This is a genomic window from Nocardia sp. NRRL S-836 (assembly GCF_001279525.1).
Classification (GTDB): Bacteria; Actinomycetota; Actinomycetes; order Mycobacteriales; family Pseudonocardiaceae; genus Lentzea.
In genome coordinates this window covers 1-115343 of record NZ_LGDY01000138.1, presented here as the reverse complement: position 1 = coordinate 115343, position 115343 = coordinate 1, and the positions used below count along the sequence as shown (strand labels likewise).

At 70.5% G+C, this 115343-nt stretch carries 107 protein-coding genes, 1 pseudogene and 1 riboswitch (1 of these 109 running past the window's edge); of the genes and pseudogenes, 38 read left to right on the top strand and 70 right to left on the bottom strand.

Features of this window, described 5'->3' with window-relative positions; translation table 11 throughout:
• Window positions 1-196, top strand: a pseudogene (gene cutA, locus ADL03_RS50935) (divalent-cation tolerance protein CutA) (its annotated part extends 65 nt beyond the left edge of the window); the annotation flags it as partial.
• Between the two features lie 37 nt (window positions 197-233).
• On the opposite strand, the gene ADL03_RS38055 reads toward cutA, so the two are convergent.
• Window positions 234-2258, bottom strand: a complete 2025-nt coding sequence (locus ADL03_RS38055) for a UvrD-helicase domain-containing protein (protein WP_231642786.1) — start codon at window positions 2256-2258, stop codon at window positions 234-236.
• A gap of 367 nt (window positions 2259-2625) precedes the next feature.
• Between ADL03_RS38055 and ADL03_RS38050 the strand changes: the two genes are divergently transcribed.
• Both ADL03_RS38050 and lspA read left to right on the top strand, forming a co-directional pair.
• Window positions 2626-3924, top strand: a complete 1299-nt coding sequence (locus ADL03_RS38050) for a 6-phospho-beta-glucosidase (protein ID WP_053738476.1) — start codon at window positions 2626-2628, stop codon at window positions 3922-3924.
• Between the two features lie 59 nt (window positions 3925-3983).
• A complete protein-coding gene (lspA, locus tag ADL03_RS38045; protein ID WP_053738475.1) occupies window positions 3984-4469 on the top strand; it encodes a signal peptidase II in 486 nt (161 codons plus the stop codon).
• Here the strand turns inward: lspA and ADL03_RS38040 are convergent.
• From ADL03_RS38040 to ADL03_RS38015, 8 genes are all read right to left on the bottom strand, one after another.
• The gene (locus ADL03_RS38040; protein ID WP_231642785.1) at window positions 4435-5109 is read right to left on the bottom strand and encodes an endonuclease V; all 675 of its coding nucleotides are present in this window, start codon (window positions 5107-5109) and stop codon (window positions 4435-4437) included. The genes lspA and ADL03_RS38040 overlap by 35 nt on opposite strands.
• Entirely contained in the window at window positions 5087-6052 is a 966-nt protein-coding gene (locus ADL03_RS38035; RefSeq protein ID WP_053738474.1) for a DUF3500 domain-containing protein, read from the bottom strand. The genes ADL03_RS38040 and ADL03_RS38035 overlap by 23 nt, the downstream gene beginning before the upstream one ends.
• The gene (locus tag ADL03_RS38030; protein ID WP_053738473.1) at window positions 6052-6819 is read right to left on the bottom strand and encodes a hypothetical protein; all 768 of its coding nucleotides are present in this window, start codon (window positions 6817-6819) and stop codon (window positions 6052-6054) included. The genes ADL03_RS38035 and ADL03_RS38030 overlap by 1 nt, the downstream gene beginning before the upstream one ends.
• Before the next feature lie 56 nt (window positions 6820-6875).
• A complete protein-coding gene (locus tag ADL03_RS47695; protein ID WP_157529647.1) occupies window positions 6876-7184 on the bottom strand; it encodes a hypothetical protein in 309 nt (102 codons plus the stop codon).
• A gap of 63 nt (window positions 7185-7247) precedes the next feature.
• A complete protein-coding gene (locus tag ADL03_RS38025) occupies window positions 7248-8192 on the bottom strand; it encodes an MBL fold metallo-hydrolase (protein ID WP_197289003.1) in 945 nt (314 codons plus the stop codon).
• A gap of 19 nt (window positions 8193-8211) precedes the next feature.
• Window positions 8212-8640 carry a CBS domain-containing protein gene (locus ADL03_RS38020; RefSeq protein WP_053738472.1) on the bottom strand — a complete coding sequence of 143 codons (429 nt, stop codon included), beginning with the start codon at window positions 8638-8640 and terminating at the stop codon, window positions 8212-8214.
• Window positions 8641-8780: 140 nt separating this feature from the next.
• Entirely contained in the window at window positions 8781-8939 is a 159-nt protein-coding gene (locus ADL03_RS47690; protein ID WP_157529646.1) for a hypothetical protein, read from the bottom strand.
• 177 nt (window positions 8940-9116) lie between these two features.
• Window positions 9117-10058 (bottom strand): hypothetical protein, encoded by a 942-nt coding sequence (locus ADL03_RS38015; RefSeq protein ID WP_053738471.1) that lies wholly within the window; start codon window positions 10056-10058, stop codon window positions 9117-9119.
• Window positions 10059-10403: 345 nt separating this feature from the next.
• Between ADL03_RS38015 and ADL03_RS38010 the strand changes: the two genes are divergently transcribed.
• Entirely contained in the window at window positions 10404-11162 is a 759-nt protein-coding gene (locus ADL03_RS38010; RefSeq protein ID WP_053738470.1) for a DUF4239 domain-containing protein, read from the top strand.
• Between the two features lie 6 nt (window positions 11163-11168).
• On the opposite strand, the gene ADL03_RS38005 is transcribed toward ADL03_RS38010, so the two are convergent.
• The 4 genes from ADL03_RS38005 to ADL03_RS37990 form a co-directional block, all read right to left on the bottom strand.
• Entirely contained in the window at window positions 11169-11834 is a 666-nt protein-coding gene (locus ADL03_RS38005) for an EcsC family protein (protein WP_053738469.1), read from the bottom strand.
• Between the two features lie 10 nt (window positions 11835-11844).
• Window positions 11845-12681, bottom strand: a complete 837-nt coding sequence (locus ADL03_RS38000; RefSeq protein ID WP_053738468.1) for a bifunctional 5,10-methylenetetrahydrofolate dehydrogenase/5,10-methenyltetrahydrofolate cyclohydrolase — start codon at window positions 12679-12681, stop codon at window positions 11845-11847.
• Window positions 12682-12700: 19 nt separating this feature from the next.
• A riboswitch (ZMP/ZTP riboswitch) is annotated at window positions 12701-12785 on the bottom strand.
• Window positions 12780-15257: a PEP/pyruvate-binding domain-containing protein gene (locus ADL03_RS37995; RefSeq protein ID WP_053738467.1), complete on the bottom strand. Its 2478-nt coding sequence runs from the start codon at window positions 15255-15257 to the stop codon at window positions 12780-12782. (Overlaps the previous riboswitch by 6 nt.)
• Before the next feature lie 74 nt (window positions 15258-15331).
• Window positions 15332-16009 carry an ADP-ribosylglycohydrolase family protein gene (locus ADL03_RS37990; RefSeq protein ID WP_053738466.1) on the bottom strand — a complete coding sequence of 226 codons (678 nt, stop codon included), beginning with the start codon at window positions 16007-16009 and terminating at the stop codon, window positions 15332-15334.
• Window positions 16010-16077: 68 nt separating this feature from the next.
• Here ADL03_RS37990 and ADL03_RS37985 point away from each other — a divergent pair, with 68 nt between their 5' ends.
• A complete protein-coding gene (locus ADL03_RS37985) occupies window positions 16078-16866 on the top strand; it encodes a LysR family transcriptional regulator (RefSeq protein ID WP_053738465.1) in 789 nt (262 codons plus the stop codon).
• Here the strand turns inward: ADL03_RS37985 and ADL03_RS37980 are convergent.
• Complete coding sequence (locus ADL03_RS37980; RefSeq protein WP_053738464.1) at window positions 16841-17392, bottom strand: hypothetical protein; 552 nt, start codon at window positions 17390-17392, stop codon at window positions 16841-16843. The genes ADL03_RS37985 and ADL03_RS37980 overlap by 26 nt on opposite strands.
• A 79-nt stretch (window positions 17393-17471) precedes the next feature.
• On the opposite strand from ADL03_RS37980, the gene ADL03_RS37975 reads away from it, so the two are divergent.
• Window positions 17472-18050, top strand: coding sequence for an HNH endonuclease (locus tag ADL03_RS37975; protein ID WP_082373822.1), 579 nt, complete (start codon window positions 17472-17474; stop codon window positions 18048-18050).
• A 38-nt stretch (window positions 18051-18088) separates the two neighbouring features.
• On the opposite strand, the gene ADL03_RS37970 is transcribed toward ADL03_RS37975, so the two are convergent.
• The 3 genes from ADL03_RS37970 to ADL03_RS37960 all read right to left on the bottom strand — a co-directional run bounded on the left by ADL03_RS37970 (window position 18089) and on the right by ADL03_RS37960 (window position 22005).
• Complete coding sequence (locus tag ADL03_RS37970; protein ID WP_053738462.1) at window positions 18089-20914, bottom strand: vitamin B12-dependent ribonucleotide reductase; 2826 nt, start codon at window positions 20912-20914, stop codon at window positions 18089-18091.
• A gap of 65 nt (window positions 20915-20979) precedes the next feature.
• The gene (nrdR, locus tag ADL03_RS37965; protein ID WP_053738461.1) at window positions 20980-21447 is read right to left on the bottom strand and encodes a transcriptional regulator NrdR; all 468 of its coding nucleotides are present in this window, start codon (window positions 21445-21447) and stop codon (window positions 20980-20982) included.
• 273 nt (window positions 21448-21720) lie between these two features.
• A complete protein-coding gene (locus ADL03_RS37960; protein WP_053738460.1) occupies window positions 21721-22005 on the bottom strand; it encodes a hypothetical protein in 285 nt (94 codons plus the stop codon).
• A gap of 223 nt (window positions 22006-22228) precedes the next feature.
• On the opposite strand from ADL03_RS37960, the gene lexA reads away from it, so the two are divergent.
• Window positions 22229-22906: a transcriptional repressor LexA gene (lexA, locus tag ADL03_RS37955; RefSeq protein ID WP_053738547.1), complete on the top strand. Its 678-nt coding sequence runs from the start codon at window positions 22229-22231 to the stop codon at window positions 22904-22906.
• On the opposite strand, the gene ADL03_RS37950 is transcribed toward lexA, so the two are convergent.
• Window positions 22881-23630 carry a helix-turn-helix domain-containing protein gene (locus ADL03_RS37950; RefSeq protein WP_053738459.1) on the bottom strand — a complete coding sequence of 250 codons (750 nt, stop codon included), beginning with the start codon at window positions 23628-23630 and terminating at the stop codon, window positions 22881-22883. The genes lexA and ADL03_RS37950 overlap by 26 nt on opposite strands.
• A 124-nt stretch (window positions 23631-23754) precedes the next feature.
• Between ADL03_RS37950 and ADL03_RS37945 the strand changes: the two genes are divergently transcribed.
• Entirely contained in the window at window positions 23755-24861 is a 1107-nt protein-coding gene (locus ADL03_RS37945) for a cytochrome P450 (protein ID WP_053738458.1), read from the top strand.
• A 263-nt stretch (window positions 24862-25124) separates the two neighbouring features.
• Here the strand turns inward: ADL03_RS37945 and ADL03_RS37940 are convergent, their stop codons facing one another.
• Genes ADL03_RS37940 through ADL03_RS37930 form a run of 3 tightly spaced genes read right to left on the bottom strand, consistent with a single transcriptional unit; the run spans window position 25125 to window position 28070 of the window.
• A complete protein-coding gene (locus ADL03_RS37940; RefSeq protein WP_053738457.1) occupies window positions 25125-26051 on the bottom strand; it encodes a hypothetical protein in 927 nt (308 codons plus the stop codon).
• A 35-nt stretch (window positions 26052-26086) separates the two neighbouring features.
• Window positions 26087-27544: a GTPase HflX gene (gene hflX / locus ADL03_RS37935; protein ID WP_053738456.1), complete on the bottom strand. Its 1458-nt coding sequence runs from the start codon at window positions 27542-27544 to the stop codon at window positions 26087-26089.
• Window positions 27545-27569: 25 nt separating this feature from the next.
• Window positions 27570-28070, bottom strand: coding sequence for a transcriptional regulator (locus ADL03_RS37930; protein ID WP_053738455.1), 501 nt, complete (start codon window positions 28068-28070; stop codon window positions 27570-27572).
• Window positions 28071-28124: 54 nt separating this feature from the next.
• On the opposite strand from ADL03_RS37930, the gene ADL03_RS37925 reads away from it, so the two are divergent.
• Both ADL03_RS37925 and ADL03_RS37920 read left to right on the top strand, forming a co-directional pair.
• A complete protein-coding gene (locus ADL03_RS37925; protein WP_053738454.1) occupies window positions 28125-29366 on the top strand; it encodes an MFS transporter in 1242 nt (413 codons plus the stop codon).
• Window positions 29359-30240, top strand: a complete 882-nt coding sequence (locus ADL03_RS37920) for an SMP-30/gluconolactonase/LRE family protein (protein WP_053738453.1) — start codon at window positions 29359-29361, stop codon at window positions 30238-30240. The genes ADL03_RS37925 and ADL03_RS37920 overlap by 8 nt, the downstream gene beginning before the upstream one ends.
• Before the next feature lie 34 nt (window positions 30241-30274).
• Here ADL03_RS37920 and dapF read toward each other — a convergent pair whose 3' ends face one another.
• The 3 genes from dapF to ADL03_RS37905 are packed head-to-tail and all read right to left on the bottom strand — an operon-like array spanning window position 30275 to window position 32678.
• Window positions 30275-31090 (bottom strand): diaminopimelate epimerase, encoded by an 816-nt coding sequence (gene dapF / locus ADL03_RS37915; protein ID WP_053738452.1) that lies wholly within the window; start codon window positions 31088-31090, stop codon window positions 30275-30277.
• Window positions 31078-32001 (bottom strand): tRNA (adenosine(37)-N6)-dimethylallyltransferase MiaA, encoded by a 924-nt coding sequence (gene miaA / locus ADL03_RS37910; protein WP_053738451.1) that lies wholly within the window; start codon window positions 31999-32001, stop codon window positions 31078-31080. Before miaA ends, dapF begins: the two co-directional genes overlap by 13 nt.
• A complete protein-coding gene (locus tag ADL03_RS37905) occupies window positions 31998-32678 on the bottom strand; it encodes an aromatic ring-opening dioxygenase LigB (protein ID WP_053738450.1) in 681 nt (226 codons plus the stop codon). Before ADL03_RS37905 ends, miaA begins: the two co-directional genes overlap by 4 nt.
• A gap of 170 nt (window positions 32679-32848) precedes the next feature.
• Between ADL03_RS37905 and ADL03_RS37900 the strand changes: the two genes are divergently transcribed.
• Complete coding sequence (locus ADL03_RS37900) at window positions 32849-34210, top strand: DUF349 domain-containing protein (protein ID WP_053738449.1); 1362 nt, start codon at window positions 32849-32851, stop codon at window positions 34208-34210.
• 80 nt (window positions 34211-34290) lie between these two features.
• Here ADL03_RS37900 and ADL03_RS37895 read toward each other — a convergent pair whose 3' ends face one another.
• Both ADL03_RS37895 and miaB read right to left on the bottom strand, forming a co-directional pair.
• Window positions 34291-34758, bottom strand: a complete 468-nt coding sequence (locus ADL03_RS37895; RefSeq protein ID WP_197289001.1) for a hypothetical protein — start codon at window positions 34756-34758, stop codon at window positions 34291-34293.
• Window positions 34755-36248 (bottom strand): tRNA (N6-isopentenyl adenosine(37)-C2)-methylthiotransferase MiaB, encoded by a 1494-nt coding sequence (gene miaB / locus ADL03_RS37890; RefSeq protein WP_255353449.1) that lies wholly within the window; start codon window positions 36246-36248, stop codon window positions 34755-34757. Before miaB ends, ADL03_RS37895 begins: the two co-directional genes overlap by 4 nt.
• Window positions 36249-36407: 159 nt before the next feature.
• On the opposite strand from miaB, the gene ADL03_RS37885 reads away from it, so the two are divergent.
• Window positions 36408-37322 carry a TAXI family TRAP transporter solute-binding subunit gene (locus ADL03_RS37885; protein ID WP_197289000.1) on the top strand — a complete coding sequence of 305 codons (915 nt, stop codon included), beginning with the start codon at window positions 36408-36410 and terminating at the stop codon, window positions 37320-37322.
• An 89-nt stretch (window positions 37323-37411) separates the two neighbouring features.
• Here the strand turns inward: ADL03_RS37885 and ADL03_RS37880 are convergent, their stop codons facing one another.
• Together ADL03_RS37880 and ADL03_RS37875 are read right to left on the bottom strand one after the other, a co-directional pair.
• Window positions 37412-38797 carry a sensor histidine kinase KdpD gene (locus ADL03_RS37880; protein ID WP_053738446.1) on the bottom strand — a complete coding sequence of 462 codons (1386 nt, stop codon included), beginning with the start codon at window positions 38795-38797 and terminating at the stop codon, window positions 37412-37414.
• Window positions 38798-38852: 55 nt separating this feature from the next.
• Complete coding sequence (locus ADL03_RS37875; RefSeq protein ID WP_053738445.1) at window positions 38853-39527, bottom strand: response regulator transcription factor; 675 nt, start codon at window positions 39525-39527, stop codon at window positions 38853-38855.
• A 159-nt stretch (window positions 39528-39686) separates the two neighbouring features.
• On the opposite strand from ADL03_RS37875, the gene ADL03_RS37870 reads away from it, so the two are divergent.
• The 4 genes from ADL03_RS37870 (at window position 39687) to ADL03_RS37855 (ending at window position 42944) form a co-directional block, all read left to right on the top strand.
• Window positions 39687-40415 (top strand): amino acid ABC transporter ATP-binding protein, encoded by a 729-nt coding sequence (locus ADL03_RS37870; protein WP_197289017.1) that lies wholly within the window; start codon window positions 39687-39689, stop codon window positions 40413-40415.
• A 40-nt stretch (window positions 40416-40455) separates the two neighbouring features.
• On the top strand, window positions 40456-41352 hold the full coding sequence (locus tag ADL03_RS37865) for a glutamate ABC transporter substrate-binding protein (protein ID WP_053738444.1): 897 nt from the start codon (window positions 40456-40458) through the stop codon (window positions 41350-41352).
• Between the two features lie 78 nt (window positions 41353-41430).
• Window positions 41431-42078, top strand: a complete 648-nt coding sequence (locus tag ADL03_RS37860) for an amino acid ABC transporter permease (RefSeq protein ID WP_053738443.1) — start codon at window positions 41431-41433, stop codon at window positions 42076-42078.
• Window positions 42075-42944: an amino acid ABC transporter permease gene (locus ADL03_RS37855; protein WP_053738442.1), complete on the top strand. Its 870-nt coding sequence runs from the start codon at window positions 42075-42077 to the stop codon at window positions 42942-42944. Before ADL03_RS37860 ends, ADL03_RS37855 begins: the two co-directional genes overlap by 4 nt.
• 63 nt (window positions 42945-43007) lie before the next feature.
• On the opposite strand, the gene ADL03_RS37850 is transcribed toward ADL03_RS37855, so the two are convergent.
• Window positions 43008-43340 carry a hypothetical protein gene (locus ADL03_RS37850; RefSeq protein WP_053738441.1) on the bottom strand — a complete coding sequence of 111 codons (333 nt, stop codon included), beginning with the start codon at window positions 43338-43340 and terminating at the stop codon, window positions 43008-43010.
• A gap of 260 nt (window positions 43341-43600) precedes the next feature.
• Here ADL03_RS37850 and ADL03_RS37845 point away from each other — a divergent pair, with 260 nt between their 5' ends.
• Window positions 43601-44266 (top strand): response regulator transcription factor, encoded by a 666-nt coding sequence (locus ADL03_RS37845; RefSeq protein WP_053738544.1) that lies wholly within the window; start codon window positions 43601-43603, stop codon window positions 44264-44266.
• Here ADL03_RS37845 and ADL03_RS37840 read toward each other — a convergent pair.
• The 4 genes from ADL03_RS37840 to ADL03_RS37825 form a co-directional block, all read right to left on the bottom strand.
• Window positions 44253-45002, bottom strand: coding sequence for a succinate dehydrogenase/fumarate reductase iron-sulfur subunit (locus ADL03_RS37840; protein ID WP_053738440.1), 750 nt, complete (start codon window positions 45000-45002; stop codon window positions 44253-44255). The genes ADL03_RS37845 and ADL03_RS37840 overlap by 14 nt on opposite strands.
• Window positions 44999-46867: a fumarate reductase/succinate dehydrogenase flavoprotein subunit gene (locus ADL03_RS37835; protein ID WP_053738439.1), complete on the bottom strand. Its 1869-nt coding sequence runs from the start codon at window positions 46865-46867 to the stop codon at window positions 44999-45001. Before ADL03_RS37835 ends, ADL03_RS37840 begins: the two co-directional genes overlap by 4 nt.
• Before the next feature lie 9 nt (window positions 46868-46876).
• Window positions 46877-47641, bottom strand: coding sequence for a hypothetical protein (locus ADL03_RS37830; protein ID WP_053738438.1), 765 nt, complete (start codon window positions 47639-47641; stop codon window positions 46877-46879).
• 99 nt (window positions 47642-47740) lie between these two features.
• Window positions 47741-48034, bottom strand: a complete 294-nt coding sequence (locus ADL03_RS37825) for a hypothetical protein (protein ID WP_053738437.1) — start codon at window positions 48032-48034, stop codon at window positions 47741-47743.
• A 227-nt stretch (window positions 48035-48261) separates the two neighbouring features.
• On the opposite strand from ADL03_RS37825, the gene edd reads away from it, so the two are divergent.
• Both edd and eda read left to right on the top strand, forming a co-directional pair.
• Complete coding sequence (gene edd / locus ADL03_RS37820; protein ID WP_053738436.1) at window positions 48262-50118, top strand: phosphogluconate dehydratase; 1857 nt, start codon at window positions 48262-48264, stop codon at window positions 50116-50118.
• Window positions 50119-50697: 579 nt separating this feature from the next.
• Window positions 50698-51345, top strand: coding sequence for a bifunctional 4-hydroxy-2-oxoglutarate aldolase/2-dehydro-3-deoxy-phosphogluconate aldolase (gene eda / locus ADL03_RS37815; RefSeq protein WP_231642783.1), 648 nt, complete (start codon window positions 50698-50700; stop codon window positions 51343-51345).
• Window positions 51346-51440: 95 nt separating this feature from the next.
• Here the strand turns inward: eda and ADL03_RS37810 are convergent, their stop codons facing one another.
• From ADL03_RS37810 to ADL03_RS37800, 3 genes are all read right to left on the bottom strand, one after another.
• The gene (locus ADL03_RS37810) at window positions 51441-53969 is read right to left on the bottom strand and encodes a BREX system ATP-binding domain-containing protein (protein WP_197288999.1); all 2529 of its coding nucleotides are present in this window, start codon (window positions 53967-53969) and stop codon (window positions 51441-51443) included.
• Between the two features lie 222 nt (window positions 53970-54191).
• Window positions 54192-54641, bottom strand: a complete 450-nt coding sequence (locus ADL03_RS37805) for a hypothetical protein (protein WP_053738434.1) — start codon at window positions 54639-54641, stop codon at window positions 54192-54194.
• A gap of 4 nt (window positions 54642-54645) precedes the next feature.
• Window positions 54646-55341 (bottom strand): sigma-70 family RNA polymerase sigma factor, encoded by a 696-nt coding sequence (locus tag ADL03_RS37800; RefSeq protein WP_197288998.1) that lies wholly within the window; start codon window positions 55339-55341, stop codon window positions 54646-54648.
• Between the two features lie 91 nt (window positions 55342-55432).
• Here ADL03_RS37800 and ADL03_RS37795 point away from each other — a divergent pair, with 91 nt between their 5' ends.
• Entirely contained in the window at window positions 55433-56656 is a 1224-nt protein-coding gene (locus ADL03_RS37795) for a DUF4142 domain-containing protein (protein ID WP_197288997.1), read from the top strand.
• Between the two features lie 167 nt (window positions 56657-56823).
• Here ADL03_RS37795 and ADL03_RS37790 read toward each other — a convergent pair whose 3' ends face one another.
• Both ADL03_RS37790 and ADL03_RS37785 read right to left on the bottom strand, forming a co-directional pair.
• Complete coding sequence (locus ADL03_RS37790; RefSeq protein ID WP_197288996.1) at window positions 56824-57903, bottom strand: AAA family ATPase; 1080 nt, start codon at window positions 57901-57903, stop codon at window positions 56824-56826.
• A gap of 46 nt (window positions 57904-57949) precedes the next feature.
• Complete coding sequence (locus ADL03_RS37785; protein WP_053738431.1) at window positions 57950-58717, bottom strand: RNA ligase family protein; 768 nt, start codon at window positions 58715-58717, stop codon at window positions 57950-57952.
• Window positions 58718-58949: 232 nt separating this feature from the next.
• On the opposite strand from ADL03_RS37785, the gene ADL03_RS37780 reads away from it, so the two are divergent.
• Entirely contained in the window at window positions 58950-59750 is an 801-nt protein-coding gene (locus ADL03_RS37780) for a serine protease (RefSeq protein ID WP_053738430.1), read from the top strand.
• Window positions 59751-59804: 54 nt separating this feature from the next.
• Here the strand turns inward: ADL03_RS37780 and ADL03_RS37775 are convergent, their stop codons facing one another.
• The 8 genes from ADL03_RS37775 to ADL03_RS37740 form a co-directional block, all read right to left on the bottom strand.
• Window positions 59805-60605 (bottom strand): alpha/beta fold hydrolase, encoded by an 801-nt coding sequence (locus ADL03_RS37775; RefSeq protein WP_053738429.1) that lies wholly within the window; start codon window positions 60603-60605, stop codon window positions 59805-59807.
• Window positions 60606-60714: 109 nt separating this feature from the next.
• The gene (locus ADL03_RS37770; RefSeq protein ID WP_053738428.1) at window positions 60715-61170 is read right to left on the bottom strand and encodes a MarR family winged helix-turn-helix transcriptional regulator; all 456 of its coding nucleotides are present in this window, start codon (window positions 61168-61170) and stop codon (window positions 60715-60717) included.
• Between the two features lie 45 nt (window positions 61171-61215).
• Window positions 61216-61830, bottom strand: a complete 615-nt coding sequence (locus tag ADL03_RS37765) for a nucleotidyltransferase family protein (protein ID WP_053738427.1) — start codon at window positions 61828-61830, stop codon at window positions 61216-61218.
• 3 nt (window positions 61831-61833) lie between these two features.
• Complete coding sequence (locus ADL03_RS37760) at window positions 61834-62343, bottom strand: regulatory protein RecX (protein ID WP_082373815.1); 510 nt, start codon at window positions 62341-62343, stop codon at window positions 61834-61836.
• Window positions 62344-62351: 8 nt separating this feature from the next.
• Window positions 62352-63398 (bottom strand): recombinase RecA, encoded by a 1047-nt coding sequence (recA, locus tag ADL03_RS37755; protein WP_053738425.1) that lies wholly within the window; start codon window positions 63396-63398, stop codon window positions 62352-62354.
• 147 nt (window positions 63399-63545) lie between these two features.
• Complete coding sequence (locus ADL03_RS37750; RefSeq protein ID WP_053738424.1) at window positions 63546-63740, bottom strand: DUF3046 domain-containing protein; 195 nt, start codon at window positions 63738-63740, stop codon at window positions 63546-63548.
• A 9-nt stretch (window positions 63741-63749) separates the two neighbouring features.
• The gene (locus tag ADL03_RS37745; RefSeq protein WP_053738423.1) at window positions 63750-65000 is read right to left on the bottom strand and encodes an MFS transporter; all 1251 of its coding nucleotides are present in this window, start codon (window positions 64998-65000) and stop codon (window positions 63750-63752) included.
• A 49-nt stretch (window positions 65001-65049) separates the two neighbouring features.
• Complete coding sequence (locus tag ADL03_RS37740) at window positions 65050-66909, bottom strand: Hsp70 family protein (RefSeq protein ID WP_053738422.1); 1860 nt, start codon at window positions 66907-66909, stop codon at window positions 65050-65052.
• 99 nt (window positions 66910-67008) lie between these two features.
• Between ADL03_RS37740 and ADL03_RS37735 the strand changes: the two genes are divergently transcribed.
• A complete protein-coding gene (locus ADL03_RS37735) occupies window positions 67009-71562 on the top strand; it encodes an ATP-dependent helicase (protein WP_197289015.1) in 4554 nt (1517 codons plus the stop codon).
• 985 nt (window positions 71563-72547) lie between these two features.
• Here ADL03_RS37735 and ADL03_RS37730 read toward each other — a convergent pair.
• The 4 genes from ADL03_RS37730 to ADL03_RS37715 form a co-directional block, all read right to left on the bottom strand.
• Entirely contained in the window at window positions 72548-73534 is a 987-nt protein-coding gene (locus ADL03_RS37730) for a 1-aminocyclopropane-1-carboxylate deaminase (protein WP_157529642.1), read from the bottom strand.
• Window positions 73531-74160, bottom strand: coding sequence for a GntR family transcriptional regulator (locus ADL03_RS37725; protein WP_053738420.1), 630 nt, complete (start codon window positions 74158-74160; stop codon window positions 73531-73533). Before ADL03_RS37725 ends, ADL03_RS37730 begins: the two co-directional genes overlap by 4 nt.
• Window positions 74161-74258: 98 nt before the next feature.
• Window positions 74259-74822: an N-acetyltransferase gene (locus tag ADL03_RS37720; protein WP_053738419.1), complete on the bottom strand. Its 564-nt coding sequence runs from the start codon at window positions 74820-74822 to the stop codon at window positions 74259-74261.
• Window positions 74819-75310: a YbaK/EbsC family protein gene (locus tag ADL03_RS37715; RefSeq protein WP_197289014.1), complete on the bottom strand. Its 492-nt coding sequence runs from the start codon at window positions 75308-75310 to the stop codon at window positions 74819-74821. The genes ADL03_RS37720 and ADL03_RS37715 overlap by 4 nt, the downstream gene beginning before the upstream one ends.
• A 213-nt stretch (window positions 75311-75523) precedes the next feature.
• Here ADL03_RS37715 and ADL03_RS37710 point away from each other — a divergent pair, with 213 nt between their 5' ends.
• Complete coding sequence (locus ADL03_RS37710) at window positions 75524-75928, top strand: SAV_6107 family HEPN domain-containing protein (RefSeq protein ID WP_053738418.1); 405 nt, start codon at window positions 75524-75526, stop codon at window positions 75926-75928.
• Window positions 75925-76662 carry a maleylpyruvate isomerase N-terminal domain-containing protein gene (locus tag ADL03_RS37705; RefSeq protein ID WP_053738417.1) on the top strand — a complete coding sequence of 246 codons (738 nt, stop codon included), beginning with the start codon at window positions 75925-75927 and terminating at the stop codon, window positions 76660-76662. The genes ADL03_RS37710 and ADL03_RS37705 overlap by 4 nt, the downstream gene beginning before the upstream one ends.
• Here ADL03_RS37705 and ADL03_RS37700 read toward each other — a convergent pair.
• A complete protein-coding gene (locus tag ADL03_RS37700) occupies window positions 76639-78204 on the bottom strand; it encodes an alkaline phosphatase D family protein (RefSeq protein WP_053738416.1) in 1566 nt (521 codons plus the stop codon). The two genes, ADL03_RS37705 and ADL03_RS37700, sit on opposite strands and share 24 nt — an antisense overlap.
• Before the next feature lie 24 nt (window positions 78205-78228).
• On the opposite strand from ADL03_RS37700, the gene ADL03_RS49000 reads away from it, so the two are divergent.
• Window positions 78229-78729: a VOC family protein gene (locus ADL03_RS49000; RefSeq protein ID WP_053738415.1), complete on the top strand. Its 501-nt coding sequence runs from the start codon at window positions 78229-78231 to the stop codon at window positions 78727-78729.
• Between the two features lie 84 nt (window positions 78730-78813).
• On the opposite strand, the gene ADL03_RS37690 is transcribed toward ADL03_RS49000, so the two are convergent.
• Window positions 78814-80466, bottom strand: coding sequence for a DUF885 domain-containing protein (locus tag ADL03_RS37690; RefSeq protein WP_053738414.1), 1653 nt, complete (start codon window positions 80464-80466; stop codon window positions 78814-78816).
• Window positions 80467-80572: 106 nt separating this feature from the next.
• On the opposite strand from ADL03_RS37690, the gene ADL03_RS37685 reads away from it, so the two are divergent.
• On the top strand, window positions 80573-81226 hold the full coding sequence (locus ADL03_RS37685) for a DUF3153 domain-containing protein (RefSeq protein ID WP_157529641.1): 654 nt from the start codon (window positions 80573-80575) through the stop codon (window positions 81224-81226).
• Here ADL03_RS37685 and metF read toward each other — a convergent pair.
• Window positions 81223-82104: a methylenetetrahydrofolate reductase [NAD(P)H] gene (metF, locus tag ADL03_RS37680; protein WP_053738412.1), complete on the bottom strand. Its 882-nt coding sequence runs from the start codon at window positions 82102-82104 to the stop codon at window positions 81223-81225. The genes ADL03_RS37685 and metF overlap by 4 nt on opposite strands.
• 103 nt (window positions 82105-82207) lie before the next feature.
• Here metF and ADL03_RS37675 point away from each other — a divergent pair, with 103 nt between their 5' ends.
• The 3 genes from ADL03_RS37675 to ADL03_RS37665 all read left to right on the top strand — a co-directional run bounded on the left by ADL03_RS37675 (window position 82208) and on the right by ADL03_RS37665 (window position 85768).
• Window positions 82208-83275: a polyprenyl synthetase family protein gene (locus ADL03_RS37675; protein ID WP_231642782.1), complete on the top strand. Its 1068-nt coding sequence runs from the start codon at window positions 82208-82210 to the stop codon at window positions 83273-83275.
• A 169-nt stretch (window positions 83276-83444) separates the two neighbouring features.
• Window positions 83445-84896 (top strand): polyprenol phosphomannose-dependent alpha 1,6 mannosyltransferase MptB, encoded by a 1452-nt coding sequence (gene mptB / locus ADL03_RS37670; protein ID WP_197288995.1) that lies wholly within the window; start codon window positions 83445-83447, stop codon window positions 84894-84896.
• Window positions 84893-85768 (top strand): phytoene/squalene synthase family protein, encoded by an 876-nt coding sequence (locus tag ADL03_RS37665; protein ID WP_053738410.1) that lies wholly within the window; start codon window positions 84893-84895, stop codon window positions 85766-85768. The genes mptB and ADL03_RS37665 overlap by 4 nt, the downstream gene beginning before the upstream one ends.
• 149 nt (window positions 85769-85917) lie before the next feature.
• Here the strand turns inward: ADL03_RS37665 and ADL03_RS37660 are convergent, their stop codons facing one another.
• Entirely contained in the window at window positions 85918-86283 is a 366-nt protein-coding gene (locus ADL03_RS37660; RefSeq protein ID WP_197288994.1) for an Rv2175c family DNA-binding protein, read from the bottom strand.
• 77 nt (window positions 86284-86360) lie between these two features.
• Between ADL03_RS37660 and pknB the strand changes: the two genes are divergently transcribed.
• The gene (gene pknB / locus ADL03_RS37655; protein ID WP_157529639.1) at window positions 86361-88352 is read left to right on the top strand and encodes a Stk1 family PASTA domain-containing Ser/Thr kinase; all 1992 of its coding nucleotides are present in this window, start codon (window positions 86361-86363) and stop codon (window positions 88350-88352) included.
• 70 nt (window positions 88353-88422) lie between these two features.
• Here the strand turns inward: pknB and ADL03_RS37650 are convergent, their stop codons facing one another.
• Window positions 88423-89811: a class II 3-deoxy-7-phosphoheptulonate synthase gene (locus tag ADL03_RS37650; protein WP_053738408.1), complete on the bottom strand. Its 1389-nt coding sequence runs from the start codon at window positions 89809-89811 to the stop codon at window positions 88423-88425.
• A gap of 184 nt (window positions 89812-89995) precedes the next feature.
• On the opposite strand from ADL03_RS37650, the gene ADL03_RS37645 reads away from it, so the two are divergent.
• Window positions 89996-91003 carry a DUF2891 domain-containing protein gene (locus ADL03_RS37645; protein ID WP_053738407.1) on the top strand — a complete coding sequence of 336 codons (1008 nt, stop codon included), beginning with the start codon at window positions 89996-89998 and terminating at the stop codon, window positions 91001-91003.
• An 86-nt stretch (window positions 91004-91089) separates the two neighbouring features.
• On the opposite strand, the gene ADL03_RS37640 is transcribed toward ADL03_RS37645, so the two are convergent.
• The 3 genes from ADL03_RS37640 to ADL03_RS37630 all read right to left on the bottom strand — a co-directional run bounded on the left by ADL03_RS37640 (window position 91090) and on the right by ADL03_RS37630 (window position 93465).
• A complete protein-coding gene (locus ADL03_RS37640) occupies window positions 91090-92118 on the bottom strand; it encodes a 6-phosphofructokinase (RefSeq protein WP_053738537.1) in 1029 nt (342 codons plus the stop codon).
• A gap of 77 nt (window positions 92119-92195) precedes the next feature.
• Entirely contained in the window at window positions 92196-92708 is a 513-nt protein-coding gene (locus tag ADL03_RS37635; RefSeq protein ID WP_053738406.1) for a polyadenylate-specific 3'-exoribonuclease AS, read from the bottom strand.
• A 22-nt stretch (window positions 92709-92730) separates the two neighbouring features.
• Window positions 92731-93465 carry a 1-acyl-sn-glycerol-3-phosphate acyltransferase gene (locus tag ADL03_RS37630; protein WP_053738405.1) on the bottom strand — a complete coding sequence of 245 codons (735 nt, stop codon included), beginning with the start codon at window positions 93463-93465 and terminating at the stop codon, window positions 92731-92733.
• A gap of 178 nt (window positions 93466-93643) precedes the next feature.
• Between ADL03_RS37630 and ADL03_RS37625 the strand changes: the two genes are divergently transcribed.
• On the top strand, window positions 93644-94123 hold the full coding sequence (locus ADL03_RS37625; RefSeq protein ID WP_197288993.1) for a hypothetical protein: 480 nt from the start codon (window positions 93644-93646) through the stop codon (window positions 94121-94123).
• A gap of 754 nt (window positions 94124-94877) precedes the next feature.
• On the opposite strand, the gene ADL03_RS37620 is transcribed toward ADL03_RS37625, so the two are convergent.
• A complete protein-coding gene (locus ADL03_RS37620) occupies window positions 94878-95105 on the bottom strand; it encodes a DUF2945 domain-containing protein (protein WP_053738535.1) in 228 nt (75 codons plus the stop codon).
• Between the two features lie 88 nt (window positions 95106-95193).
• On the opposite strand from ADL03_RS37620, the gene ADL03_RS37615 reads away from it, so the two are divergent.
• Window positions 95194-95529: a DUF3140 domain-containing protein gene (locus tag ADL03_RS37615; RefSeq protein ID WP_082373813.1), complete on the top strand. Its 336-nt coding sequence runs from the start codon at window positions 95194-95196 to the stop codon at window positions 95527-95529.
• A 27-nt stretch (window positions 95530-95556) separates the two neighbouring features.
• Here ADL03_RS37615 and ADL03_RS37610 read toward each other — a convergent pair whose 3' ends face one another.
• Genes ADL03_RS37610 through ADL03_RS37585 form a run of 6 tightly spaced genes read right to left on the bottom strand, consistent with a single transcriptional unit; the run spans window position 95557 to window position 99814 of the window.
• Entirely contained in the window at window positions 95557-96528 is a 972-nt protein-coding gene (locus tag ADL03_RS37610; protein ID WP_053738404.1) for an ROK family glucokinase, read from the bottom strand.
• Entirely contained in the window at window positions 96528-96890 is a 363-nt protein-coding gene (locus tag ADL03_RS37605) for a hypothetical protein (protein WP_053738403.1), read from the bottom strand. Before ADL03_RS37605 ends, ADL03_RS37610 begins: the two co-directional genes overlap by 1 nt.
• 27 nt (window positions 96891-96917) lie before the next feature.
• Window positions 96918-98126, bottom strand: coding sequence for an ArsA family ATPase (locus ADL03_RS37600; protein ID WP_053738402.1), 1209 nt, complete (start codon window positions 98124-98126; stop codon window positions 96918-96920).
• The gene (locus tag ADL03_RS37595) at window positions 98123-98563 is read right to left on the bottom strand and encodes an SRPBCC family protein (RefSeq protein WP_053738401.1); all 441 of its coding nucleotides are present in this window, start codon (window positions 98561-98563) and stop codon (window positions 98123-98125) included. Before ADL03_RS37595 ends, ADL03_RS37600 begins: the two co-directional genes overlap by 4 nt.
• Window positions 98564-98586: 23 nt before the next feature.
• On the bottom strand, window positions 98587-99375 hold the full coding sequence (locus ADL03_RS37590) for a metallophosphoesterase (protein ID WP_197288992.1): 789 nt from the start codon (window positions 99373-99375) through the stop codon (window positions 98587-98589).
• Between the two features lie 58 nt (window positions 99376-99433).
• Complete coding sequence (locus ADL03_RS37585) at window positions 99434-99814, bottom strand: hypothetical protein (RefSeq protein ID WP_053738399.1); 381 nt, start codon at window positions 99812-99814, stop codon at window positions 99434-99436.
• 98 nt (window positions 99815-99912) lie between these two features.
• Here ADL03_RS37585 and ADL03_RS37580 point away from each other — a divergent pair, with 98 nt between their 5' ends.
• Window positions 99913-101709 carry a long-chain fatty acid--CoA ligase gene (locus ADL03_RS37580; RefSeq protein WP_053738398.1) on the top strand — a complete coding sequence of 599 codons (1797 nt, stop codon included), beginning with the start codon at window positions 99913-99915 and terminating at the stop codon, window positions 101707-101709.
• A gap of 274 nt (window positions 101710-101983) precedes the next feature.
• Entirely contained in the window at window positions 101984-104857 is a 2874-nt protein-coding gene (locus tag ADL03_RS37575) for a BTAD domain-containing putative transcriptional regulator (RefSeq protein ID WP_053738397.1), read from the top strand.
• 48 nt (window positions 104858-104905) lie between these two features.
• Here ADL03_RS37575 and ADL03_RS37570 read toward each other — a convergent pair whose 3' ends face one another.
• Genes ADL03_RS37570 through ADL03_RS37550 form a run of 5 tightly spaced genes read right to left on the bottom strand, consistent with a single transcriptional unit; the run spans window position 104906 to window position 112124 of the window.
• Window positions 104906-106018: a glycosyltransferase family 4 protein gene (locus ADL03_RS37570; RefSeq protein ID WP_082373812.1), complete on the bottom strand. Its 1113-nt coding sequence runs from the start codon at window positions 106016-106018 to the stop codon at window positions 104906-104908.
• Window positions 106019-106027: 9 nt separating this feature from the next.
• The gene (locus ADL03_RS37565) at window positions 106028-106816 is read right to left on the bottom strand and encodes a basic secretory protein-like protein (protein WP_157529638.1); all 789 of its coding nucleotides are present in this window, start codon (window positions 106814-106816) and stop codon (window positions 106028-106030) included.
• 11 nt (window positions 106817-106827) lie between these two features.
• Window positions 106828-107868 carry an NlpC/P60 family protein gene (locus tag ADL03_RS37560; protein ID WP_157529637.1) on the bottom strand — a complete coding sequence of 347 codons (1041 nt, stop codon included), beginning with the start codon at window positions 107866-107868 and terminating at the stop codon, window positions 106828-106830.
• 27 nt (window positions 107869-107895) lie between these two features.
• The gene (locus tag ADL03_RS37555; protein ID WP_231642781.1) at window positions 107896-109239 is read right to left on the bottom strand and encodes an NYN domain-containing protein; all 1344 of its coding nucleotides are present in this window, start codon (window positions 109237-109239) and stop codon (window positions 107896-107898) included.
• Window positions 109240-109241: 2 nt separating this feature from the next.
• On the bottom strand, window positions 109242-112124 hold the full coding sequence (locus tag ADL03_RS37550; RefSeq protein WP_053738393.1) for a tetratricopeptide repeat protein: 2883 nt from the start codon (window positions 112122-112124) through the stop codon (window positions 109242-109244).
• Between the two features lie 53 nt (window positions 112125-112177).
• On the opposite strand from ADL03_RS37550, the gene ADL03_RS37545 reads away from it, so the two are divergent.
• The 3 genes from ADL03_RS37545 to ADL03_RS37535 all read left to right on the top strand — a co-directional run bounded on the left by ADL03_RS37545 (window position 112178) and on the right by ADL03_RS37535 (window position 115175).
• A complete protein-coding gene (locus ADL03_RS37545; RefSeq protein WP_157529636.1) occupies window positions 112178-113878 on the top strand; it encodes a DEDD exonuclease domain-containing protein in 1701 nt (566 codons plus the stop codon).
• 547 nt (window positions 113879-114425) lie between these two features.
• Window positions 114426-114794 carry a VOC family protein gene (locus ADL03_RS37540; RefSeq protein WP_053738391.1) on the top strand — a complete coding sequence of 123 codons (369 nt, stop codon included), beginning with the start codon at window positions 114426-114428 and terminating at the stop codon, window positions 114792-114794.
• Window positions 114795-114887: 93 nt separating this feature from the next.
• Window positions 114888-115175, top strand: coding sequence for an Lrp/AsnC family transcriptional regulator (locus tag ADL03_RS37535; RefSeq protein WP_053738390.1), 288 nt, complete (start codon window positions 114888-114890; stop codon window positions 115173-115175).
• Window positions 115176-115343: the final 168 nt, after the last annotated feature.

Below are 115343 nucleotides of genomic sequence, written 5' to 3'. Positions count from 1 at the left end.
GGGGATCGTCGAGGGGCGGCTGGGTGCGTGTGTGCAGATCGTGCCGATACGCAGCGTCTACCGGTGGGAAGGCGAGGTGCGCGTCGACGACGAGTGGCAGTGTGTCGTGAAGACAGCTGCCGTTCGTGTCGACGAGCTCGTTGCGCACATCAAGGCGCACCACACCTATGACGTGCCGGAGGTCGTCGTCACCCCCCGTTGCCGGGGGCAACGACGACTACCTCCGCTGGGTCTCAGAGGAGACCTCGTAGGTGACGCGGCAAGGGCTCGGTGTGCAGGACGCCGAGCCGTTGCGTCGCCCTCGTCAATGCCACGTACAGCTCGCTGGGCGACATGCGCTGCGGTTCGACGACGATGACGACGTCGAACTCCAGGCCCTTCGACGCCTTCGGCGGCAGCCAGCCGTCACCGATGACGGCGATCGTGCGGCCGGGCAGCTCGTCGGCGTGCGCGGCGAGCTCGTCGCGAACAGCTGCCGACATGTCACTCACGCGGCGGGCCCACGGCTGGACGCCGGTGCGGCGCACCGACACCGGGACGGTCGCGTCGGGGTCGACGAGCTTCAGCACCGGGGTGGCGACGGCCATGATCTCGCCGGGTGTGCGGTAGTTGACCTCCAGCCTGCGGTAGGTGAAGCGGTCGAAGACCGAGCCCCAGCTGCGCACGCCGCCTGCGGCCTGGCGCTGGGCGAGGTCGCCGACGACGGTCATGGACTTGTTGGGGCAACGGCGCAGCAGGACTCGCCAGTCCATTGCAGACAGCTCCTGTGCTTCGTCGACGACGACGTGGCCGTACGTCCACGTGCGGTCGCCGGCGGCGCGTTCGGCCAGCGTGCGGTGGTCGCGCACCTCGTGCCGGAAGGCGAGCGTCTCGGCGTTGACGAAGTCCGTGACGACGTACTCGTCGTCGTCGGCGCGTTCGTCGATCGAGAGCACGTCCATGACGCCGCGGGCGTACGCGAGTCCTTCTTCCTCCTCCCGCTGTGCCGCGCGTTCGGCCGAGCCGTCCGAGCCGAGCAGGTCGGCCAGCTCGTCGAGCAGCGGAACGTCAGACACCGTCCAGGCTTCGGCGTCCTCGCGGAACAGCTCGGGCGCGCCGATGCGGTAGCACCGGCCCGCGTACAGGTCGGCGAGCAGCTGCGTCGGGGTGAGCTGCGGCCACAAGCGGTCGACGGCGTCGCGCAACGCCGAGCTGTGGCGCAGCTCGTACCGCACGTCCTCCTCGATCTCCGGCCAGTCGACGCCGATCAGCTTCATCGCCGGCGCGACGAGCTCCTCGGCGAGGGCGAGGAAGAAATACTTGCGGGCCGCGTTGTGCGGTAGCTCGTAGTACCGCGTCTTCTCGCGTGCGACGGCGGCGATGTGTGCGTCGAGCGGGACGACGACGTCTTCGAGCTCGATGTCGATGGGCTCGTCGGGTAGCTCCTGCCGGTCGGCGACGGCGACGGCCAGCAGGTCGAGCACCGAGATGTCGCCTTTCACCCGTTGCAACGACGGGCTGTCCTCGACGTCGGTGACCACGCCGGGGTAGAGCTCGCCGGGCGTCGCGAACACGACGTCGGTCTCCCCGAGCGACGGCAGCACGTCGCCGACGTAGCGCAGGAACCCGGTGTTCGGTCCGACGATCAGGACGCCGTGACGCGAGAGGCGTTCGCGACGCGTGTAGAGCAGGTATGCGACGCGGTGCAACGCCACCGCGGTCTTGCCGGTGCCGGGGCCGCCCTCGATCACCAGCACACCGGGGCGGGAGTGGCGGATGATCTCGTCCTGCTCGGCCTGGATGGTCGAGACGATGTCGCGCATCGTCGCGGTCCGCGGCGCGTTGAGGGCGTCGAGCAACGCGGTCGTGTCGGTCAGCAGCTCGTCGTCGTGGAAGTCGCGCAGCTCCCGGTCGCGGACGCGGAAGTGGCGGCGCAGCACCAGGCCTTCCGGGTTCGCCGCGGTCGCGGTGTAGAACGGCCGTGCCGCCGGTGCGCGCCAGTCCAGCAGCAACGGTGCGAATTCATCGTCGAACAAGCCGACGCGTCCGATGTAGGTGCGTTCGCCTTCCTCCGAGTCGATCCGGCCGAAGCACAGGCCCTCCTCCGCCGCTCGGTACCTGCCGATCTGCCTGGTGAGCGCCTCGACGGCGGCTTCGCGGTCCAGCCGCTGGGTGTGGGTGTCCCGCAGTGCGGCCGCAAGGCCGGCCGCTGCTTTGTTCCGTTCCTGATCGAGCTTTTCATACAGAGAGGTGATCCGTGCCTGTTCGCTCGCCAACACCTTGCCCCCTGTGATACAATGATCCTGTCTTTCCGGAAAATTGATTCCGAAAATCCAAAGCCATTCTTTGTAGCACAGTTCAGCTGTGCGTGGGGCGCTTTCGCGGCCTCTCATGACCGTGCTGCTGTCTATGTCGCGCACGGGGCCCGAGCTGCGAGTACTGCCAGTGGATCTGCCGCTGTGCCGGTCGCGTCACCGCCGCTCGTCCGTCGTGGATCGAACCGCAATCGTCTTGCGCGTCAGCTCGCTGCTGGATGCGGCGATCACCTTGGCATGAGGTCGCGGGAGAGCGCGCCGATCTTTCCAGAGCATTGGTTGTACGGTGCGTGGTGCAGATCAAATGGCGTCGTGGTGAATGTGGTGAGGCATGAAGCTGGTCGTTCTGGGTGGCGGCGGGTTCCGCGTGCCGCTCGTCTATCGCGCTCTGCTCGCCGACCGGTCTCCCGGCCGCGTCACCGAGGTCGTGTTGCACGACCTCGACGCTTCCAGGCTCGCGGCGATCAGCGGTGTCCTCGCCGAGCTTGCCGCCGGTGTGTCGGATGCGCCGGCGGTGACGACGTCGACGGACCTCGACGAGGCGGTGCGCGGGGCGGACTTCGTGTTCTCCGCGATCCGGGTGGGCGGGCTGGAAGGGCGCGCGGCGGATGAAAGCGTCGCGGCCGGGTGCGGGGTGCTCGGGCAGGAGACCGTCGGCGCCGGTGGCGTTGCTTATGGGTTGCGCACGGTGCCGGTCGCGCTCGACATCGCACGCCGTATTTCCGTGTACGCGCCGGATGCGTGGGTCATCAACTTCACGAACCCCGCCGGCATGGTCACCGAGGCGATGGCCGCGCATCTCGGTCGCCGGGTCATCGGGATCTGCGACTCCCCCGTCGGTCTCGGCCGCAGGGTCGCGCGGGCCGTCGGCGCCGATCTGGAGGACGCGTGGCTCGACTACGCCGGGCTCAACCACCTCGGGTGGCTGCGGGGCGTTCATGTGCGCGGACGCGATGTGCTGCCGGACCTGCTCGCCGACACCGAGCGGCTGGAGTCGTTCGAGGAGGGCAAGCTCTTCGGGGCGGAGTGGCTGCGCACACTGGGTGCGATCCCGAACGAGTACCTGCATTACTACTACTTCACCCGTGAGGCGGTGGGGTCCGGTGCGTCGCGCGGGGCGTTCTTGCTGGAGCAGCAGAAGCAGTTCTACGCGGCGCCGTCGTTGCGGAGCTGGGACCGGACGCGCCTGGAGCGCGAGCAGACGTACATGGCGGAGACGCGTGAGGACGAACGTGACAGCAACGACCTCGACGGCGGTGGCTACGAACAGGTCGCGCTCGCGTTGATGCACGCCATCGCGGCCGACAAGCGGACGACGTTGATCCTCAACGTGCCGAACGGGACGACGCTGTCCTGCCTGGACTCCGACGCGATCGTCGAGGTTCCGAGCCTTGTCGACGCCAACGGCGCGCGGCCCGTGGCGGTCAGCCAGCTTCCCGACGAAGGCGTCGGGCTCGTCACCGCGCTCAAGGTCGTCGAACGCGCCACGATCCGGGCAGCGATCAGCGGCGATCGGGCGCACGCGGTGAAGGCGCTGGCACTGCACCCGCTGGTCGACTCCGTCAACGTCGCCCGCCGGATCGTCGACGCGCACCCGCTGCTGTCCGGGGCCTTTCCGGGCAGCCGATGACTGATGTACCGGTGGCCGTCACCGCACGGCGCAGGCGCCTTAACTACGCTCGTCGGCAAATGGACACCAACACTTCTCGCCGCGTGCCGCTCGTGATGGGCATCGCCGTGCTCGTGCTGCTGCTGGACCAGGCCACGAAGTTCTGGGCCGAGAGCGCGCTGACCGGCCGCGCGCCCATCCCGGTGCTCGGGGAGTTCCTGCAGCTCAGGCTCCTCTACAACCCCGGTGCCGCGTTCTCGATCGGTGCGGGGTCGACGTGGATCTTCACCATCGTCGCCGCCGTCGCCGTCGTGTTCCTGGCGCGGTACGGGCTCCAGCCGCAGACGAGGCTTCGCGCGGTCGCGCTCGCGTTGATGCTGGGCGGTGCGACGACGCACCTGCTCGACCGGCTGTTCCGGCCGCCGGGTTTCGCGCGCGGGCACGTCGTCGACTTCATCGACTACAACGGCTGGTTCGTCGGCAACGTCGCGGACATCGCGTTGGTCTGCGGCGCGATCCTGCTCGTACTGCTCAGCTTCCAGCCGCAGAAGCAGCCTGCCGAGTGAGCGTGTCGGCGCGGCGGGTCGTCTCGGGCAGCCGGTAGCGCGGGGCCAGGCGCAGCACCTCCGCGCACGCACGGTCCAGGTCGATCTTGTGGCCGATCGACACGAAGACCGGCTTCACGTTGTCCTGCGTCCGCAGTGCGCGGCCGACGACCTCGTCGCCGTCCATCACGAGGTCGCTCGTCGAGCCGCGCGTGGCGCCGGGCGGGTCGAACCTGCCCATCGGGCTCTTGGCGACGCCGATGCTCGGGATGCCGGTGTGCACGCCGAGGTGGCAGGCGAGACCGAACCGGCGCGGGTGCGCGACGCCCTGACCGTCCGCGACCAGCAGGTCCGGTGTGACGGTCACCCGGTCGAGGGCGCGCAGCAGCACGGGCATCTCCCGGAAGGCGAAGAGGCCGGCGATGTAGGGGAAGTCCGTCGTGCCTTCCACGACGACCTCGTCGAGCACGGCCAGCGTCTTTGCATCGAACACCACGCAGACGCCGACAACTGAGTCATTGCCAAGGCCGCTGTCGCGGTAGCCGACGTCGAGGCCGGCGACGGTGTCGATCTGCAGGTCAGGGGCACTGGTGGTGATCACCTGCGTGCGCAGGCGCTCTTGCAACGCGATGGCGTCGTCAACCGTTCTGGGCCACTCCACGGGCGACAGTGTGCCGTGACGTGTCGTAGTGGGCAGCGAGCAGGTCGTCGCCGAAGTCACCCGAATGACGACGCCACACGGTGTGGACGTGGTTGGCCTCGTTGGCCGTGTTGTCGTACTCGATGAGCAGCTCGGGGCCTTGGACGCGGTAGTAGTGGCCTTCGCCGCGGCGCAGCGAGCCCTCCCACGAGAAGTGCAGCCGTTCGGGGTCGAGTGCGGCGAACTCGTCGTCGGCGAGCTCGAACGCGAGCCGGTCGAAGTAGAGGCGGACGATGTCGACGAGCAGCTCCCTCGCCTGCTTGCCGAGCTGGGCGGGTGTCACGCCGACGGGGTCGGACGGGCTGACGCGCGGTGCGTTGCGGGTGCGGATGTCGTGTGGCGCGGTGTCCGACACGACGGCGAGACGGCGGGCGGTCGGGCCCATGCGGTCGAGCAGTTCGCGGGCCAGCTCCTCTTCGAGCAGCAGCGATTGTCCGACGACGCGGCCGCGGTAGGTGACGCGGGCGGGGTTCGCGCCGAGGAAGAACGGGGTTGCCGAGACGCGGCCGTCGGCGACGACGACGTTCACGGACAGGTGGTGCCCCTCGAAGCGCCATCCCCACGGCTCGTCGCCGCCGGGCGTGCCGAAGAGCACCGTCCAGTAGTCGCCGCTGTGCCGGTCTCGGTGCCCGCCCTCGCGGTGGTCGAGCACGTCCTCCAGCGCCATCACCGCCGCGACCTGCGCGTAGGCGTGTGAGCTGAGCACGGTCGCGAGCATGCCGTGCACGGCTTTGCGCTGATCGCGGCGCAGGTCGCCGAGCACCAGGCCCGGGCGATCACCGGGCGTGTAGGCCCAGCGGTGCCTCAGGTCGTCGTCGGTGACCGCGCGAATGGCGTGTTCGCGCTGGTCACCGTCGAGCAAGCCGATGTAGTGGCGCGTGGCGTCGGCGACGTCGTGCAGCATCACTCGAACTTATAGGCCTTGAGGTTGCGCAGCAGCAGGTAGCAGTTCTGCAGTGAGCCCGAGGTGTCGCCGAGTGAGCGGTAGATGCCCCACTTGGGACGCAGGCGGTCGTCGAGCCAGGTGTCGACGTTGTTCTTGGTCGCGTCGAGCACGGTGCGGCCGCCTTCGCGCACCACCCAGCGCACGCGTCCGGTGCCGTTGCCGACCTTGATCTCCACCTCGGTGTCGATCCACCTGTTGTGCAGCGGTTCGAGGTCGGCGTTGCCGACGAGGACGTTGCCCTCGGTCACCTTGAGCTCGATCTTCTGCACGCCACCCGTGCGGCGCAGGGACATGACCGTCACGGGCGCGGAGCCCACGCCCGGCATCTTCGTCTGCATGATGTGGGTGAACGACGTCGTCGACTTCAGCGAGCTCGGGATGAACATGGAGTAGGTCCACCGCCACGTCTCACCGTTGCCGATGTCGATGTTCGTGCCGCCCGCCTTCATGCCGCGCACCTCGTTGCGCTGCCGGTCGGTCGAGGTGTCCCGGTCGCGCGTGTGCATGTCGAACCGGTAGTCGTTGCCGGAGACGTAGATGTGCTTCGTGCCCGGATGCGAGCCGGCGCGGTCGTCCTCGACGCCCTCGAACGCACCGAGTCCGTCCTTGTTCGCCTGCGGGCTCCACTTCAGCTTCCAGGTGGCCGCCCGCGCGAGCCCGGAGCCTGCCAGGAGCAGCGGAGCCGCCGCTCCACCGATCAACGCCGAACGCCGAGAGATCTCCACGCTCGTTCCTCCCCGTCATCCATGGCGGCGGATTTAGGGAAAAGGGTCTGCACCACTCAGTGGCGGGCGTGATCACACCACCGACTGACTGCCGAGTCAATATTCGGCTCGACGCTGCGCGTCATCGGCAGCAGCGCCCGCGGAAGCTGTGACGGGGCGACCAGCGAAAGGACGTCGTCGCCGAGTGCGGCCAACGGCAGGTGCCGGAGTGGAGCAGGCGGGAGGTCGCGCACATCGGCGATGCCGGCGGACGTCGAAGCTTGGCGACGACCCCAAAGCTGCAAGGCGTCGACCGGTCCGGCCCGAGCTTGCCCACGGAACGTGAAAGCTGCTTTGGCAATGAGACGTTTGTCGTCGCCGTCCAACGTCTCATTGCAAAGCAGCAGGTAGGTGGGGCTGAAAGAGGCTGATATATCGGCGGAGAGGGTCTAAGCGTGGCAGGCGATGGGGCCGCCGTGCAGCTCCATCATGTCCATCCAGACGCGGGTCAGTTCGAGGCGTTCGGACAGCGGTTTGCCGTCGAGCTCGTGGTAGGCGCGCTGGAGGTTGCCGACGAGGCGTTCGGACTCCTGCCACGACGAGAAGCGTGACGGGCCGGCTTCGCGGACGGCCTCCATCGGGGTCTTGCCTGCGGCGTGGCCGGAGGAGGCGAGCTCCGAGAGGTAGGTCGTGTAGGCGACGAGGTCGTCGAGCACGCGGGTGATGTCGGCGCCGCGCAGGAGCGGGCCGTGGCCGGGTACGACGACGGCGGCGTCGAACGAGCGGAGGAGCTCCAGCGACGCGAGGTAGCCGCCGATGCTGCCCTCGGCGAGGAACGGCTGGCCGCCCGCGAACACGAGGTCACCGGTGAAGAGCACACGGTCGTCGGGCAGCCACACGACGGTGTCGCCGCAGGTGTGCGCGGGGCCGGGGTGGTGCAGCTCGACGACGCGCGAGCCGAGGTGCAGCGTCAGGGACGTCGAGTAGGTGAGCGACGGCGGGCGCACTTCGAGGTGGCCGTAGTCCGGGCCGGTCAGCACCTGGGAGGCGAGCAGTCCGGCCGTCACGACCTCCTCGCGGCAGGCGTCGTGGCCGACGATCACGGTCGACGGGGGCATGAGCCAGTTGCCGAACGTGTGGTCGCCGTGGTGGTGGGTGTTGACGACGTAGCTGGGCGAGGCGTCGGACACCGTTGCCACCGAGGCGAGCAACGCGCGGTTGCGGGCCTCGGTGGACGTGGTGTCGACGAGCAGCAGCGTGCCGTCGGAGCCGATGACGACGCCGGTGTTGTTGATCATCCAGGACCCGTCGGGCTGGACGTAGGCGTGGACGAACGGCGCTACTTCGACCAGTTCGGGGCGGGTCCCGGGCAGGTCGTCCTGAGAAGGCTTCACCCGGTCGAGCGTAGTGAGGTCAGCCCTGGGAGATGTAGGCCTGCAGTTGGTCCTGGCTCTGTTCGAGCTGGCCGATCCGGCTCTTCACGACGTCACCGATGGAGACGATGCCGACCAGCTGCCCGTCCGACAGCACGGGGACGTGGCGGAACCGCCGCTCGGTCATCACGACGGTCAGACTGTCCACTGTGTCCGACGGCGTGCACGTGAACACCTCGGCGGTCATGATCGACGAGACGGGTGCGGCCAGCAGGGCGGCGCCGGAGGCGTGCAGCCGGCGCACGACGTCGCGTTCCGACACGATCCCCGCGACGCCCGAGGGGCCGACCACCACGATCGCGCCGACGTTGTGTTCCGCGAGTGATCTGAGCAGTTCGGACACCGGGGCGTCCGGGTCGATCGTCGCGACCGCCGAGCCCTTGGTCCGCAACACGTCAGCGATCCTCATGGCGCCTCCGATCCTGTCGGTCCGGTAGCACCTCAGGCTAGATCGGATCCGGACAGAACGGGAGATCCCGCCACGAAGGGAGCAGGGGGACGCGGGCAGTCCGCGTCCCCCCGCAGCGGCCACACCGGTTCGGGCGTCGGCTACACGGATCCGCGGCGACGGGCGGCGAACTGGCGCGGTGGGACCACTGGAACACGTTGCTGCGGCAGCGGGAGCTGGGTGTTCTTCTCGGGCGGCTGCTGGCCGCGCTTCTGGGCGCGGCGGGCGGCACGGTTGGCGGGCGGGGTGGCAGCAGGCATGCGAAAGCCTCCTCAGAACGAGGGCGTGCAAGGACACGGCGGAACGTCAGCCGTGGAGAAGGACCCGCGAGAAGGGTCACCAAGAGCACACGCGGCAGCGCCGGAAGCGCTGCGGGGCTTCTCAGATCGTGAACATGTCCGCAACGGTAGCGGCACCGCGTGGTGCCGCCAACCGATTTATGCGCGGGCGCGGGCCGCGGCCGCACCAGCTCCCAGCATCACGAGGACGATCGTCACCATGGCCCACTTGCGCGGTTTGGTCAGGGGCGTGGTCGCCTGCTCGACCGGGAAGTCCTTGCGCGGCTGCGGCTCCCGCCTGGCCGCCCGCACCGGGACCGGCTGCTGTGGCGCCGCGGAAGTCGGCGGTGCCGGAACCGGCGGCTCGACCGGCACGACCGGTGCGACGGGCACCGGCGCCGGAGTCGACACCCTGGGCGGCACAACGGGAACAGGGGCCGGTGGCAGCGGAACCTCGGGCTTCGGTGCCGGTGGGTCGACGTGCGGTGGCATCGGCGTGGGCAGGCACCCGGCGCCGTCGATCATCCCGAACGCCGGGCCGGTCGACAGCTCGACGGCGGTCCCGCCCGCGATCCGGAACACCCGGCTGCGGCCCTCGTACCTGTTGTTGACCACGTAGATCGTGCCCGACGCGTCGGCCGCCACCGCGCCGTAGGTGGACTTGCCGGGCAGTCCCGGCACGTCGGTCCGGCCCACCACCCGGCCCGACATCGGGTCGAACGACACGACCTCGCCCGGCCCGTGCCCCGCCGCCGACACCCCGACCAGCTTCCCGCCGGGACCCGCGGTGAAGTCGTCCAGCGCGAGCGCGGGCCAGTCCAACGACACCGAACGCACGATCTGCAGGTACGAGCCGCTCGCCGGGTTGATGTCGATCGCGTGCAGCCGGGTGTTGTCGCGCACGTAGAACGTGGTGCCGACGACCGTGCCGCCGGACACGTCGTCGGTGCGGAACCACGGCGCCACAACGGGTCCGAGGTCGTCGACCACGCCTTTGGTGTCGATCAGCACGACGTGCGTGCGATGCACCCAGTGCCGGTGCCCCTTCGACGTGAGACCGACCAGTCGGCCCAACGCCGGTGAGTACCCCAGCGCGCTCACCGCGTACCCCAGTCGAGCTATCTCATTCACCCCACCGGATGACGCGTCGAATCGGGAGAGTGTCGAAAAATCACCCCGGTTAACGGCGCGAACCTGGAATGCGTCGCACGCCAGCGGCGCAGCCTGGGCAACAGTGCTGGTGAGCGGCGTGGAAAGCAGCAAAAGCGACGACACGCCGCTCAGCGCGAGCAGATTCCGCCGCCACCGGAATGGAGCAGCTTGATACGACAACCGGGTAATTTTGCTGTTGCCGCGCATTCCCACCTGACCATTACTCGTTAACCACACCGTGCTGTACCGGCCACAGTAGACCGTGGTCTAATCCCACACCAGAAAGGAGCCGAATTGAGTATTTACGTGGCCGGGCTGCTCTGGGTTCTCGGCGCCGCCGTCGTCTCGTCCGTCATCGTCGTCATCACCCGCCGGTTCGGCTCGGACGAAGTGGGCGAGAAGAACCTCGGCGCCGGCGGCTCGGTGTTCAGCATCGTCGCCGGTCTGCACGCCGTGCTCGTCGCCTTCATCCTCATCTCGCTGTTCGACTCGGCCAACGGAGCCGAGGAGCAGGTGCAGAAGGAGGCCAACGCGCTGGTCGCCGTCAACTGGTCGGCCGACTCGCTGCCGGAGCCCGCGAAGTCCAGGGTCGACCAGCTGATCCGCGACTACGTGCAGACCGTCGTCGACGACGAGTGGCCGAAGATGGTCGAGGGCGAGGACGTCGGCAACAAGGGCTGGACGACGCTGAACCAGCTGCGGGACACCGTCGCCAAGGCCGTGCCGGACGGCGGCTGGCAGGAGGACCGCAAGACCGAGGCCGCGAACCAGCTGTGGGACGTCTACCAGGCCAGGCAGGAGCGGATCGACGCGTCCGGCGGCGGCGTCAACCCCGTCGTGTGGCTCGCGCTGCTCATCGGCACCGCCCTGTCGCTGCTGTTCCCGTACCTGTTCGGCGGCCCGAACCTGGTCTCGCAGCTGCTGATCACGGTGACGCTGAGCTCGACGCTCGTGCTGCTGCTGTTCGCGATATACCAGCTGCAGAACCCGTTCAGCGGCGGTGTGCACATCCCGCCGGACGCGTTCACCTCCGCACTCGACCGGCTGAGCTAGCCGCGACTAGCGCGACCCGGCCGTTCCGTCCGCTTCTTCGACCTCCACGGACACCACTTCGCCGTCGATGACCTTCGGCAACGGGTGTTCCCGATCGACCTGGGCGAAGTAGCGGTTCGCGAATGCGCCGACCGCTCGGGTGGAGGCGGCGTCGACGCCACCGCCGATGACGCCGCCCACCAGCGGAACGCCCTTCACGACGACCGTGCCGAGCTTTTTCGTACCGTATTTCGTGATGAGCGCCGAAGCGGCCTTCTTGGTGAACTGCTTGATGCCGACCTTTTTGAACAGCTCGGTTCCGGCGTTGCCGAGCAGGCACAGCAGGATCGCCGTCTGCACCTCCTCGCTGTCCACGTCGTGGCCGCGCAGCGACGCGATCGACGCGATGAGGTGCGTCTGGATCACGTACGCGGCCGCGACGTTGGACGGCAGCGAGATCGGCAGCGTGATCAGCCCGCCGAGGTTCGTGATGAACCCCTGCGCGCCGGCCAGCGCCACGTGCGTGCGGATCAGGTGCCTGATCGCGGCGGTCTCGTCGCCCTTCTTCGCCAGAGCGTCGGACGCGGCTTCGCGGGCGCTCTTGAACGGCCCGAACCCGTCCACACCGGCGCGCAGCAGGTAGTCGGCGATGCCCTGCTGAGCCTTGCTCAGCTCACCCTTGGAGTCGGCCACACCCCCGAGATTACGCGTCCAGCTGCCGCAGTGACGCGTCAACGGTCTGTTCCAGCAGAACCGCGATGGTCGTCGGCCCCACTCCGCCGGGCACGGGCGTGATGAGGCCCGCGTGCCCGACGGCCGCGTCGAAGTCCACGTCGCCGACGTTGCCCTCGTTGTAGCCGGCGTCGATCACGACGGCGCCGGGCTTGATCCAGTCGCCCTGGACGAACCGCGGCTTGCCGACGGCGGCGACCACGACGTCGGCGGTGCGCACGACGTCCGCGAGGCCGACGGTCTTCGAGTGGCAGATCGTGACGGTCGCGTCGCGGGCCAGCAGCAGCATCGCGGCGGGCTTGCCGAGGATGGGGCTGCGGCCGATCACCACGGCGTGCTTGCCGGCGACGTCCACGTCGTAGGCGTCCAGCAGGCGCATGATCCCGCCGGGCGTGCACGACTGGAAGTCGTTGTGCCCGAACGACATCCCGGCGAACGAGTGCATCGTCACGCCGTCGACGTCCTTGTGCGGCGCGATCGCCTCGAACGCCGCCCGTTCGTCGATGTGGTGCGGAACGGGGTGCTGCAGCAGGATGCCGTGCACGTCCGGGTCGGCGGAGAGCTCGGAGATCTTGGCGACGAGCTCCTCGGTCGAGGTCTCCTCCGGCAGTGCCACGTGCCGGGACTCCAGCCCCGCCTGACGGCACCGGTTCTGCTTCATCCGCACGTACGTGACCGAGGCCGGGTCCTCGCCGACGATCACCGTGGCCAGACACGGTTTGCGGCCCGTGCGCCTGGTGTGGTCGGCTGCCTTCCCGGCCGCTCGGCGCACGATGTCGCGTGCGAGCTCGGTCCCTGACATCAACATGGGCTGCCTCCGCGCAGATCGGATTCGCCCAGGCGCGCGGCAGGTCGGCACGGCCGCTCCCCGGTGGTGACCCACCTTGATGTGCGCCAGTCACGGCCTCAGCCGAGTGTAGTCACCGCACCGGTGCCGCCGTCGACCGTGATGCGCTCGCCAGTCTTGATCCTCGTCACGGCCTCGCGCACCCCGACCACGGCCGGGATGCCGTACTCCCGCGCCACGACCGCGCCGTGCGAGTTGGCACCGCCCATCTCCATCACGAGCCCGCCCGCGGTCAGGAACAACGGCGTCCAGCCCGGATCCGTCGACGGCGCCACGAGGATCTCGCCGGGTTCGAGGTGCGCGCCGACCGGGTCCATCACGACGCGCGCGACGCCGGTGACCGTGCCCGCCGACGCCGGGGTGCCGACGAGGTCGCCCTCCGCCGCGGTGCCGTGGTGCACGGACTCGGCGTCGGTGCCGTCGGAGAGCAGCACGCGCGGGATGTGCCTGCGCCGCATCTCGCGGTCGTAGACCTCACGCCGGCGTGCCACGACCTCGCGCAGATCGCCCCGCGGCGAGCGCATCTCCTCGAACGTCAGGAAGTACACGTCGTCGGCCTGGCCGATCCTGCCCTGCTCCGCGAGCTCGGAGCCGGTTTGCGCGATCCGCTTGCGCAGCGCCCCGAACAACGTGATGACCAGGTACTTCGGGTACTCGCGCAGACCGGCGAGCAGTCGGGTGCGGCGCAACGCGAACCGCACGAACCAGCCGCGTCCGAGCGCACGCCGTGCCAGCGTCTCGATCATCGCCTCGGCCTGGGCGGCACCGCGGGCGAAGACCAGGTCCGGCGCGGCGTTCTCGTCCTCCAGGCGCAGGAGGTTGCGCACGACGCCGACGACGTGCGTGGGGTCGTCGGACCAGCGCGGCAGGCCCAGGTCGATCTCGGCGACGGCCCGGTGCCCCCACCTCGCCAGGAACGCGTCCAGCGCGGCCGGGCGTTCGCCGTTCTCGCACTGCCGCAGGGCGACGGGGTCGTGGCGGATCTCCCGCGCGAGGTCCCACATCGCCAGGTCCATCTCGGTGGTGACGTTGTTCGGCAGGCCGCGCAGCACCGTCTGCAGCTCGCCCGGCCCGACCCTGACGACCTTGCCGACGAGCCACAGCAGCGCGAACCCGACGAGCGCGGTCGGCGCGAGCCCGGGCAGCACCGGGACGACGCACTGCCGCAGCGCCTGTTCGACGGTCAGGTTCGCCGACTTCGCCAGCACCTCGCGTTCCAGGAGCAACGCGGTGCGCGCGGCCTTCTCCGGGTCGACGAGCGCCTTGAGCACCGTGGCGGGCGCGTGGAAACGGCGTGCGAGCTGGAACACCCGCCTCAGCGCGGGCACCGGCGAGGAGCTCGTGACGGTGAAGCGCGGGTCGTCGAACAGCCCGCGCAGCACCTCCGCCGACCGCGCCTCCATGACCGCCAGCAACCGGGTGACGAACTCGCGGCCCACCCTGCTCCGCAACACCTTGGTGACGTCGAAGAAGATCCGCTCACCGGCCTCCACACAGGACTCACTCACCGGATCACCGATGACGATCTCGAACGCGGATCCGGCGATCTCCCGGAACGCCGCGCGGCCCATCGGCGTGATCGGCCGCTCCAGGCCCTGGGCGAGGCTGAAGCAGAAGTAGGCGTGACCGGGCTTATTGTTGTCCGGCAACGGGAACAGCGTCGTGATCGGCCGCGACTGGGCGAGGTGCAACGCGCCGTCGGCGTCGATCGCCCACTCGATGTCCTGCGGGCTGCCGTAGTGCGCCTGGGTCCTGCGCCCGAGCTCCGCGAGCGCGTGAATCTGCTCATCGGTCAGGCACGGTTCGTCGTCGTGGCCGACCTCGACGTGCTCGGTACCGCCGCCGGGCACGGACCGGATGACGAACCGCTTGTCCCCCAGCCGCCTCTCCACGACCTCGGTGCCGCTGACGACGAAGTGGTCCGGGTTGACCGCGCCGGACACGACCGCCTCGCCCAGGCCGGGGCTCGCGTCGATGACGACCTGGTCGCGCGTGCCGGTGACCGGGTTCGCGGTGAACATGACGCCGGAGACGGCGGACTGCACCATCCGTTGCACCACCACGGCCAGGTAGGCGGTGGTGTGGTCGATGCCGTTCGTCTCGCGGTAGCTGACCGCGCGGTCGGTCCACAGCGAGGCCCAGCAGCGGCGGACCGCGTCGACCACGGCGTCCTCACCGACGACGTTGAGGAACGTGTCCTGCTGGCCCGCGAAGCTCGCGAACGGCAGGTCCTCCGCCGTCGCGCTGGAGCGCACCGCGACCGAGACGCGGTCGCCGAGCCCGCGGTAGCAGGCCACGACCGCGTCCCGGACCTCCAGCGGCACCGGCGTCTCCAGAACGGTGCGGCGGGCGTTCTCGGGCGTGGTGGCCGCCAGCTCGCCGGCCTGGGCGACCACCCGGTACGCGTCCGTCGTGACGCAGAAGCCCCGCGGCACCGGAAGCCCCGCGCGGGTGAGCTCGCCCAGGTTCGCCGCCTTACCGCCGACCAGGGCCGTCATCGTGCCGTCGATCTCGCCGAAGTCCCTGACGAACCCCATCGCACTCCTCCAGACCTCGCCTGGAACCGAGGCTACGAGCAGTGGGCTGAAAACTCAACAGGTGATGAATAAGTCTAGCGGGTCACCCACTCCGGCAGCGGTTCCCGTCCGGCCAGCCAGGTCCGCGGCGGGCGGGTGACGATGCCGCCGACGATCGCCGCGGTGGTGTCGATGTCTCCCCCGGCCCTGATGCACGTCGTGATCGCGGTGCGGTAGTCGTCGAGGTGATGTGCCGCCACCCAGAGCGTGAACGGCACGGTGTCCTGAGCCTCCGGGTGCTGGTGCGTGACCTCGCTGGCCCGGATCGCCTGAACCGTCACGGCGTCCGGGTCGCCGGCGAAGTAGGCACCGAGCGGGGCGATCCGCATGGCGGCGCCGTTGCCGCACGACCCCTGGCCGTCGAACGCGCTGCCGGCCGCCTGCCGCCACGGTGTGCCCTGACGGAACTTGCGCAGGATCGTGAACGCGCCGGCGCCGTAACCCCGGTAGGGCTCGCAGCGGTCGGCGAACAACGCGGCGAGCCGGTCCTGATCGATCTCGCCGTGGTCGCGGAGCTCGGTGACGAGGTTGCAGGCCATCTCTGTGTCGTCGGTCCAATCCCAGGGCCCTCGTGGCGGCTCACCGGCCACGAGGTCGGACAGCGAGCGGCCGACCATGAAGAACTGTGCGCCCAGCCCGTCGCCGACGGACAGGCCGTCGAGCGAGTCGTATGCGAGATCCAGGCGCGCACGTGCGTGCAGAACGATGCGCATCGGGTTCGATTTTACCTTGTCCCACAACATTTTCAGCGCTTTTTCCTGCCCTGCCCTACCCTGGGGAGATGGATCTGGACCTGCGGAAGCTGCGGTATTTCGTAGCGGTCGCGGAGCAACGCAACTTCGGCCGTGCCGCCGAGGTGTTGCACATCGCGCAGCCCGTGCTGTCGCGGCAGATCCGCGCGCTCGAGGCCGAGCTGAAGGTGCGGCTGTTCGACCGTTCCTCGAAGGGCACGGAGCTGACGCCGGCCGGTGCGGCGCTGCTGGCCGACGCACGCCCGTTGCTCGCCCAGGCTTCGGCGCTGCTGCGGCGGGTGGGGGCGGCGGACAAGTTCACCGTCGGGTTCATGCCGGGCCTGATCGTGACGCCCGCGCTGCGCGCCCTGTCCGCGCGCCACCCCGGCCTGCGGGTGGATGTGGTGCGCACGACGTGGGACGACCAGGTCGAGGTGATCCACGACGGCCGCGTCGACGTCGGGTACGTGCGGCTGCCCGTTCCGCTGGAGGGGCTGCGCTGCGTGCCGTTGTTCAGCGAGCCTCGGGTGGCCGTCCTACCGGTCACGCACCGGTTGGCGGGCAAGGAAAGCGTGCGGGAGGCGGACCTCTCCGGCGAACGGCGCGTGCACCACGCCGACCCGCCGGGCCTGCGTTCCGTCGAGGAGAAGCTGGAACACGTCGCGATGCACGGCGGCGTCGCGATCCTGCCGTTGTCGACCGCGGTGTTCTACTCGCGCGAGGACCTGGTGCACGTGCCGATCGAGGACATCGCACCGAACGAGGTCGCCCTGGCGTGGGCAGCACACCGCCGGACGCCGCTCATCGCGGAGTTCACCGAGATCGCCCGGCGGGCGTGAACAGGAAGCTCTCCCGGAAGTCGCCGTCGCCCCGCCGCACCGCCATCAGCCGCAGCTCCGGCATGAAGTGGAAGAACACCAGCGCCCCTGACCGGTCCGGGTAGCCGAGCGTCTTCGGGTAGGCCGGGTTCGTGCCGCCGAACCACAGCGGCGGCGCCCCGTACTCCTCGACCACCTCGGTCAGCACGCAGTCGCCCTCACCGAGCACGCCCGGTATCCGGCTGTCGGTGTCCAGCGTCAGCCAGCCCTGCCGGTGCGCGAGGTCCGCGTACACCGACGCCATCACGTCCTCGCTGCGGTACCCGAGCACCTCGTGCACGGCGCCCGTGACCATCGCCGCGTTCGCCGCACCCCGCGTCACCAGCGACTCGAGTTCGGCCTGCCACCGGTCCGCGCGGCCGTCGGCGAACGCCAGCGCGTCGAACAGCGTGAGGATCACCGGCTCGCCACCGTGCATGCCCGGACGCCGGATCGCGGCGTTGAGCTGGTCGAACAAGTAGCCGCGCAAGTCGTCGAACGAACGCATCCATCCCCCTGCAGCAACACGGAAAGGGACGGCCGGGAGATGGCCGCCCCTTTGCCGTTGTTCTATCACGACCGCCCACATGCGAAACGCAAACGCCTCCGCCGCCGACAGGAGGGGCAAGGAACTGGGAGGGCAGATGGACGCCAGGCAGATCGTCGACCACTGGTCCGGTGTGGAGCGCGTGGCCGTCGACTGGAGCGAGGCCTGCGAACGGTGCTGGCGCTGCGGCTACCGGGCGGCGCTGGAGCGGTGCCGGATCGTTCCCGCGTCGCTGGGCGGCACCGACACGGCCGCCAACCTCGTGCTGCTGTGCGGCCGGTGCCACCGCGAGGCGCCGACGCACGCCGACCCGCGGTACCTGTGGCGGTGGCTGCGGGCGACGTCCGTGCCGTCGCACGACACGTACTGGACGATCCGCGGGTGGGCGGAGTTCGAGGTCATCTTCGGGCGCAAGCCGTTGGAGTGCTTCAAAGAAGCCGCGGTCGACCACGGGGCCCTGAACGCGGAGTGCCGCGCGCTGGCGGCCGACGAGTTCGCGAAGACCGTCGTCCACTTCGGAGAGGGGCGGCTCAACCCGTCGACGATCGCGTGCGTGATCGCGGAGATCGAGAAGAAGCTGGCCGACCGGCACGGGATCACGGTGCCGGACACCTGCTGAGGGAGCGTGCGCTCCCCCAGCAGGTGGTCACCGGGTGATCAGCTGCAGCCGGAGGTGCTGCCGCAGCCCTCGCACAGGTAGCAGGAGCCGGCCGGACGCATCTTCGTGCCACAGGTCATGCACAACGGCGCGTCCGCCGCCTTGCCCAGGTGCAGTTCCAGCAGCTCGGTCGAGCTGCCGACGTGCTTCGGCGTCTCCGCGGGCGCGTCGACCTGGGCCGGTGCGGCCTCGACGGAACCGCGCAGCCCCTCCAGGTCCACATCGGACGACGCGGGCGTGCCGTACTCGCCGGCGACCTGCGCCGAACGCTCGTCGGCCGTGAAGATGCCGAGCTGCGCGCGCTTGTCGTACGGCAGGTAGTCCAGCGCCAGCCTGCGGAACAGGTAGTCCAGCACGGAGGTTGCGATGCGCACGTCCGGGTCGTCGGTCATGCCCGCCGGCTCGAAGCGCAGGTTCTGGAACTTCGAGACGTAGAACTCCAGCGGGATGCCGTACTGCAGGCCCACCGAGATGGACATCGAGAACGCGTCCATCACGCCGGCCAGCGTCGAGCCCTGCTTGCCCAGCTTGACGAAGATCTCGCCGAGGCCGTTGTCCGGGTAGGAGCCGGCGTGCAGGTAGCCCTCGGCGCCACCGACCGTGAACGACACGGTCTGCGACGGGCGCTTCTTCGGCAGGCGCTTGCGCACCGGGCGGTACTCGACGACCGTCTCGGTCTTGGCCTCGGTGCCCTTGTTCGCGCCCTTGCCCGCCGACAGCGGCTGGCCGACCTTGCAGTTGTCGCGGTAGATCGCGAGCGCCTTCAGGCCGAGCTTCCAGCCCTGGTAGTAGATCTCCTCGACGTCCTCGACCGTGGCGTTCTCCGGCATGTTGACCGTCTTGGAGATCGCGCCGGACAGGAACGGCTGCGTGGCCGCCATCATCCGAACGTGGCCCATGGGCGCGATCGAACGCTCGCCCATCGCGCAGTCGAAGACCTCGTAGTGCTCGCGGCGCAGGCCCGGCGCGTCGATGACGTGGCCGTGCTCGCCGATGAACTCGACGATCGCCTCGATCTGCTCGTCCTGGTAGCCCAGCGACTTCAGGGCGCGCGGCACCGTCTGGTTGACGATCTGCATGGAGCCGCCGCCGACGAGCTTCTTGAACTTGACCAGCGCCAGGTCGGGCTCGATGCCGGTGGTGTCGCAGTCCATCATCAGGCCGATGGTGCCGGTGGGGGCCAGCACGGACGCCTGGGCGTTGCGCCAGCCGTTCTTCGAGCCGATCTCCAGGGCCTGCTGCCACGCCTCGGTCGCGACCCTGTGCACCGACGAGTCGTTCGCGTGGTAGGTGCGGATCAGGTCGTTCGCGGCGGCGTGCTTGCGCATGACGCGCTGGTGGGCCGTGGCGTTGCGCTTGTAGCCGTCGTACGCGCCGACGATGCCCGCGAGCTCGGCGGAACGGCGGTAGGACACACCGGTCATCAGCGAGGTGATGGTCGCGGCGAGTGCGCGGCCGCCCTCGGAGTCGTAGGCGTGGCCGGTCGCCATGAGCAGCGCGCCGAGGTTGGCATACCCGATGCCCAGCTGGCGGAACTTGCGGGTGGTGTCGGCGATCGGCTCGGTCGGGAAGTCCGCGAAGCAGATCGAGATGTCCATCGCGGTGATGATCAGCTCGACGGCCTTGGCGAACGTGACGGCGTCGAACTTGCCGTCGTCACCGAGGAACTTCATCAGGTTCAGCGACGCGAGGTTGCAGCTCGAGTTGTCGAGGTGCATGTACTCCGAGCACGGGTTGGACGCGGTGATGCGGCCCGACTCGGGGCAGGTGTGCCAGTCGTTGATCGTGTCGTCGTACTGGATGCCGGGGTCGGCGCACTCCCAGGCGGCCTTCGCGAGCTTGCCGAACAGCTCCTTGGCGTCGACGTGCTCGATGACCTCGCCGGTCTGGCGCGCGCGCAGGCCGAACTCGCCGCCGCTCTCGTAGGCGTGCATGAACTCGTCCGACACGCGGATCGAGTTGTTCGCGTTCTGGTACTGCACCGACACGATGTCCGCGCCGCCGAGGTCCATGTCGAACCCGGCGTCGCGCAGCGCGCGGATCTTGTCCTCTTCGCGCGCCTTGGTCTCGATGAACTCCACGACGTCCGGGTGGTCGACGTCGAGCACGACCATCTTCGCGGCACGGCGGGTGGCGCCACCGGACTTGATGGTGCCCGCGGAGGCGTCGGCGCCGCGCATGAACGACACCGGGCCGGACGCGGTGCCGCCGGAGGACAGCAGCTCCTTGGAGGAGCGGATGCGCGAGAGGTTCAGGCCGGCACCGGAGCCGCCCTTGAAGATCAGGCCCTCCTCGCGGTACCAGTTCAGGATCGACTCCATGGTGTCGTCGACCGCGAGGATGAAGCACGCGCTGACCTGCTGCGGCGAGCTGGTGCCGACGTTGAACCACACCGGCGAGTTGAAGCTGAACACCTGGTGCAGCAGCATGTGGGTGAGCTCGTGCTCGAAGATCTCGGCGTCCTGCTCGGAGCCGAAGTAGCCGTGCTCCCTGCCCGCGCCCACGTAGGTCTTCACCACGCGGTCGATCAGCTGGCGCAGCGACTGCTCGCGCTTCTCGCTGCCCACGGCACCGCGGAAGTACTTGCTGGTGACGATGTTGGTGGCGTTCACCGACCAGAACTCGGGGAACTCGACACCGCGCTGCTCGAAGTTCACCGAGCCGTCGCGCCAGTTCGTCATGACGACGTCGCGGCGCTCCCAGGTGACCTCGTCGTAGGGGTGGCGGCCCTCGGTGGTGTAGACGCGCTGGACCTTCAACGCGGCAGGCTTGGCAGCCGCCCGTGCGGCTGTCTTCTTGGCTGAGCCGCCGACGGTCTCGGTCACGGTGGATCTCCCTCGTGCTGGTGCGTAGATATAAGGCTGAATGAGCGCGCTTCAGTGAGCGCGGATCACTGCTCTTGGGCCGCTTCGGCCCGTGCAGTGCGAAGATCGAGGATTTCCTTCTCGAAGTCCTCGACGGACGAGAAGGACCTGTAGACGCTCGCGAAGCGCAGATAAGCGACCTCGTCGAGTTCGCGCAGGGGGCCGAGAATGGCGAGGCCCACCTCGTGACTCGGGATTTCCGCACATCCCGTCGACCGGATCGACTCTTCCACTCGCTGCGCGAGCTGCTGGAACGCGTCCTCGTCGACCGGGCGGCCCTGGCACGCCCTGCGCACGCCGACGACCACCTTGTCGCGGCTGAACGGCTCCGTCACCCCGGAGCGCTTGACCACGGCGAGAACCGCTTCTTCGACCGTGGTGAACCTGCGGCTGCAGCTGTTGCAGGAGCGACGGCGACGGATCACCTGGCCCTCGTCGACCTCACGGGAGTCGACCACCCGCGAGTCCGAATGGCGGCAGAACGGACACCGCACGCGACCTCACCCCTTCCCAGCGCAGCACCCGACGCAGCAGCCGCACTGGTTGGGTTACCCACAACCTGTGGACTACTTACGACGGTGTAACCACTAGATGTAGGGGTAGAACCTAGATCGCGACCGACGCGGAACGCAACTCGACACGGCGCGTCGCGCGTCACTCGGTTGGAGGAACCGCGAGCGATCAGCGGTGATTACACAGCGACGCCCGCACATGACGGAGCGAACACGTCATGGCGGGCGCAGGAAACACAAGATGTGGGGGCCGCCTTACGGCGTGACCCCCATCTGCTGGAGGTAGAGCACGCCCAGGGCGATGACGGTCAGAGCGCTCAGCACGCCGGCCGCGACCAGCTCCAGAGTGGACTCGCGCTTCGGCCGGACCTCGCACGAGCTCGACTCGCGCGCGGCCGGAACGACGACCGGGTGCGGCCGCGTCGCCGGGCGCCTGGGCATGACACGGGGACCCGAACGGAGTGGACGGCCCGCTGCGACGTCCGCGTCCTCGACAACGCGCAACCGCTTCTCGACCAGCACCGCCATGACGCCCTCCATCGCAGGTCAAGCACCTTGATCGAACACAAGTTCGATCGAACGTCCGTGCGAATTTCTACCAGACCGGCGCCACGGACGCCACAACACGCGGCCAAATACCTCGAACAGGTGTTTGATCTGTGCAGCAAACACGACTACCGTCGACCGGGAAGATCGACGGAGGCCGGAATCCCATTCGAACTGGGGGCGGCGAGGAGGGACAACGACCGTGGCAGGCAAGACGATCGACCCAGATCCCGCTGTTGTTGCAACAGAGGTGAGTGAGATCGCGGGCAATGCCGGTCTGACCCTGCGCCAGCGCAAGGTGCTCGACGTGATCCGCGACTGGGTCGACCGCTTCGGCTACCCGCCGAGCGTGCGGGAGATCGGTGAGGCCGTGGGTCTCACGTCGACCTCCTCGGTCGCGTACCAGTTGCGCGCGCTGGAGCGGAAGGGCTTCCTACGCCGCGACCCGAACCGCCCGCGCGCGGTGGGGATGCTGCCCTCCGAGATCGACCCCGGTCTCGACCCGATGTCCAAGCCGACCCCCGCCTACGTGCCGATGGTCGGCCGGATCGCGGCCGGTGGGCCGATCCTGGCGGAGGAGTCGATCGAGGACGTGTTCCCGCTGCCGCGCGAGATCGTGGGCGAGGGCGAGCTGTTCCTGCTGCGCGTCGTCGGCGACTCGATGATCGACGCCGCGATCACCGACGGCGACTGGGTCGTGATCCGCAAGCAGCCCACCGCCGACCAGGGCGAGATCGTCGCCGCCATGATCGACGGCGAGGCGACCGTGAAGACGTTCAAGCGCAAGGACGGCCACGTGTGGCTGCTGCCGCACAACCCGGCCTACGAGCCGATCAACGGCGACGAGGCCACCATCCTCGGCAAGGTCGTCACCGTCCTGCGGCGTCTCCCCTAGCTCTCTCGCGGGCGGCCTTCTTCTTCTCGAAGTAGTCGAGCCACTTCTGCCTCGTGGCCTCCATGTCCACGACGACGAAGGCGAAGAACTGCCCCATGTCCTTCAGGCGCGCACCCACTGGCGTGTCGAGACCGAAGATCTCGGCACCGTCCAGTGAGGTGTGCGCCCAGACGCGGTTGCGCCCGGCGCTGGCCAGCCACGCCCGGTACCAGATGTCGTCGCCCAGGTAGTACCGCACGCGCTTGCCGTCGCGCTCGGCGTGCAGCAGGTCGAGGTCGCGCAGGTAGGCCGTCGACCGCGACACCGTGCCGGGGCTGATCGACAGCCGCAGCACCAGCTCGGTCGCGGTCAGGCTGCCCTTGTCGGTCATGAAGATCTCAGCCATGATCCGCGCCGCCGTGCGCGGTATGCCGGTCTGCACGAACGCCGCGACGAGCCTGAGGTGGAACTCCTGCACCTTGCCCGGACTGCGCCCGAACGAGTGCGCCTCCTCGTCGACGTCGAGGTCGTCGACCGACGGCAGCCGGCGCATCGCCCGTTCGCTCGCCGCCCGGTGCGCGGCGGCCGGCCGGTAGTTGTTGTGGCCGCCGTTGCGCAGGACCTCGCGCTGGATCGTCGAGGCCGGCCTTTGCAACCGTCTTCCGATCTCGGAGTACCCCAGCCCGTCCCACAGCCACTGGGCGATGAGCTGGCGTTCCTCTTCGTCTAGCCGCTTACCAGGCACGACCTCATCGTGCCTTGCGCTTCAGGCCATTGCAACGAGTCTTTTGCCGTCGTCCGCAAACGTATTTAGCTTGCAGGTAGGGGAAAGACCTCGTTGCTAGGGGGAAGCAATGCCACTGAGCCCGATGACGTATCCGGACGGGCACGTCGGCTGGCGCGCGCACGACCACGCGAGTGTGCGTGCGGTGCTCGCGGACAACCGGTTCAGCATCCGGCCGGACCTGATGCACAACCCGTTCGGTCCCGGCAGTCCCGGTGACGCGCCGCAGTCGCCGCCAGGTGCGTTCACCGACCACGACCCGCCGGAGCACACCCGGTACCGCGGCCGGTTGACCGGGCAGTTCACCGTAAGGCGGATGCGGCTGCTCGCCGAACGGCTGGAGGAGATCACCGCGGCTCAGCTGGACGCGCTGGCGGCTGCGGGGTCGCCGGCGGACCTGGTGGAGCACTTCGCGTCGCCGGTGCCGGGCCTGATGATCTGCGAGCTGCTCGGGGTGCCGTACGAGCGGCGCGCGGAGTTCCAGCAGGACGCGGTGCTGCTGACCGGTGCCAGCGGCGCGGGAGCCGGTGAGGCCGAGGCGATGTACGCGGCGTTCGAGCGGTTGCAGCGGTTCATGCTGGAGATGGTCGCGGCGAAGCGGGCGCGTCCGACCGACGACGTGCTCAGCGACCTCGTCAACGCGGAGACCGGCGCGGCCGACCCGCTCACCGACGACGAGCTGGCGACGATGGGCATGGCGTTGCTCGGCGGCGGCCTCGACACGACGACGAACATGCTGTCGCTCGGCACGCTGGAGCTGCTGCGCGACCGGGCTCGGGTGGACGCGGTGCTGGCTCGGCCCGACGCCGCCGTCGAGGAGCTGCTGCGCTACATCAGCCTGACGCCGGTGACGGTGCGCACGGCGTTGGAGGACGTCGAGGTCGACGGCGTGCTCGTGCGCAAGGGCGACACGGTCCAGGTCGAGCTCGGTTCCGCGAACCGCGACCCGGCGCGCTACGCCGACCCCGACGTGCTCGACCTGGCGCGCGGTGCGGCGGGACACCTGGCGTTCGGGCACGGCATCCACCAGTGCATCGGGCAGCACCTGGCGCGGATCGAGCTGAAGATCGCGTTCCCCGGCCTGTTCACGCGGTTCCCGAAGCTGCGGCTGGCCGTGCCCGAAGAGGAGCTGCCGCACCGGGCGAGCCTGGTGATCGGCGGCCTAGAAGGCATGCCGGTCGCCTGGGACTAGGACGAACGGTGCTCGGGATCGGGTGCGGCGAGGGGGCTGGTGTGGCTTTCGTCCGCCGCACCCGGCGCGAGTGCCTCGTTGGCGTCGGCGCAAACGCTTCGCACGACATCACCGAAGGTGCGAGGTCGTGAGCGAGCAGAGCCGTGCGTCGCGTCGACCGCGGTGAACGACGCCGCTGGCGTAGCACCGGGCAGCTCGGGTGACGAGAGCTACGAGGGTGACGACGCGGTCGTCGCGGATCGGCTGAGTCAGCAGCGTGTGGGTCAGGCGCGGCGGCGCAGGCGCAGGCCGATGACGAGGGCGCCGACGAGCACGAGGCCGCCGAGGCTCAGCGCGAGTGGCCAGTTGCCCCACGACGAGGGCGTCGCGGTCTCCGACGGCGCCGACTGCTGTTGCTGCTGTTGCTCGGCCGCGGGCGGTGGGGTCGTGGTCGTCGGCGGCGCGGCTTTCGCGAGGGCGGCGGCGCCCGCGACCGAACGGATCGGGGTGCCGGCGCCCTCGGAGGCGGAGAGCAGGGTGCCGTCCGGGTCGAACGCGATGGCCTCGCCCTGTGGCTCGTTCGCGAGCGGCACGCGGACCGGGTCGCCGGACAGCGCCTTCACCAGGTCGCCGTCGGGGACCGGGTAGAGGTAGGCGTCGGTGTAGGTGCGCAACGCGACGACGGAGCCGTCGCGCATCGCGGCGGCACCGGTCACCAGGCGTGAGTCGAGGGTGCCCTCCAGCGGGCCGCCCGGTGTGTCGGTCGTCGACAGCGACACGCGGGCAACCTGCTCCAACGGCACCGGCGCGTCAGTCCGGAGCGGGGCGGTCGGGCGGTACACCAGCGCGGAGCCGAGCGGTTCCTTCGTGATGATGTACGGCGTGCCGGACCGGTCGAGGAGCAGCGCCTCGGCGTCGTGCTTGCCGTCCGGGTAGGTGAGGCGGAACCGTTCGACGGCGCCGGAGGGCGACACCTTGTGCAACGCGACCGTGGCACGGGACTTGTTGTTGTCGCCCGTGTCGGAGGCCCACAGGGTGCCGTCCGGCGCCATCGCCAGGTCTTCGACGTCGTACGGGTCCACGGGCGCGGTGATCGTGCGCTTCACAACGCAGTCGCGCCCGAGGACCTGGATGCGCAGCGTGCCGTCGTCGCTGTCGCTGACGGCGTAGAACTGCTTGCCGTCGGACGTGAGCCCGGAGAGCTCCTGCATGGCTACCGGGCACACGTCCACCGGTGGAGGCGGGATCAAGCAAGCGATCCGTTCGTCGCGAACGGTTCGAGCACGCCGGCGAGGTCCGGGCGCACGCGGGCGCTGAGCAGCGTGCCCGACTCCGTGTGCTTCTCGGACAGCACCTCGCCGTCGCGGTGCACGCGGGCGACGACCTCGCCGCGGGCGTACGGCACGAGCGCCTCGACCACGACCTCGGGCCGCGGCATCAGCTCGGCGATGCGGGCCCGCAGCTCCTCGATGCCGACGCCGGAGTGCGCCGACACGAACGACGCGTCCGGGAACAGGTGCCGCAGCCGGGCCAGGCCCAGGTCGCCCACCGCGTCGATCTTGTTGACGACCAGCAGCTCGCGCGGCATGGGCACGTCGTTGCGCTCGTTGATCTCGGCGAGCACCTCGCGCACCGCCTTGACCTGGCTCTCCGGCATGGCGTCGGAGCCGTCGACCACGTGCACGAGCAGGTCGGCCTGGCCGACCTCCTCCAGCGTGGAGCGGAACGCCTCGACCAGCTGGTGCGGCAGGTGCCGGACGAAACCGACGGTGTCGGTCAGCGTGTACGGCAGGCCCTCGGGCGTCAGCGAGCGGCGCGTCGTCGGGTCGAGGGTGGCGAACAGCGCGTCCTCCACCAGCACACCGGCGTCGGTCAGCGCGTTGAGCAGCGAGGACTTGCCCGCGTTGGTGTACCCGGCGATGGCGACGCTCGGGATCTCGTTCGCGACGCGGCGGCTGCGCTTGGTCTCGCGGATGACCTTGATCGCGGCGAGCTCGCGGCGGAGCTTCGCGATGCGGTCGCGGATGCGGCGCCGGTCGGTCTCGATCTTCGTCTCACCGGGACCGCGCAGACCCACACCGCCGTTGCCGCCACCGGCACGACCACCGGCCTGCCGCGACAACGTCTCACCCCAGCCGCGCAGGCGCGGCATCAGGTACTGCAGCTGGGCCAGCTCGACCTGCGCCTTGCCCTCCTTGGACCGCGCGTGCTGCGCGAAGATGTCCAGGATGAGCGCGGTGCGGTCGATGACCTTGACCTTGAGCCGCTCCTCCAGCTGCCGGAGCTGGCCGGGCGAGAGCTCACCGTCGCAGATCACCGTGTCCGCGCCGGTCGCCTGCACCACGTCACGCAGCTCGGCGACCTTGCCGGAGCCGATGTAGGTCGCGGGGTCCGGCTTGTCACGCCGTTGCACCACGCCTTCGAGAACCTCGGAACCAGCGGTTTCGGCGAGGCGGGCCAGCTCGGCCAGCGAGGCCTCGGAGTCCGCGGCCGTGCCCTCGGTCCACACCCCGACGAGCACGACCCGTTCGAGGCGCAGCTGCCGGTACTCGACCTCGGTGATGTCCTCGAGTTCGGTGGACAACCCGGCGACACGGCGCAGCGCGGCACGTTCGGCGCGCTCGTAGTCGCCCGTCGAGAAGTCGTCGTCCCACTTCTCGTCGAACTCCGGGTCGAACTCTGCGCTCTGGATGTTTTCCGTCATTTGCCCTTCATCGTCCCATGGACCTTCAGTCCCCCGGATACACCGCGAGGTAGATCGCCACACGGGGAACTTCCGGCCTGACCGGTTGCGCGGCCAACTCCTCCATCAACGACGCGAGCCGCTGCTTTAGTTCCTCCGGGTCGACGGTCACGACCAGGCGGCTCTGATCCACGTCACGGAGCCCGATGTCGGCGACCTCGCCGAGGAAAGCGTGCAACATCGCCTCGCCGACGGCGACCACATTTTCGCTGTTGTCGAGCTCCCAGGACAGGCCTGTCGACCGATAGGGGATTTCTTTCGCGCCCCGGTTGCCCGCGCGCGGCGGCATCGCCTCCAGGAATCCGGCGGCGACGAGCTTGCGCACGTGGTGCAGCGTCGTGGCCGGGTCCTTGCCCAGCCGTTGCGCCAGCTCCTTGTTGGTCAGCGGGCGGTCGAACGTCATGCGGATCATCCGCAACCGCAGGTCAGAGCTCAGGGCAGCGGCTTCCTCGCTGGTCGCGGGACGACGCTTCTCGGAGAGGGGCACGACCGCAGTCTAAGTGATTGACAGTTTCCAATCACTCAGCGCAGACTCCCCGCCATGACGCTTTGGGAGCATCGCGACTTCCGCAGGCTCTGGGCCGGCGACACGATCAGCCAGTTCGGCTCGACGATCGGCATGACGGTGGTCCCGCTGCTCGCGGCGGGTGTGCTGAACGCGACACCGTTCGAGATGGGGCTGCTGGCCGCGGCGGGCACGATGGCGTTCCTGCTCATCGGGCTGCCGGCGGGCGTGTGGGTCGACCGGGTGCGCCGCAGGCCGTTGATGATCGCGATGGACGTGGTCCGCGCCGCGGTGATGCTGAGCGTGCCGGTGGCGTGGTGGCTGGGCGTGCTGGGCCTGCCGCAGCTGGTCGTCGTGAGCCTCGCGGTGGGTGTGTGCACGGTGTTCTTCGACGTGGCCTACCAGTCGTACCTGCCGTCGCTGGTCGGGCGTGAGCAGCTCGTCGAGGGCAACTCGAAGCTGCAGGCCAGCATGTCGGTCGCCGAGGTGTCCGGACCCGCGATCGGGGGGTACGTCGCGCAGTTCCTCGGCGCGGCCAACGGCGTGCTCGCCACCGGGCTGGGCTACCTGAGCTCGGCGTTCTTCCTGTTCCGCATCCGGTCCGCGGAGCCAGCGCCGGAACGGCACGCGGTGCCAGACCTGCGCCGCGAGGTGATGGAGGGGCTGCGGTTCGTCTTCGGCAACGTGACGCTGCGGGCGATCGTGGCCTGCACCGGCACGTCGAACTTCTTCCACGGCATCCAGAACGCCGTGCTGATCCTCTTCCTGCTCAACACCGCCGGGCTCGGCGAGGGCACCGCGGGCCTGGTGCTGAGCGCGGGCGGTGTCGGTGGCGTGCTCGGCGCGGCGGTGGCGTACAAGCTCGGCACCCTGGTCGGGCAGGCCAGGATGATCTGGCTGGTCCCGGTCCTGACCTGGCCGTTCACCCTGGCGCTGCCGTTCGTCTCCGGTGGCTGGGGGCTCGTGCTGCCGATGGCCGGGCTCGCGATCTCGACGTTCGGCATCGTCGTCTACAACGTCGGCCAGGTGAGCTACCGGCAGGCGATCTGCCCGGACCACCTGCTGGGCCGGATGAACGCCTCGATCCGCTGGGTGGTGTGGGGCGCGACGCCGCTGGGTGCGCTCGCGGGCGGCGGGCTGGGCTCGTGGCTGGGGATCGTGCCGACGCTGTGGATCTCGCTCGTCGGCTCCGTGCTCGGAGTGGTGTGGGTGCTGTTGTCGCCGTTGAGGGCTATGCGTGACCTGCCGAGCGCGGCTAGCGTCGAGGCCCATGGCTGACACCTCGGTGCTGCGGGACGGTCTCCACTTCGGCGAGGGACCGCGGCGCGGCCCCGACGGGCGCCTCTACTACTCGGACTTCTACGCGGGCGAGGTGCACGCACTCGACCTCGCGACGGGCGAGGACGAGGTCGTCGTCGCCTTCGACGGCCAGCCGTCCGGCCTCGGCTGGCTGCCCGACGGCCGCCTGCTCGTCGTGTCGATGCTCGACCGCACCGTCCGCCGCTTGGACGGCGACGACCTCGTCATGCACGCCGATATATCGGATATCGCGAGCTACCACGCCAACGACATGCTCGTCGACGGCGAGGGCCGCGCGTACGTCGGCAACTTCGGCTTCGACCTGCACGGGCTGATCGACGACGTCGGCGTCGCCCGGCTGCTCGAACCGGACTTCGACCCGCAGGGCGCCGCGCTCGCGCTCGTCGAGCCCGACGGCTCCGTCTCCGTCGCCGCCGAGGACCTCAAGTTCCCCAACGGCATGGCGCTGCTGCCCGACCCGACCGGCCAGTCGGAGAGCGGCAGCATCCTCGTCGTCGCCGAGACCGTTGCGTTCCAGCTCACCTCGTTTTCGGTCGACCGCAACGGATCGTTGCAAAACCGCAGGTTGTGGGCCGATGTGAAGGAGCTCGGCATCGCGCCGGACGGCATCGCCGGCGACGGGGACGGCGTGTGGGTGGCGCCGGCGTTGCAGCCCGCGGTGTTCCGGGTGACCGAGGGCGGCACGGTCACGCACCGGGTGGAGACGACGCAGACGTGCTTCGCCGTCGCCGTCGTCGGCGACAAGCTCGTGTGCCTGACCGCCCCGGACTCGCACCCCGGCGTGGTCAAGCCGGAGCGGCTCGGGAAGATCGAGGTCTACGAGCTCGGCTGAGACACCGGTCGGCGGCGTCGGTGCCCGGAGCTCGTCAGACGAGGGCGTCCCACCAGGACTTGTCGAGCTCGCCGCGCGCGACGAGCACGGCGGGGCCGGTGAGCGTCGAGGTCGTCGGCGCGATCGTCACGGTCACCTGGCCGCCGAGGACGTCGACCGTGGCCGAGCCGGTCGTCCGGCCCTGGCCGGCCAGCCACGAGGCGACCGACGCCACGGTGCCGGTGCCGCAGGACCGGGTCTCGCCCACGCCGCGCTCGTAGACGCGCATCCTGAGGGCACCCCGCTCCCCGGCGTCGGAGGCGGGCGTGAGGACGTTGATGAGCTCGACGTTGACGCCGTGCGGGAACATCACCGGGTCGTAGCCGGGTGGCACGGTGAGGTCGAAGCCGTCGACCGGGGTGTCGACGACGCACGCGAGGTGCGGGTTGCCGACGTCGACCGCGAAGCCGCCGAAGCCCTGGCCGTTGACGGCGGCGATGGAGGTGCCGGTGACGCGCGCGGGGCCCATGTCGTTGGTGACCGAGCCGTCCGGGTGCGTCGTCACCGTCCGGTCGCCGGCCCGCGTGGCGACGACGAACGTGCCCTGCGGCTGGTGGCCGGCGTCGACGAGGTAGCGGGCGAACAGGCGCAGGCCGTTGCCGCACATCTCGGCGATGGAGCCGTCGGCGTTGCGGTAGTCCATGAACCACTTGCCGTCGGACCGCACGACGCGCAGCACGCCGTCCGCGCCGAGGCCGCGCTGCCGGTCGCACAGCGCCTGGACGCGCGCCACCGTCAGGTCCAGCCGGTCATCGAGGTCGGGCAGGACGACGAAGTCGTTCTCCGTGCCGTGCCCCTTCACGAACTCCACGGCACCAGGGTACCGGCGGCCTCCACCAGATCGGGCCGCGCACCGTCCAACCAGGTGATGCGCCGGTCACGCCGGAACCAGGAGCGCTGCCTGCGCACGAACCGGCGGGTGGCGCGCTTGGTCTCCTCGGCGGCGAAGTCGATGGTGCACGCTCCGTCCATTGCGGACAGCACCTGCTGGTAGCCGAGGGCACGCGAGGCGGTCCTGCCCTCGCGCAGGCCGAGCTTCACCAGCGCGCGCACCTCGTCCTCCAGCCCGGCCGCGAACATCGCGTCCACGCGCAGGTCGACTCGGGTGTCCAGTTCGGACACCTCGCGGTCGACCCCGATCTGGACGGTGCCGTAGCGGGCGGGGCCGGGTTTGGGCAGGTTGGCGGAGAACGGCTCCCCCGTCAGCTCGATGACCTCCAGCGCGCGCACGATGCGGCGGCCGTTCGACGGCAGGATCGCGATCGCGGCGGCCGGGTCGAGCTCCCGCAACCGCCGGTGCAGCGCCTCCGGGCCGGCCGAGGCCAGCTCCGCCTCGTACCGCTCGCGCACGGCGTCGTCGGTGCCGGGGAACTTCAGGTCGTCGAGCACGGCCTGCACGTACAGCCCCGAGCCGCCGACGAGCACCGGCGTCTTCCCGGCAGCGAGGAGGCGTTCGACCACGGCGCGGGTCTCGCGCTGGTAGGCGGCGACGGACGCGGTCTCGGTGACGTCGAGGACGTCGAGCAGGTGGTGCGGGACGCCGCGGCGTTCGGCGGGGGGCATCTTGGCCGTGCCGATGTCCATGCCGCGGTAGAGCTGCATGGCGTCGGCGTTGACGACCTCGCCGCCGAACCACTCCGCGAGGGCGACGGCCAGGTCGGACTTGCCGGTCGCGGTGGGGCCGACGACGGCGATGGGAACCCTCTTCGGGGGTGTGGTCACGGGCGCTCCCAGACTGCGACGTGGTAGCCCACGCCGAACGGTGCGAAGAACTCGGCGCTCGCGCAGCGCCACGGACCGGGCACGCCGGCGAGGACCTGCCACGCCGCGCGGCCCTGCGCGCCCAGCTCGCGGGCGAGTCCGGGGTCGAGTGCGAGCAGGCCGGCGGTGTCGGCGGCGGCCAGCAGGGCGTGCACGTGCTCGTCGAACGGTCCCGAACGATCGTCGTTCGCGCCGGGCGAACGCGGGCCGTGGCGGGTGGAGCCGTCGCCGAGGACGAGCAGGCCGCAGTCCTGCCCGGCGAGCTCTCGTCCAAACTCGACACAGTCGGCGGGTGCCAGGTCAGGGGGCACGAGCTCAACGCGTGACACCTCGACCGCGCAGCGTTCGCGCAGCCACGCGGTGATGAGCACCGGCAACGGGATCCGGGGGTCCGGGCGCCCGTCACCCCCCAGGGTCACCGGCACGTCGACCCCGTAGCCGAGAAAAGTTCCGGTGAGCGGTGGCACGAACGTCGCCGGGCCGCCGACGTCGACCGCGACAGCGACCCACGGACCGGGCAACTTCCCTGCTGCGGCAACGGTTGCGGCCCGGACGGGGGCGGTCTCTGCGGCGGCTCCCGCGACCAGTTCTGGCACCAGAAGCGGCGGGTGCGGCACCACCGCGGCACGGGTGATCACGACGAACCAGGCTACCTATCGTGGACTCCCAGTACCGAGTCGAGCTCTGACCTGTTTGAATGCGCGCGGGGAACTGGGGACGGGAGACCCCTCAGCGCCCGTATTGCATCGGCCCCGCCGCTGGCGGGGCGCTCGTGGCTGGCACGGGCGTCAGATGGGAGGAACCGGCGATGTCGGAGCAGGACAGCACACCGGAGACCGTCGCGGTCGAGACCGTCGAGACTGAGGTCGAGAACGGCACCGCGGTCGAGGGTGGAGTCGAGGAAACGCCGAAGGAGACCGCGGCGGCGACGCCTCCGGCCGTCCCCGTGGCGTCGGACCACCCTGACCGCTGGGGGCGCGTGGACGCCGACGGCACCGTTTACGTGAAGACCGAGGACGGCGAGCGCGCCGTCGGGTCGTGGCAGGCGGGCGAGCCGGTCGAGGGCCTCGCGCACTTCGCGCGCCGGTTCGACGACCTGCGCACCGAGGTCGAGCTGCTGGTGTCGCGGCTCGCGTCCGGCGCAGGCGACCCCAAGCACGCCCTGACCAGCGCGAAGCACGTCAAGGAGCAGCTCGCGCAGGCCGCCGTGGTCGGTGACCTGAAGGCGCTGGCCGCTCGGGTCGAGCACGTGCTGGCGCTGGCCGAGGCGGGCATGGAGAAGGCCAAGGAGGCCAAGGAGGCCGCCCGCGCCCAGTCCGTCGCCCGCAAGCAGGCGCTGGTCGACGAGGCCGAGTCGATCGCGAACGAGTCGACCCAGTGGAAGGTCGCCGGCGACCGGTTGCGGCAGATCCTCGACGAGTGGAAGACCATCCGCGGCGTCGACCGCAAGACCGACGAGCAGCTGTGGCGCCGGTTCTCGAAGGCGCGCGACGCGTTCAACCGCCGTCGCGGCTCCCACTTCGCCGACCTCGACCGGCAGCGCACGGTGGCGAAGGCCTCCAAGCAGGCGCTCGTCGAGGAGGCCGAGAAGCTCATCGACTCCGACGACTGGGGCGCCACCGCCGGTCGCTACAAGGAGCTGATGGTCGAGTGGAAGGCCGCCGGGCGTGCGCCCAAGGAGGCCGACGACGCGCTGTGGCAGCGGTTCCGCGCCGCGCAGGACGCGTTCTTCCAGAAGCGGTCCGAGGCCTTCAGCGAGCGGGACGCCGAGTTCACGGCCAACGCGAAGCTGAAGGAGGAGCTGCTCGCCGAGGCGGAGACGATCGACCCGACGGGCGACCTCGAGGCGGCCCGCAACCACCTCTACAAGATCCAGGAACGCTGGGACGCCATCGGCAAGGTGCCGCGCGAGCGCATCCGTGAGCTCGAGGGCAAGCTGCGCGCGATCGAGGAGCGGGTGCGGGGTGCGGTGGACGCGCAGTGGCGTCGTTCCGACCCCGAGGCCGAGGCCCGCGTGGCGCAGTTCCGCGAGCGGGTGGAGCAGTTCGAGGCGCAGGCCGCCAAGGCCCGTGCCGCGGGCGACAAGCGCCGCACCGAGCAGGCCGAGGCGCAGGCCGCGCAGTGGCGTGAGTGGCTCGCCGCGGCTGAGCAGGCGCTGGCGACCCGCTAGTCAGGTCTGACGACTGAGGGGCCCACTCCACGTGCGGAGGGGCCCCTCAGGCCGTTCAGGGATGAATCGCCGGCCGTCGGTCAGAGCTGCGGCGGGCGGGAAGCGGCTATCCGCAGCCACTTGACCAGCAGCACCACCACGGCCAGCACCGCGATGGTCAGGCCGATGCCGGGGCCGGGGCCGATCGTCTTGTTGCTGGTGGTGGTCTGCTGGGTCCAGATCGACAGCACGCCGGTGACGGTCGCGGCGAACAGGCCCAGCGAGCACACCCACGCCAGCGCCCAGCGGCGCACCGCGAGCGTGAGGCCGGAGCCGACCACGCCGACGCCGAAGGCCAGGAACGCGAACAGGCGCGGCAGGAACGTCGTGGACTCGCCGAGCACGACCTGCAGCCCGGTGTGCCCGCCGATCCACGGCAGGACCAGCGAGACGAGCAGCGCGAGCACCGCGATGGAGATCGTCAGCGCGCCGGTGCCGGGGTCGATGCGGCGTGCGGCGGTGCGCTCCACCTCGTCGATCTCCCTGCGGAGGTACTCCTCGTCGCTCACCGGGCAGCACATCCCGAGACGGCGGGGAGCGGCGCCGGCTTGCCGAAGGACGGCAGGCCGAGGCCGACGCCCTGCGTCTTGGGCTTGAGGCCCGCCTCGGAGCGGTCACCGGCCTTCGTGCGCCGCCACGTCAGCGGCTCGCCGTCGGCCACGAGGTAGTGCGGGGCCGCGTAGGTGACGACGGTCTCGACGACGTCGCCGGGGCGCGGGGCGGTGGTGCCGGGCGTGAAGTGCACGAGCCGGCCGTCACGGGCGCGGCCGCTCATGCGGTGGGTCTCGGCGTCGCGCTTGCCCTCGCCGGTGGCGACGAGGACCTCGACGGTGCGCCCCAGCTGCTCCTGGTTCAGCGAGTGGGTGATCTCGTTCTGCAGCGCGACGAGGCGGTCGAACCGATCCTGCACGACGGCCTTAGGCAGCTGGTCGGGCAGCTCGGCGGCCGGGGTGCCGGGGCGCTTGGAGTACTGGAACGTGAACGCGGAGGAGAACCGGGCCTGGCGCACCACGTCGAGGGTGCCCTGGAAGTCCTCCTCGGTCTCGCCGGGGAAGCCCACGATGATGTCGGTGGTGATCGCGGCGTCCGGCATGGCGGCGCGGACCTTCTCGATGATGCCGAGGTACTTCTCGGTGCGGTACGAGCGGCGCATCGCCTTGAGCACCCGGTCCGAACCGGACTGCAGCGGCATGTGCAGCTGGTGGCACACGTTCGGCGTCTCGGCCATGGCGGCGATGACGTCGTCGGTGAAGTCCTTCGGGTGCGGCGAGGTGAAGCGGACCCGTTCGAGGCCGTCGATCCCGCCGCAGGCGCGCAGCAGCTTGCCGAACGCGAGCCGGTCGCCGAACTCGGCACCGTAGGAGTTGACGTTCTGGCCGAGCAGCGTCACCTCCAGCACGCCCTCGTCGACGAGCGTCTGGACCTCGGCGAGCACGTCGCCGGGCCTGCGGTCCTTCTCCTTGCCGCGCAACGAGGGCACGATGCAGAAGGTGCAGGTGTTGTTGCAGCCCACGGAGATCGACACCCAGCCGGAGTAGGCCGAGTCGCGGCTCGCGGGCAGCGCCGACGGGAACGTCTCCAGCGCGTCGAGGATCTCGACCTGCGCCTCGGAGTTGTGGCGGGCGCGTTCGAGCAGCACCGGCAGCGAGCCGATGTTGTGCGTGCCGAACACGACGTCCACCCACGGCGCGCGCCGGACGATCTCGCTGCGGTCCTTCTGCGCCAGGCAGCCGCCGACGGCGATCTGCATGCCGGGCTTCGCGGCCTTCTGCGGCGCGAGGTGACCGAGGGTGCCGTAGAGCTTGTTGTCGGCGTTCTCGCGGACGGCGCAGGTGTTGAAGACGACGACGTCGGCCTGCTCGTCGTCGGCGGCGCGCTCGTACCCGGCGTCCTCCAGCAGACCGGCGAGCCGCTCCGAGTCGTGCACGTTCATCTGACACCCGAACGTGCGTATCTGGAAAGTCTTCTGAACCTGCACCGTGCTCACGTCCACCACGATAAACCCTGGTCAGTGGCCTCTCTTAGGCGGTGTGCGGTCAGCCGGCCCGAGTGCCGCCCTGACCAGGCACTACCCTCCCGCCCACCGGTCACCACGTGGCACGGCGACCAACCTTTCGTCGGGTGCAGGCGCGCGACGTCGCCGTGGCACGATGCGCAGGTGCTGGGACGAGTGCATGCCGCCGTGAGCCTGCTGGCCGCCGCAACGGTCCTGACGGGCTGCGGCAGCACGCTCGAGGACGTCAAGATCACGATGGCGACCGGTCCCCAGGGCGGCGTCTACTACTCCCTGGGCAACGGCCTGGCCGACGCGTGGAGCGGCCGGCTCGGCATCGCGCGGCCCCAGGTCGTGGTGACCAACGGGTCGAAGGACAACGTCCTGCGGCTGGTCAACAACCAGGCCCAGGTCGGGTTCTCGCAGGCCGACGCGATCGAGGGCGTTCCCGGCGGGTCGAAGCTGCGGGCACTGGCCCGGATGCACGACGACTACCTGCAGGTCATCGTGCGCGCCGACCTGCCAGTGACGAAGTTCGCCGACCTGTCGGGGCTGCGGGTGTCGATCGGCGCCAGGGAGTCCGGCGTCGAGATCATCGCGAGCAGCCTGCTGAAGGCCACGAACGTGACGCCGCAGCAGGTGAACCTCGGGCTGGACGACTCGGCGCAGGCGATGCGCGAGGGCCGGCTCGACGCGTTCTTCTGGTCCGGCGGCCTGCCCACGGGCAGCATCACGCGGCTGACCAGGGACCTGCGGGTGCGGATGCTCGACCTGAGGGACGTGCTGCCGCCGTTCCGCGAGCAGTACCCCACCTACGGGTCGGCGACCCTGCCCGCCTCCATCTACAACCTGCCGTCCGGCCCGGTGATCACGCTGGTGGTGCGCAACTTCCTGCTCGTCACCGACTCCATGCCCGACGACGTGGCCGAGGCGCTCGTCCGGCAGCTCTTCGAGGCGCAGCCGGACCTGGTGAAGGCGCATTCGGCGGCGCGGACGATAGAGCAGCGGTCGGCGATCGAGACCTCGCCGGTGCTCCTGCACCCCGGCGCTGTGCGGTACTACCGCGACTTCAAGGTCTGAGCCCGCACGCTCGCAGTTCATCGCGGCCCGGACCGGCACTTGGCCGAACGCGACCGGCCGGCCGAGCAGGCGCATCAGCCACCGAGCCGTCAGACCGCCGGTAGCTCGATCACGACCTTGAGCCCGCCGTCGTCCGGCGACTCCAGGCGGACGGCGCCGCCGACGCGTTCGACCACCAGCCGCACGATCGACAGGCCGAGGCCGGAGCCGGGGACGTTCTGGTGGGCGGGGCTGCGCCAGAACCGGTCGGTGGCGCGGTCGAGCTCGTCGGGTTGCAGGCCGGGGCCGTGGTCGGCGACCGACAGGCGCACGAGGTCGCCGGCCTTGCGGACGTCGACGATGACGAGCGTGCCCTCGGGCGTGAACTTGAGGGCGTTGTCGAGCAACGCGTCCAGCACCGTCTCGACGCCGCGCGGCGGGGCCAGTGCCATGCCGACGCGTTCGCCGTCGAGCACGAGGTGCACCTCCTTCGCGGCCGCGGCGGCCTGCCACGCGGAGAGCCGGGCGGCGACGGACCGGTCGACGTCGACCGGCACCGGGTCCACGGAGCTGGACTCGGCGCGGGCCATCGCGAGCAGCTCGTCGAGGATCCGGTTCAGCCGGTCGGTCTCGCTCAGCGCCTCGACCTGGTGCACCTCGGCGTCGGCGTCGACGTGTCCCTCCAGGTTGGACAGTCGCAGCTTCAACGCGGTCAACGGGTTGCGCAGCTGGTGCGAGGCGTCGGCGACGAACGCGCGCTGGGCGGCGAGCACGTCGCCGACGTTCGCGGCCATCTGGTCGAACGACCGGCTGAGCTGGCGCAGCTCCGGCGGGCCGCTCTCGGCGCCCACCGGCGGCACCGGCCGGCCCGACACCACGGCGGCGAGCAGCTTGCCGGTCGCGTCGTCGAGCGCCTGCACCGGGCGCAGCGTCCAGCGGACCACCGGCAGTGCCAGCAGCACCGCGAGCGCCAGCACGAGCAGGCTCGCCGCGAGCAGCAGGCCCCACCAGGCCAGGACCTCGAAGCGGGTCTTCGACGTCGGTGAGAACGTGATCACCGCGCCGCGCACCTCGCCGTCGACCAGCACCGGTTCGGCCAGCACCACCTGGGTGTCACTCCACGGCATGAACAACGGCGGCGCGACCGGCAGCCGTCCCGCCAGCGCCTTGCCGATCAGCTCCTGCACCGCGGGGTCTCCGAGCGCGAGGTCGTGGCGTGACGCCACCAACGGCACCGTCGGCGCGTCACGGGCGACGACCGCGACGCCGATGCCGTAGATGTCGTCGTAGCGCTGCAGCTCGGCCAGCATCAGGTGCGGCCGGTCGTCGATCAGCGGCCGCTGCGCGAGCGAGGCGAACCGGCTGGTGTCGGTCAGCCGGTCGAGGAACATCTCCTGTTGCTCTGCCGCCGCGACTCCACGGCCCAGCGGCACGCCCAGGCCGACGAGCACCAGCACGATCAGGGCGAGCACGACGCCCAGCAGTCGAGACCTCACGGAAAGTCACCCAACCGCACCGGGGCCCGGTAGCGGAAGGCGGGGCACGCCGGACTCACGCCTGACCCAGCCGGTACCCGACGCCGCGCACGGTCTCGAGCAACGAGGGCCGGCCCAGCTTGGTGCGCAGCGTCGCCACGTGCACGTCCAGCGTCCGGTTCGCACCGGACCAGGTCCGTCCCCACACCTCCGCGAGGATCCGCTCCCGCGTGCACACCGCGCCACCGGCCGCCATCACGAGCGCGAGCACCTGGAACTCCTTGCGCGAGAGAGCCACGGATTCACCCGCGACGGTGACCTCGTGGCGGCCCAGGTCGACCCGCACGTCCCCGGTCTCGAACACCTCCGTCGACGACGAGCCGGGCGCGACCGGGTCGGCGCCACGCCGCCGCCGCACCGCGTGCACCCGCGCCACCAGCTCCCCCACGTCGTAGGGCTTGACCAGGTAGTCGTCGGCTCCGGCGTGCAGGCCGAGGATCCGGTCGTCGATCTCACCGCGGGCGGACACCACGATGATGGCCACGTCGGAGGCCGCCCTGATGGCGCGGCACAGCGTGACACCGTCCATGTCGGGCAGTCCGAGGTCGAGCAGCACCACGTCGACGCCCGCCAGCCGGTCGAGCGTGCCGCGCCCGGTGGCCTGCCGGTCCACGTGGAAACCGCGCCTGGTCAGGGCGGGGACCAGCGCCTCCGCGACCCGGTCGTCGTCTTCGACCAGCAGCACGCGCACTTTCGCTACCTCCCGGGCAACCGATCTCCGCCTGTGACAGAGTTGAGACCCTAAGTCTTGCTCAATGTCCTGGACTGGTGTGGTGGCGGACACCTAGGTTTCCGCCAACGCCGACGACCCCTCATGGAGGACTGGATGACTGCCGCCTCTGCCCCGCCGATGATTCGTGTGGCGGGTGTGGACAAGTTCTTCGGCCCGTTGCACGTGCTCAAGAACGTGCAACTGGAGGTGCCGAAGGGGCAGGTCGTGGTCGTGCTCGGGCCGTCGGGTTCCGGCAAGTCGACCCTGTGCAGGACCATCAACCGCCTCGAACCGATCGACTCCGGTGTCATCGAGGTGGACGGCCAGCCGCTTCCCGCGGAGGGCAAGGAACTGGCTCGCCTGCGTGCCGACGTCGGCATGGTGTTCCAGTCCTTCAACCTCTTCGCGCACAAGACCATCGTCGAGAACGTGATGCTCGCGCCGGTGAAGGTGCGCAAGACGCCGGCCTCCGAGGCGCGCAGGACCGCGATGGAGCTGCTGGAGCGCGTCGGCATCGCCAACCAGGCCGACAAGTTCCCCGCGCAGCTCTCCGGTGGCCAGCAGCAGCGCGCGGCGATCGCCCGCGCCCTCGCGATGAAGCCCAAGGTCATGCTGTTCGACGAGCCGACCTCCGCTTTGGACCCCGAGATGGTCCAGGAGGTGCTCGACGTCATGACCGGCCTCGCGAAGGACGGCATGACGATGCTGGTCGTCACCCACGAGATGGGCTTCGCCCGCAAGGCCGCGGACCGGGTGGTCTTCATGTCCGACGGTGAGGTCGTCGAGGATTCCACGCCGGAAGAGTTCTTCTCGGCCCCGAAGTCCAACCGCGCGAAGGACTTCCTTGGCAAGATCCTGACTCACTAGAAGTCAGCTCACTTTTCGAACGAATGGCAGGAGAAGGACGATGAGGGTTCGCGCCCTTACGGCGGTACTGCTGGTGGGCGGCCTCGCCCTGACCGCGTGTGGCAAGGAAGGCAGCCCGACCGACACGGCGGCGCCCGCCGGCGTCTTCGAGGTGGCCAAGGACGTCAAGGTCGAGGGCTCGCCGACGTTCGACAAGATCAAGTCGCGTGGCTCGCTCGTGGTCGGCGTCAAGGAGGACCAGCCGGGTCTGGGCTTCAAGGACCCGACGACGAACAAGTACACCGGCTTCGACGTCGACATGGCGAAGCTGATCGCGGCGCAGCTGGGCTTCGACCCCGAGTCGAAGATCCAGTTCAAGACGATCCAGTCCGCCGCCCGCGAGCAGGCGATCATCAACGGCGACATCGACTACTACGTCGGCACGTACTCGATCACCGCCGCCCGCAAGGAGAAGGTGTCCTTCGCCGGCCCGTACTACATCGCGGGCCAGGACCTCCTGGTGAAGAAGGACAACACCGCCGTCACCGGGCCGGACAGCATCAAGGACAAGAAGGTCTGCTCGGCCACGGGTTCGACGCCGGCCAAGAAGCTGCGCGAGGACAAGCTGGTCCAGCCCGACACCAACGTCGTCGAGCTGCAGAACTACTCCCTGTGCGTGACGAAGCTGCTCGACGGTGAGGTCGACGCGGTCAGCACCGACGACGCGATCCTCAAGGGCTACGCGGCCGCCGAGCCGGACAAGCTGAAGGTCGTCGGCAAGACGTTCTCCACGGAGAAGTACGGCATCGGTCTCGCCAAGGACGACAAGGCGCTCCGGGACAAGATCAACGACGTCCTCGAGAAGTCGCTGTCCAACGGCAAGTGGGACGACATCTACAAGAACACGCTGGGCAAGTCGGGCGCCGAGGGCAAGCACCCGACCCTCGAGAAGTACTGACGTTCCTTTGTGGCCGGTGAACTCGCACGGCGGGTTCACCGGCCGTTCCATTGACGACGGACGACGGCAAGGAAATCGATGGGCGTCCTCACCCGCAATCTCGACCTCTTCGTGGCTCACTTCGGGGAAACGCTGCGGCTGTTCGCGTTCTCCGCGGTGATCTCACTGCTGGCCGGTGTCTTCCTGGCCATGCTGCGCGTCAGCCCCGTCCCGGTGTTCCGCGGGGTCGGCACGCTGTACGTCACGGTGGTGCGCAACACGCCGCTGACGCTGGTGTTCGTGTTCTTCGTGTTCGCGTACCCGTACCTGGAGATCATCAAGTTCGAGTTCTTCACCGCCGCGGTCGTGGCGCTGTCGATCTACACGTCGGCGTTCGTCTGCGAGGTCGTCCGGTCGGGCATCAACACGGTGCCGGTCGGCCAGGCGGAGGCGTCCAGGGCGCTCGGGCTCACGTTCACCCAGATGATCGGCAGCATCGTGCTGCCGCAGGCCATGCGGTCGGTCGTCCCGCCGATGGTGAGCACGTTCATCGCACTGCTCAAGAACACCACCGTCGCGGCGGGCTTCTCGGTCCGGGAGGCGGGTGCCATCCGCGACGCGCTGTCGGAGGCCGGTGAGAGCACGCTGGTCGGCATGCTGTGGGTCGCCGGCATCTTCGTCCTGCTGGTCCTGCCGCTGACGTTCCTGCAGCGGGTTCTCGAAAAGCGCTGGAGCGTGGCCCGATGACCACCGTCCTCTTCGACGTCCCCGGCCCGCGTGCCAGGGTCCGGCACCGGCTGCTCGCGGTCGTCGGTGTCGCCGCGATCGCCGCGTTCCTCGGCTACGTGATCTGGCGCTTCGTCGACACCGGGCAGTTCGAGGGCCGCAAGTGGAGCTGGATCGAGTACAAGCAGATCCAGATCTCGCTGGTCGAGTCGCTCGGCCGCACGCTCGCCGCCTTCGCGGTCGGCGCGGTGCTGGCGCTCGCGTTCGGCGCGGTCTTCGCCGCGGCCCGGCTGTCGGACCACCGGTGGGTCAGCGCTCCCGCCGCCGTGATCGTCGAGCTGTTCCGCGCGATCCCGCTCGTCATCATGATGTTCTTCTTCTACTACGGCCTGCCGGCGACGGGCATCAAGCTCACCGCCTTCACCTCCGTCGTGCTCAGCCTCATGCTGTACAACGGGTCGGTGCTCGCCGAGGTGTTCCGCGCGGGCATCAACTCGCTGCCCAGGGGGCAGAGCGAGGCCGCGTACGCGCTGGGCATGCGCAAGACGCAGGTGATGGTGCTCGTGCTGCTGCCGCAGGCGTTGCGCGCGATGCTGCCGACGATCATCAGCCAGCTCGTCGTGCTGTTGAAGGACACCGCGCTCGGCTTCCTCATCACGTTCGAGGAGCTGCTGTACTGGGGCCGTCAGATCGGTGGTCAGCTGCAGTTCGGGCGTCCGCTGATCCCGACGATGATCGTGGTCGCGGCCATCTACATCGGACTGTGCCTGCTGCTGACGTGGTTCGCGCACTACCTGGAGAAGCGCAACCGCCGCAACAAGAAGGTGATCGCGCTGGAGGACGACAAGGCGGCGCTGGTCGTCGTCGCGAACGACCACCAGGCTTGACGCCCGGCTGACCGGAACGGGGCGCGTCCACTTCGGACGCGCCCCGTTTCCGTTGCGGCGGTGTCAGGAGTGGACGTTCCAGTCGACGATGCCGTGCCACGAACCCGGCGCGGCACCGCGGACGGCGAGGCAAAACCGCGTGCCGGCGCGGAAGCCGCCACCGATGCGGCGGCGCGTGCGGTCACCGGCGCGAAACAGCACGGGCACGCCACCGACCGCGCGGTCGTCGCACCGGTACCACCAGACCTCCAGATCCACCGGGCTGGCCGTGACCCGCAGGTGGACACCGGAACCGGCCACGGTGATCGCGCGCGCCACCCGGCCCCAGGTGATGCCCCCGCCCACCGCTCCGGAGACCGTGGCGGACGACATGGCCGATGCGGCGACGAGGAGCATGACCGCGCAATGTAATGAGGCCCGCGCACCCCGGTCGTCGCACGACGAGTAGAACTTCCGTCAACTTTGGCGGTATGCCGCCGGCGGGTCGCGTTCGTCCACTCGGCTGACCACGACGGTGACGAGCTCACCGCCATTGGCAGCAATCACACCCGCCGATCCCGGTCACGGCTTGCCCGGGGTGCGGGGACGCGCCAGGATCTGCCACCTGGGGGAACTACCGCGGTGACGTCACCTGGTTCAGGGGCGTTGTGACGCGCGTGCTCGTAGTCGACGACCAGCCGTTGTTCCGCGCGGGCCTGGTCGCTTTGCTGAACGCCGCAGCCGGCATGACCGTCGTCGGCGAGGCCGCTGACGGCGACACGGCCGTGCGGCTGGCGGAGTCGTCGGGGCCGGACGTGGTCCTGATGGACGTCCGCATGCCGAGGATGACCGGATTCGCCGCGCTGGAACGCATAGTGGCGTCCGGGTCACCGGCGCGGGTGCTGATCCTGACCACGTCCGACCTCGACGAGCACGTCTGCGAGGCGCTGCGGCTGGGTGCCGCCGGGTTCGTGCTCAAGGAGTCGGAACCGGCCAGGCTGCTCGCCGCGATCACCGCCGTGGCGTGCGGGGAGATGCAGTTCAGCCCCGCGGTGATGCGCCGGCTCGTCGCGGCCTACCTGCGTGCCGACGCGGCCGCCACACCGTCCTCCCTGCCCGGCCTGGGCGAGCTGACCGGCCGCGAACGCGAGGTGCTGCGGCTGGTCGGCACCGGCATCACCAACGCCGACATCGCGGCCCGGCTGACCGTCACCGAGGGCACGGTGAAGACGCACCTCAACCGCGTGATGACGAAGCTGCGGCTGACCAGCCGGGCGCAGGCCGTGGTGACGGCCTACGAGTCCGGGCTGGTCACGCCGCAGCTCGTCGCTAGGACCGCCTGAACAGCTTGTTGCCCAGCCACACGATCGGGTCGTACTTGCGGTCGGCGACGCGTTCCTTCATCGGGATGAGCGCGTTGTCGGTGATGTGGATGTGCTCGGGGCACACCTCGCTGCAGCACTTGGTGATGTTGCAGAGACCGAGCCCGTGCTGGTCCTGCGCCTGGTCCACGCGGTCCGCGGTGTCGAGCGGGTGCATCTCCAGCTCCGCCACGCGCATCAGGAACCGCGGCCCCGAGAACGCCTCCTTGTTCTCCTCGTGGTCACGCACCACGTGGCAGGTGTTCTGGCACAGGAAGCACTCGATGCACTTGCGGAACTCCTGCGAGCGCTCGACGTCGACCTGCTGCATCCGGTACTCGCCCGGCGCCAGGTCCTTCGGCGGCGCGAACGACGGCACCTCGCGGGCCTTGGTGTAGTTGAAGGACACGTCGGTCACCAGGTCGCGGATGATCGGGAACGTCCGCATCGGCGTGACCGTGATCGTCTCCGACTCCTGGAAGATCGACATGCGGGTCATGCACAGCAGCCGCGGCCGTCCGTTGATCTCCGCGGAGCACGACCCGCACTTGCCGGCCTTGCAGTTCCACCGCACCGCGAGGTCCGGTGCCTGGGTGGCCTGCAGCCGGTGGATGATGTCGAGGACGACCTCGCCCTCGTTGACCTCGACGGTGAAGTCCTCCAGGCCGCCACCGGTGTCGTCGCCGCGCCACACCCGGAACTTCCCCTGGTAGCTCATGACAGCTCCTCGGCGGTGAGGTACTTCTCCAGCTCGGTGCGGTCGAACAGGTCGAGCAGGTCGGACCGGATCGGGATCTGCGGTTTCTCCTCGACCACCGCCCCGTCACCGGAAGCCGTGCACACCAGCAGCTTGCGCCGCCACTCCGCGTCCATCGAGGGGTGGTCGTCGCGGGTGTGCCCGCCGCGTGACTCGGTCCGCAGCAACGCGGCCCGCGCGACGCATTCCGACACCAGCAGCATGTTCCTCAGGTCGAGCGCGAGGTGCCAGCCCGGGTTGAACTGCTGGTGCCCCTCGACGGTGAGCGACCGCGCCCGTTGCTTGAGCTTCTCCAGGCGCTGCAGGGCTTCCTCCATCTCGCCCGCACGCCGGATGATGCCGACGAGGTCGTTCATCGACTGCTGCAGCTCCATGTGCAGCGTGTACGGGTTCTCGCCGCCCTCCTGCTGGAAGGGCTTCAACGCGGTGGCCCGCGCCTCGGTCACGGCGTCGTCCGCGACCACCGGGCGTTCGGTCATGGACCGCACGTACTCCGAGGCGCCCGCGCCCGCGCGCCGGCCGAAGACCAGCAGGTCCGACAACGAGTTGCCGCCCAGCCGGTTCGAGCCGTGCATGCCGCCGGAGACCTCGCCGGCGGCGAAGAGCCCCGGCACGGAGGAGGATCCGGTGTCCGGGTCGACCTCGACGCCACCCATCACGTAGTGGCAGGTCGGGCCGACCTCCATCGGCTGCGCGGTGATGTCGACGTCGGCCAGCTCCTTGAACTGGTGGTGCATCGACGGCAGCCTGCGGCGGATCTCCTCGGCGGGCAGCCGGGTCGACACGTCGAGGAAGACACCGCCGTGCGGTGACCCGCGCCCGGCCTTCACCTCGGAGTTGATCGCGCGGGCGACCTCGTCGCGGGGCAGCAGCTCCGGTGGGCGCCGGTTGGCCGCTTGGTCGGTGTACCAGCGGTCGGCTTCCTCCTCGTTGTCGGCGTACTTGTCCTTGAACACCTCGGGGATGTAGTCGAACATGAACCGCTTGCCGTCGGAGTTGCGCAGCACGCCGCCGTCACCGCGCACGGACTCGGTGACGAGGATGCCCTTGACCGACGGCGGCCAGACCATGCCGGTGGGGTGGAACTGGATGAACTCCATGTTGATCAGCGAGGCGCCGGCGCGCAGGGCCAGCGCGTGGCCGTCGCCGGTGTACTCCCAGGAGTTCGAGGTGACCTTGAACGACTTGCCGATGCCGCCGGTCGCGAGGATCACCGCCGGTGCCTCGAACAGCACGAACCGGCCGGACTCGCGCCAGTAGCCGAACGCGCCGGCGATCCTGTCCCCGTCCTTGACCAGCTCGGTGACGGTGAACTCCTGGAACACCCGCAGGCGTTCCTCGTAGTCGCCGAGCTCCTTGAAGTCCTCCTGCTGCAACGACACGATCTTCTGCTGCAGCGTGCGGATCAGTTCGAGGCCGGTGCGGTCACCGACGTGCGCGAGGCGCGGGTACTCGTGGCCACCGAAGTTGCGCTGCGAGATGCGGCCGTCCTTGGTGCGGTCGAACAAGGCGCCGTAGGTCTCGAGCTCCCAGACCCGTTGCGGTGCCTCCTGGGCGTGCAGCTCGGCCATGCGCCAGTTGTTGAGGAACTTGCCGCCGCGCATGGTGTCGCGGAAGTGCACCTGCCAGTTGTCGCTCTCGTTCGCGTTGCCCATGGCGGCGGCGATCCCGCCCTCGGCCATCACGGTGTGGGCCTTGCCGAACAACGACTTGCAGAGAACGGCGGTGCGCATGCCGTGCTCACGGGCCTCGATCGCGGCGCGCAGACCGGCACCGCCGGCGCCGATCACGAGGACGTCGAACGAATGCCTTTCCAGCTCGGGCAAAACCACTCCTTAGTTGATGAAGCGGAGGTCGGAGATCGTTCCCGAGGCGACCAGCGCGACGTAGAGGTCGGTCAGGCAGACGAAGATCAGCGAGGCCCACGCGAGCTGCATGTGCCGGTTGTTGAGCTTCGAGATCTGCGTCCACGCCCAGTACCGGACCGGGTGCTTGGAGAAGTGCTTCAGCCGGCCCCCGGCGATGTGGCGGCACGAGTGGCACGACAGCGTGTACGCGCCGAGCAGGCCGACGTTCACGAGCAGGATGAGGTTGCCCAGGCCGAGACCGGTGCCGAACGCGAGCAGCGCGTCGTAGATGTTGATCAGCAGCAGCAGCGAGGCCGCGTAGAAGAAGTAGCGGTGCAGGTTCTGCGCGATCAGCGGGAACCGGGTCTCACCGGTGTACTTCGCGTGCGGCTCGGCCACGGCGCAGGCGGGCGGTGACGCCCAGGCAGCCCGGTAGTAGGCCTTGCGGTAGTAGTAGCAGGTGATCCGGAAGCCCAGCAGGAACGGGATGATGATCACCGGCGGTGTGAGGAAGCCGGGCAGTGCCGGGAACCACTGGCCGAAGTGCGACGCGGCCGGCACGCACTCCTCGGTCAGGCACGGCGAGTACATCGGTGTGAGGTAGTGGTACTGGTCGACCCAGTAGTAGTCCCCCTGGAACGTGCGGAACGCCGCGTAGATCGAGATGAGCAGCAGCCCGACGAATGTCGTGAGCGGCGGCAACCACCATCGATCCGTGCGCAGAGTCCTGGCGGCGATCTCTGCCCTCGCCATTGCTCACCTTTCTGGGGGTCCACGCCGTTGTGGGAACGCCGGCCAAAAGGAAACGCACACGGCCCCCGCGTCAGGCGGGGGCCGTGTGCTCAGCTCGGATCAGGTCCGGTTGCGGTAGCCACCGAGTCCTTCGTCGTCTGCGTCCTTCCACAACGACTCGTCGTAAGGCGTGTCAGGCACGACCACGACCTCGCGTTCCACCCGAGGCGCTTCGCGCTGCCTCGGCGTGCTGCTGAGGTCGACGAGGTCGGTGGCGTCGATGTCCATGCGTTCTACGTCGTTGGCGAGCCGCTGCACCGCCGCCACGTCGCCGTACCGGGCGCGCAGCGAGCTGACGCAGTGCCTCATCTGTCCGATGACCCGGCGCAGTTCGACGATCTCCGTGGACGTCATGGGACACCTCCGTTCCAAGGTCGTGCCCCGCACTCTGCCCAATCTCAAGCCATGTGACAAGCACCACACGCCAAGATTCCTCACTGGCCGCCTCCCACCTACTGAATCGTTTTTGTGTCGGCGACCAGCCATGACTTACTGTGTGTGGCGTCACGCCCGTACGTGGGACGCCACCGTTGTCGTCTCGTAAGGGCCCCACCACGGCCCGTGATGACCCGGAGACCTCCATGAGCGATGTGCATCCCGTACTGACCGAGGTGACGCGCAGGATCGCCGCGCGCAGCGCGGACTCCCGCCGCATCTACCTCGAACGAGTGGCCGCGGCCGCGCAGGACGGCACGTCCCGGTCCGGCTTCGCGTGCAGCAACCTCGCGCACGGCTTCGCCGGGATCACCGGCGGCGACAAGGCGGCGCTGCGGGCGCTGCGCAAGTCGAACATCGCGATCGTGTCGTCGTACAACGACATGCTCTCCGCGCACCAGCCGTTCCAGGAGTACCCGGCCTGGATCAAGGAGTCCGTGCGGGCCGCCGGTGGCGTGTCCCAGTTCGCCGGCGGCGTGCCCGCGATGTGCGACGGCATCACCCAGGGCCGCGAGGGCATGGAGCTGTCGCTGTTCAGCCGTGACGTGATCGCCATGTCGACCGGCGTGGCGCTGTCGCACGAGATGTTCGACGCCGCGCTGCTGCTCGGCGTGTGCGACAAGATCGTGCCGGGCCTGCTGATCGGCGCGCTGTCGTTCGGCCACCTGCCGTCGATCCTGGTGCCCGCGGGCCCGATGGCGTCGGGCCTGTCGAACAAGGAGAAGGCCCGCGTCCGCCAGCTCTACGCGGAGGGCAAGGCGACCCGTGAGGAGCTGCTCGACGCCGAGGCCGCGTCCTACCACTCCCCCGGCACCTGCACGTTCTACGGCACCGCGAACTCGAACCAGATGGTCGTCGAGGTCATGGGCCTGCACCTGCCGGGCGCCTCGTTCGTGCCGCCGGGCACGGGCCTGCGCAAGGCGCTGACGGAACACGCGGCCCGTCGCGCCGTCGAGATGGCCAAGGGCGAGTCGTACACCCCGATCGCGCACGTCGTCGACGAGAAGGCCGTCGTGAACGGCGTCGTCGCGCTGCTGGCGACCGGCGGCTCGACCAACCACACGATGCACCTCGTGGCGATCGCCGCGGCAGCGGGCATCGAGCTGAGCTGGGACGACTTCTCCGACCTGTCCGCGATCGTGCCGCTGATCGCGCGGGTCTACCCCAACGGCAGCGCCGACATCAACCACTTCCAGGCGGCGGGCGGCGTCCAGTTCGTGGTCGGCACCCTGCTCGACGCGGGCCTGCTGCACGGCGACGTCACCACCGTCGTCGGCTTCGGCCTGGACCGCTACCGCCAGGAGCCGGCGCTGGTCGACGGCGAGCTGGTGTGGCTGGACGGCCCCGGTCACAGCCTCGACGAGAGCGTCCTGCGCCCGGCCTCGAACCCGTTCGCCGCGGACGGCGGCCTGCGGATGCTGTCGGGCAACCTCGGCCGCTCGGTCATCAAGGTGTCCGCGGTGGCAGAGGAGAACCACGTCGTCGAGGCGCCGGCCCGCGTGTTCACCACGCAGGAGGCGTTCCAGGAGGCGTTCAAGGCCGGCGAGCTCGACCGCGACGTGGTCGTCGTCGTCCGCCAGCAGGGCCCGCAGGCCAACGGCATGCCCGAACTGCACAAGCTCACGCCACCGCTGGGCGTGCTGATGGACCGCGGCCACAAGGTCGCGCTCGTCACCGACGGCCGCATGTCCGGCGCCTCCGGCAAGATCCCGGCAGCCATCCAGCTGACCCCGGAAGCCGCGGTCGGCGGCCCCCTCGGCCGGGTCCGCGACGGCGACGTCGTCCGTCTCGACGCCACCGCGGGCACGCTCGAGGTCCAGGTGAGCGCCGAGGAGCTCGCGGAACGCCCGCTCGTGGACTTCCCGCCGACCGGCCGCGAGTGGGTCGGCACGGGCCGCGAACTGTTCGCCGCCCTGCGCCGCACCGTCGGCCCGGCCGACCGCGGAGCCACCGTGTTCGGCCCCATCACCGCCGACCACTTCGCCCCCGTCACCCACCACTGACCGGCCCATTGCTCATCCCGCCGCAGCTGACCTGCGCCTTAGCAACGGTACGTTTGCGGGCGGCCGCAAACGAGTCATTGCTAAGGCGCGGCGAAGCTCGGCGGGGAGCTGGCCACCAGGCGTCGACCGGCTCGCCCGACGAGCTCGTCGCACCAGCCGGTCCGTCACGTTCGTTCCAACCCGCAGCTCCGACGAGCTCGTCGCCAGCTCAAGCCGACGAGCTCGTCCCCAAGCTCAAGCCGATGAGCTCGCCCCCGAGCTCGGACCGACGAGCTCGTCTCCAAACTCGGGCGACGAGTTCGTCTCAGCTCGCCGGACGAGCTTGTCCGCACCAACGCCCGAGCTCGTCCCACGTTTCGTTGCAACTACCCCTCCAGCCCTCCGTTCCAGCTCGCCCCACGCCTCACCGGCCAGCTCCACCCACCTTTGCAACGACTCGTTTGCGGTCGTCCGCAAACGTTTTTTGCATGGCGACGCCGGTTGCGCAGCTCGCAACCGCTTTGCATCTGCGGGACGGCTGAAGCAAGGTGAGCGACGAACGGCCTGCGATATATCGGTTTTCGATCAAGGAGAGCACCAGTGACCAGCGGTGACATTTCGAGGGCGACCACCGGCGCGGACCTGCTCGCGCTGTCGCCCGTCATCCCCGTCGTCGTGGTCGACGACGCCGACCACGCGGTGCCGCTGGCCCAGGCGCTGCTGCGCGGTGGCGTCCGCGTCATCGAGCTGACGCTGCGCACGCCAGCCGCGCTCGCCGCGATCGAGAACGTCGCCCGCGAGGTGCCGGAGATCGTGATCGGCGCGGGCACCGTCACCGCGCCCGAGCACGCCGAGCAGGCGGCGAAGGCCGGGGCGGCGTTCCTCGTCACGCCCGGCACAACCGACCGGGTGCTCGACGCCGCGGACGCGACCGGGCTGCCGTACCTGCCGGGTGCCGCGACCGTGTCCGAGGTGATGCGGCTGGTCGAGCGCGGCCTGACCGCGCTCAAGTTCTTCCCGGCCGAGGCGGCGGGCGGCGTCGACTATCTGAAGTCGATCGGCGGCCCGATCCCGCACGTCCGGTTCTGCCCGACCGGCGGCATCACCGCGCAGACGGCGCCGAACTACCTGAAGCTGCCCAACGTCGGCTGCGTCGGCGGCTCCTGGCTCACCCCCAAGGACGCCCTGCAGGCTGGCGACTGGGACCGCGTCGAGACCCTCGCCCGCGAGGCGAGCCAGCTCGGGTAAACCAGGCCACGAACCCACGAGACCGGCGGCAGGCGAGTTCGGCAGGTTCCGGTCGTCAAAAATGACCGTAGTCCTGATGGCGTCGCTGGTCGTCGTCAGGACCACAGGGCGGCGACGAGCTCAGCCCGTCCCGTGATGCCGAGCTTGCGGTAGGCGCTCGACAGGTGCAGCTCGACCGTGCGGCGGGTGAGGTGCAGGGTCTCGGCGATCTGCCGGTTCGTCAGCCCCTGCACCGCCATCCGCGCGACCCGGTTCTCCTGCTTGGTCAGGCCCTGCACCTGGTCGTCCTCGTCACGCACCTCGTCACCCGCGAGCTTGGCCAGCGGATGCGCGCCGAGCTGCCGGGCCAGGTCGAACGTCCGGCGCAGGTGCGGGGCCGCGGCGTCGGTGCGGCCCTTGCGGCGCAGGTGGTGCCCGAGCCAGTACAACGACTGCGCGTGCAGCAGCCGGTGCGGTGTCGTGGCGAGCACCTGTTCGGCCTCGAGGAGGACGTCGACGTCGTCGGTGCTGATGCCGACGCTCATCAACGCGGTCCCCACCACCCGCGGCGAACCCCAGCGCTTGGCCAGGTCGAGCTCCTCGTGTGCGAGCCGGGCGGCGTCGTCGCGGTTGCCCAGCGCGAGGTATGCGCGCACGGCGTGGTGCCGCCACGCCACCAGGGCCGGGTTCGGCATCTCCCGCTCGGCCAGGCGCCGGCCGGCCTCCAGCAGGTCCTCCAGCGCGCCCTCCGCGTGGCACGACGCGAGCTTGAGGCGGCCGCGCGCGTAGACGACGTTGATGTGCTGCAACAGGTCGCCGTCCGCGGTGACCAGCGGGGCGGCCTCGTCGAACTGCCCCATCTCGACGCACACCTCGGCGAGCTTCGCGGTGGCCAGCAGGACCGCGGGGCAGTCCAGGTTGCCGGTCGAGACCGGAGGCGTCAGGAACGTGTAGGCGCGGGCGAGGTCGCCGTTGTTGTGGAAGGCGCAGGCACGGGCGATCATGCTCAGCATGCCGCGGCGCAGGTGCGGGTCGTGCGAGACCGGCGCGGTGCTGTGGGTGAGCCAGAGCTTGTTGATGTGCTCGGGGTCGTCGCCGAGCACCGGCACCAGGAACGTGAACAGGTAGGGCGCGCCGAAGGCGTCGACCCAGCCGCCTTCGAGTGCTTCCAGCGCGTGCCCGACGGCCTCGGCGGCGGAGTCGCCGCCGCGGGCGTTGCCGACCGCGAGCAACGCCGACCGCGCGCGCCGCAGGTCCGGGTCCCGCGGGACCTCACCGACGAGGTCGTCGAAGTACTTGCCCGCGCAGTTCGCCATCCGCACGTCGCGGTTGGCGGAGAGCAGGTAGGTGGTGCAGACGAGGTTCCAGACCAGGCCGCGGTCCTCCGGAAGCAACCGCGCGATGACCATGATCGCGAGCGACACCGCGAAGTGGGCGTCCGAGCCGGTGCACATGCGCTGGATCAACGACAGCGCCACGGTCGCGGCGAGCTGCGGGTCCTCGCACCGCACCAACGCGTCACGCACGCGGTCCCGGCCGAGCCTGTTGTCCCCCAGGTGCTCGGCGTGACCGAGCTCGACCTCGATCGACAGCCGGTCCTCTTCGGACAGGTGTTCCTCCAGCGCCCGTTCCAGGTGTTCGACGCCGCCGACCTCGCGCAGCAGGTCCACGGACCACGGCAGGCGAACGGACCTGGCCTTCAGCACGTGCTCGGCGACGCGTTCGTCGGGGGCGTCGGACTCGAACAGCAGCCAGGCGGCGCGGGCGTGCGCGGCGGAACGGACCGCGACGGGCATGTCCGCGAGGATGCTGTTGCGCACGAACGGATACCGGAACGTCAGCGGGTCGGTGTCGGCGAGCACGCCAAGGCGGACGAGCGTGTCGACGGCGGGCAGCGCGTCGAACCCGGTGAGCGAGGACAGCAGGTCGAGGCCCGCGTCGGCGTCCAGCACCGCGGCGGACCTGGCGACCTCGGCGGTGCCGCTGTACTCGCGCAGCCGCATGCCGATCATCTCGCCGACCGCGGCGGAACCCTCGCCCTCCTCGCGGAACAAGGCATGCAGCAGGTAGGGGTTGCCGCCGGTGAGCTCATGGCAGCGGACCGGGTCGCGGTCGGTGAGCTGCGCGATGGTGGTGACGTCGAGGCCGTCGAGGTCGATCCGCCGGGGGTGGGCGCCGGCGATCTCGGGCAGCGTGACCTCGTCGGTGGACAGGTAGCCCTGCGACGCGCCGAGTGCGATGACGACCGGCAGGCCTTGCAGCCGCGGCCGCAGATAGGCGAGTGCGCGCTTGGAGAAGGTGTCCGCGACGTGCACGTCGTCGACGACCATGAGCATCGGGGCCCTGCGGGCGGAGTTGGCCGCGCGGGCGTAGAGCTCCTCCAGGTCGTGTTCGTTCGCCAGGCACGGCGCGAGCTGCCGGACGACGGCACCGGGCAGGTGGCTCTCCAGCCGGGAGCTCTTGGCGAGCCGGACGGTGAAGCCTCGCTCACGGGCCTCCGCGCTGAACGCGTCGAGCAACGCCGTCTTGCCGATCCCGAAACCGCCGGCGACGACCACGCAGGACCCGACGCCTTCCAGCGCGTCGTCCAGCAACCGTCCGAGAGTCGCGAGCTCCGCGTCCCGACCGAGTAGTGGAGATGTCACCTCTGCCTGCCTCTGCCTTCGGTACCGAGAGGACCGCGGCTCGAAGGGTTCGGTGTTCCTTCGGTGCGGGCCGTAGAGACCTGCGCTTCGCCGTCGGGCAAACTTACCCACAGGTAACGGTTGACGGAACTGTCCATTGCTCGGGAGCCGAGCCGGGGAGCAGCGATGATCTTCGCCAGGCTGGTGCGCGGGTGGCTCCGCCTGGCCCGCGTGCTCACTCGCTCACACCTGCCGGAACAGGTCGGACGGGGCACTCACCGACACGCCGTCGGCTCTGAGCAGGCTGCCGAGCCCGACCGGGTCGTCGGTGTGCGGCGCGAGCGACTCCACCACCGAGAGAACCGCGGCCACCGCCACCATGATGCCCGCCGCCACCAGCAGGATGCTGCGCGTGACGCGGCACGGCCGGCTCGTGACCGGTGGACCGAGCGAGCTGACGGACTGCCGCAGCACGGGCGTGAACGTGCCGAAGTCGGCCACGTCGAGCCGGCAGCCCTCGCACCCGGCTAGGTGCCGGGCGAAGGCCTCCCACTGCACCGGGTCCAGCACCCCCAGCACGTACGCCGCGACATCACCGCATGAGCCTTCGCCTGCGCGGTTCCCGGCCTCTTCGGTGTCGTCCCGATCATGCTCGTCGTGCGCGTGCTCGTGTCCCGGTCGACGTGTCACCATCGCACTAGCTCCTGTCCTGCAGCGCCCGGCGGATCGTGTGCATCGCCTTGTACAGCCGGGACTTGACGGTTCCTTCCGGGACTCCCAGAACGATTGCCGCCTCCTTCACCGTCCGGCCCACGACATACGTCTCGTAGATAGCTGAACGGTGTTCGTCGCTCAATTGGCGTACCACATCGGTAATGACCATGACGGAAAGTGTCTGTTCGGTGTCATCCGGAGATTCGGCGATGTCCGGGCGCAACAATTCCACTTCCTGCGGACGCGCCTGTCGGCTGCGCCATCCGTCGATCACAATGCGACGAGCGACAGTACAAAGCCAGCCACGCAACATCCCGGGTTCACGGACAAGGTGCGCCGAGTTCTGCCACGCCCTGATCAACGTCTCCTGAACGACGTCTTCCGTCCACTGCCGGTCGTAGTTGGTCAGGCACAGGACCTGCGAGAACAGCACCCGCTGAAACTGCCCGTAGAGCAGCGCGAGCAATTCCTCGTCCTGGTGGGCTCGTGCGACCTTGCCCTGGTCAGCCATGAAGCGTACGACCTCCCCGAATATCGGCGACGGCTTCGCTTCGGGCGGCAGTCCTAGCGACTCGGTGGCCGAGTGTGGAATCTCGCCGATAGTACCCCGTGAACACGAAAAGCTCTCGGTTACGTAAATCATCATCGAATGGTTCGCCACACTTGCTGTGATGCACATCACATGCACCTTGGTGACGGGTCGTGAACTACCACTCGACCTGCACGTATCACCTTCGAAGCCAGCTCGAACACGGGGAGGTACGGGCACCATGCGTCACCGGTTGGACACACTGGGCAGGAGAGCAACGCTTTTCACCCTGCTGTCCGCAGCGTTTTCCTGGGGATTTCTCGGCATCATTCCGGCACACGGCCAGTCGACCGATGTGCAGACCACCGACCGTCAATTCATGATTTCTCTCCGCCAATCCGACTCATGGCTGGTTCCGGTGAGCGAGGACACTCCTTCCCGAACCACCAACGCGGCCGTGAACAACGCCGCGAAAGACATCTTCGAAGCGCATTCACGACTTGACGTCGATTTGCTCAGAGCCGCCGGCGAACTCGGCGTGGTGCTGCCGAACGACGCGAGCAGTGAACACCTTTCACTCATCCGCGAGATGGCCGAACGCACCGGTGACAACCACGACCGCGCCTACGCGACGATCGTGCGAAAGACCCAAGGCAGCCTTTTGGTGACGGCCACGAAGACGCGCGCGACTACTCAGAACACCGCTATTCGCACGCTCGCCCACCAAACAGCGCAAATGTTGGTTCGCACGATGACGACGCTGGAGAACACAGGCCTGGTCGACCCGTCCGCGCTCGAATTGGTGACGGCCAAGGCACAGGTGAACTCGGTGCGGGTCGTCGGTCAGAACGTGGAACCGTCGGACCGGGAAATGCTGGTGCAGCTCGCCCAGCATTCGCTGTGGCAGAAACCGACCAGCCGGGAAGCCTCCGACCGCGGCAAGGACGCACGTGTCCGCAAGGTCGCGGGCCAGCTCGCCGCCGAGCACGCCCAGCTGGCCCAGGCGGTGACGCAGGCCGCCACCCAGCTCGGCGTGAACCTGCCGGCCGAACCGACGACCGAGCAGAAGTCGTGGGCGAACGCCGTCTCGTCCAGCTCCGGCGGCGAGCTCGACCGCATGTACGCGAACCTGGCCCGCGCCGCCGACGGCTCGCTCGTCGTCCAGGTCGCCCAAGCCCGCGCGTCGACCAGGAGCACCCCTGTTCGCGCCGCCGCGCAGACCGGCCTGACCCTTCTCCTCAAGCACATGCTGCTGCTGGAGAGCACCGGCCTGGTGAAGGCGACGTCCCTGCAGATGACCGAAGCCCCTCCCGTCGCCCAGCCCCGCCAGAGCACCCCCGCCACCCCCGACGACTCCTCCCCGAGCATCGGCCTCCTCACCGGCATCGTCGCCCTCGTCGCCGCGGGCGCCGGCGCACTCTGGCTCGTCCGCGCCGTGGGCCATCACGGCGAGCACCGCCGCTGATATATCGGGTGCGCCCTCGCCACCCGATATATCAGTTCTCTCGCCAGCCAGCTCACTTTGCTGACCTTTGCAACCGTTCATTTGCGGTCGTCCAAAGAGTCATTGCAAAGAAGCAGGTCACAGCGGTGCAACTGTTGTCATAACTATGGTGAGAGGTGCTAGGAGAGCTACTTGCATGTCGAGGCGAGCGAGGTATCTACCCGTTCAACGGCGTGCGCCTCGGTTGGGTCGACGGCTTCCCACTTGTCGACGAGCCGGTCGATCACGACAGCCGGCACCGGTTCGGGCCGGGAGCGGTTGCGGGCGTGGATCACGTCCTTCGGTGCCTCCAGCCCGACGAGCGTGACCCGCGCGCGGTAGTCCGCCGCAAGCCCGATGCACCGGTCGCGCAGCTGGCGCGAGACGTTGGTCGCGTTCCACACGAACCGCTCCCCCGCCCTCAGCAGCATGCGCGCCTCCTCGAAAGCCGCTGCCGCGACGGCCCGTTGGTCGCCATCGGGCGCGATACCGAGCCGTGTGCGCACGGCGTCGAGGCTCACCACCGGCCAGCCTGGCCGATGCGTGGCGATCCAGTGGTCCTTGCCGGCACCGGGCAGTCCCGACAACACGGTGACCTCGACGCGCGTGTCGTCATAGGCGGCATAGCCGGGGTCGCGGCCCGGCGTGCGGAAGTACTGGAACCGCGCGTGATTCGACGGGAACTCGCGCGGCCGGTCCAGGCAGGCGCGTTCGCGGCAGTACTCCTCGAACAGCGCGATGTTCTCCAGCACCGACTCGGCGTCACCGCAGATCCGGCCGAGGATGTCGGCACGGGCGAGCGTCGCCAGGTCGTCGTTGCGCGCGAGCAGGCTCACCCGGAACGCGATGCGGTCGAGGTCGGGCCGCTCCAACGCCCAGAACGGCACCTGGTGGTGGCGCACCAGAGCCGCGACGTGCTCACGCCACTCGATCGGCCGCCCCATCTCCCACAGCAGCCGGCGCGCCAGCAGGTCCCCGGCCCGCGAGTGGCCGTGCGCGGTGATCCGCCCGTCCACGACCTGCGTGCGGAACGGCTTCGCGGCGTCGTGCAGCAACACCGTCGCGAACAACCGCACCCGGTCGGCCTCCGGTCGAGCCCGCCACTCCGGCAGCTGCGCCAACGCCTCGCACGCCATGCGCGTGTGCGTCGCAACGTCACCCTCGGCGTGATGCACCGAGTCCTGCGGTACACCCTCCATCGCCCGTACCCACGCGAACGCGTCACGCACGGCATCCCAGTCCAACGTCCACAACGGACCAACGGGGCACAACGCCTCAAACACGGTCCAACACCCGGTTCGGCAGGATCGGCCGGTCCTGCCAGTGGCTGCCCGAGTCCAGCACCGCGGTCAGGAACGTCGGCCGCACCCACTTGTACCGCTCGACCGTGCGCCCGCCCTCCTCCACCTTGATGTAGAGGCCTTCCATGTCATCGTGCGAATCCGTCTCCGCGGCAACGACATCCGGGTCTTGTCCGGCCGAGCGCGCCGCCTCGACCAGTACGTCACGCCATCGCCGTGTGCGGCACAAAGACGGCCCGATCAACGCCTTCAGTTCTTTGAGCGTGCGCAACGACCCCTCGTGCAACACCGGCACGGACACCACCGGCGTGCCCGCGAGGAGCCGCCGCCGTTCCGGAGTGGACAGGAACCCACCGGTCTCCCGGTCCAGCAGGTCGAACTCGCAGAAGTGGTGCGGCAACGCGTCGTAGAACACGGTGTGCTTGGCGTACAACCATTCCCCGTACAGCACGTACCGCGAGCCGAGCCGCTCGTGCAGCACCGCCCGGTGCGTCGCCGCCCACGCCTTCAACGGCGCGAACTGCCGTTCCCGCGGCCCACCGGTCAGGAAGTGGCCGCGCGACTGCAGCCGCAGCGTCCCGTCCGGGGCGAAGCTGATGCCCGCGTTGGCACCGTCGAGCTTCTCCTCGACGACCAGGTGCCGTCCCGCGATCGCACGGAACGGCACCTGGTCGAGGTCCTCGTCGCCCGGTTGCAGGCGCGAGCCCTCCAGGTGGGGCGTCCGCGGGTACTTGCGCAACATGCCCGATTTGTAACCCGTCCTGGCGGCTGCGGGCGAATGGTTTATGCCTGACCAACGAGCGCCACGTCGTGGGCGTAGGGCCGCCGGGCAGCGCCGTCGCACTCACCACCAAGCTCGCGACCTCACTCGTTCGAGTTAACGAGCACGCGGCACCCGACTTCCGAAGGTAGCGGCGCGGCTACGATCCGTACACGCTGGCCCGTTGGATGCCCTTTCCCGAAAGGACCCTGCGATGGCACGACGACTCATCGGATCCCTGCTCGCGGCGATCGCCGCGCTCGGCGTGACGGTGGCACCCGCCCAGGCCGCTGTCGACTTCACCGGCATCGTGGCGCTCAACAACTGCTCCGGCTCGCTGGTCCGCCTGCCGTCCTCGGCCGCGACGGACAAGGCGCTCGTGCTCACGAACGGGCACTGCGTCAAGTTCATGAAGGCGGGCGAGGTGATCGTCGGCCAGGCGGTCTCGCGCAGCTTCAGCCTGCTCAACGGCGCCGGCACCAAGATCGCGACCCTCACCGGCACCAAGCTCGTCTACGCGACGATGACGGGCACGGACGCCGCGCTCTACCAGCTCAACACGACCTACGGCCAGATCCAGCAGCAGTACGGCAGCCGCGCGCTGGAGCTGTCGGCCACGCACCCCGTCGCCCAGACGGACATCCGCGTCGTCTCCGGTTACTGGAAGCGGATCTACTCCTGCCAGATCGACGGTTTCGTGCACCAGCTCAAGGAGGACGCCTGGACCTGGCGCGACTCCATCCGCTACACCTCGGCGTGCAACACGATCGGTGGCACCTCAGGCTCGCCGATCGTGGACAACGTCAGCGGCAAGGTCGTCGGCGTCAACAACACCGGCAACGAGAGCGGCGGCCGCTGCACGTTGAACAACCCCTGCGAGGTCGACGCCGCCGGTCAGGTCACCGTCCGGCGCGGCATCAACTACGGCCAGCAGACGTACAGCTTCGTGTCCTGCTTCGGACCGGGAACGACGCTGGACCTGTCGCTGCCTGGCTGTACGGTCGCGAAGCCCTAGGCACGGCGGAAGCCGGGACGCCCCTGCAGCGTCCCGGCTTCCTGGTCCGCACGCCTACCGGGCGGCGCGGACGATCAGGTCGGCCACGGTCTCCGGGTGCGACACGGCCACCGAGTGCGAGGCGTCGCGGACCTCGACCACGGCCTTGGCGTGGGCGCGCTCGGCCATCCACCGCTGCGCCGCGACCGGGATGTTCTTGTCCTTGCCCGCGTTCACGAAGTACGACGGGATGGCGTGCCACGCGGGGTCGCCGGCGCCCTCGGTCAGCGCCGAGTCGTTGACCGGCCGCTGGGTCGCCGCCGCCAGCGTCGCCTCCCGGCGCGGGACGTCGGCCGCGAACTGCTGCCAGTACTTGTCCTGCTGGATCACCAGGTCCTTGGTGCCGTCGCCGAGGTCGATGGTCTGCAGCGTGTCGCCGAGCGTGCTGCCGGGGAACTTGTTCGACAGCTCCAGCGCGCTCTCGCCCTTCTCCGGCGCGAACGCCGCGACGTACACCAGCGACTTCACGTTCTTGTTGCCCAGCGCGGCCTGCGAGCCGACCATGCCGCCGTAGGAGTGGCCGGCGAGCACGACCGGGCCGTCGATCGAGGCGAGCACCTTGCGCAGGTAGTTCGCGTCGTAGGTCAGGCCGCGCAACGGGTTCGCCACCGCGATGACCGGGTAACCCTTGCGCTGCAAACGTTCCACGACGCCGTTCCAGCTGGAGGCGTCCGCGAACGCGCCGTGCACCAGCACGACCGTCGGCTTCTTGGCACCGGACTTCTCGGTCTCCTCCGCGGCACCGGCACCCGACGGAACAACGGCAGCCAGCGCCAGCAGCGTCCCAAGAACGGCGAACACCTTACGAACTCGCATTGCTCTCTCACTCTCGTCGGGCACCAGCTCCGGTGGTGCATCGCGCTCGATTAGGTCGTGCACGATGTAACTTACCGGACGAGATACCTCGTACGCGATGTAATTCAGCTCACTGACGCTCGGCGCCGTGCTTCACCCGGTGCAGGGCCTTGCGCAGCACCGCGATCTCCTGGGCGTCCATACCGAGCGCCTGGCCCAGCTGGTTGGTCATCTCCGCACCGATCCACCGCAGCTCACGGCCCTTGTCGGTGAGCTGGACGAGCACCGAGCGCTCGTCGTCGGGATGGGTGACGCGCACCAGCAGCCCGCTCTTCTCCAGCCGTTTGATCAACGGCGACAGCGTGCTGTACTCCAGGTCGAGTTCCTGGACGAGCTCCCTGATCGGCCGCGAGTCCCGCTCCCACAGCAGCAGCATCACCAGGAACTGCGGGTAGGTGATGCCGGCCTTGTCGAGGATCGGCCGGTAGAACCCCGTAACCGCCCGCGACGTCGTGTAGAGGTCGAAGCAGAGCAGGTCGGAAACCGTGGGGGTCACGGCGGACGGCGCGTCGGGAGTGGTGCTCACGACGTTCAGGCTACTCGTGACGAACCGGTCAAGCGGCCAAGTCGGTTACCGGGCGCCGACCGCCGGTTCGGGCCAGGGCAACACGGTCAGCTCCGGCCACTGTTCGCGCCACCGCCGGGTTTTGGCCTCGTAGACATCGCGGGGAGCGAGCACCGGGTTGGGGCGGACGACGAGGTTGAACACGTCGGCCAGCCCGTGCGGCGCGTAGACCCGCCACCGGCCATCGCCGTCCAAGCGGACGCCCAGGCAGCAGGTCGTGGCGGCGAACGAGTCGATCGCCGCCTCGGTCGAGGTGTGGGGTGCGCAGGGCACCCCGAACCGATCGAAGTACCAGAGGTGCACGAGGGCCTCGTTGCGGATCTCGACCACCACCGGCAGGTCGCCGAAGACCCGCGCGCCTGCCTGGATGACGTCGTTCTCGGCGTCCCAGCCGAGGTCGGTGCCATCGAAGTAGAACAGGTCGTAGTCCTTGATGCCCTCGGCCGGCGGGCGGCCGGTGACGACGTTCCACACCGTCTGGACCACGCAGCCCGCCGTCAGGTACCAGCCCGGGAGGTCCAGCCGCGTCGCGCGGGTCAGGACCTCCACCAGCAGCTCGTTGCGGGCGAGGACCGCACGCAACGCCCGGAGCTGGTCGTCCAGGGGAAGCCGGCCGAGCACGGGCTAGGACCAGGTCTCGTCCAGCGCCGCGGCGTCGTCGCCGGCCGCCCGCAGCTCGTCGCGCACCACCCGGTACGCGAGCCCTTCCGCGTATCCCTTGCGCGCCAACGCCCCCACGAGCCGGCGGATCTTCGCCGTCTCGTCCACACCGGACATCGTGCGCAGCCGTTTGCGGACCAGCTCGCGTGCCTTCTCCTCCTCGGCCTCACCGTCGACGGCGGCGACGGCCTCGGCCACCACCTCGTCGGCGACGCCCTTGCGGCGCAGCTCCATGGCGAGGGCACGGCGGCCCAGGCCGTTGTAGTTGTGCCGCGACTGCACCCACATCTCGGCGAACTGCACGTCGTCGATCAGGCCGGCGCGGTCGAACTTCCCGAGGACGACCTCGGCCACACCGGCGCTGATCCCCTTGCGCAGCAACGCGTCGTGCAGCTCACGCCGGGACCGGGCACGAGCGGTGAGCAGCGCGTAGCAGATGTCACGCGCTTTGCGCTGCTCCTCAGCCTCGTCCAACGCCCACCTCAGAACTCGACGGGAGCGGCGGGTGCCGTCTCGTCGGCGTCGAGGGTGGCGCCGATGCCGAGCTTGTCCTTGATGCGCTTCTCGACCTCGTTGGCGATGTCCGGGTTGTCCAGCAGGAACTTGCGGGCGTTCTCCTTGCCCTGGCCCAGTTGGTCGCCCTCGTAGGTGTACCAGGCACCGGACTTGCGCAGGATGCCCTGGTCGACGCCCATGTCGATGAGCGAGCCCTCGCGGCTGACGCCCTTGCCGTAGAGGATGTCGAACTCGGCCTGCTTGAACGGCGGCGCGACCTTGTTCTTCACGACCTTGACCCTGGTGCGGTTGCCGACGGGCTCGCCGCCGTCCTTCAAGGTCTCGATGCGGCGCACGTCCAGACGCACGGAGGCGTAGAACTTCAGCGCCTTACCACCGGTCGTGGTCTCCGGGGAGCCGAACATCACGCCGATCTTCTCGCGCAGCTGGTTGATGAAGATCGCGGTCGTGTTGGACGCGCTGAGCGCACCGGTGATCTTGCGCAGCGCCTGGCTCATCAGGCGGGCCTGCAGACCGACGTGGTTGTCGCCCATCTCGCCCTCGATCTCGGCGCGCGGCACGAGGGCGGCGACCGAGTCGATGACCAGGATGTCGAGTGCGCCGGAGCGGACCAGCATGTCCGCGATCTCCAGGGCCTGCTCACCGGTGTCGGGCTGGGAGACCAGCAGCGCGTCGGTGTCGACGCCCAGCTTCTTCGCGTACTCCGGGTCGAGCGCGTGCTCGGCGTCGATGAACGCCGCGATGCCACCGGCCTTCTGGGCGTTCGCCACGGCGTGCAGCGCCACGGTCGTCTTACCGGAGGACTCCGGACCGTAGATCTCGACGACGCGGCCCCTCGGCAGACCACCGATGCCGAGCGCCACGTCCAGCGCGATCGCACCGGTCGGGATCACCTCGATCGGGGCGCGGCCCTCCTCGCCGAGGCGCATCACGGAGCCCTTGCCGAACTGCTTGTCGATCTGCGCCAGGGCCAGCTCGAGCGCCTTGTCCCGGTCGGGTGCTGCGGGTGCCATCTTGGGTCCACCTTTTGTCGTCTGCCGTTGCTTCGTCATGTTGGACCTGACGCTACTGGCGGGGTCTGACAATTTTGCGAAGCCGGGGGTCGGAGCCACTGTAGCCGAACACGTGTTCGAGCACACGCGGCGCTCCGAACCGTGAGGTCAACGGCGATTTTCGGGGATTTCGAACGCTTCGCAGACCGCGATCCACACTTCCTTCGCGCCGATCCCGGCCTCCAGCGCCTCGTCGGCGGTGCGGCCGCCGAGCGCCGACAGCACGTGGTCACGGGCGATCATCTCCGCCCTGACCTGGCCGAACTCTCCCGACATCAGTTTGCGGAACATGGTGATGCGCACCCGCAGACCCTAACCGGCGCTCCTGCGCAGCGATGCGAAGAGGCAGACGACGAGCAACGGCAGCGCGGTGAACCCGACGATCAGCCCGAGCGCCGCGTACGACCATGCGGTGACGACGATCCCGGACACCGCCCCGCCCACGGCACCGCCGACGTTCATCATCAGGTCGGACAGCCCCTGCGCGGCCGGCCGCTCGTCCACCCCCACCGACTCGGTGAGCAGCGCCGAGCCCGCCACCAGGCCCGCGGACCAGCCGAAACCGAGCAGCGCGAGCCCCGCGGCGAGCTGCGGCGCGTCGTGCGAGGGCGCCATCCCCGCGACCCCGGAGGCCGCCACCACCAGCGACGCGCCGATCGCGAGCACCGGCACGCGGCCCAGCCGGTCCGCCATCCACCCGAACAGCGGGCTCGCCGCGTACATCGCGGCCACGTGCAGGCTGATCACGACGCCGACCACGCGCAACGACGACCCGGCGTGGTTCATGTGGACCGGTGTCATCGACATCAGCCCGACCATCGCCGTGTGGCACAACATCACCCCAACGAGTGCAAGCCGGGCCATCGGCCCGAGCACTCCCCAGACCCGCAGGCCGCCCGGCGCACCACCACCGGCGCAGTGCGCGGGTTCCACCGGCCGGGTGCTCCTGACCACGACCAACGGGTCCGGTCGCAGCCCGAACTGGATCGCCAGCACCGCGATCCCGAGCACCACGGCCGCCAGGACGAACGGCCCGGCCGCCACCGGCAGACCGGCCGCGGCCATCACCCGACCGGCTGGATCCGCGAGGTTCGGGCCGATGATCGCGCCGATCATGGCCGCCCACACCACGCGCGAGAGCTCCCGCGCACGACGTCGCGGGTGCGCGAGATCCGTCGCGGCGTAGCGAGCCGCGAGGTTCGCGCTGGACGCCCCTCCGAACAGAAGAAGCCCCACCAACAACAAGGGCCACCAGCCGACACCCACGGCGACAGCGGCGACCAACGCACCGATAGCGCCCATGCCGTAGCCGAGGATCAACGCCGGGCGGCGCCCACGCCGTTGCGCGAGCCGGGCACCGGGCAGGGCGAGCACCGCGGCACCGGCGACGGCCGCTGTCTGCGCGAACCCGCCGACGGCGTCGGACCCGGACAGCGACGCGGCGATCAGCGTGCTGATCGCGAGGCCGATCGTCATCGCGGCCGACCCCATGATCTGGGTGCCGGTCAGGACCCGAACGACCTTGCGCTGCACGCGTTCGACCTGCGGCGCGACGGTCACCATGATCGCGATCGTGGCACGTCGGGGCGCCCCGCCGACAGGGCCGTTGCGGTTACTCCCCCGGCTGGACGGACTTCTCGAAGAAGTCGGCGACCTCGTCGGGCTTGAGCTCGTCGGCGTTCTCCTCGGCGTGCTTGGTGAGGATGCCGAACATGGGGCGGCCCTTGGCCGTGAAGACCAGCACGCCGGTGCCGCTCGAGGTGGCCGCCCGGTAGGTGCCCTCCAAGCCGTTGCCGGTCCAGTCGGCCTCGACCCGGTCGGTCTGGAACGACTTCACGATGGCGTCGGCGTTGTTCTCGGCGCCGGTGACGCTGTCGGTGAGGATGTACTGGACCTCGTAGCCGTCGCGGACCGCGCAGCTCACGACCGTGCCCTTGATCTCGTCCATGCCGGTGATCTGCGCGGAGTCGGCCTTCTCGCAGCCGCCGCCGTCGGGCACGGTGCCCGCGAGCTGGCGCAGGCAGCGGGTGAAGCCCTGGCCGTCCTGGGTGACGTCGTCCTTGCACTCGTCCGCGCTGGGCAGGTCGGGGCCGGACAACGCGAAGACCGCGCCGATGACGCCGAGGACCAGCACGACCGCGCCGCCGATGCCGAGCAGGACCTTCCTGTTGTCCTTCTTCTGCGGCTGCGGGGACGGGAAGTTCGCCGGGTAGCTGCCGCTGACCGCCGGGTTCACCGGGTAGGGGCCGGTGACCGGGTAGGGGCCGCTGGTCGAGTACGCGCCGCTCACGCTCGGGTTGACCGGGTACGACCCGCTCGCCGTGGGGGTGACCGGGAACGGGCCGCTCACGGCCGGGTTCACCGGGTGCGGGCCGGACACGGCCGGGCTGACCGGTGTGGTCACGACCGTCGGCGGCTCGACGTACTTCGGCTTGTCGTCCTCGGCCTTCAGCGTGATCGCCGCACGGTCCACGACCTGCGCACCGGACGCGACGATCGTCTCCGGGTGGTCGGGGTTGGTCGGGACGATGCCGACCTTCTCCGCGATGATCTGCGCGACCAGCGGCATCCGGCACGAGCCGCCGACCAGGTAGACGTGCTCCGGTGTGACGCCGGCCTTGCGGACCGTGGCGATGAGGAGCTCGGTGCTGCGGATCAGGCTCGGCCGGATCAACGCCTCCAGCTCGCCGCGCGTGACGACGACCTTCTCGAACGGCTCCGGCATCATGACCTCGACCTGCGGCAGCTCGGAGAGGTCCTCCTTGGCCAGCCGCAGCTCCTCGCGCAGGCCGAGGCGGGCGCGGTGGTCGTCGGTGGTGGTCGGGCGCAGCAACCGCTGCCAGCCGGCCGGGTCCTTGTGGGAGACCGTGCGGCCGATGTGCTCCAGCAGCGCCTCGTCGACGTCCAGACCGCCGACGTCGCTCAGGCTGCCATCGGCGAGGATGCGGTGCCAGGCGTCGAGCACGGAGACGTCGAACGTGTCGGCGCCGAAGTCGTAGACCGCGAGCGGGCGGCCACCGCCGAGCGAGGCCACCGCGATGGCCTCGGGGACGGGCACCAGCTCACCGGTCATGCCCGCGAGCCGCGCCGAGGACAGCAGCTTGTTGCGCCTGGTCGGGCCCCATTCGGCCGGGTGGGTCAGGCGGATCTCGTCGAGCTCGCCGCCCTGCAGCAACGGGGTCACGGCGGCCATCACGCGCGCGTAGATGGCCGCGAGCGCGTCGTTGAGCGGGAGCTGCCGGTCGGCGAGCTTGATCGTGGGCTTGTCGATGTGGCGCTTGGGGTTGGCCTCGTAGCGTGACGGGTCCTGGCGGGACCGCCGCTCGGCTTCCCGGCCGACCAGCAGCGTGCCGTCCTCGTCGAGGTAGACCGACGAGGGCATGGTGGGCCCTCCGTCCACATCCACGACACCGTGGTCGGACAGCACCGCAACCGTGTTGGCGGTGCCCAGGTCGACGGACAGGACGCGCACCGGTCTCCCCTCACAGACGTTCGGGGTGATCGTGCCACAGCGGGTGTCGGCGGGCGCTCGGACCTGCGCAATCAGAAATTGTCAGACCCCGGCGTCATGATGGTCGGCATGGACGTGATGAAGGCATTCTCACCGGCGACCAGGCAGTGGTTCGCCGGCGCCTTCGCCGCGCCCACCCAGGCGCAGACGGGTGCGTGGGCGGCCGCGGCGGCGGGCGAGCACGCGCTGGTCATCGCCCCGACTGGCTCCGGCAAGACGCTGGCCGCGTTCCTGTGGGCGCTGGACCGGCTGGCGTCGGCGGGGGTGCCGGAGGAGCCGAAACGGCGGTGCCGCGTGTTGTACGTGTCGCCGCTGAAAGCGCTGGCGGTGGACGTCGAGCGCAACCTGCGGGCGCCGCTGACCGGTATCCGGCAGGCGGCGCACCGGCTGGGCGTGGCCGAGCCGTCGATCACGGTGGGCATGCGCACCGGTGACACGTCTCCCGAGGAGCGGCGGGCGTTCGGGCGGACCCCGCCGGACGTGCTGGTGACGACGCCGGAGTCGTTGTTCCTGCTGCTCACGTCCTCGGCGCGGGAGTCGCTGCGCGGGGTGGAGACGGTGATCGTCGACGAGGTGCACGCGGTGGCGGGCACCAAGCGCGGCGCGCACCTGGCGTTGTCACTCGAACGGCTGGATTCGCTGCTGGAACGGCCGGCCCAGCGGATCGGGCTGTCGGCGACGGTCCGGCCGGTCGAGGAGATCAGCGCGTTCCTCGCCGGTGGGCGGCCGGTGTCGGTGGTGCAGCCGAAGACGCCGAAGACCATCCAGGTCGAGGTGGAGGTGCCGGTCGAGGACATGTCGGCGCTCGGCCAGCCGACCGGTGAGGTGTCGGGATCGGCCGCCGGTGCCGAACAGCGAACTTCCATCTGGCCGTCGGTCGAGGCGCGGATCCTGGAGCTCGTGCGGGCCCACCGGTCGACGATCGTGTTCGCGAACTCGCGCCGGCTCGCCGAGCGGCTGACGGCACGGCTGAACGAGCTGGCCGAGGAAGCGGAGGAGCTGGAGTCCTTCCCCGCCGAAGCGATCGGCCAGTCGGGGCTGACGGTGCAGAAGGCCGCCACGGTGGCCCGCGCGCACCACGGGTCGATGTCGCGGGAGCAGCGGTCCACGGTCGAGGAGGACCTGAAGTCAGGGCGGCTGCCGTGCGTGGTGGCCACGTCGTCGCTGGAGCTCGGCATCGACATGGGCGCGGTCGACCTGGTGGTGCAGGTGGAGGCGCCGCCGTCGGTCGCGTCGGGACTGCAGCGCGTCGGTCGCGCCGGTCACCAGGTCGGGGCGGTGTCGCGAGGTGTGATGTTCCCGAAGTTCCGCGGCGACCTGGTGTCGTGCGCGGTGGTGGCCGAGCGGATGCGCGACGGCGCGATCGAGGCCGTGCGGTTCCCGCGCAACCCGCTGGACGTGCTGGCGCAGCACGTCGTCGCGATGGTGGCGATGGAGCCGTGGCCGGTCGAGGAGCTGACGACGCTGGTGCGGCGCGCGGCGCCGTTCGCGGGGCTGCCGGACTCGGCGTTACAGGCGGTGCTGGACATGCTGTCGGGCCGGTACCCGTCGGAGGAGTTCGGTGAGCTGCGGCCGCGGATCACGTGGGACCGGGTGAACTCGGAGCTGCGCGGGCGGCCCGGTTCGCAGCGGCTGGCGGTCACCTCCGGCGGCACGATCCCCGACCGCGGGCTGTTCGCGGTGATGACGCCGACGTCGGAGAACGGTCCCGGTTCGCGGGTCGGCGAGCTCGACGAGGAGATGGTGTACGAGTCGCGGGTCGGCGACACGTTCCTGCTGGGCACGTCGTCGTGGCGGGTCGAGGACATCACGCACGACCGGGTGATCGTGGTGCCCGCTCCCGGCCAGCCGGCGCGGATGCCGTTCTGGAAGGGCGACGCGCCGGGCCGTCCGCTGGAACTGGGCCGTGCCATGGGGAAGTTCCTGCGCGAAGTGTCCACGATGGAGGACTCGGCGGCGCGGTCCCGTGCGGCCGCGGCGGGGCTGGACGAGTGGGCGACGGACAACCTGCTGGCGTACCTGGGCGAGCAGCGGGAGGCCACGCGGCACGTGCCGAACGACCGGACCGTGCTGGTGGAGCGGTTCCGCGACGAGCTGGGTGACTGGCGGCTGGTGGTGCACTCGCCGTTCGGCGCCCAGGTGAACGCGCCGTGGGCGCTGGCGATCGCGGCGCGGCTGAGGGAACGGCGCGGGGTCGAGGCGCAGACGGCGCATTCGGACGACGGCATCGTCCTGCGGCTGCCCGACGCGCTGGACGCCGACGGGCAGGAGGTCACCGCGAGCGCGGAGGACGTGCTGCTGGACCCGGACGAGGTCGAGCAGATCGTGGTCGCCGAGGTCGGTGGCTCCGCGTTGTTCGCGGCCCGGTTCCGCGAGTGCGCCGCGCGTTCGCTGCTGCTGCCCCGTCGTGATCCGCGCAGGCGCACACCGTTGTGGCAGCAGCGGCAGCGCTCGGCCCAGCTGCTGTCGGTGGCGTCGAAGTACGAGCGCTTCCCCGTTGTCCTGGAGGCGATGCGCGAGTGCCTGCAGGACGTCTACGACGTGCCGGGGCTGCGTGAGCTGATGTCGGACGTGCGCGCACGTCGGGTGCGCGTGGTCGAGGTGGAGACGCCGTCGCCGTCGCCGTTCGCGCGCAGCCTGCTCTTCGGTTACTTCGGCATGTTCCTCTACGAGCTCGACGCGCCGCTCGCCGAACGCCGTGCCGCCGCCCTGTCGCTGGACTCGACGCTGCTGGCCGAGCTGCTCGGTTCCGAGGCGATCCGCGAGCTGCTCGACCCCGAGGTCGTCGCCGAGGTCGAGCTGAGCCTGCAGCGGCTGTCCGCCGACCGCCGCCCTCGCCACGCCGAGGACACCGCGGACCTGTTGCGCTTCCTGGGTGACCTCTCCGACGCGGAGGCGCTGGAACGAGGTGTGCCGCGGGAGTGGCTGAACGAGCTGGTGGCCGCCCGCCGCGCGATCCGTGTCCGCATCGCCGGCGAGGAACGCACCATCGCCATCGAGGACGCGGGCCGCGTCCGTGACGCGCTCGGCGTCGCACTGCCCGTCGGTGTGCCGGAGGCGTTCACCGAACCGGTCGCCGATCCGCTCGGCGACCTGCTGAGCCGTTACGCCCGCACCCACGGCCCGTTCGCCGCCACCGAGCCCGCCACCCGTTTCGGCCTGGGCGTCGCCGTCGTGACCGGTGTGCTGGAACGCATGGCCGCCACCGGTCGCCTGGTCCGCGGCGAGCTGCGCCCCGGCGGCACCCACACCGAGTACTGCGACGCCGACGTGCTGCGCCGCCTGCGCCGCGGTTCCCTGGCCCGCCTGCGTTCCGAGGTCGAGCCGGTCGAACCCGCCGCGCTCGGCCGCTTCCTGCCCGCGTGGCACGGTCTCGGCCGCCGCCTGCGTTCCGCCCCGACCGCCGACGACGTCTTCTCGGTGGTCGAACAGCTCGCCGGGGCTCCCCTGCCCGCGAGCGCCCTCGAGTCCCTGCTCCTGCCGTCCCGCCTGCCCGGCTACTACCCCGCCCTGCTCGACGAGCTCACCGCGTCCGGCGAGGTCACCTGGACCGGCTGCGGCTCCCTGTCCGGCGGCGACGGCTGGATCGCCCTCGCCCCCACGGACGTGGCCGACCTGCTCCTGCCCGACCTGGTCCCGGAGTCGATCCCCGAGTCCCCCCTGCACACCGCGGTCCTGGAGTCCCTGTCCGGCGGTGCCCTGTTCTTCCGCCAGGTCGTCGACCGCACCTCCGCGTCGGTCCAGTGCACCGACGCCGAGGTCGTCGCCACCCTCTGGGACCTCGTCTGGGCGGGCCTCGCCACCAACGACACCCTGGCCCCGCTGCGCGCCCTGGTCTCCGGCGGCGGCGCAGCCCACAAACCCCGCCGCACCACCCCGCGCGGCCGCTACGCCCGCCTGCGCGCCGCCCGCCCGGACCTGCCCTCGCGCACCGGTCCTCCCTCCGCGGCCGGCCGCTGGTCGCTCGCCGTCGCCCCGGCCGCCAACCCCACCCGCCGCGCCGCCGCCCGCGCCGAGTCGTTCCTCGAACGCCACGGCGTCCTCACCCGCGGCGCCCTCGACACCGAACGCGTGACCGGCGGCTTCAGCTCCGTCTACCGCGTCCTGCGCGCCATGGAGGAGTCCGGCCAGGTCATCCGCGGCTACGTGGTCGAGGGCCTGGGCGCCGCCCAGTTCGCCGCCCGCGGCGCCGTCGACCGCCTCCGCACCCTCTCCCGTTCCCCAGGCCAACCCGCCCAAGCCGACCAGCCCGCCGTGGTCCTGGCCGCCGCCGACCCGGCCCAGCCCTACGGCGCCGCCCTCCCCTGGCCCACCCCACTGGGCGAGGGCAAACACCGCCCGGCCCGCAAAGCCGGCGCCCTGGCCGTCCTGGTCGACGGCGCCCCGGCCCTCTACGTCGAACGCGGCGGCAAATCCCTCCTCTCCTTCACCGACGACGACCCCACCCTCCGCACGGCCGCGAACGCCCTGAGCCGCGCAGTCCGCGACGGCTGGCTGGGCCAACTGGCCGTCCAACGCGCCGACGGCGAAGCCGCCCTCACCTCCCACCTGGCAACCGTCCTCCAAGAAGCCGGCTTCCGAGCCACGCCGAAGGGCCTCCGCCTACGCGCGTAGCCGCAGGCCCTTCGGCGTGGCGCCAGCGGTGGATTCCGGTCGCCCGCTGGTTTCGCGAATCGGACCACCTGCCGGTGCATGGCGCGGGTGTGGCGGGTTTCGGGGCGAGCTGCCGAACCGGGCCTGGTCATCGATCAAGCCGTTGTCGCCCATACATCGCGGTCAACCCGACGCATCACGGGTGATCAACACGATGCGCGGAAATGCCGACCGCAGACGAAACCTGGAGCCAGGTTCTCAGCTGAGGCCGGGTACCGGACTGCGCCTGGTACCAGAACTGGGCTCGGAAACCGGCTGGAGACGGGACCAGGCTGCGAACGAGACTGAAGCTGAGACCGAGGCGAAGCCCAGGCCGGGCAGAGGGCAAGGGCAGGGGGCAAGGGGCCGGATGCAGAGGGTAGGGGGCAGGGACGGCTCCGGGGCTGAAGCCGGGTCCCAAGCCGGGGCCGCATGCCGGGTTGGGCCGGGCCGGATCGTGGACCAGGTGATCGACAAGGCCGGCTCGGCTGGCGAAGCGGGCTGGTAGCAAGGCCCAGCTCGCCCGAACCGCCGTGCCACACCACCCTTCCCAACACGATCCCGATGTCCACAACCGACACTGGCTCGTGCCGACACATCGCAAACGTCGCCACGAACCCGCTCCGCAGCGTCCGCCGAATCCGTGGCAGCCGAATCCTCCGCGTACCCACTTCCGTGCCCAAGGTGCCAGGCCACGTCGAAGCCGAGGTGCGGCAGCCGCGAAATCGAATGCCTGGCCGCACCCCCGCGTTCCTCCTCATTGCGGGCGCGTGAACTGCCGGATCCGGACGTGGTTCTGGTTGCACAGAAGACAAGACGACGGCCCGGACAGATCCGGACAAGCTTCACCCGGTCGAGTGAACGTGAGGACGCCAGGCCGAGACCGAAGTCGGGTCCAGAACAAAGCCAGGCCGGAATGGGATCAGGCTCCGAACGAAGCCAGAACAAAGCCAGGTCGGAACGGAGGTCAGGCTGGGAAGAGGGAGCTGTAGGCGTTGAGCGCGGGCTGGCCGCCGAGGTGGGCGTAGAGGACCGTGGAGTTGCGGTCGATCTCGCCGGAGGTCACGAGGTGGATGAGGCCGGCCAGGGACTTCCCCTCGTAGACGGGGTCGGTGATCATGCCTTCGAGCTGGGCGCCGAGGCGCATGGCGTCGAGGGTGGTGTCGTCGGGGAGGCCGTAGACGCCTGCGTGGAAGCGGTCGTCGAGGAGGATGTCCTCTTCGGACACCGTGGTGTTGCGGAGCTTGGCGGTGTTGTGGGCGATGCGGGTGATCTGGGCGAGGGTTTCCGCGGGTTTGGCGGAGGCGTCGATGCCGAGGACGCGGCGGTGGGGGTCGCCTGCGAAGCCGGCGACCATGCCGGCCTGGGTGCTGCCGGTGACGGAGCAGACGATGATGGTGTCGAAGAAGATGCCGAGCTGGGCTTCTTGCTGGCGGACCTCGTCGGCCCAGGTTGCGAAGCCCATGCCGCCCAAGGGGTGGTCGGAGGCGCCTGCGGGGATCGGGTAGGGGGTGCCGCCGGCGGCGCGGACGTCGGCGATGGCCTGTTCCCAGGCGGGTTTGATGCCGATGCCGAACTCGGCGCTCACCAGGCGGACGTCGGCGCCCATCATGCGGCTCAGCAGGATGTTGCCCACGCGGTCGTGGCCGGTGTCGGTCCAGTCGACCCAGCTTTCCTGCACCAGCACGGCTTTCAGGCCGGCGCGGGCGGCTGCGGCGGCTACCTGGCGGGTGTGGTTGGACTGGATGCCGCCGATGGAGACGAGGGTGTCGCAGCCGGTGGCGATGGCGTCGGCGACGAGGTATTCGAGTTTGCGGGTTTTGTTGCCGCCGTAGGCGAGGCCGGAGTTGCAGTCCTCGCGTTTGGCCCAGATGGCGGCGCCGCCGAGGTGGGTGGTCAGGCGGTCCAGGCGGTGGATCGGGGACGGGCCGAAGAGCAGCGGGTACCTGTTCACAGTTCCTCCAGGAGGGTGCTCCAGTTGTCGTCCACGAGGAGAGCGGCCTGCGTGTTCTCGCGTCGTTCGCAGGCCTCGATGATCTGCTGGTGTTGCGTCACCGAGTGGCGGGCGTTGGGGGACGAGAAGCGGCTGTGCTCGGCGCGGCGGACGAGTGGGGTGAAGCGGTCGATGGTGGCGGCGATCGCGAAGTTGGCGCAGCGGTGGACGGCGACGGCGTGGAACTCGTCGTCGGCGGTGAGGGCGGCTATGGCGTCGTTGGCGTCGAGGGCGTTCTTGAAGGCCTTGTTGGCGGAGCGCATCGCGGCGAAGTCGTCATCGGTCATCTTGGGGACGGCGAGGCCGGCGGCGAGGGCGTGCATCGACCGCACGACGACGAGGGCGTCCAGCACGGGTTCTGCTTCCAGTGCGGTGACGCGGGTGTAGGCGTGTGGCTTGGTCTCGACGAGGCCCTCGTCGGTGAGCGTCGCCAGCGCCTCGCGCACCGGGGTGCGGGAGAGGCCGAGCTGCTGGGCCAGCTCGACGTCCTTGATGGCGGTGCCCGGTTCGAGGTCGCCGCGCACGATCGCCGATCTGATCTCCGCGGCAGCTCGCTCCTTCAGCGACCCATATCCAATATATTGCATATTGGTGAGGGTAGGTCGGGGCAGAGACGAGCGCAACAGCGCAAAGCACAACCGGCCCGCAACGCGCGGGTGCGCTGCGGGCCAGGAGGAAGTCGGAGCTAGCTCAGCGGCAGGATCCGGCCGAGCACGGCGAACGGGCGCGGGTCGCCGGTGAACTGGTAGTGCCGCAGCACGTCCTGGAACCCGACGCGCCGGTACAGCTTCCACGCCTTGCTCGGGCCCTCGGGCGTGGACAGCAGCACGCGGGAGGAGCGAACGCCCTCCAGCAGCCTGCGCAGCAGGTCCTCGCCGAGGCCGCGGCCCTGGGCACGCGGCAGCACGTGCAGTTCGGTGAGCTCGAAGTAGTCCTCGAGCCAGTCGTCGACGACGGTGGGCGACGCGACGGCCATGAGGCCGCGGCGCACCTGTTCGTGCCACCACTGCCCGGCGGCGCCGCGATAGCCGTAGCCGATGCCGACGAGCTCATCGTGCTCCCCCACCGCCACCACGCAGCGCCAGTCCTCGCGCATCATGTGCGCGAGCCACATCGGAGCGCGCTGCTCGACGGTGCCGGACGGGTAGTTCATCGCGGTCACGTACAGCTCGAGCGCCTCGCCCAGCCGCACGTTCAGCTCGGCGGCACTCAGCTCGACGATGCGCTCCAGGCGTGGTGACGCGGTCATCCCGCCACCGCCGCCACGCGTCCGCCGGTCAGGGCCACCAGGTCTGCGAAGGTCGTGGGGTACACGGCACGAGGGTGCCCCGCGGCGGCCCAGATCACCTCGTACCCGGCCAACGTCTCGTCGACCAGGGTCTCGATCGGCGCCGGGTGCCCCACCGGGGACACGCCGCCGATCACCTGGCCGGTGTGCTCGCGCACGAAGTCGGGGTCGGCGCGCTTGACCGCGTCCGCGCCCACCAGCGCGGCCACCTGCGAGGTGTCCGCCCGGTGCGCGCCGGAGGTCAGCACCAGCAACGGGGTCGCCACGCCGTCGCGGACCGCGGCGAACAGCAGGCTGTTCGCGATCGCGCCGACCGGCACGCCCACCGCCTCGGCCGCGGCGGCCGCTGTGCGCACCGCGTCGGACAGCACGACGATGCGCGCCGCGGTGGCGGGAGGCAGTGCCTCCGCGACTTTGCGGATCCCGGGGTGCTCCGCAGGGGTTTCCACAGCACTCACCACACCATCAGACCACGAGCCGCCCCCCACGTGGTGGGCCGGGTTGAGGAATCCATCAACCGGGAGCTACGCTGACGAGGGCTCGAACATGTGTTCGAGTCTCACCATGCCTCGGAGGTGGGGTGGGGGAAGCACCCCACCTCCGAGAGCCGCCGGCTTCCCCTCGGCGGAGACGTCGTTCACCGACGCCACGAGGAGGCCGAGATGTCAGCACCCGCCTTCCCGATCCCCTTGCCCCCCGCTTCAGCGCTCGCGTTGCTGCAGCAGGCACGCGACTCGCTCGCCGAGGCGGAACGCACACCCGAACCACCGGAACGGTTCGCCGTCGCGTACCTGGCGGCGTTGCGCGCCGCAGCGGCGGTGCTCGCATTACGCGGACGGCCGCACCGCGGCCGGTCCAGGCCGACCAGCGCGTGGGTGCTGCTCGCCGCGATCGCACCCGAGATGCGGGAGTGGGCCGCGTTCTTCGCGGAGTGGTCCTCGACGCGTGCCGCCGTGCTCGCGGGCATCACCCGGCACGTCACCGCGCGCACCGCCGACGACCTGGTGCGGCAGGCCGGGCAGTTCGTCGGCCTGGTTGGCCACGTGATGAACGAGGGCAGGCGGTGAACGCTCTGGAGGTGTTGCGGCGTGAGGCCGACCTGCTCGTCATGTCCGCACTCGGCCAGCCACCGCACAAGGGCGTGCCCGCCTGCCCCGGCCTCAACCTGGGCGAGACCGTGCGGCACGTCGGCAGCGGCTACCACTGGACGCTGGAGTACCTCCGGCTCGGGGAGGAACCGCGGGACTGGCAGCGCTACCCCGCGGACGGGCAGGACCTGCTGGAGTTCACGCGGTCGGCCGCCGAGGCCGTGGTCGAGCAGCTCGCCGCGCACGACGAGGACGAGCCGTGCGCGACGTGGTGGCCGGAGCAGCGGAACTACGGTTTCTGGCGGCGCCGGCTCGCGCACGAGACCACGGTGCACCGCATGGACGTCCAGGGCGCCGCGGGCATGGACGCCGGTCCGGTCGACGACGAGGTCGCGCTCGACGGCGTCGACGAGGTGCTCACGTTGTGGCTGGGGCACAAGCTGGACACGCTCGGCGTGCGGGGCTCACGCGACGAGGTGGTCGCCGTGCGCGTCCAGGACCACATGTGGCTCACGCGGTGCGGTCCGCAGGGCGCGTCGGCGTGGCGGGTCGAACCGGAGGACGCCGAGCACGCCGACGCACTGGTGACGGCGGACCCGATGACGATGTACCGCTGGCTGTGGGGCCGCCTGCCCGACCGGATGATCGAGGTCTACGGCGACCACGACGCCATCGCGCAGCTGTGGGCGCTACTGCGGCTCGCGACCAAGTGACACCGAGGCGGTCTCCTCGCCCGTTGCCGACAGCAGCCGGTAACGGGCGCGGCGGCCGTCGAAGTCCAGCAGTGCCACGGAGTTCCCGAAGTGCGGGCCGGTGGTCTTGCGCCACCGCACGAGGTCTTGCGGCACACCGGCGAGCGTGGCGAGACGGCGGAACACCCAGCCGGCGGCGCGGGACCACGACAGCCGGAACGCGGGGCGCAGCACCTTGGGCGCCTCGTTGTGCACGGGCGAGCACACGAGCTGCGTGACGGTCGCTCCGGTGGGCTGGGGGAAGTCGGCTTCGGCGACGTAGCTGTGGTGGACGTCGCCGGAGAGCACGCTCACGGTGGCGGTGCCGCCGTCCGCGGCCTTCTGGATCATCCGGGTGAGCCGGTCGAACGACTCGCGGAACGCGGGCCAGTGCTCCAGGTCGAGCACCTGGCGGACCTTCTCGGCCGCGCGGCCCTGCCAGCCGGGTTTGCGCGCGCCGACCTCGTTGATGGACTGGAAGTGGCTGAGCGCGTGCGGCATCAGCCACGGCAGCGACGACCCGATCAGCAGGTGGTCGAAGTCACCGTCGCAGTTGCGTTCGAGCCACTCGAACTCGGCGTCGCTCACCATCTGCCGCCGGTCGTCCTCCAGGATGCGGCCGCAGCGCGTGTCGATCATCAGCAGGCGGGCGCGGCCGAAGTCGCGGCGGTAGCTCCACCGCGTGGACTTGCGGCCCTCGTTCTCCTCGTCGGCCTGCTCGGCGAACTCCTCCAACATCGGCAGCACGTCGGTGCCCTGAGCGATCACCTTGGCGTACAAGGAATCCGCGGCGAGCTCGGCGGGGCTGAGGTTGCCGATGTGCTGGTACACCCAGTACGACGCGAGCGCGCCGCGGATGCGGTCGCGCCACCACGGCTTGTCCCGCATCTCCCGCTTCCAGGCCGCGGAGGTGTTCCAGTCGTCGCGCACGTCGTGGTCGTCGAAGATCATCGACGAGGGGACGACCGACAGCAGCCAGCGGATCTCCGGGTCGCCCCAGGTCTCGTGGTAGAGGCGCGCGTACTCGGAGAAGTGCACGACCTCGCCGTCGGGTTCCTCGGTGCCGCGGCGGTGTTCGCGCAGCCACCGCTTGGTGCCCTCGGTGGGTTCGTCGGCGTAGACCTGGTCTCCCAGCAGGAGCAACGCCTGCGGCCACTCCTCTTCCGGCTGGCCCATCAGCCGTTGCGCGAAGGCGTCGAGGGCGTCGGGGCCGAGTGGCTGGTCCGGGGCGGCGCGGCAGGAACCGAACGCGATGCGGCGCACCTCGCCGGTGCGGATGACCGGTTTCGGGAACCGGCTGCCGGGCTCCGGCCAGACGAGCTCGCCGTCGAGCCGGACGTCGTACTCGGTGCGGGGACCCAGGTCTTCGACGCGCACGAGGGCGTAATGCTGCGTGCCCGCCTGGAACGTCTTCGCCGTGTGGCCGGCGATCGTGACCTCGCACGCCGCGTCCGTCTCGACCCACACCGTGGCCGAGGATCCGTTGACGTGCCTGAGGAGTGGTCCGAGCACCAGCTTCGTCACGCGCGAGACAGTACCCTCGCACGGGTGGAAATCACGTTCGACGCAGCAGATCCCCCCGCGCTGGCGGCGTTCTGGTCCGAGCTCGCGGGCGACGAGGCCGAGCTGACGTTCGTGTGGAGCGACGCGCCGAAGATCGAGAAGAACCGGGTGCACCTCGACCTGGCCTCGACCTCACCCGAACACCAGGCGGACATCGTGGCGCGGGCGCTGAAGCTGGGCGCGGAGCACGCCGACGTCGGGCAGCGCGACGTGCCGTGGGTGGTGCTGCGGGACCCGCAGGGCAACGAGTTCTGCGTCCTCGAACCCCGGCCCGAGTACACCGGCGTGATCGCGGCCGTCGTCGTGGACGCACGCGATCCGCTCGCGGCGGCCCTGGTGACCGGGCACCCGGTGGTGCGCAGCGGCGACGGGTTCGCCTCGGTCCGGCCCGAGCCGGACGGGCCCTGGCTGGAGTTCGTGCGCACCGACGACCCCGACCCGATCACCCACCGCGTCCGCGTGCACTGGGCGGCGCCGGTGTCGTGACCGGCGCTCGCCCACCGGCTCGTGCGGCATCCGGTACGTCAGCGGGCTCGGCGCCGACGTACCGGATGCCGCACAGCGCCGGAGCTACAGGGCGGCGAGGCGGTCGCGGAGGGTGTCGAGGCCCATCGAGCCCATCTCCAGCGCGTCCTGGTGGAACTGCTTGAGGTCGAAGCCGGCGCCCTTGCGGGCACGGGCGTCCTCGCGGGCGGCGAGCCAGAGGCGTTCGCCGATCTTGTACGCCGGGGCCTGACCGGCCCAGCCGAGGTAGCGGTCGATCTCGTCGTGCACGTGCGCGGCCTCGGTCAGCGTCCTGGTGAGCATGAACTCCAGGCCGAGCTCGGGGGTCCAGCGCTCGCCGGGGTGGAAGCCGGTGCCCTGCGGGATCTCCAGCTCCAGGTGCATGCCGATGTCGATGATGACGCGGGCGGCGCGGAACAGGTGGGCGTCGAGCATGCCGAGCAGGTCGCCGTCGTCGTCGAGGTAGCCGAGCTCGCGCATGAGGCGTTCCGAGTAGAGCGCCCAGCCCTCGCCGTGGCCCGACACCCAGCACATGAGGCGCTGGAAGTCGTTCAGCTTCTCCGACTGGTACACCGCCGTGGCGCACTGCAGGTGATGTCCCGGCACGCCCTCGTGGTAGACCGTCGAGGTCTCGCGCCAGGTCGGGAACACCGTCTTGCCCTCGGCGACCGACCACCACATGCGGCCCGGCCGGGAGAAGTCGGCGGTCGGCGGCGTGTAGTAGGCGCCGACACCGCCACCGGGCGGCGCGATCTTGCACTCGAGGTTCATCAGCGCGTCCGGCAGGTCGAAGTGCACGTCGCGCAGGTCGAGCAGGGCCTTGTCGGACAGCTCCTGCATCCACGCCCGCAGACCGTCCTGGCCGTGGACCTGGTAGCGCGGGTGCTCGTCCAGGAACGCCGCGGTCTCCGCCAGCGAGGCACCCGGCTTCAGCCGTGCCGCGACCTCCTTCATCTCGGCCTCGATGCCGAGGAACTCCTCCCAGCCCCAGGCGTAGGCCTCGGCGAGGTCGAGCCGCGAACCGGTGAAGTACCGCGAGCCCAGCCGGTAGCGCTCCTCACCGACGGCGTCCTTCACCGGCGCGAGCGGGGCCAGCGAGGTGCGCAGGAACGAGGCGAACTCGGCGTAGGCGGCGGACGCGGCCGCGGCACCCGAGTCGAGGTCGCCGCGCACGGAGCCCGGCACGTCCGCCTTCGCCACGAAGGAGCCGAAGAAGGAGCCGGCCCACGTGTCGCACTGCTCGGCCACCTTGGTCACCTGGCGCAGCGCCGAGACGTGGCCACGGGACGCGGCGTGCGACAACGAGGCTTGCAAACCGGACAAAGCGGTAGGTACCGCCGCCAGACGTCGCCCGATCGTGGCCCATTGCTCGGGCGTGTCGGTCGGCATCTGGTCGAAGATGTCGCGCACCGTCTGGATGGGGCTCGCGATGACGTTCAGCGAGGACTCGGCCAGGCCCGCGGCGTGGAGCTCGCGTTCGAGGCCGACACGTTCCAGGAACACGGCTTTCGCCGCCGCCTCAGCGGCATCCGCGGGCTCGGTGGCCGTGATGTCGGCGAGCGCGCGGGCGGCGAGCTCGTCACGTGCCGCGTGCCCTTCCGGGGAGAAGTCCGTCAGCTTGTCGTCGGAACCGGCGAAGCCCAGGTTGGTGGCCGCGATCGGGTCCAGCGCCACGGTGTCGGTGACGAACTTGTTGCTGATGTCGTGCACGGATGCCATGGCCGCAGACGCTACCCGGCGGCCCACGACGCCAAAAGGTAGTTAGTCAAGCTCACGACCAAAGGAGGGACTGCGTCCTACCGGCCACCCTGGCAGGATGTCGGCCGTGCGTAGTTCCTCGGCACTGCTCGTGCCGGTCTTCCTGCTGCTCGCCCTCTTCTCGTTGAGCGGCTGCGTTCGCGTGTACGCGGCGATGGCCGTGTCCGACGACGACCGCATCTCGGGCGAGATCGTCGCGGCCACGCCGCCCACGCAGGACAACGACCCTGGTCCCCAGCTCAAGGTGCCGCCGGACCTCGCGAGCCGGGTGACCACCAAGCCGTACCGGGTGGAGTCCTACGCGGGCACGCAGCTGTTCTTCAACGGGCTGAGCTTCGAGGAGATGCGCGCGCTCTCCACCGCCACCAGCTCGTCCAACAGCCGCTACAACTTGAACTTCCGCCGCTCCGGCGACCTGGTCACGCTCTCCGGCTCGGTCGACCTGACCCAGGTGCCGGTGGAACGCGCGGACGTCCAGGTCAAGGTCAGCTTCCCCGGCAAGATCGTGAACACCAACGGCCGCGAGGAGGAGAACAACACGATCGCGTGGACTCCGAAACCCGGTCAGGCGTCGATGCTGCAGGCCACCGTGCAGTACGCGGGCGAGAACTCCAGCTCGTTCTTCGGCTGGGCGCTGCTCGTCGCGGCGCTCACCGGCGGTGCCGCGCTGATCGTCGTCGTGCTCGCCCTCATCGCGCACAAGCGCAACGTGACGGTCTAGGCGCGGGTCACCAGGCCCAGGCGGCCCAGCACCTCGCGCGTCGCCTTCGCCCTGTTCATCGTGTAGAAGTGCAGCGCGGGCACGCCCTCGTCGAGCAGCCGCTGGCACATCTCGGTCGCGATGTCGATGCCGGTCGCGCGGAACCCGGCCGGGTCGTCGGAGTAGCGCTCCAGCCTGCGCGACAGCTCCACCGGCAGGTCGGCGCCGGACAGCTCCACGATCTTCGTGAGCGCGCGCGCCGACAGCATCGGCATGATCCCCGGCAGCAACGTCGCCGTGCAGCCGGTCGCGGCCACGCTGTCACGCATCCGCAGGAACGGCTCCGGCTCGTGGAACAGCTGCGCCACCGCGTAGTCCGCGCCGGCGTTCAGCTTGCGCACCAGGAACTTCACGTCGGTCGCGAGGTCGCCGGAGCGCGGGTGCCCGTACGGGAACGCCGCCACGCCGACGCAGAAGTCGCCGAGCTCGCGGACCAGCCGCACCAGCTCCTCGGCGTAGGTGAGGCCCTGCGGGTGCGCGACCCACTCGCCCATCGGGTCGCCGGGCGGGTCGCCGCGCAGCGCCAGCACGTTGCGCACGCCGACCGCCGCGTACCAGCCGATCACGTTGCGCAGCTCGGCCACCGAGTGGTCGACGGCGGTGAGGTGCGCGACCGGCAGCAGCGTCGTCTCCTGCGCGACACGGGCGGTGGCGCGGATCGTGCGGTCACGGCTGGAGCCGCCGGCGCCGTAGGTGATCGACACGAACGCGGGGTCCAGCGCCTCCAGCTCGCGCACGGCGGTCCACAGGATCCGCTCGTCGTCCGCGTTCCTCGGCGGGAGGAACTCGACCGAGAACTTGGCGGACTGCCCCTGCAGCCGCTCCACCACCGACGTCATGCACACCAGCCTAATGGGTGGTCCGCCAGGTGAGATGGTGGCTCACGATGTGGTACGCCGCCCCGGCATGCGAGTGGTACCCGACACAGCGGACCATGGACGTGTGCCCCACCACCCCATCGACGCCGCACTGCCCACGCACGTCGAAGAAGCGTTGACCACGTACCTGGCCTCCCGGCGCGCGTCCGGTGAGGCGATGGACCCGAGCTTCGCGAGCGCGGTGGACGCGCTCTCGGACTTCGTGCTGGGCGGGGGCAAGCGCATCCGCCCGACCTACGCGTGGTGGGGGTGGCGCGCGGCGGGCGGCGACCCGGACGGTGAGCTCGCGAGCGAGGTGCTCACGGCGGTCAGCTCGCTGGAGCTGATCCAGGCGTGCGCGCTGATCCACGACGACCTGATGGACGCCTCGTCGGTGCGGCGGGGCAGGCCGACCGTGCACATCGCGTTCGGCGCGCACCACCGCGAGCAGGGCTGGCTCGGCCAGTCCGACCGGTTCGGCATGGCCGCGGCCGTGCTGATCGGCGACATCGCGCTGGCGTGGGCCGACGACATGCTCTTCGCCGCCGGGCTGCCGGCCGAGGTGCTGCGCCGGATGAGCGAGCCGTGGCGGGACATGCGCACCGAGATGCTCGCCGGCCAGTACCTCGACGTGCTCACGCAGGCGCGGGGCGACTCGTCACCGGACGCGGCGCTGCGCATCGACCGGCTCAAGACCGCCGCCTACACCGTCGAACGGCCGCTGCACATGGGCGCGGCGATGGCGGGCGGCTCGCCGGAGCTGATCGCGGGGCTGCGGGCGTTCGGTGCCGACATCGGCGTCGCGTTCCAGCTCCGCGACGACCTGCTCGGCGTGTTCGGCGACCCCGGGGTGACCGGCAAGCCCGCGGGCGACGACCTCGCCGAGGGCAAGCGCACGCTGCTCGTGGCGCTGGGCACGCAGTTCGGCGCCGACCTGCTGGACGACGCCCTGGGCAGGCCCGACCTCGACCTGGAGACCGTCGAGGCCGTCCGGCGCCAGCTCGTCGAGGTCGGCGCCGTCGACGCCGTCGAGGAGCGCATCGAGGACCTGACGAAGAACGCGCTGGCCGCGCTCGACGCCGCCCCCGTGGCCGAACCGGCCGCCGGGAAGCTCGCCGACCTCGCGATCAGCTCGACCAAGCGGACGTTCTGAGAACGGCCACGGCTCGTCCGCGCGAGCCCCGATGAACACCTCGTGACCGGTGAGGGCCGTTGCTTGCCGAGGCTTCCGCGCCTTGTGCAACGATGTTCGGGCGATGGCAGCAACTCCGTCCCTTCCCCGCACGAGCTCCGAGGTGTCTCCACAGGAGCCTCTTGAAGCTGTGCTCGAGAAGAACCCCTACGCCATCCCCATCCGCACGACCATGCTCGGCCTGCTGGGCGTCGCACTGGTCGCACTGGGCGGTATGGGCGCCGGCGCGATCCTCCAACGGGACCCGCTGCTCACGCGGGTCGGGCTGAGCTGGCTGCGCTACGGCCACGGCCACGACCTCGCGAGCATGGTGCTGTACGTGGGCCTGGGCCTGGTCATCTGGGCGTGGGTCCGCCTGGGCCGCCTCGTGCGGTGGGGTGAGATCGGCGACTTCGCGGTGCTGGTCGCCGTGACGGTGTGGACGTTGCCGCTGCTGTTCGCACCACCGCTGTTCAGCAAGGACATCTACAGCTACCTGGCGCAGGGCCAGCTCGCGCTGACCGGCTACGACCCGTACGAGGTCGGGCCGGCCGTGCTGCAGAGCACGCTCAGCGACAACGTCAGCTGGGTCTGGCAGCACACGCCCGCGCCGTACGGGCCGTTGTTCATCCTGGTCGCCAAGGCGATCGTGTGGGCCACGAACGCCAGCGTGATCCTCGGCGTCGTCGCGATGCGCTTCGCCCTGGCCGGTGGGCTCGTGCTGCTGTGCTGGGCGCTGCCCGGTCTCGCGCGGCACCTGGGCGGCCGGTCGGCGGTCGCGCTGTGGCTGGTGGCGGCGAACCCGTTGCTGCTGGTCCACCTGGTCGGCGGCGCCCACAACGACCTGCTGATGATCGGGCTGATGGCCGCCGGCGTGCTGCTGGTGCTCGACCGCCGGCACGTGCTGGGCTTCGTGCTGCTCGGCCTCGCGTTCTCGGTGAAGGCCACGGCGGTCGTGATCGTGCCGTTCCTGGTGTGGATCTGGGCGGCGCGGCTGGAGGGCGACAAGCGCGCCCAGTTCCGCAAGGCGCTGCTGGGCGGTGTGGCGGCGTTCGTGGGGGCGTTCCTCGCGTGCACGCTCGTCGCGGGCGTGAGCCTCGGCTGGATCCCGGCGCTGCGCAGCTCGTCGATGATCATCAACTGGCTGTCGCTCCCGAGCGCGGTCGGCGACTTCGTGCGGATGGTCGTCAACTGGTTCGTCTACGTCGACGGCGGCATCTTCCTCGCCGTCGCGCGGGCGCTCGGCTCGATCGTGCTCGTCTGGATCGCGTACACGCAGTGGTGGGCCTCCCGCGACGGCGAGGTCCGCGAGGCCATCCGCCGTGGCGCGGTGACGATGCTGGCGGTCGCGTTGCTCTCCCCCGCCACCCTGCCGTGGTACTTCAGCTGGCCGCTGGCGCTGGCCGCCGGGTTCGCGTGGACCACGGGCGCGCTGGTGGCGGCGTCGCTCGCGTCGGTGTTCCTGCTGCTGGTGACGTTCCCCAACGGCGACACGGCGCTGTACTCGTGGGGCTACCTGTTCTTCGCGCTGCTGGTGTCGGCGCTCGCCGCGCGGTCGCTGGTGAAGCCGGACCCGTTCGGCCTGTCCACCCGCTACGAATGAGCCCCGGCACAGCCAGCCTGGCGTCCGCCTATGCCGCGTGCCGCCGGGTGAACGCGCGGTACGGCAAGACGTTCTTCCTCGCCACGACGCTGCTGCGGCCCGACCAGCGGCCGGCGGTGCACGCGCTGTACGCGTTCGCGCGGTGGGCCGACGAGATCGTCGATGCCGCCGACGTGCCGGACCGCGCCGGTGAGCTCGACCGGCTGGAGCGGCTGCTCGGCGCGGAGCCGTCGACCCCGGTGCTGCACGCGCTCGCGGACACGGTGCGCCGCTACGACATCGACCGGGCGTTGTTCACCGACTTCCTCGCGTCGATGCGGATGGACCTCGACGTGACCGAGTACGCCGACCTCGACGCGCTCGGGGTGTACGTGCACGGCTCGGCGGAGGTCATCGGGCTGCAGATGGTGCCGGTGCTCGGCACCGTCGTGCCGCGCGCGGAGGCCGAGCCGTTCGCGGCGCGGCTCGGGGTGGCGTTCCAGCTGACGAACTTCCTGCGCGACGTCGGCGAGGACCTCGACCGCGGCCGGGTCTACCTGCCGTTAGAGGTTCTCACCGCCCACGGTGTCGACCGCGAGCTCTTGCACTGGGTTCGTCGTCATCGTCGCGCAAACGTCCGCGTGCAAAGGGCTCTCGACGAGCTCGTCGCGCACGCGCACGCGGTGTACCGGTCGGCTGAGCCGGGCATCGGGATGCTGTCGCCGGCGTCGCGGCCGTGCGTGCGGACGGCGTTCACGCTCTACCGCGACATCCTCGGCCTGGTGAGCTGCGAGGTGCTGTGGCGGCGGGTGGCGGTGCCGAACGCGCGCCGGCTGGCCGTGGCGGTGCCCGGCGCCGGCCGGGCAATGCTCGCGCGAGCGGTGACCGGGTGAAGCCGGCCTTAGCCGACGGCCACCGCGACGATGTCCGACGTCGCGGCGGCGCAGGCGGTCGTGCCGCGCCTGCCCTTCGTGCGCATCTGTCCAGGGGTTCCGGACGCCTTCCGCTGGCGGGGACGTCCGGAACCGCTGTATCGGGTGATCTAGAAGCCCATGGCCTGCGCGCGTCGCTTTACCTCGCGCCCACGGTCTCCGCGCAATGCTTCGATCGGAGTGCCAGGAAGGCTGTCGTCCTCCGCGAACAGCCAGCGCAGGATCTCGTCCGTGGAGAAGCCCTGGTCGCGCAGCACCGTGATGGTGCCGGGCAGACCCTTCACCACCCCTCCTGCGGCGAGGAAGGCTTCGGGAACGACGAGGACGCCGTCCCGCCGCTCGGCGAGCAGTTGCCCGTCGCGCAGCAGTTGGTGGACCCGGGTGACCGGAAGTCCCAATCGGTCGGCCACCTCCGGGAGGGGAAGAACCTCCAGGTCGGCAGCCAGTACATCCGCAGCGGCAGGAATCGCACTCACGGGGGTCACGATGCCATAACTCAACTGTGAACGCCCTTCCGCCAACCGGGTCATCCTGAGCTTTACCATCTCGCACTGTGGAGAGGTCGGTTTCGAACGTGATGGGTGGACTGCTCGAGCAGCGCTACCGGGTGGACTCCGTGCTCGCGCGCGGTGGCATGTCCACCGTCTATCGAGGTCGCGACACCCGCCTCGACCGCGAGGTCGCCGTCAAGGTGATGGATCCTCGCCTGACCGCGGATCCCGCGTTCGTCGCGCGCTTCGAGCGCGAGGCGCGGGCGTCGGCGCAGCTGCATCACCCGGCCGTGGTGTCTGTGCACGACCAGGGCGTCGACGGTGACCAGGTGTATCTGGTGATGGAGCTGATCGACGGCGGAAACCTGCGTGACCTGCTCAACCAGCGCGGAAAACTGCCTCCCGCGACGGCGCTGAGCGTGCTGGGCCCGGTGCTGTCCGCGCTGGGTGCGGCCCACCGCGCCGGCCTGGTGCACCGCGACGTGAAGCCGGAGAACGTGCTGATCGGGTCGGCCGGCCAGGTGAAGGTCGCGGATTTCGGGCTGGCGCGCGCGATCGGCACGAACGGCGTCACCAGCGACAGCGAGATCCTCGGCACCGTCGCCTACCTGTCACCCGAACAGGTGGAGTCGGGTTCGGCGGACGCGCGCAGTGACGTCTACTCGGCCGGGATCGTGCTCTACGAGATGCTGGCCGGGCAGGCGCCCTACCGCGGCGACACGCCCATCTCGGTGGCCTACCAGCACGTGACCTCGGACGTCCCGTCCATCCCTGGGATCCCGCTGGCCCTGGACACGCTGGTGCGCAAGGCGACGCGGCGCGACCCGGCGCTGCGCCCGGCGAACGCGGACGTGTTCCTCGCCGAGCTCGAACGCGTGGGCGCGGAGCTGGGGCTCACGCCGCAGCCGGTGCCCGTTCCCGGCACGGCGCCGGAGAACGACAGGACCGTCGTGATGCGGCCGGTTCCGGTCGCCGTCGGTGCCACGCCGGTCCCCGCGGCCGAGGCGACGACGCCGGTGCGCAAGCCGGCGATGACGACGGTGCACACCGGTCCCCCGCTGCCCGCGACGGCCACGCGCACGATGCAGCGGCCCGAACCGCCCCGTCGGCGTCCCGTGGAGCGCAAGAAGAAGGTCGACGCGGCCGAGGAGCAGCGCAAGCGCAAGAAGCGGCTGACGATCATCCTGACGTCCGTGGCCGCCGTGGTGGCGTTGATCGCCGGGCTGTTCTCCTGGTACCTCGGCGCCGGCCGCTGGACGACCGTGCCGGAGGTGTCGGGGCAGTCCGAGGCGAACGCGATCCGGTTGCTGTCGAACACCGACCTCACCGCGCTGGTGGTGCGGGAGCCGTCGAACACCGTGCCGCTGGGTGAGGTCATCCGCACCGAGCCGGGCAACGGCACCGAGGTGCGCAAGCGCGAGTCCGTCAAGCTCGTCGTGTCGCGCGGCAAGCCCGTGGTGCCGTTCGTGACCGTCGGCGTCGACCCGGAGACCGCGACCAAGGAGATCGAGGCGGTCGGTCTCACCGCGGCCAAGGACCCCGCGAAGGACGCGTTCCACGACACCGTGCCCATCGGCAAGGTCGTGGCGCTCGACCCGCGGCCCGGCACCGCGCTGGAGATCGGCAAACCGGTCACCCTGGTGCTCAGCAAGGGCCCCGCGCCGCGCGTGACCGTGCCGAACCTGACGGGCAAGAAGAGGGACGAGGCGTTCGCCGAGCTGCAGCGCCTCGGGCTGGAGGCGGTGGAGGGCGGCGGCCAGAACGGCGGCAACCCCGACGAGCTGCGGGTCGTGCGGACCGACCCGCCGGCCGGCGCGGTGCTGGAGACGACCGCGAACAAGCGCGTCACGGTCTTCCTGGAGGACAACAGCGAGGTCGAGGTCCCGGACGTGACCCGCAAGAAGGTCCGGGAGGCCAAGGAGGAGCTGGAACGGCTCGGTTTCAAGGTCAAGGTGGAGTTCAACAAGAGCGGCAACGCGACCGTGGTGAACCAGAACCCCCAGCCGCGCAGCAAGGTCAAGCGCGGCACCGAGATCACGATCATCGGTCTCTGACCTGGAAAAACGAGTGGGCCCCGCGTTCTCGACGCGGGGCCCACCGTTGTTCAGCCGTTCTTCAGGAAACCTACGAGCGCAGCATCTCGGCGACGAGGAACGCCAGCTCCAGCGACTGCTGGGTGTTCAGGCGCGGGTCGCAGGCCGTCTCGTAACGGCCGGCCAGGTCGGCGTCGGAGATCTCCTGCGCGCCGCCCAGACACTCGGTGACGTCCTCACCCGTGAGCTCGATGTGGATGCCGCCGGGGTGGGTGCCCAGGCGCCGGTGCACCTCGAAGAAGCCCTGGACCTCGTCGACGATCCGGTCGAAGTGGCGGGTCTTGTAGCCGGTGCTCGACTCGTGGGTGTTGCCGTGCATCGGGTCGCACTGCCAGATGACCTTGTGGCCGGAGGCCTCGACCTTCTCCACGATCGCCGGGAGCACGTCGCGCACCTTCTGGTTGCCCATGCGCGAGATGAGCGTCAGGCGGCCCGGCTCGCCCCGCGGGTCGAGGCGCTCGACGTACTCGACGGCCATCTCCGGCGACGTCGACGGGCCGATCTTGAGGCCGATCGGGTTCGCCAGCAGCTCCGCGAACGCGATGTGCGCGCCGTCGAGCTGACGGGTGCGCTCACCGATCCACACGAAGTGCGACGACAGGTCGTACAGCCGCGGCTGGTCGCCCGTGGTGTCCAGGCGGAGCAGGGCGCGCTCGTAGTCCAGCAGCAGCGCCTCGTGGGAGGCGAAGATCTCCGTGCCGTGCAGCGACTGGTCGGTGACGCCGCACGCCGACATGAAGCGCAGGCCGCGGTCGATCTCACCGGCCAGTGCCTCGTAGCGCTCGCCGGCGGGCGAGGTGCGCACGAAGTCGCGGTTCCAGTCGTGCACGCGGTGCAGGTCCGCGAGACCGGCGCCGGTGAGGGCGCGCAGCAGGTTCATCGCGGCACCGGCGTTCGCGTAGGCGCGGATCATGCGGCCCGGGTCGGGGATGCGGGCCTCGGGCGTGGCGACCAGGGAGTTGATGATGTCGCCGCGGTAGGACGGCAGGCCGAGAGCGTCGATGTTCGAGGAGCGCGGCTTGGCGTACTGGCCGGCGATGCGGCCGACCTTCACGACCGGCATGCTCGCGCCGTAGGTCAGGACTACGGCCATCTGCAGCAGGGTCCGGATGTTCGCGCGGATGTGCGGCTCGGTGTTGTCCGCGAACGTCTCCGCGCAGTCACCGCCCTGCAGGAGAAACGCCTGACCGTTCGCGACCTGCGCCAGTTGCGTGTGCAGCCGGTCGATCTCGGCGGGCACGGTGATCGGCGGCACGCTCTCGAGCACGGTCCGCACGCGACGCACCTGTTCGGCGTCGGGCCATTCGGGCTGCTGGGCGGCCGGGCGCGACAGGGCGTCGTCCAGGCGCTTGCGCATCTCGGGAGGCAGCGGCGGAAGCTCGGGAAGCGTGTCGATGGGCACGTCCACGGTCCAGTTCACGCTGCTCAGCTTAGTTGTTCCACACTGAGAGACCGGGTCGGCCCTGTCAGTCGTCACGCGGAGTTCGCCACGGTGGTCACAGCCGGTTGACGGGCGGGTTCGCGGCGGCGTCTGTCAGTTGTCAACGAACAGCGGCAACGGCCGGGCTCTGCCCTGCTGAGACGGCACATTGCATGATTGCGTCATGAACGCCACCCGGCTGGATGACGGCACCGCGACCCGGCTGCTGGGCATCGCGATCGACAACGTCCAGCGCGACCACCCGGTGCACTGGACGCACGTGATCGACGGCGACGACCGGCTCGTGCCACAACGCGTGCTGCACCCCGTGTTCGCGGGGTCGTTCGACTGGCACTCGTGCGTGCACCAGACGTGGCTCGCGGTCCGCCTGCTGCGGCTGCGGCCGTCGCTGACCGGTGCCGACCTGGCCCGTGACGCGCTGGACAAGCTGATCACGCACGACAACTGCGCGGTCGAGGCCGCGTTCTTCGCCTCGCCGGCCGGGCGGCACTGGGAGCGGCCGTACGGGTGGGCGTGGCTGCTGCTGCTCGACGCGGAGCTGCGCACCTCCGGGCTGCCGTGGTCGGTGGCACCGATCGCGGACGTGCTGCGCGACCGCTGGCTGGAGTGGATCTCCGCGGCGCGGCTGCCGATCCGGACCGGGACGCACAGCAACACCGCGTTCGCGACCGGGCTGGTGTTCGACGCCGCTCAGGCCAACGGCGACTCCGAGCTGGCCTCGGCGTGCGTCGACGCCGCGGTGCGGTGGCACCGGGACGAGACGGCCTACGGCGGGTTCGAGCCGGACGCGGCCGACTTCCTCTCCCCCGCGCTGACGACGGCGGACCTGATGCGGCGTGCGCTGGACACGACGGAGTTCGCTGCATGGCTCGACGCGTACCTGCCGGAGCTGGACTCGCAACGGTGGCGTTCGCTGCGCGAGCCCTTCCCGGTCGACGACCCGGCCGACCCGTACGGCTCGCACCTGGCGGGGCTCGCGTTGTCGCGCGCCTGGAGCTGGGAGGCGATCGCCGACTCGTTGCCGGCCGGGCACCGGTACGCCGACCTGGCCCGCACGGCTTCGGCCGCGCACCGCGAAGCCGGGTGGACCTACGTCTTCGGCGGCCACGGGTACATGGCCGACCACTGGCTCGGCTCGTTCGGCGCCTACCTCGACGTCAAAGCTCTCTGACCTGCGCTTATCCCCGCTTATGCAAAAGACGTTTGCGGACGACCACAAACGTCTTTTGCATAAACTGATATATCGGTAGCTACCGATCAGGCGCCGAAGAAGACCTCGGCCTCTTCGTAGCGCTCGGCCGGGACGGTCTTGAGCTCGGCCGTCGCCTCGGAGAGCTTCACGCGCACGATCTCGGTGCCGCGCAGCGCGACCATGGTGCCGAAGTCGCCGGCGGCCACCGCGTCGACGGCGTGCAGGCCGAAGCGAGTCGCGAGGACGCGGTCGTAGGCCGTGGGGGTGCCGCCGCGCTGGATGTGGCCGAGGATGGCCGCGCGGGACTCCTTGCCGGTGCGGTCCGCGATCTCCTCCGCGAGCCACTGGCCGACGCCGCCGAGGCGGACGTGACCGAAGGCGTCGCGCTCACCGGAGTGCAGCACCTCGGCGCCGCCCTCGGGCATCGCGCCCTCGGCGACGACGATGATCGGCGCGAACTCGCTCTCGAAGCGGCGCTCGACCCACCCGACGACCTTGTCGACGTTGAACGGGCGCTCCGGGACGAGGATGACGTTCGCGCCACCCGCGAGACCCGAGTGCAGCGCGATCCAGCCCGCGTGCCGGCCCATGACCTCGACGACGAGCGCACGGTGGTGCGACTCGGCCGTGGTGCGGAGGCGGTCGATGGCCTCGGTCGCGATGTGCACGGCCGTGTCGAAGCCGAAGGTGTAGTCGGTGGCGCCGAGGTCGTTGTCGATCGTCTTCGGCACACCGACGACGCCGATGCCGTCGTCGGTCAGCTTCTTGGCGACACCGAGGGTGTCCTCGCCGCCGATCGCGATGATGGCGTCGATCTGGTTCTCCGCGATGGTCTCGCGGATGCGGTCGACACCGCCCTCGACCTTGTACGGGTTCGTGCGCGACGAGCCCAGGATCGTGCCGCCACGGGTGAGGATCTCCTCGACGTCCGTGAGGTCGATCGGCTTGGTGAGGTTCTCGATCGGGCCCTGCCACCCGTTGCGGAACCCGACGATCTCCCAGCCGTGTGCCTTGATGCCCTTGCGGACCACGGCCCGGATCACGGCGTTCAGACCGGGGCAGTCACCACCGCCAGTGAGCACACCGATGCGCATCTGCTTGCCCAATCTCTCGTGTTCTGTGTCACTCAGACTTTCACGAGCTGTATCGGTGCAGCAACGGGGGGTCTCACTTACCGGACGGGAAAACCGATTTTCCTGCGGTACTCCTCGATCACCTTCCAGCGAGCGAGGTTGTGCCGGGCGTCGGCCAGCGCGTCGTGGGCGTCGGCGGGCGGGGTCGGCAGCTTGGGCTTGCCGACGTCCTCCCAGCGCTGCCGCAGGTCACGCGTGAACCGCGGCAGAGCACGCGGCAACGTCGGCATGGACCCCCACAGCTGGGCGAGCGCCACGTGGTCGTAGGCGGCGAACCAGGCCCACAGCTCGATCTCGTCACGGGCGGCGTTGCGCGCGCCGAGGAAGTCGAGGAGGTCTTCGCGGATGCGCTCCCGGCTGCGCCACGCCTTGTCGGCGGGCGACGGCAGCTGGTTGAGGACGTTCTGCCGCACCCACGGCCCGGCACGCTCGGGGTCGAACTCGGTGGACACGGCGTAGAACTCGCGGCCTTCCTCGTCGACCACCCCGATCGACACCAGGTCGATCGTCACCCCGTCCTCGATGAACTCACAGTCGTAGAAGAACCGCACCGCAACACCCTAGGGGTAGCGGTCAGCCCGCCTTCTTCTCGGGCACCCGGTCAGGCGCCTTGGCCTGCTCCGGCACGTCCGCGATCTGCTCCTTGGCCTTCGCCGCGTAGACGTCGACGTACTCCTGGCCGGACAGCTCCATCAACGCGTACATGATCTCGTCGGTGATCGACCGCAGCACGAACCGGTCGCCCGACAGCCCCTCGTAGCGGGAGAAGTCGAGCGGCTTGCCGATCTTGATCCGGATCGGGTGCGGCCGCCACATCCTGGAGCCGATGGGGTTGGCCTTGTCGGTGCCGAACATCGCCACCGGGATGACCGGCGCACCGGACTCCAGCGCGATCCACGCGACGCCGACCTTGCCCTTGTAGAGCCGGGCGTCGGGCGACCGCGTGCCCTCGGGGTAGATGCCGAGCAGCTTGCCCTCGCGCACGATCCGCACACCGGTGTCGAGCGCTCCCTGCGCGGCGGACGCGCTGGACCGGTCGATCGGCACCTGGCCGACGCCGGAGAAGAACCACTTCTGCAGCTTGCCCTTGAGCCCCGTGCCGGTGAAGTACTCGATCTTCGCCGGGAAGGTGACGCGCCGCGACAGCATCAGCGGCAGGAAGAAGGAGTCGGAGACGGCGAGGTGGTTGCTCGCCAGGATCGCGCCGCCCTCCTTCGGGATGTTCTCGGCACCCTCGATGATCTTGGGCTGGAAGAACAGCCGCAGAACGGGCCCCAGGAAGACGTGCTTCATCAACCAGTACAGCACTTTGGGAAGCGCCTCCCTAGACCCCGCGAACCTTGATCCCGGCAACCAGCCTACGGAGCCGACCGCTGCTCACACAACGAGTCCCCGGGTAGTGCGTCACGGCCGTGACTGAGCCGACTGCCGTAACCCGCAACACATCCGTGCCGTGCAACGATGAGGGGTCAGAGGGTTGCGGCACATGGAGAGGCTCTGGATGAACGCCCGGCGCGACTCGACCGACGGCCCCGAGAACGTCGACGAGCTCTTTGCCGAGATCGTCGCGGGACTCGAACGGGACGGGGTCGGCAAGGACTGGCTCGACCTCGACGAGGCGGGCGCGGACGACACCCAGGCACGGGAGCCCAAGCCGCGCGACGTCGCGGACGAGGACACCTACCCGGAACCGGAGGACGTCGACGAGCGGCCAGAACCCGACGAGCACTACGTGCCGCCGGAGCCGCCGCCGTTCCCCGTGCTGCGCGCCTCGACCATCGTCGCGCTCGCGATCCTGGCGCTGGGCATCGTGCTGCTGGTCGCTCCGGGCCTATTCGGACTGCACGCGAGCCTCGGCACGCCGCTCTCCCTCGTGGCCCTGTGCGCCGGTGTCGGCCTGCTCATCCTGCGGATGCGCAACACCCCGCCACCAGACTCCGGGTGGGACGACGGCGCGCAGGTGTGACAGGTCACGTCCCGGTTGATAACGGCGTGATAACGGCCACTCAAACCTTCAGATAACGTTTCGGTCGTGCTTAGGGTGCCGGCATGGACCAGATGCAGCACCTGATGATGGCCCGCGCCCTGGCGACCCTGAGCAAGAAGGACGCCGAGCGCACCAAGCGCCGCCGTCCCCGCATCCTGCGCGTGCTCAGCCGCTAGCCCGCCCCTCCCGGCGCGCTCCACCTCTCCTGGCTCATTTCCCTACTGGCGTCCTTCCCACTCCCAGGGCACTCCCCGCCACGCTGACGCAGGCGTCCCCCGCGAAGGGGGACCCCTTGTCTTAATTCTCCTCGCGAAGACCGACAGTTCCGCAGCCCTCGACGGCTCGAAGCGGGCGTTTCGGCCGGGTGTTCGCGGCGGGCGAACAGACCCCGACACGCCCGCCGCGACACTCCTCAACTGATATATCGGGGCTGTCGCGCACGTCCCTGCGTCGAGCTCGCACGTGAGCTTGCTGGCTCGTGGCGGCGAGCTAAGCATCCTTGGAAGCTATAGAGCAGTTAACGCAACATGGACTGACCTGCGGCTTTTCAATGGCTCTTTTGACGACGACGGCAAACGAGTCGTTGCAAGGGCGAGCAGCGCGAGCTGAAGCCTCCGAACTAGGCGCAGTGAGCTACGAACGCAGAGCTACAAGTGGCGAGCTATGAGCGGCGAGCTATGTGCGACGGGCTAGTCAGGCGAGCTGAGCGCGAAGAGCTGCGGGCGGCGCGTGTTCAGTCGGACGACGAGCGGTGCGGGTGGAGTGCGCCGGGCTTGTGGACGGCGTCGCGGCCGCTCTTGGCGCTGCGCACGCGGTACTGCGGCTCGTCCTCGGAGGCCTTCACCTTGCGTCCGGCGGCCTGCGTCTCCTCGGTGATCTCCTCCTCGACCTCGCCGTGCGTGCGGCTGCCGTGGCTGGACCACTCGACCTCGTCGCCGGGCTTGTACGGGTGCTTGCTCATGGTCGTGCCCTCCGTCGCGTTGCGTCGTTCGGCGTAACCACGGGTACCCGACCGCCGGGGATCGAACACGGCGGAGAGGACCAGGCACGTGGCAGACGAGAAGCAGATCCGTGAGGACTTCGGCGCGGCGGTGAACATGACCGCCGGGCAGCTGGAGAAGTGGCTGGACACGGCCGAGTCGAAGGAGGTCGGCGACAAGAGCGGTGGCGAGTCGACCGGGCACGCGTCGGGGCGGCGCATCGTCGAGCTGCTGAAGACCAAGCAGGCCGACCTGACCGACGACGACTACGGGCACATGCGCAAGGTCGTCGGTTACGTGCACCGCCACCTCGCCCAACGGCCTGACCAGCCCGAGAGCGAGATCGAGCACAGCCGGTGGCGCTACTCGCTGCTGAACTGGGGCCACGACCCCCTCAAGAGCTGAGGTCCCGAAGCGCTGAGACCACCAGGGCTACGGGCTGTGGTGGTTGCGGGCCATCGAGGCGGTCGTCTCGCGGGCCAGCGTCGCCGCCCCCACGATGCCCGCGTCGTCGCCGAGCTGCGCGGTGCGGATCCGGGCGAGCGGGCGGTGGCCGGCGCCGGTCACGACGGCGGCGTAGCGCTCGCGGGCGTCGTCGAGGAACAGCGGTGCCGACTCCGAGACGCCGCCGCCGATGACGATCACCTCGGGGTCGTAGACGTCGGCGACGAGTGCCAAGCCCTCGCCGAGCCACCGGGCCAGGTCGGCCATCGCGCGTTTTGCCAGCGGGTCGCCGTCGCGGGCGGCTCCGGCGACGCGTCGGCCGGTCACGGCGCGGGAGTCGCCCGCGGCCTCGCGGGCCAGCAGGGTCGAGACGCCGGGGTGCTTGGCCAGCAGTTCCACGGCGGTCGCGCTCAGTGCCGTGCCGCTGCAGTAGCGCTCCCAACAGCCGTTCTTGCCGCACGGGCAGGGGCGGCCGTCGGGCACCACGCGCAGGTGGCCGAGCTCGGGCGCCACGCCGTAAGCGCCGCGGAACACCTCGCCGTTCAGCAGCAGGGCCGCGCCGATGCCCGTTCCGATGGCGACCAGAACAGCGGTTTTGGCGCCGCGGGCGGCACCGAAGCGGTGTTCGGCGAGAGCGGCGGCGTTCGCGTCGTGCTCCAGCACCACGGGCAGGCCGAGGCGGTCGCTCATGCGGTCGGCGACGTCGGCCTGCCGCCACGCCAGGTGCGGCGCGAACCGGACCGTGCGGCTGTCCGAGGCGATGAACCCGGCCACGGCGAGGCCGACGGCGTTCACCGCGTGCCGGTCCGCGACCTCCTCGACGGCGGCGACGATCGCGTCTTCGAGGGCGCGTTCACCGGCGGGTGTCGGCGCGCGCGAGGTGTCCAGCACGGAGCCACGCGCGTCCACGACACCAGCGCGCACACTGGTGCCTCCGATATCGACTCCGACGGTGAGCACTAGTCGGTCTTCCTGACGACCTTGATGTGCTGCACGCGCTGGCCGGCGTCAGCGGGTTCCGCCGCCTCCGACGAGTCCGACGCCTCCGGTGGCGCGGGTGGTGCGCCGGGCTCCCGCAGGGCGGCGCGCAGCACGGCCACGAGACCGGCGGCGTGTTCGGCGGCCTTCGCGGCGAGCTCGGAGCGGTCGCCGCGCAGCAGTGCGACGCCGTTGCACACGGGGCACCAGCCGCACGTCTGCGGCGTGTGCGCGCCGTCGCCCGCCTCCGCTACCCGCTGCAGCCACGGCTGCATGCGTTCGGCCGCGGCGTCGATGAGCAGCCGCAGCTCCTCGGCGAGCTTGCCGGTGTTGTCCTCGGTCATGAGAAACTCCTGATCAGCGCCACGATGTCAACGCCACAGCGCCGGGTCCGGGCGGAAGGCCACCGTCACGCCGGCCGAGTCCATCTCCGCACCGGTCACGATGCAGCGCCTCAGCAACGAGGGCAGCGCCACGAGCCGGCGCCGGCCGTCGACGGTCAACGCCAGGTCGTCGGCCACGCGGGCGAGGTCCAGCTCCGCGTCGTCGGCCAGCGGCAGCGCGATCCGCAGCGAGTACCGGGCGTCCAGCCCGCGCCCGCTGCCCGAGACCTCCAGCAACGACTCCGCCACGGCGGCACCGGGCAACGGGTCCTCGTCGCCGTAGAGCTGCGCCGCGACCTCCAGCAACGCCGGCACGCCCACGGGTTCGGACGCGCGGTGGTCGACCGTGCGGATCTCCCCGACGCCGGTCAGCTCGGTGAGCACCGCGTCCTGCTCGGTGCGCCGGGTCCGCAGCCACGTGGCGGCCGCACCCCGCGCTGATCCCGGCGACGGCACCAGCCGGTTCGCGATCACGCTGTCGACCCGGATCCCCTGCAACGCCAACGCGGTCAGCGTCCGCCGCGTCTCCGCGGCGACCACGCGTTCCGGCGTCAGCACGAGCCGCACCGAGCACGAGGACGGGTCGGCGAGCATCGAGCGCAACGCGTCCAGCCGCTCCGCCAGCCGGCCCAGCGCGTCCGCCGTAGCGTCCCACCTCTCCACGGTCCCGGTCCCGGCCACGCCCGCCAGCAACCCGCGCACCACGCGCCGGTGCGTCGGGAAGAGCCGTTCCAGGTAGCCGGCGAACGCCTCGGGCAGCGACAGCAGCCGCAGCGTCTCCGCCGTCGGCCCGCAGTCGACGACCACGACCTCCCACGGCCCGGACGCGGCGAGCCGGCGCACCTCCGCCAGCGCGAGGAGCTCCTCCACGCCGGGCAGCACCGTCAGCTCCTCGGCGTCGAGCTCGTCGACGCCGGCACCGGCCAGCACGGTCCGCAGGTGACCCCGCAGGTCGCCCCACGCGTCGTCGACGAGTCCGCGGGGGTCGATCTGGCAGGCGAACAAACCACCCGCACCGTCCACTTCGGACGGCGCGGCGCCCAGACGCACGTCGAGCGCGTCGCCCAGCGAGTGCGCGGGATCGGTCGACACCACGAGCGCCTTGCGGCCGTGCGCCGCGAGGGTCGCCGCCGTCGCGGCGGCCAGTGTCGTCTTGCCGACCCCGCCCTTGCCGGTGAAGAGCAGGACCCGGCTCAAGCCGCCTTCTCCGCGCGCTTCTTGAGCTCCTTGAGGGCGGTGTCCAGGATGAGCTTCTCGGCCTTGCGCCGGAACAGGCCGATCATCGGGATCACCAGCTGCACCGACAGCGTGTAGGTGACCTTGGTCCCGGTCCCCAACGGCTCCAGCACGTAGCTGCCGTGCTGCGACTTCTGCATGGTGCCCTTGACGAGGTCCCACCGCACCGAGAGGCCGTCGGGCGCCCAGTCGTACCGGAGGGTGTACTCGTCCTTCACGGGACCCTGGTCGATCGCGAACCGCACCTGCTCGGCGCGGCCGTCGTCGCGGGTGCCGAGGACCTCGACCTCCTTCATCCCGTTCGCCCAGTCCGGGTACGACGGGAAGTCCGCGATGATCGCCATGATCTTCTCAGGCGGCGCGTCGATGACGATGGACTGCGTGGACTCGTCGGCCATGGAACAGGAGGCTACTCGCGTCTTTACCAGTGCAGGACGTGAGGCTTGCCGCTGCGCTGGAAGTGCCCGACGTTGATGCACTCGGTGTGGCCGATGCGCACACGGCGGGCCAGCGGCTGGTGGACGTGCCCGAACAGCGACCAGCGCGGACGTTCCCGCACGATCTTGTCCAGCGCCGGCCGCGACCCCCACTCGGGACGGCGCGCCACCACGTCGTAGGTCAGGTCGGGGACCAGCGGCGGGATGTGCGTGCACAGCACGTCGACCGGCCCCATGCCCTCCAGCGCGGCCGCCATGTCCTGCTCCGTGCGCACGTACGGGAACCAGGGGGCGTTGGGGTTGCGCATGTGTCCGGGCATCAGCAGCCCGCCGCCGGCGAACCCGAACCGCAGGCCGCCGATGTCCACCGCAGCGCCGTCGAGGACGTGCACCCCGTCGCGCGCGAACTGCGGCCACAGGTGCGGACTGTCCACATTGCCCGGTGTCGCGTACGTCGGCGCGGACATGGCCGCGAACAGCGCGTGGTACTGCTCCAGCACCGCTTCTTCCACGACCGCGCGGGCGTCGGACAGACCGTCCCACAGGGACCGGATGTAGCCCGCTGTGTCGGCCCGCCGGGTGCCGCGGCGCAGCTCGGCGAAGACCCCGACCTTCTCGGGGCCGAAGACGCGCCCCAAGATCCCTTTGGAATGGTCGTAGTAGTCCACGAAGTCGATGAGGTCGCCGAGCACGACGAGCGCGTCCGCCCCGTCTCCGGCACGCGCCAGCGCCTCCGCGTTGCCGTGCACATCCGAAACCACGTGAACCCGCACGGTCCCAACCTAGTTCAACCGGGGCGCGGTCGTTGATCGCGGCGCACAGCGGCGGTCGTCACCCCGCCGGCGGGCAACCGGCCGGGCGGCCGTCCTCCAGGGTCAGCTTGAGCCCCAGCGCGACGGACTTCGCGGCCAGCTGGCGGCGTTGCACCTCGCGGAGGGCGTCGCGCGGGCTGAACGCGCCGGTGGGCGGGTCGGCGCGCAGGAAGTAGTGCAGCAGGGTGCCGTCGAGCATCGGCTCCAGCCACACCTCCATGGTGCCCACGAGCGCGCCGCCGACGGTCCAGCGCAGTCCCTCGTCGCCGCGGTCGGCGTAGACGGACAGCTCCAGATCCGGCCAGAAAGACCGCCACGACGACGGCACGGAGAAGGCTGCGGCGACCACACCGGGTGGCACCGCCAGGAAAGTCTCGTCGACGACGTCCACGCTGGCCATGGGGTCAAAAGGTAACGGAAGGGCGTACCAACCTTTGTATCGCCGGAATCACACGCTAAGTTTCCCCACCAGTAACAAATCATCGTACGGAGGTTGACGTGCGCGAGTTCAGCGTCCCCGCCACCGCCGCAGTGGCTCCGGAGGAGAACCTCACCGACATGGTGTGGGCCAACGCGGAACGCTTCGGCAACGCCGTCAGCTTCCGCAGGCAGGTCGACGGCACCTGGGTGGACATCACGGCACGTGACTTCGCCGCGCAGGTCATGGCCGTGGCCAAGGGCATGATCGCGGCCGGCATCGAGCACGGCGACCGCATCGGCCTGGTCTCCAAGACCCGCTACGAGTGGTCGCTGCTCGACTTCGCCGTCTGGGCGGCGGGCGGCGTGGTCGTGCCGATCTACGAGACGTCGTCGGCCGACCAGATCGAGTGGATCCTGTCCGACTCCGGCGCCAGGGCGGTGTTCGTCGAGACCTCGGCGCACCGCGGGCTGGTCGACGACGTCGTCGGCACGCTGCCGGAGCTGCGGCACGTGTGGCAGATCGAGGGTTCCGCGCCCGCCGTCGACGAGCTGACGGCGCTGGGTGCCGAGATCACCGACGAGCAGGTGCACCAGCGCCGCGGGCAGGTGAAGGCCGACGAGACGGCGACGCTCGTCTACACCTCCGGCACCACCGGCCGTCCCAAGGGCTGCACGCTCACGCACCGCAACCTGCTGTCCGAGGTCCGGTCCGCGCTCGCGCGGTTCCCGGAGATCCTCACGGCCGGCAACTCGCTGCTGCTGTTCCTGCCGCTGGCCCACATCCTGGCGCGCGCGCTGGCGCTGGCCTGTGTGTACTCGCGCGCCACGCTGGGCCACACCGCGGACGTGAAGAACCTCGTCGGCGACCTCGGCCAGTTCCGCCCGACGTTCGTCGTCGCGGTGCCGCGCGTGTTCGAGAAGGTCTACAACGGCGCCAAGCAGAAGGCGCACGCCGGCGGCAAGGGCAAGATCTTCGACGCCGCCGAGGCCACCTCGGTCGCCTACAGCGCCGCGCTGGACGACGGCGGCCCCGGCCTGGGGCTGCGGATCAAGCACGCGGTGTTCGACAAGCTGGTGTTCTCGAAGCTGCGGGCCGCGCTCGGCGGCCGTGCGGTCGCGGCGGTCTCCGGTGGCGCGCCGCTGGGTGACCGGCTGTCGCACTTCTTCCGCGGCGCGGGCATCCCGGTGTACGAGGGCTACGGCCTGACCGAGACGTCGGCGGCGGCGTGCGTGACGTTCAAGGGCCAGGAGAAGGTCGGCACGGTCGGCCTGCCGGTGCCGGGCACGTCGGTGCGCATCGCCGAGGACGGCGAGATCCTCGTCAAGGGCGACATCGTCTTCACCGGCTACTGGAACAACGAGGCCGCCACCAAGGACGCCCTGGAGGACGGCTGGTTCCACACCGGTGACATCGGCGAGCTCGACGACGAGGGCTTCCTGCGGATCACGGGCCGCAAGAAGGAGATCATCGTCACCGCCGGTGGCAAGAACGTCTCCCCCGCGCAGCTCGAGGACCGCATCCGGGCGCACCCGCTGATCTCGCAGTGCATGGTCGTGGGCGACAAGCAGCCGTTCATCGGCGCGCTGATCACCATCGACCCGGAGTTCTTCCCGTCGTGGAAGGAGTCGCACGGCAAGCCGGCCTCCGCCGAGGTCCCCGACCTGATCGAGGACGCCGACCTGCTGGCCGAGATCCAGGCCGTGGTGGACGAGGCGAACAAGACGGTGTCCAAGGCCGAGGCGATCCGCAAGTTCCGGGTGCTGCCGGTCGACTTCACCGAGGCCGGTGGCGAGATGACGCCGTCGCTGAAGCTGAAGCGGTCGGTCGTGGCGAGCACGTACGCCTCCGACATCGACGCGATCTACGCGAAGTAGGACTCCTCCGAACAGGCCCTGAACAGCGCGAAAGGCCCAGGAGTTCCGAGAGGAGCTCCTGGGCCTTTCGACCCCCAGCGATCGTGATCCGCGACGTTCCGCGGAACCCGAGAAGTTTGTTGCCCCGGCCCCCCGACCGGGACGTGTAGAAGATTGCCGGACGGCGCTGACGTATCGCTGACGCGCCGATGTCACTCGGCGACAGCGCGCTAATAGGCTGTCGGGAACACGGGGATCATCGGCGGTGGGTCGTCTGGCGCGCGAGGGGAAGGCAATGGCTTCGGGTCCGCAGTTCCGGCTGCTCGGCCCGATGGAGGTGCGCCTGGACGCCGCGACGGTGGTGGTGCTGCGCGCGGGCAAGCACCGGGCGCTGCTGGCGGCGTTGCTGCTGCGGCCCAACCGCGTGGTGCCCGTGACGGAACTCGTCGAGCACGTGTGGGGTGACGCACCGCCCGCGCGCACGCGTGGCACGTTGCAGACGTACGTGATGCGGTTGCGCGCGGCGCTGGGCGACCCGTCGCTCATCCAGACCGCCGCCGACGGCTACCGGATGCGGGTCGACCCGTTGGCCGTGGACGTGCACAGGTTCGCTGACGCGGCGGCGCGCGGCAGGGCGGCAGCGGCGGCGAACGACCTGGTCAGGGCACGGAAGTCGTTCGCGGAGGCGCTGGAGCTGTGGCGCGGGCCGGTGCTGTCGGACGTGCCCTCGGAGACGTTGTACTCCGAGCACGCGCCGCGGCTGACCGAGCTGCTGATGACCGTGCACGAGCAGCGGGTCGACGTGGAGCTGGCGCTGGGCAACCACGCCGACCTGGTGCCGGAGCTGTTCACGCTGACGCGCGACCACCCGCTGCGGGAGCGGTTCTGGGCACAGCTGATGCTCGCGCTGTACCGCGGCAGCCGGCAGGCGGAGGCGCTGGAGGCGTTCCGGCAGCTCGACCGGACGCTGGACGAGCAGCTCGGGATCGACCCGTCGGCCGAGCTGCGGGCGTTGCACCAGGCGATCCTGGTGGGCTCCCCGGAGCTGGCCGCGCCGGTGGCCGAGCGGGGACCGGACCGCACGCCGTCGTCGCCGATGCGGTTGCCGGCCGACACGGCGGACTTCACCGGGCGGGCGTGGCACGTCGAGCGGATCACGGCGCTGATCACCGGGGCGCTGGGCAACGCGGTGCCGATCGTGACGCTGGCGGGGCCGCCGGGGGTGGGCAAGACGACGCTGGCGGTGCACGTGGCGCACCTGCTGCGAGACCGGTTCCCCGACGGGCAGCTGTACGTCGACCTGCGCGGGTACGCGCTGGGGCCGCCGGCGGACGGGGTGGACGTGCTGTCGCGGTTCCTGCGGGCGCTGGGGGTGCCGCCGGACGAGATCCCGCCGGACGCGGACGAGCAGAGCACGATGCTGCGGTCGTTGCTGTCGGGCCGGCGGATGCTGCTGGTGCTCGACAACGCCTCCGCGCCGGACCAGGTGCGGTCGCTGCTGCCGGGGACGGCGTCGTGCCCGGTGATCGTGACCTCGCGCGACGACCTGCGCGGGCTGATCGCGATGAACGGCGCGCGGACCGTGCCGGTGGACGTGTTCACGCCGGCGGAGTCGGTGGCGTTGCTGGCGAAGCTGCTGGGGCCCGGTGAGCACGGGGAGCTGGCCGCGCGCTGCGGGCACCTGCCGCTGGCGCTGCGGGTGGCGGCGGCGTACCTGGCCGGGCGCGACGACGTGACGATCTCCGGCTCGCCGATCGAGCTCGCCTACGCCGCCCTGCCGCCCGCGCCGCAGCGGTTGTTCCGGCTGTTGTCGCTGGTACCGGGCCCGGACTTCACCGCGGAGGCCGCGTCCGCGCTGGCCGACGTGGACGCCGAGGGCCTGCTGACCGTGCTGGCGATCGCGAACCTGGTGGTGTCGCCGGCTCCCGGCCGCTACCGGTTCCACGACGAGCTGATGCACTACGCGGCGTCGTTGCGCTCGGCGACGGACACCCCGGCCGAGCAGCAGCAGGCGTGGGCGGCGCTGCTCAACCACTACGCGCGCGGCGTCGAACGGTGCGCCGAGCTGCTCTACCCCGGCATCCTGCGCCTGCCCTCGACGGCGTCCGGCCCGGCGCCGCGGATCCCGACGCCGGCCGACGCGCTGGCGTGGCTCGACGCCGAGCGCCCGAACCTGACCGCCGCCATCCGGCACGCCGCCCAGCACGGCCCCGCTCCGATGGCCTGGCAGCTGGCCGACGCCCTGCGCGGCTACCTGTGGATCGGCCAGCACGTCGGCGAGTGGCTCGCGACCGCCCACCACGGCCTGCAGGCCGCCCAGGCGTCCGGCCACTGCCCGGCGGAGGCGGCGATGCACGCCAACCTCGGCACCCTCTACCTGCGGCTGGGCGAGTACGCGCTGTCCGTGGAGCACCACACCCGCGCCGTGGAGCTCTACCGGGCGCTGGACGACAAGGACGCCGAGGCCGGCGTGCTGAACAACCTCAGCCTGGTCTACCGCCGCTCCGGCCAGCTCGGTGCCGCCAAGGACGCCCTGCTGCGGTGCCTGGAGATGCTGCGCTCGGAGGACAGCCTCAGCAACGGCCTGTACAACCTCGGCCAGCTCGCCGTCGAGCTCGGCGAGATCGACGGCGCCGTCGAGCACTTCTCCCAGGCCCTCGCGCTGGCCCCCAACGCCGACAGCCACACCTACCTCGGCATGGCCCTGCGCCTGCAGGGCCGGTTCGACGAGGCACGCGCCCACCTGACCCGTGCCCTGGAGATCGGCAACGTCCCCGCGGGCGAGGCCGAGACCCTGGAGAACCTCGCCGCCCTCGAACTGGCCGAGGGCAACGCCGACGTCGCCCTCTCCCTGGCCACGCGCGCGCTGGCGCTGGTCGCCGACGGCGGTGACCAGCAGGTGGCGGCGTCGGTGCGGATCACGCTCGGCGAGGTCCAGCGCGCGTTGTCCGATCCCGACGGCGCCGTCGAGGTCCTCGACCAGGCCCTCACCACGGCCCGGCGCATCGGCTACGCGTCGGGCGAGGTGCGGGCGTTGATCGGGCTCGCGGTGGTGTGGCGTGAGCTCGGCCGCGATGAGGAGGCCCGTTCCGCCGCCGACGAAGCCGTCCGGCGCAGCGCTGAGCTCGGCCTGCACGCCCTGGAGACCCGCGCCCGCGCACTCAGCTGACCTCGGCGCATCGATATCAGCCGGCCTCCGGCCGACACACCGTGTCGCTCAGCCGATGAGGTTCTCGAGCCGGTGTGCGAGCTGGTCCCACCGCCAGTGCTCGCTCACCCACTCCCGCCCGGCCCGCCCCATCTCGGCGGCCATGCGGGGGTCGGCGAGCAAAGCGCCGACCTTGGCGGCGACGGCCTCGACGTCACGGCCGTCGACCACGTTGCCGGTGACGCCGTCCCGCACGGTCTCCGGCGCGCCACCGGAGCGTCCCGCGATGACGGGCAGGCCGGTCGCCGACGCCTCCAGGTAGACGATGCCGAGGCCCTCGACGTCGAGTCCGCGGCCGCGCGTGCGGCAGGGCATCGCGAAGACGTCACCGGCGTTGTAGTGGGCCGGCAGCTCCTCCCACGGCACGGAGCCGGTGAGCACGACGTCGCCGGACTTACCGGTTTCGGCGGCCAGTGCGTCCAGGGTCTTGCGGTACGGGCCGCCGCCGACGATCAGCAGGGCCGCGTCCGGCACCGTGCGCTGGATCAGCGGCAACGCGCGGATGAGGACGTCCTGCCCCTTGCGCGGCACCAGCCGCGACACGCAGACGACCACCGGCCGGTCGCCGAGGCCGTAGCGGCGGCGGATCTCGGCGCGCGCGGCCGCATTGGGGCGGTACAGGTCGGTGTCCACACCGGACGGCAGGTGTTCGAGTGCGGCGAGCGGCCCGAACGCCGCCGAGAAGCGGGACCGGGTGTAGCGGCTGACGTACGTCACGACGTCCACACCGGACCCGATGGCGCGCAACGCCTGGCTCGCCACCGGCAGCATCGACCAGCCGACCTCGTGGCCGTGGGTGCACGCCAGCGAGCGGCTCAGCCCGAGGCGCGGCGCCAGCAACGCGAGTGGCGCGGCGGCACCGAACCACGCCGCGTCGCACGACTCGGCGCGTGCGATGTCGCGGGCGCGGCGCAGCACGTCCGGGGTCGGCAGCATCAGGGACGTGGGGTGCCGCACGACCGGGAACGGCTGCTGGGCGTCGAACTCGGCGGCGCCCTTCCACTTCGGCGCGTAGACCACGAGGGCGTCGGCGGGGAGCCGGGTCGCCAGGGCGTGCAGGTAGGCCTGGATGCCACCGGGGCGGGGCGGGAAGTCGTTGGTCACCAGCAGGGTTCGGCGCACGGACCAACGCTATCCGATGGTGGCGCGCAGGAACTCGCGCCAGCCGGCGACGTCGATGGCACGGGCGTCCACAGCGGACAGCGACGCGTTCTTCAGGAAGAACTCGACCACGCCCCGGTCCCCCAGCCGCGACTGCAGGTACACCATGACCGAGTACGCCTGCTGGTAGGCCAGGTCACGGCCGGGCCCGGTGAAGTCGGCCGGCAGCCCGGTGACGTCGGCCGTCAGCAACGGCGCCGCCTCCCGCAGCGGCAGACCGGTCTCGTGGAACGCCACCCAGTCGGCGAACCCCTCCACCAGCCACAGCGGGGCCGAGTCGGAGGTCTGGTCGCGCGTCGCGACGTGGGTGATCTCGTGCCGCAGCAGCACGCCGAGCTCCAGGTCCGACAACGGCGTCGCGCGTTCGCGGTTGAGCACGACCCGTTGCGCGGCGCCGTCGCGGATCGCGATCCCGGCCATGTCCTTGAACGCCGGCCCGACCAGCGACACGAGCTCGGCGTCCGACGAGGGGATGACGACGTCGACGCGGCGCGACCAGCTCACCCCACCGCGACCGATATCCAATGTATTGGATACTGCGGCGACGGCCTCGTCCAACGCCTGCTGCACCCGCGTCGCCAGCACCTCGTCACAGGAACTGCTGGTCACGGTGCCCATCACGGCCGAGCGCGAGCTCGCTTTGCAATGGGGTGTTGTCGTCGACGGCAACTCATGAGGGCGCGGGTGCAAAGCCGCGTTGAGGCTGAGCAGGAACGTCACGGCGACGAGCACCGCCAGCACAGTCCTGAAGCGCCTCACGGGCGCACACGCTAGCCCTCGATGCGACGAATGGCCGCAATGGGCCCGATGGCGTCGATCGGTGCGATCTTCACCGGCTGTCCCTCGGTCGAAGCGTGCACAGCGCGCGCGTTGTCGACCGCCATGGCGACGTGCGACCGGCTCGCGTAGTAGACGATGAGGTCACCGGCGCGGACATCGGCGCGTGACACCGCACGGCCCACGGCGGCCTGTCCGCTGGACGTGCGCGGCAGGGCCACACCGGCGGCGGCGTACGACTTCATCGTGAGCCCGGCGCAGTCCCACTGGTCGAGCCCGGTCGCGCCGTAGCGGTACTCGTCGCCGCGCTGCTCCAGCGCGAACCGCAGCGCGATCCCGGCGGTGCCGTCCGGCACGCTGATCCGCGACCGGTCGCCCGGATCCCGCAGCTGCGACACCACCGGCGCGGGCAGCCGCGCCAGCGCCGTGCGCACCTCCGCGATCTGCCCCTGCAACGCCCGGTTGCGCGCGTCGAGGTCGGCCTTGAGCCGTTCCGCCGCCTCGGTGGCCGCGGCGGCACGCGAGCGCGCGTTCTCCGCCACCTGGTGCGCCTGCCGGGCCTTCTCCACCGCGCCGGACAGCCGTGCGAGCGAGTCGGCCTTGTCCTCGGCGAGGATCCGCATCATCTCCAGCCGCAGCAGGAAGTCCTGCTGCGAGTCGGCCACGAGCAGCGCCGACAGCTGGTTGAACCGCGCGCCCTCGAACGACGCCTCGGTCAGCAGGTCGACCTGGCCGCGGAACCCCTCCTCGTCGGCCTTCGCCTGCCGTTCGACCTGCTGCGCCGCCGCGACGTCCGCTGTCGCGCGTTCGAGCTCGGCCCTGCGCAGCACCAGGTCCTCCTGGGCGCGCAGCACCTCTTCGTTCAACCTGGTCGCCTGCTCGGTCAGCTCGGCGTACCCGCGGGCGGGATCGGCGGGCTGCGCGGCCAGCGACACCGCCGGGGCGGTGGAGAAGAGCAGCACGACAACCAGGACACCGCGGGTGAGCTTGCGCGACAGCACGTCGCCGATCCCCTTCGCGTCACACAGTTCCAAGATCGACGCGAGCAGGCTACCGCGTGACTAAACGCGACCGAGGCGGGCCAGCAACACCGCGGACGGCACCGGGTGCGCACCCCGCCGCCGCACCGAGTCGGCGACCGCGCGGTCGGACGTCACCACCACCACCGGACGTCCCTCCGGCTCGGCGGTGACCAACGCGCGGATGACGTCATCAGCGAGAACACCGGGATCGCTGAAGAGCACCCGCACGCCACGAGGGGCCGCCGCGGGCACGGCGACCACTCCGGCGCCGTCGAACACCAGCGTCACCTCGGCACCCGTGCGCGCGGCGAGCACCGCGAGCTGGTGCACGAGCCGATCCCGTTGGTCCGACAACGACAGCTCTGGGTAACCGGTCTTGGTGACGTTGTAGCCGTCCACCACGAGGTGCACCGCCGGCAACGCCAGCAGCCGGTCCAGCGCCGCCGGGTCCTCCACGCGTCCGACCGCACCCTGCGACGCCGAAGCGCCCCGCACGAGGTCCGCCGGCCGTGGCCCGGTGCCGCCCAGCGCCAGCTCCCGCCGCAGCCCCGTCACGGCGCCGTCGAGCGTGTCCACGAGCAGCGCGAGCCGCACCTCGTCCGCCTGCCGGGCCTCACGCGCCGACTGCCGCGCCACCTCGGCGTCCGCGATCGCCCGCTGCGCCTTGCCCCGCTCAGTCTCGGCGCGCTCCCGTTCCCGGTCGCGCTCCGCGGTGAGCCGCTTGACCTCCTCGGCCGTGCGTTCCCGCACGCGGTCGACCTCGGCCGCCGCCGCCAGGGCCGCGTCCTTGGCCTCCCGCAGCTTCACGCCCTGCTCGCGCAACCGCTTGCGCAGCCGTTCCAGCTCGACCTCGGCGTCCGCGCGCACGCGTTCGGCCGCGCCGTCGAGCTGGCTGCGTTCGGCGCGCAGCCGTTCGAGGTCGGCCTCCAGCCGTTCCGCGCGCGCCACCGCCGCGTCCCGCTCGGCCCGCAGCGTCGCGTCGCCGACCCGCCGTGCCACCAGCTCCACGTAGTGCGGCGCGACCTCGTCGCCGGTCAGCACCGCCGCCGCGGCGGCCGTCACCGGGTCCGGCGAGGTCACCTCCAGCGTCGAGGGCCGGTTCTTGCGCAGCCACTCCACGACGGCGGTGCGGAAGTTCGCCGAGTCGCGCAGTCCCGCCACCACCTGGGCGCCACCGAGCCGGGCGCGCTTGGTCGGCGCGAACCGCGCCACCGGCCGCAGGTGCTGCGGCACGTCGACCTTCGCCATCTCCCCCAGCGCGTCCGCGCCGAGCTCCGCGAGCCGCCCCCGCAACGGCTCCGGCAGAGCGGCCCAGTCCACAGTGGACTCACCCACCTCGTCGGCGGGCGGGTCGTACTGCGGCTCGGGCATCGGGTCTGGCACCGCTACAGGCTAGAGCCCCCGCGCTTGAGCAGCGCACGGACATCTGCGGCCTCGGGGGCACCGACTTCGGAGAAGATCTCCAGTGCCTGCTCCCACGCGCCTTCCCTACCATGCCCGAGCACCAGCAGTGAACGGGCTTCACCGAGTCGGCAGCCGTTGCGTCGATGCAGGTCAACGGCGTCTTGAGCGAACTTCAGCGCGCGGTCGAGATCACCCGGAAGATGCAACGCGGCCAGCGCCGTCAGCGCCGTGCCCTCGATCAGGCCGTATCCGTGCTCACGTGCCATGACCAGCGCCTGGTGCAGGTGTTCGGCGCGACCCGTTGCACGTCCGAGACCTGCGAGCGCCTGTGCTTCTCCGTGCCGGTAGCCGATGCGTTGGGCAACGGACACCGCACGCCGGTACTCCTCCTCTGCGCCCGGTTCGCCGAGCCGCAGCAGCACGGCGCCGATGCTGTGCCGTGCGTCCACCTCGCCACCGGGGTCGTTCACTTCGAGGGCGATCCGCAACGCCTCGCGCCCGGCCTCGACCGCCAGGTCGAACCGGCCCGCCTCGCGGTGCGCCGCCGAGACGTCGTCGAGCAGGTAGGACTCCAGGCCGCGCTGGCCCAGCGCCCTGATCTCCACCAGCGACTGCTCGAACGCGACCAGCGCCTCGTCCAGCCGTCCCAGGTCGCGCAGCGCGCAGCCGAGCTCGGCGAGCGGACGCCCGTTCTTGACGCCGATCTGCTGGTAGAGCGCGAACGAGCGCCGGTGGTGCGCCTCGGCGTCGCGCAGCCGGCCCCGCATCCAGCACGTGGACCCGAGCTGCGACAACGCGTGCGCCTCCCGCCGCAGCTGGCCCGTCTCGTGGCTGAGCTCGGCGACCTTCAGGTAGCTCTCGGCGGCGCGGTCCATGTCGCCGACCTCACGGCACACGTGCCCGAGAACGGTCAGGAACCGCAGTGTGCCCGCATGCCAGTCCTCGCGTTCGGCCAGATCGAGCGCCTGTTGCACGAACACCAGCGCTTCGCTGGAACGACCCGAGTACATCCGTGCGATGGCCTCGCTCGCGAGTACCGCTGCCTCGCCGCGTGTCTCTCCCTCTTGCCGTGCGGACGCAAGGCCGGCCTCGCGCACCACGGTCCAGCTCTCGTGATCACGGCGTGCGGAGAAGAAGTTGTGCATCGCGTCGGCCAGCCGCCACGCCGACGGGCCCGTGGCCGCGACCGCCACCAGGTTCGCCTTCTCCGCGTCCAGCCACGCCAGGGCCTCCGCCGCCGTCTCGAACGTCCGGCCGTCCACGGGCTCGAACAGCACGTCGTCGGCGACGTAGCACAGGCGCGAGGCACTGGCCGCGGAGCCGCTGTGCCACAACGCGAGCCGTGTGCGGAGCGCGTCCGTCTCCTCCTGTGTCAGCAGGTCACGCGCGTAGAGGCGCACCAGGTCGTGCAGGTGGTAGCGGTCGCCTTGGCGTTCCACGAGGTTGGCCGTGACCAGCTGGTCGAGGCCGGTGCCGAGCAGACCTGCCACCTCCGCGGTGAAGTCGTGCCCGGCGACAGCGCCCAACCGCCTGAACAACTCCTGTGCTGCTGCGGGGAGCGAACGGAACGAGAGGTCCAATGCGGCGCGAACGGCGAGACGTTCGTCGTCGTCCACCTTCAACGCCGCGAGCCTGCCCTCTTCCTCGCGCAGCTCCTCCACGAGATCCGCGACCGAGCCTGTGACGTTCGCCGCCGCGATCCGCAGCGCGAGCGGCAGGTAGCCGCACAACCGGGCCAGTTCCGGCAGCTCCGGTGCGTCGCCGAGCATGCCGCGCAGCAACGCGACGGCCTCCTCCGGCGCCATGACGTCCAGCAGCAGCGGCCACGCGTCGAGGCCGGTGAGCCGGTTGCGGCTGGTGATCACGACCCGGCAGCCCTCGCCGTCGGGCAGCAGCGGGACGACCTGGGCCGCGGTCGCGGCGTTGTCCAGCACGACGAGCATCCGCCTGTCCCGCAACAGCATCCGGTACAGCTCGCTCTGCTGGTCCAGCTGCTGCGGGAGGCGCGGCCCCGCGATGCCCAGCGCGCGCAGGAACCGCGCCAGCACGTCACCGGGCGGCAACGGCGGTGTGTCGGGGTCGAAGCCGCGCAGGTTCGCGTAGAGCTGGCCGTCGGGGAACTGCTCGGCGACCGTGTGCGCGTGGTGCAACGCCAGCGCCGTTTTGCCGACACCTGCCGTGCCGTCTATCGCGGTGATGACGACCGTACGGCCGATAGCGCCCAGTTCGGCCAACGCGGACGCACGGCCGGTGAAGTTCGGCAGGTCCGCGGGGAGCTGGTGCGGCACGACTCGCTGGGTCGGCTCCGGCGCGACGCCGCGCAGCTCGCGTGGCCGTTGCCGGTGCGGATAGCGGTCGATCAGGTCGTTCAGCTCGACGGAGACGTCCTCGCCCAGGCGCAGCCGGCGTTCCAGGCGGTCCTCGACGACCTCCAGCCGTTCTTCCTCCAGTGCCGCGCGGACGTCGCTCCACGGCGGGGCAGCGGGCAGGTCGGCGAGCGGTTCCTCCTGCCACAGCTCCAGAGCCGCTTCGAACAGACGGGCCGCTGCCGCGTCATCGTCCAGAGCGCGCGCGTTCGCGACGAGCTGGCGGAAGTGATGCAGATCAACGTCGTCGGGCCGGGCCTCCAGCACGTAGCCGTCGGCGCGGGTGGAGACCACGATGCCGTCCAGCGCCTGCCGGAGCCGGAAGACCTGCTGGTGCAACGCGTTGACGTGCTTGGGCTTCTCGTCGGCACCCCACATCGACTCGATCAGTCGCTCCGACCGCACCACGTGGCCGGGTTGCAGGGCCAGTGCGGCGAGCAGCGAACGTTGACGGATGCTGAGGGGCAGTCCGGAAGGTCCCAGGAGCGTGATCCGCACACCAGTGAGGCTAGCTCCAAAAATTGTCAGACCCCGTCGCTAACGTCAGCCGAGTGACCGGTCAACTGTCCTTCGACGAGCTGGGGACCCCGCTGCGCGACACGACGTTCGTCGTCTTCGACCTGGAGACGACGGGTGGGAGTGCCGAGCAGGACGCCGTCACCGAGATCGGCGCGGTGAAGGTGCGCGCCGGCGAGGTGATCGGCGAGTTCGCCACGCTCGTCGACCCGGAGCGCGGCATCTCACCGCAGATCGCGCAGCTGACCGGGATCACGCAGCTGATGGTGACCGGCGCGCCGCGGCTGCAGACGGTGCTGCCCGCGTTCCTGGAGTTCGCGGCCGGGGCGGTGCTCGTGGCACACAACTCCGGGTTCGACGTGGGGTTCCTGAAGGCGGCGTGCGAGCGGTACGGCTACCGGTGGCCGAAACCGCCGGTGGTGTGCACGGTGCGGCTGGCGCGGCGGGTGCTGAGCCGCGACGAGGCGCCGTCGTGCCGGTTGTCGGCGCTGGCCGACCTGTTCCACACGCAGACGCGGCCGACCCACCGGGCGTTGGCCGACGCCCGTGCGACGGTCGAGGTGCTGCACGCGTTGCTGGAGCGCGTGGGCAACGTGGGCGTGCACTCGCTGGAGGAGCTGCTGGCCTACCTGCCGGAGGTGACGCCGGAGCAACGCCGCAAGCGCTCGCTCGCCGCACACCTGCCGTCGACGCCCGGCGTCTACCTCTTCCGCGGGCCCAAGGAGGAGGTGCTGTACGTCGGCACGGCGTCAGACCTGCGGCGGCGGGTGCGGCAGTACTTCACGGCGAGCGAGGGCAGACGCCGGCTGCGCGAGATGGTGGCGCTCGCGGTGCGGGTCGACGCCGTCGAGTGCGCTCATTCGCTGGAGGCCGAGGTGCGCGAGCTGCGGCTGCTGCGCGCACACCGCCCCGCGTACAACAGGAGGTCGAAGAACCCGCACCACGCGTGGTGGCTGGTGCTGACCGACGAGCCGTTCCCCCGGCTGTCGCTGGTCCGCACCCCACGCGACGGCGCCCTGGGCCCGTTCCGCACCCGCCGCGCGGCCGAGTCGGTGGCGGACGCGCTGCTCGACGCCGTGCCGCTGCGGTCGTGCACGATCAAGATCCCGGCGACGAACCAGCGCGCCTCGCCGTGCGCCCTGGCCGAGCTCGGCCGCTGCCAGGCCCCCTGCGCCGGCCGGCAGACCGTGGAGGAGTACTCCCCCGCGGTCGTGGCGGTGCGCGACCTGGTCGTCGGCCGCAGCGCCGACCCGTTACGCGGTCTCGTGGCGCAGCTGGGCTCACTGGCCACGGCCGAACGCTTCGAGGAGGCCGCCTCCCGCCGCGACCGCCTGGCGGGCCTCGTCCGCTCCCTCGACCGCGCCCAACGCCTCGCCGCCCTGGCCGCCCTGCCGCAACTCGTGGCCGCCCGCCCGGACCGCGACGGCGGCTGGGAGTTCTCGGTCGTCCGCTACGGCCGCCTGGCCTCCGCCGGTGTCGCCCGCCGCGGCACCCGCCCGATGCCGGTGGTCGACGCCCTGGTCGCCTCGGCGGAGACGGTCATGCCCACGGCAGGCCCGCTGCGCGGCGCCCCACCCGAGGAGACCGGCGTGGTCCTGCGCTGGCTGGACCAGCCCGGCACCCGCCTGGTGTACGCGGACGAACCCTGGTCCTCCCCCGCCGGCGCGGCGGCGGCGTGGCTGCCGTGGGCCGAGCAAGCCTCCAGCGCGCGCCCGCTGACCGACCGCTGGCACTGACCCGGCTGTCCGCGAGGGGGCGGCTGGCGATGGCGGCGGGCGCACGCCAGGGGTTGAACCGCCGGCGGCGGCAGCGGGGGCGCCCCAGGAGCTGGACCGCTGGCGACGGCGGGCGCACCTCAGGAGCTGGACCGCTGGCGACAGCGGTGGGTGCATCGAACGGGCGACCGGGATCAGCGGGAGGTGAGCGAGCGACAGAGGCGAGCAGGACTGCGGGGTGGCCGGAGAGCAAGTGGCTCAGCCGGTATCCAGGCTGGAGGAGCGATGGGCCAGCGGCCGAGTCTGTGGTGAGGCCGAAAGGGGCAGCCGGGCCGGCGGCCCAGTCGGCTGGACGATGAAGCCGGACCAGGCAGGCGGGCAGGCGGGTTCGGGCTGGCAAGCGGGCAGGCGAGCGTCAGGTAGGCGAGCCGACCCGGCTGGGCGGGCGAGCGCACCGGCGACAGTGCTGCTCGTGACACACCCCCGAGCACCCGCGAACTGCCCGGAAAGAGACCCGTTCCGCCCGACTCACCACCGAGCACGCCCCTCCAGGCGCACAATCGCGATCATGAGCGACCACGGCTACGCCCTGCACCACGTCCAGCTGGCCATCCCGGCAGGCTCCGAAGACGGGTGCCGCGCGTTCTACGTCGGCGTGCTCGGCATGGAGGAGATCGCGAAGCCGCCCGCGCTCGCGGCCAGGGGTGGGTTGTGGGTGCGGGCGGGGGCGCTGGAGCTGCACCTCGGTGTCGAGGCGGACTTCCGGCCGGCGCGCAAGGCGCATCCGGGGATCCTCGTGGACGATCTGGAGGCGGTGGCGGAGCGGCTGGCCGCGGCGGGGGTCGAGGTGGTGTGGGACGAGAACTTCCCGGCTTTCCGGCGGTTCCACACGTTCGACAACGTGGGCAACCGGCTGGAGTTCATGAGCCCCGCATGAGCGGGGCGAGCGATGTCCTCACGCCCGCGATCAGCGGGTAGGGCAGACTACGGGGGCTCAAGTCACCCGTGCCGAGACCCCGAGGAGGACGCCGTGGTCACCGCCATCGTGCTGATCCAGGCCGCCGCCGAACGCATTCCCGAGGCCGCGCAGGAGATCGCCGACATCGACGGAGTCACGGAGGTGTACTCGTGTGCCGGTGACGTGGACCTGATCGCGCTGGTCAAGGTCAGCAAGCACGAGGACCTCGCCGCGCTGGTGCCCGGCAAGATCAGCAAGGTCGCGGGGGTGCTGAACACCGACACGCACATCGCGTTCCGCAGCTACTCGAAGCGCGACGACGAGGCGGCGTTCGCCATCGGGCTGGACGACGCGCAGTAGCCACGCGCGGCAGCAGCCTGCGCAGGCGCCACCCGAGCGTCCGGGCAAACGAAAAGCCCCCGTGAACTGGGCGCTTTCAAGGGGTCGTTGCAACAGAAGTGATCAACTGGCTTTGACCAGGAGCTTAGCGAGGCGCTCGGCTGGGTTGTCCCAGCCGAGCGTTTTGCG

Bases quoted from the DNA above. Each gene is read 5' to 3' on its own strand.
- ADL03_RS37840 (WP_053738440.1), bottom strand. From the start codon at position 45,002: ATGAGCTACCAGGGGAAGTTCCGGGTGTGGCGCGGCGACGACACCGGT.
- ADL03_RS47690 (WP_157529646.1), bottom strand. From the start codon at position 8,939: ATGCCTGCTGCCACCCCGCCCGCCAACCGTGCCGCCCGCCGCGCCCAG.
- ADL03_RS38050 (WP_053738476.1), top strand. From the start codon at position 2,626: ATGAAGCTGGTCGTTCTGGGTGGCGGCGGGTTCCGCGTGCCGCTCGTC.
- ADL03_RS37860 (WP_053738443.1), top strand. From the start codon at position 41,431: ATGGGCGTCCTCACCCGCAATCTCGACCTCTTCGTGGCTCACTTCGGG.
- ADL03_RS37640 (WP_053738537.1), bottom strand. From the start codon at position 92,118: ATGCGCATCGGTGTGCTCACTGGCGGTGGTGACTGCCCCGGTCTGAAC.
- ADL03_RS37585 (WP_053738399.1), bottom strand. From the start codon at position 99,814: ATGGCCAGCGTGGACGTCGTCGACGAGACTTTCCTGGCGGTGCCACCC.
- ADL03_RS37595 (WP_053738401.1), bottom strand. From the start codon at position 98,563: ATGGCCGACGAGTCCACGCAGTCCATCGTCATCGACGCGCCGCCTGAG.
- ADL03_RS37830 (WP_053738438.1), bottom strand. From the start codon at position 47,641: ATGGCGAGGGCAGAGATCGCCGCCAGGACTCTGCGCACGGATCGATGG.
- ADL03_RS37720 (WP_053738419.1), bottom strand. From the start codon at position 74,822: ATGACCGCGTCACCACGCCTGGAGCGCATCGTCGAGCTGAGTGCCGCC.
- metF (WP_053738412.1), bottom strand. From the start codon at position 82,104: ATGACGTCGGTGGTGGAGCGGCTGCAGGGGCAGTCCGCCAAGTTCTCG.
- ADL03_RS37690 (WP_053738414.1), bottom strand. From the start codon at position 80,466: ATGGCATCCGTGCACGACATCAGCAACAAGTTCGTCACCGACACCGTG.
- ADL03_RS37985 (WP_053738465.1), top strand. From the start codon at position 16,078: ATGGATCTGGACCTGCGGAAGCTGCGGTATTTCGTAGCGGTCGCGGAG.
- ADL03_RS37995 (WP_053738467.1), bottom strand. From the start codon at position 15,257: ATGGGGTTCGTCAGGGACTTCGGCGAGATCGACGGCACGATGACGGCC.
- ADL03_RS37620 (WP_053738535.1), bottom strand. From the start codon at position 95,105: ATGAGCAAGCACCCGTACAAGCCCGGCGACGAGGTCGAGTGGTCCAGC.
- ADL03_RS37980 (WP_053738464.1), bottom strand. From the start codon at position 17,392: ATGCGTTCGTTCGACGACTTGCGCGGCTACTTGTTCGACCAGCTCAAC.
- ADL03_RS37805 (WP_053738434.1), bottom strand. From the start codon at position 54,641: ATGGTGACACGTCGACCGGGACACGAGCACGCGCACGACGAGCATGAT.
- ADL03_RS37795 (WP_197288997.1), top strand. From the start codon at position 55,433: ATGCGTCACCGGTTGGACACACTGGGCAGGAGAGCAACGCTTTTCACC.
- ADL03_RS37605 (WP_053738403.1), bottom strand. From the start codon at position 96,890: ATGACCGAGGACAACACCGGCAAGCTCGCCGAGGAGCTGCGGCTGCTC.
- ADL03_RS37645 (WP_053738407.1), top strand. From the start codon at position 89,996: ATGAACGCCACCCGGCTGGATGACGGCACCGCGACCCGGCTGCTGGGC.
- ADL03_RS37870 (WP_197289017.1), top strand. From the start codon at position 39,687: ATGATTCGTGTGGCGGGTGTGGACAAGTTCTTCGGCCCGTTGCACGTG.
- ADL03_RS38000 (WP_053738468.1), bottom strand. From the start codon at position 12,681: ATGTTGATGTCAGGGACCGAGCTCGCACGCGACATCGTGCGCCGAGCG.
- ADL03_RS37900 (WP_053738449.1), top strand. From the start codon at position 32,849: ATGTCGGAGCAGGACAGCACACCGGAGACCGTCGCGGTCGAGACCGTC.
- ADL03_RS37945 (WP_053738458.1), top strand. From the start codon at position 23,755: ATGACGTATCCGGACGGGCACGTCGGCTGGCGCGCGCACGACCACGCG.
- ADL03_RS37990 (WP_053738466.1), bottom strand. From the start codon at position 16,009: ATGCGCATCGTTCTGCACGCACGTGCGCGCCTGGATCTCGCATACGAC.
- ADL03_RS37785 (WP_053738431.1), bottom strand. From the start codon at position 58,717: ATGTTGCGCAAGTACCCGCGGACGCCCCACCTGGAGGGCTCGCGCCTG.
- ADL03_RS37855 (WP_053738442.1), top strand. From the start codon at position 42,075: ATGACCACCGTCCTCTTCGACGTCCCCGGCCCGCGTGCCAGGGTCCGG.
- ADL03_RS37735 (WP_197289015.1), top strand. From the start codon at position 67,009: ATGGTCGGCATGGACGTGATGAAGGCATTCTCACCGGCGACCAGGCAG.
- ADL03_RS37575 (WP_053738397.1), top strand. From the start codon at position 101,984: ATGGCTTCGGGTCCGCAGTTCCGGCTGCTCGGCCCGATGGAGGTGCGC.
- ADL03_RS37710 (WP_053738418.1), top strand. From the start codon at position 75,524: ATGTCAGCACCCGCCTTCCCGATCCCCTTGCCCCCCGCTTCAGCGCTC.
- ADL03_RS37925 (WP_053738454.1), top strand. From the start codon at position 28,125: ATGACGCTTTGGGAGCATCGCGACTTCCGCAGGCTCTGGGCCGGCGAC.
- ADL03_RS37940 (WP_053738457.1), bottom strand. From the start codon at position 26,051: ATGCAGGAGCTCTCCGGGCTCACGTCCGACGGCAAGCAGTTCTACGCC.
- ADL03_RS37725 (WP_053738420.1), bottom strand. From the start codon at position 74,160: ATGCAATATATTGGATATGGGTCGCTGAAGGAGCGAGCTGCCGCGGAG.
- ADL03_RS38035 (WP_053738474.1), bottom strand. From the start codon at position 6,052: ATGCTGCACGACGTCGCCGACGCCACGCGCCACTACATCGGCTTGCTC.
- ADL03_RS37800 (WP_197288998.1), bottom strand. From the start codon at position 55,341: ATGTGCATCACAGCAAGTGTGGCGAACCATTCGATGATGATTTACGTA.
- ADL03_RS37825 (WP_053738437.1), bottom strand. From the start codon at position 48,034: ATGACGTCCACGGAGATCGTCGAACTGCGCCGGGTCATCGGACAGATG.
- hflX (WP_053738456.1), bottom strand. From the start codon at position 27,544: ATGACGGAAAACATCCAGAGCGCAGAGTTCGACCCGGAGTTCGACGAG.
- ADL03_RS37775 (WP_053738429.1), bottom strand. From the start codon at position 60,605: ATGCGAGTTCGTAAGGTGTTCGCCGTTCTTGGGACGCTGCTGGCGCTG.
- ADL03_RS37920 (WP_053738453.1), top strand. From the start codon at position 29,359: ATGGCTGACACCTCGGTGCTGCGGGACGGTCTCCACTTCGGCGAGGGA.
- edd (WP_053738436.1), top strand. From the start codon at position 48,262: ATGAGCGATGTGCATCCCGTACTGACCGAGGTGACGCGCAGGATCGCC.
- ADL03_RS37745 (WP_053738423.1), bottom strand. From the start codon at position 65,000: ATGGTGACCGTCGCGCCGCAGGTCGAACGCGTGCAGCGCAAGGTCGTT.
- ADL03_RS37540 (WP_053738391.1), top strand. From the start codon at position 114,426: ATGAGCGACCACGGCTACGCCCTGCACCACGTCCAGCTGGCCATCCCG.
- ADL03_RS37850 (WP_053738441.1), bottom strand. From the start codon at position 43,340: ATGCTCCTCGTCGCCGCATCGGCCATGTCGTCCGCCACGGTCTCCGGA.
- lspA (WP_053738475.1), top strand. From the start codon at position 3,984: ATGGACACCAACACTTCTCGCCGCGTGCCGCTCGTGATGGGCATCGCC.
- ADL03_RS37975 (WP_082373822.1), top strand. From the start codon at position 17,472: ATGCGAAACGCAAACGCCTCCGCCGCCGACAGGAGGGGCAAGGAACTG.
- ADL03_RS37865 (WP_053738444.1), top strand. From the start codon at position 40,456: ATGAGGGTTCGCGCCCTTACGGCGGTACTGCTGGTGGGCGGCCTCGCC.
- ADL03_RS37665 (WP_053738410.1), top strand. From the start codon at position 84,893: ATGAGCCCCGGCACAGCCAGCCTGGCGTCCGCCTATGCCGCGTGCCGC.
- ADL03_RS37780 (WP_053738430.1), top strand. From the start codon at position 58,950: ATGGCACGACGACTCATCGGATCCCTGCTCGCGGCGATCGCCGCGCTC.
- recA (WP_053738425.1), bottom strand. From the start codon at position 63,398: ATGGCACCCGCAGCACCCGACCGGGACAAGGCGCTCGAGCTGGCCCTG.
- ADL03_RS37960 (WP_053738460.1), bottom strand. From the start codon at position 22,005: ATGGAGGGCGTCATGGCGGTGCTGGTCGAGAAGCGGTTGCGCGTTGTC.
- ADL03_RS38020 (WP_053738472.1), bottom strand. From the start codon at position 8,640: ATGAGGATCGCTGACGTGTTGCGGACCAAGGGCTCGGCGGTCGCGACG.
- ADL03_RS37625 (WP_197288993.1), top strand. From the start codon at position 93,644: ATGGAGAGGCTCTGGATGAACGCCCGGCGCGACTCGACCGACGGCCCC.